Raw genomic sequence first — 98,346 nt, forward strand, 5'->3', positions numbered from 1 at the left:
GCCAATCCGATCATCGAATACCGGGCAACGACGCTACGTGGCATTTCGCCGACTTCCTCCTGTTTCCTCGGTGACGCTGGGGCACACACGGATGTTCCTGAGGTATCGCTCGCGCGGCGAGCTTACTGGCGGGAATTCCGGGCCCGTCGGGGGAGTTCCATAGAGGCGGTTGTGGCCGTTCTGTGCGACCGTGGAGCTCTACGAAGGAGGACGCGTGACCGAAACCCGCAAGGCGATTCTGGCCGGTGGATGCTTCTGGGGCATGCAGGACCTGATCCGCCGTCAACCGGGCGTGCTGTCGACCAGGGTCGGCTACACCGGTGGCAGCAACGATCACCCCACCTACCGCAACCACCCCGGCCATGCCGAGGCCGTCGAGATCGACTACGACCCGGCGCAGACCGACTACCGGGCCCTGCTCGAGTTCCTGTTCCAGATCCACGACCCCACCACCAGGGATCGGCAGGGCAACGACATCGGCTCGAGCTACCGCTCGGCGATCTTCTACCTCGACGAGGACCAGCGCCGCACGGCGATCGACACCATCGCCGACGTCGACGCCTCGGGCCTGTGGCCGGGCAAGGTCGTCACCGAGGTGACCCCAGCGAGCACCTTCTGGGACGCCGAGCCCGAACACCAGGACTACCTGATCCGCTACCCCGACGGCTACACCTGCCACTTCCCCCGCCCCGGCTGGAAGCTCCCCAAGCGGGCCACCGCCGAGCAGTAACCCGGTCACACTCCCGCCCGACATTGTTTTCCCGCCGACGCCCGCTCGGCGGCGCTGACGCGATTTCGCTCGAATGCCCGCGACGGCTCGAGCGAATTACTCGCTGTGCGGGGTCCGCGCAGGAAAACCGCATGTCGGGCGGGTCGTGTGAAATGATCACCTGTGTCGGCGTGACCGTGGCGCCGGATCGGAAGACTCATATCGGCGGTTTCGGCCGTCGCACAAGGTGAGGGGATGCGATTCGGATGACGTATGGACAGCAGCAACCCGGGTATCCACCGGCGGGGCCGAAACTCGGTGTCGGCGACGCCATCGGTTACGGGTGGGACAAATTCAAGAACAACGCGGTCGTGTGGATCGCGATCGTGCTGATCGCGTTCGTCATCCAGGTGGCGATCAACTTCCTGTTCGGCCTGGGGAACACGACCGATACCGATGCCGACGGTGGCATCAGCATCGGATTCGGAATCTGGCAGTTCATCGGGACCGTCGTCAGCGCCATCATCGGTTATTTGATCTCGGCCGCGTTCGTGCGCGGCGCGCTGCACGAAACCGACGGGCGGAAACCGGGATTCGGTGATTTCTTCCAGTTCACCAATGTCGGCGCGATCATCCTGGCCGGCATCCTGGTCGGTCTGGCGACCGGTATCGGTTTCGTGCTGTGCATCCTGCCAGGTCTGGTGATCGCGTTCTTCACCTGGTGGACGATGCAGTTCGTGATCGACCGGAACCAGGACGCGGTGACGGCGATCAAATCGAGTTTCTCGGCGATATCCAGTAATGCCGGACCGCTGCTGCTGCTGACGCTGGCGCTGTTCGGCATCAATATCGTCGGCGCGCTGCTGTGCGGCCTCGGCCTGCTGGTGACGATCCCGCTGACGATCATCGCCTCGACCTACGCCTACCGGGTGGTGACCGGCGGTCCGGTCGTCGGCGGGGCGACGGCCGTCGCCGATCCCGGCTACCCGCAGCAGTACGGCGGGCCCGCAGGGGGATTCGGCCAGCCGGGTCAGCCCGGTTACCCCGAACAGCCCGGCTACCCCGGTCAGCCCGGTTACCCGGGTCAGCCCGGTTACGGTGGCCCCGCGCAGGGTGGTCAGCCCGGTTACGGCGGCCCGGCGCAGGGTGGTCAGCCCGGCTATGGCGGACCGGCCCAGGGTGGTCAGCCCGGCTACGGTGGCCCGGCGCAGGGTGGTCAGCCCGGATACGGCGGTCCGGCCGAAGGTGGTCAGCCGGGCTACGGCACCGGCCCGGGCTACGGCACTCCGGGCGGCCCCGAAGGCGGCCCCGACCTGGGCAAGCCGGGCGAGGGCCCCAGCAGTCCCGATATCGACCGCTGACCCCGAACACGAAGGGGGCGTGCGATGCAACCGCATCGCACGCCCCCTTTTTTCGTACCTACTCGCAGCCGATGCCGTCGCCGTCACGGTCGAGGCCGTACTCGTCGGGCCCGATCACCTGCACGCGCCCGGTGTAGACCGGCCCGTTCCCGCTGCCGCCCTCGCAGTCGACATCGCTGACGATCGGTAGGCAGGGAGAGTAGGACTTGTGGCAGTTACCCGACGGCTGGGCGGTGGCCACGGCGGGCGTGACGATCGCGAAGGCGAAGGCCGCGACGGCGGCCGATCCCAGGGTGACGGCGAATTTCATGGTGCTCCGTTCAGTTGTCCAGCGGCGCACAGTTTTCCACGGTCGGGCGATTTGCCGGAAATCTGCGGATCGGTACCTACGGGTAATCTCGGGGTCTCAGGGCAAGGGAGGCTGGAATGCGGGGGAAGTGGCGGGCGTGGTCGTGGCGGCGGCGCGGCGCGGTGCTCGCGCTGGTGGTGCTGCTCGTGGTGTCGTTGCCGGTCGCGGGCGTGGTGACGGCGTTGCTGGCGCACAACATCGGCGAGCAGTCCGAGCAGGCGCGGACCAGGGGTAAGGACGCGTTCTGGCTCGGTCACGCGTGGGTGGACGGGCGCAGGACCGACGCCGACGTCGATCAGCTGGTGCGGTTGCTGGCGGGTACCGGGATCCGGGATCTGTACGTGCACACCGGCCCGCTCGAGCACGACGGGAGCCTGCGCGACGAGCTGGCGCCCAGGGCGCGCTGGTTCGTCGACGCGGTACACGCGAAGCTACCGGGGATCCGGGTGCAGTCCTGGCTCGGTGACATCGTGCGGCCCGAATTCGACGGGCTGGACGTGGAATCGGCGCCGTCGCGCGAGCGCGTGGTCGCCTCGGCGCGACGGGTGCTGGACTACGGCTTCGACGGCATCCACTACGACCTGGAGCCGATCCGGTCCGGCTCACCGGGTTTCCTCGCGCTGCTCGACGCGACCAGGGCGGTGACCGCCACCGCGCGGGTGCCGCTGTCGGTGTCGGCCCCCGTCATCGATCCGCTGCCGGGCCTGCACGCGGTGGGTATCGCGCTCGTCGACCACGGGAAGTGGTGGAGCCAAGCCTATTTCGCCGAGGTCGCGCGCCGCGTCGATCAGGTGGCGGTGATGTCGTACGACACCGCGATGCCCACGCAGGCGCTCTACAGCGGATACCTCGCCCAGCAGACCGAGCTGGCCGCGGAGGTCACTCCGTCCGAGGTCGACCTGCTCATGGGCGCGCCCGCGTTCTGGGCCGACGATCCCGGCCACGACGGATCCTCGGAGACGGTCGCCGCCGCGATCCGCGGCATCCGCCTGGGCCTCACCCGAACCGCCGTGGCCCGCCCCAACTTCGGCGTGGCCCTGTACGTGGATTTCGCCGCCAGACCCCAGGATTGGATCGACTACCGCCAGGGCTGGTGCCGCCTACCCGGGTGACGCGGTTGTCCCGATCGGTCAGGCCGCGGTCCGGCTCAGCCACGGATGGTCGGGATGGACCAGTTCCAGCCACGCGGACAGGCGGGCGCGGCGTTCGTCGGAGAGCAGGGGGAGGGTGCGGTGGAAGTCGGCGTCGTCCTTGGGGCGGTTGGCTTTTGCCTTGAACAGCAGGACTACTTCGGGGATGAGGTAGGGGATGCCGGTGGGGGTGGTGTGGATCAGGTCGGGGTAGGGGAGGGTGATCGTCGGGTCGCGGCGGCAGATCCAGGTGTCGCCGTCGTGGGGTTCGCGGAAGACGTCGAGGTGGAACGCGCCGGTGTAGGGGTCGCGGAGCCAGGTCTGGTGCAGGTCCTCGCGGTGGGCGGCGCGGGCGTAGGGCCAGAGGTGGCCGTCGCCGACGATGTCCCACTCGTATTCGGGGAAGGCGGCGGCGATCTCGGGGAAATCCGCTCGGGGGACGGTGATCTCGATGTCCTCGTGGGCGCGGGAGATCCCGCCCGCGAACAGGTCGACGGCCCAGCCGCCGGCGACGGCCCAGGGCACGGGGCAGGACGCGAGACGGGCGGCGACGACGCTCGGGGTCCACGGGTCCCAGCGGCGGGTGGCTTCGGTGTCGGTGATCGGACGGGCGCCGTCCGGTGAGCTCATCGACCCATCATGTCCACAGGTGCGGGTACCCGCGCAAGGCTGTTGTGGCCGATGGTGATCGAGGTGAGACGGGTTCGTGAGGAAATCAGCGGCGGCGGTCGGTGAGCCAGGCCAGCGGGCGCCGATGGTGCGGTCGCGCCCGGTTCTCCCAGCGCGGGTTGTCCTCGTCGCGCCGGTAGACCGGGATGCGGCCCGCGACGGTGAAGCGCAGATCGCGTGCCGTGCCGACGACTTCACCGTCGGCGGCCACCGGGACGGGGAAGTGCAGGGCGATCGACAGCTCGTGCATCTGCCGTTCGCCGTAGACCCGGCTGTGCCCGATCGCGGCCAGCATCAGCGCGATGACGGCCCTGGTGCGGGAGAAACGGACGTCGGCGCGCAGCCAGCGGACGTCGAGCAGGCCCTCGTCCAACCGGGAGCGGAAGGCAGGGACGGCGCCGTGCGGGTGATACGGACCGTTGCCCACGAACAGGAACCACAGATCGTGCCAGCGGTCGTCGATCCGGATGCGGGTCGGCTCGGCCCGGCGCAGCATGACGATCAGCGCCGCCGCGAACGCGGGCCACTTGCCCCAGCGGTCCTCCCACTTCTCGCGCAGGCGGACCAGGTCGGGGTAGGCGCCGACGCTGGCGGTGTTGATCAGGTAGTGAGTGCGCGGACCGTCGGCGGTCTCGAATTCCACTGCGGCGATATCGACTTCGACCGCTTCACCCGCGCCGGTCGCGTCCACGACCTCGCGCAGGTCGTAGACGCCGAGGTCGCGGGCGAAGTGATTGAGCGTGCCCGCCGGGACGACGACGAGCGGCAGCTTGTTGCGCAGGGCGACGGCCGCCGCGGCGGCGATGGTGCCGTCACCGCCCGCCGCGCCCACGGCGACGATCGACGAGTCGATGGCCTCCTGGAGCAACTCGACGGCGTCGCGGCCGGGCTCGGTGTGCAGCAGGGTGGCCGCGGGCAGCGCCTCGGCGATATCGGCGGTGGGGTCGTAGGTGGAGTCGCCGGAGCGCGGATTGATCAGCAGCAGCAGACCTTTGCCGTCGACCAGCACGGGCACGTCGCGCACCACGTGCGCCTCGGCTTCGTCGGATTCGCGGATCGGCCACCAGCGGCGGGTGGCCAGCGCGACGCCGGTGCCGACGGCGGCGCCGACGAGCACGTCGGACGGCCAGTGCGCGCCGGTGTGGACGCGCGAGTAGGCGACGGCCGCGGCCACGGGCGCGACGGCGAGCGCGGTCCGCGGGCTCTCCAGGGCGACCGCGGTGGCGAAGGCCGCCGCGTTGGCGCTGTGCCCCGACGGGAACGACGACGACACCGGCGCGTCGATCAGGCGCCTGCCGTGCGGCATGAGCTCGGCCGGTGGTCTGCGGCGCGGGATCAGCGACTTCAGCACCAGATTCACCACGAAGCTCGACCCGGCCAGCGCGATCACCCCGCGCATGGCGGCCCGCCGGGGCTGGCCGGGCTTCAGCGCCAGCACCGCCGCCGTGGCCAGCCACAGGCCGCCGGTATTGGCCGACTTGGTCAGCCGCAGCATGCCGCGGTCCACCGGGGACTCCGGGATCCTGGACACCGTCTGGCTCAGCGTCCGGTCCATCCGGGAGACTCTGCGGAACCTGCGGCCGGGCATCTCACTCACGGCCACGACCTTACCGCCGTTGCCCGGCATCGGCTTTCGCCGAAGCCGGAGCCGACCGCCACGATCGCGACGCCGGGACCGGCGCGGATGCCGGTGCTCGCGCCCGCGCGCGGAGGTTCGCGCGGTTCCGGCCGGGACCGATAAGCTCTCGCCCATGACCGACAACGCGCTGCTCGAGGGCCCCATCCACGCTGTTCACGTCGAGCTCGGAGCCACCTTCGCGCCGTTCGGCGGGTGGGAGATGCCCGTGCAGTACGGCGGCACCGTCGGCGAGCACACCGCCGTGCGCACCACGGTCGGGCTGTTCGATGTCAGCCACCTCGGCAAGGCGACGGTCGCGGGCCCGGGCGCGGCGGCGTTCGTGAACTCGGCGCTGACCAACGACCTGGCCCGGATCCGCCCCGGCAAGGCCCAGTACACGCTGTGCTGCGCGGCCGACGGCGGGGTGATCGACGACCTGATCGCCTACTACGTCAGCGACGACGAGGTGTTCCTCGTGCCCAACGCCGCGAACACCGCGGCCGTCGTCGCCGAATTGCGCAAGGTGGCGCCCGAGGGCATCACGGTGACCGACGAACACCGCGACTACGCGGTCTTCGCCGTGCAGGGCCCCAAGTCGACCGAGGTGCTGGCCGCGCTCGGCCTGCCCACCGACATGGAGTACATGGCCTACGCCGACGCCGACTGGGACGGCCGCCCGGTGCGGGTCTGCCGGACCGGCTACACCGGCGAGCACGGTTACGAGCTGCTGCCCCGCTGGGCCGACGCCGAGGCCGTGTTCCGCGCCCTCACCGCGCAGGTCGTCGCCGCGGGCGGACAGCCGGCCGGGCTGGGCGCGCGTGACACCCTGCGCACCGAGATGGGCTACCCGCTGCACGGCCACGAACTGTCCCTCGACATCACCCCGAACCAGGCCCGCACCGGTTGGGCCGTCGGCTGGAAGAAGCCGGAGTTCTGGGGCAAGGCGGCGCTCGAGCAGGAGAAGGCCGACGGCCCGCGCCGCACCCTGATGGGGCTGAAGGCGCTCGATCGCGGCGTGCTGCGGCAGGGCCAGACCGTGCTGCGTGACGGCGAGCCGGTCGGGGAGACCACCTCGGGGACGTTCTCGCCGTCGCTGAAGGTCGGCATCGCGCTGGCCCTGCTCGACACCACCGCGAAGCTGGAGCCCGGCGACGAGGTGGAGGTCGACGTGCGCGGGCGCAGGCTGCGCTGCGAGGTGGTCAAGCCGCCGTTCGTCGACACCAAAACCAAGTAATTCCGCGCAATGGATAGGATCGCATCATGACAGTCGCTGCACAGTTCACTCGTATTCCGCATCCGGCGCCCGTTTCGGCGCAGCGGCGGGAAGAGGTACTGGCGGCCCCCGGTTTCGGGCGGTTCTTCACCGATCACATGGTGTCGATCGACTACGCCGACGGCGCGTGGGGCAACGCGCGCGTCGAGCCCTACGGCCCGCTCTCGATGGACCCGGCGACCATGGTGTTCCACTACGGGCAGGCGATCTTCGAAGGACTCAAGGCCTACCGGCAGCCCGACGGCAGCATCGCCACCTTCCGGATCGACGCCAACGCGGCGCGCTTCCGCCGCTCGGCCGCCCGGATGGCGATGGCCGAACTGCCGGAGGAGCTGTTCGTCGAGTCCGTGCGTCAGCTGCTCGACGTGGACGCCGACTGGGTGCCCGCCGCCGGCGGCGAGGACTCGCTGTACCTGCGTCCGTTCATGTTCTCCACCGAGGCGGGGCTGGGCGTCAAGCCCGCGGCGGCCTACAAGTACCTGCTGCTGGCCTCGCCGGCGGGCGCGTACTTCCCGCGTGGCGTGAAGCCGGTGCGGGTGTGGCTGTCCACCGAGTACGTGCGCGCGGCTCCCGGCGGCACCGGTGAGGCGAAGGTGGCCGGCAACTACGCCGCCTCGCTGCTGGCCCAGGCGCAGGCCACCGAGAAGGGCTGCGACCAGGTCGTGTGGCTCGACGCCTGCGAGCGCCGCTACGTCGAGGAGATGGGCACCAACAACCTGTTCTTCGTCTACGGCACCGGCTCCGAGGCCCGGCTGGTGACCCCGGAGCTGTCCGGCTCGCTGCTGCCCGGCATCACCCGCGACTCGCTGCTCACCCTGGCCGCCGACTCCGGCTACCCGGTCGAGGAGCGCAAGGTCTCGGTCGAGGAATGGCGCAAGGGCGCCGAATCCGGCGAGATCAGCGAGGTCTTCGCGTGCGGAACCGCCGCCGTGATCACCCCGGTCGGCTGGGTGCGCTCGGCCGACGGCGAGTTCAGCATCGGCGGCGGTGAGCCCGGCGAGGTAACCATGGCGCTGCGCGACACGCTGACCGGCATCCAGCGCGGCACCTTCGCCGACACCCACGGCTGGCTGCGCACGGTCTAGGCACTCTCGACACAAGGAGCGGGTCCCCGAGGGGACCCGCTCCTTTGTTCTGTCGGTCAGCCCGGCATCAACGCTTGCCATTGCTGGAGGGTCTGCGGGCGCAGCACGTAGTTGTTGTCGCGGATCGAGGACAGCTCGGCGCTGGGCTCCTCGGAGTACCAGTGGCCGGGGTAGACGACCGGGTTGCCGTCGAGGGCGGCCAGGTGGCGCAGGCTGCGGAACATCTCGTCGGAGTCGCCGCCGGGGAAGTCGGTGCGGCCGCAGCCGTCGACGAAGAGGGTGTCGCCGGAGATCAGTCGGCCGTCGAACAGGAAGCACTGGCTGCCCGGGGTGTGGCCGGGGGTGTGCAGTAATTCGATCTCGAGCGCGCCGACCTTCACCTTGTCGCCGTTGTCGTGGCCGGTCAGCTCGCTCGGGGCGATCCCGGTGGTCTGGGCGACCCAGTCCAGTTCGTGCTTGTTCACATGCACCGCGACGCTGGTCTTCTCCAGCAGCTCACGCACGCCGCCGAGGGTGAAGCCGAGCATGGTGCCGCCGACATGGTCGGGGTGGTGGTGGGTGGCGAGGACGCCGGTGACGGTCATGCCGTCGGCGGTCGCGACGTCGACCAGGTCCGATGCCTGGTAGGCGGGATCGATCACGACGGTCTCGCCGGTCTCCCGGTCGCCGATCAGATACGCGAAATTGCGCATCTGCGTGGCGATCGGATCGCCGACGGCGTAATCCCGGCCGGACAGCAGCTGGCGGAAGTAGAGGCGCTCGGAAGACATGTCAACACTGTATTGCCACCGGTGTGCTGGGGGAGCACCCGAGTACCGATGAGCGGACGGTCTGTGCGACCACACAACGGTCGCCGCCCCGAACTTGTGACCAATGCAGGTTTCACATCCTCGGGTGCCGGCCTAACCCGTGAGCGAGAACCCAACGGCCGCAAGTGAAACAGTGATCTCGACGACAGCGCCGAGCACATCGCCGGACAGCCCGTCGAAGCGGCGGACGCAATGCCGGGTGAGCGGGACCGTCAGCGCGAGCACCGCGACGGCTACCAGCGGGCCGAGCCAGAGATTGGCTGGGATCGCGAACACCGCCGCCGCGACGGCCAGGATCGGCCAGCTCAGCACCGGCGCGAGCGGCTGGGTACCCGCTACCAGCGTGCCGAAGCCGGAGTCGGGTGCCGCCCCGACGCCGCGACGGCAGGCGAGCACGACCGCGACCCGGCCGAGGACGACGGCCAGCACGATCGCGAACCACCGGTGCTCGTCGGCCAGCGCGGCGAAGGCGACGGCTTGGATCGCGATGGCGAAGATCAGCGCCGCCACCCCGAACGGTCCCGCGCCGCCGGACTTCATGATCTGCCTGGCCCGCTCGGGCGGACCGTAGCTGCCCAGGCCGTCGACGGTGTCGGCCAAACCGTCCAGATGCATGCCCCGCGTCAGCAGGGCCAGTAGCCCGACGGTGAGCAGCCCGGCCAGCAGCGTGGTCAGTCCGGCCGCCACCGACAGGCGCATCGCCGCGGCGGCCAGCCCGCCGAGCAGCAGGCCGACCAGTGGGGCGAGCGCGATAGCGTGCCTCGCCGCGCGGCGGTCGACGGTGTCCGGCCCGGTGACCGGAAGGACAGTGAGCCAGGAGACGGCCAGGCGCACGCTGTTCACGACGTGCCGAGCGGCCGAAGCGAACGGGTGGCCGCCGGGAGTCCGGCTCGGCCATCGCCCGGCGCGCCGGTGCGAGTCGCGGGCCGATCCCCAGCGCGATGGCACGACCGGCTCGGCAGGGACGCCGTCGACGCCGGGTTCACTTGCTCAGGTCGACGGAGTCCGGCTCGTCGGCGGTGCTGACGCCCGCGTCGGCGAAGGTCGACATCTCCGCGAGGGTGGCGACGGCGGCGCGCAGGATCGGCAGCGCGGTGAGCGCCCCCGAACCCTCGCCAAGGCGCATATCCAGGTCGACCAGCGGTTCCAGGCGCAGGTGCTTCAGCGCCAGGTCGTGGGCGGGTTCGGTGGAGCGGTGCCCGGGCAGCCACCATTCCTTGGCGCCCGCGGCGAGGTCCTCGGCGACCAGGGCGGCGGCGGTGACGACGACACCGTCGAGCACGACCGGCGTCCGGCGGTTCGCGGCCTGGGCCAGGAACCCGGCCATGGCGGCGAAGTCGGCGCCCGCGGCGACCCGCAGCAGGTCGACCGGATCGGTGGCGACCGGCCGGGCCCGGCGCATGCCGTCGCGGATGGCGGCGACCTTGCGGATCCAGCCCGCGTCGTCGACACCGGTGCCACGGCCGACGGCGGCGACCGGCTCGGTGCCGGTCAGGGTGGCGATCAGGACGGTGGCCGGGGTGGTGTTGCCGATGCCCATGTCGCCGGCGATCAGCAGGTCGGCGCCCGCGTCGATCTCCTCGTCGGCGATCGCGCGGCCCGCGGCCAGCGCGGCGGCGACCTCGTCGTCGGTGAGCGCGTCTTCGCGGTCGATCGCGCCGCTGCCACGGTGCACCTTGTGCTGGGACACCGACGGATCGGTGTCACCGGCGACGGCGATATCGGCCACCCGGACCGTGGCTCCCGCGACGGCGGCGAGCGCGTTGACGGCCGCCCCGCCGGCCAGGAAATTCGCGACCATCTGCCCGGTGACCTCGCTCGGATACGCCGAGACGCCGTGCTGGGCGACGCCGTGATCCCCGGCGAACACCACGACCCTGGCCCGCTCGAACTGCCGGGGCGGGCACACGCCCTGGCAGGCCGCGATCCAGTTGCCGAGGGTCTCGAGCCGTCCCAGCGATCCGGCCGGTTTCGTGAGCTGCGTCTGACGCTGCTCGGCCGCCGCGCGGACCTGCGCGTCCGGGGCCGCGACCGGTCCGAATCCGTGTGTCACTTGCAAGCCTTTCGACAGGGGTGCCGGGTGTTCGACGCTCATCTTGCCCGGATCACGGTGTGTCGCGCCGACCGACCCGGCTCATTTCAGCCGGACCGGCAGCCCGGCCACGATCAGGAACGCCTCGTCACACACCCGCGCCAGGTGCTGGTTGAGCGTGCCGATCTCGTCGCGGAACAGCCGGCCCGAGCGGGTCGCCGGGATGACACCCATCCCGACCTCGGGCGACACGATCACCAGCCGCTGCCGGTAGGACGCCACGGCCGCGACGAGCGCGTCGCAGTCGGGGGCGACGGTGCCGCGCGGTGCGTCCCAGGCGGCGCGGGCGTCGAGGCGGGCGGTGAGCCAGGTGCCGATGTCGTCGAGCAGCGTCGCGGGCGCGGCGGTGGTGAGAACCGTTGCGGGCTCGGCATTCTCGACGGTCGTCCAGTGCGCGGGGCGCCGGTCGCGGTGTCCGGCGATCCGGGCGGCGAAGTCCGCGTCGGCCGGATCGAGCACGGCCGTGGCCAGATAGCGCACCGTGTCGGCGTCCGCCAGCAGGTTCTCGGCGAAGGCCGACTTGCCGGAGCGGGCGCCGCCGAGGACGAGGGTGCGGACGGGCGCGGCGCTGGCTGACATGCCAGCACGGTAGCAATCAGTGGGCGCCGAGCGCGTCGAGGATCAGCGGGCGGGCGGTGGTGATCGACTGCTGCCAGTACGGCCAGGTGTGGGTGCCGGTGCCGAAGTCGACCCGCGCGGGGACGCCGAGCGCGGTAGCGCGTTCGCGGAAGACGCTGGCCGCGATCAGCGCGAATGCCTCGATGCCCGCCGCGTTGATCGTGTTGCCGACGCCGTTGGACACGTCCAGTGGGCCCGGGACGCCGTTGCCCGCGGTGACGTAGATCGGCAGCCCGCGCAGCCGCTCGACCTGGACGGTGGCGTCGTTGCGGCTCCACGCGGGATCGCCCGCGGCGCCCCACATGTCGTCGATGTTGAACCCGCCCTCGTCGAGCATGGCGGCGCGCATGGCCTGGTTCCACATCGGATAGGTCGGGTTGAGGAAGCCGGAGAACGCTCCGGCGAAGCGGAACTGGTCGCGATGATGGGCGGCCAGGGTCAGCGCGGCATTGCCGCCCATGGAGACCCCGACGATCCCGTTGTTCGTGCGCGAGACGCCGTAGCCGGCCAGGAAGTCGGGGAGCTCGCGGGTGAGGAAGGTTTCCCACTTGTAGGTCGTGGCTTGCCGATTGGTGCTGCTCGGGCGGTACCAATCGGTGTAGAAGCTGGAGTGCCCGCCGACCGGGAACACCAACGTCACGTCGTCACCGGCGAACCGGCGCAGCACATCGGTGTCGGTGGTCCACTGGCTGTGATCGGCGGGCGCGCGCAGTCCGTCGAGCAGATACAGCGCCGAACTGCCGCCCCGCGCGGCCCACTGCACCTGCACCCGGACCGGTCCCATGCTCGACGGCACCACCAGCTCTTCGAAACCCCCTGCGGGAGCGCGCATCACCGGCGCGGTGCGCGGTCCGGCGGCGGCCGTGGCCGTGCCGATCGACGACAGGACCACGGCCGCCGTGACGACCGCCAGCGCTCTTCTCAACACCGACCAAGCTGACCAGCCGCACGATCCCGGGGTCAAGCCGATTCCGCAGGTCGACGACTGCGCGGTGCCCGGGACTGTGCGGCCTCACAGCCGCCGGATCAGCCGGTCCGGCGGGCCGAGTGATACGGGCGGCAGCCGGTGATGGTCCGGCCGTCGTCGCTGAATTCGAGGAATACCCGCCAGAGTTGACGCACCCGATGATCGGCCCACAGCCCCCGGGTCGGGGTGATGCGGTAGAACACCTGCTGGCCCTCGTCGGGGAGTTTGACGTTGTCGTAGAGGGACAGGTCGGCCAGCCACGGGAACTGCTCGAAGCTCAGGGTGACCGCCCGCTGGATCTCGGCGGGATCGGTGACCAGGGTCGCCCGGCCCTGGATCTGCACCGAGCGGATCTCCCCGCGCCCGGCGAACCCGCCGGGCGGCAGATGGCTCACCACATAGCCGACATTCGGATTGTGCTGCATCTGCGCGTGTTTGCGATTGAACTGGAAGGTGTGCATGTAGGCGATGAGGCCGTCGGCGGCGATGTGCATGGCGGAGGTCGACGGTGCGCCGTCGGCGTCGACGGTGGCCAGCGCGGCGAGTTCCTCCGTGCGGAGCAGGTCGGTGATGGCGTCCTGGACGGCGGCGATATCGGGTTCGTCGCGGCTCACGGCGCACCGATCCCGAGATCGGCCAGCACGGCCAGGGCGGCGGCCCTGGCCCCGCCGGTGACGCCCTGGCCGGGATGGGTGGACGGCCCGACGAGGTAGAACCCCTCGGCGGGCAGCCGGTAGCCCATGTTCGGCAGCGGCCGGAAGCCCATGAACTGGAACAGCTGGCAGCCGAAGTGGCCGGGATCGCCGTCCACCCACGCCTCGTTGTAGCGGGCCATGTCGAGCGGGCTGTGCACCACCCGGGCCAGGACCTGGTCGGGGCCGATATTGGTGGTCATGGCCGCGAAGGTGGCGAAGACCTCGTCGAAGATCTCCTCCTTGCGGCTGTCCCACTCACCCTCGGCCAGCTCCATCGGGGCGTAGCCGAGCAGGTAGAGCGTGTGATGGGGAGCGGGCGCCCTGGTCGGGTCCCAGCGGGTGGCGGCCGAGATCGTCGGGATGGTGTGCACCGGCTCGCCGTACTTGAGCCGGTCGAAGGTGCGCAGCAGGTCGGGCAGGTCCAGCGCGACCTCCTGGAACCCGGCGTCGGTGACCTCGGGCCCGGCGCGGAACTCGGGCGCCTCGCTCAGCACCAGGTGACCGGCGACGAGGCGGAAGCTCGCCGGCTTGATCCGGTCGACCTTGCGTTCCCACTCGGCGCCGAAGCGGTGCTCGACCAGCGCGGGCAGCTGCTTGATGTTGAGGTCGGCCAGCACGGCGCGGCGCGCGGTGTACTCGCTGCCGTCGGCGCAGCGCACCCCGGTGACGCGGTCACCGTCGAAGTGGAACCGCTCGACCTTCGCACCGGTCCGGACGCTGCCGCCGTACTCGCGCAGCGCCGCGGCCAGCGCGTCGGACAGCGACTGCGAGCCGCCGACCGCGAAGCCCATCCCGTAGCGGTGGATGAACGGCACCATCAGCAGCAGGAACGCGCCGGTGCCGCCCTCGTCCGGCGCGATCAGCAGCTCCGAGACCCACCGGCACAGCGCCGCTTTGACTTTCGGATGCTCGAACCACTCGTGGCAGACGTCGAGGTAGCTCATCATCAGCACCCGCATCGTCTCCTGCCCGATCTCGGACTGCTCCAGCTGCGCGAACAGCGCGCCCAGCGGTGCGGGCGGGGTGAACATCGCGGGCAGCAGCTGGTCGAGCAGCGGGCTGGCGAATTCGTAGAACCGCACGTAGTTCTCGGCGTCGGCGGGGGAGATCCGCGCGATCGTCTCGGCGGTCTTGTGCACGTCGTGGTGGAAGGCGATGTAGTCGCCGTCGGGGAACACCACCGACATGCTGGGGTCGGGGTAGACGTAGCTCAGGCCGTGCCGGGCCAGCAGGCCCAGTTCGTCGTCGCGGATCATCGGGTTGCCGTGGATGAAGATGTGCGCGGCGGCGTGCAGGTCGTGCCGGTGCCCCGGCAGGGTCACCGCCTCGCTGACGACGCCGCCACCGATCTCCGACTTCGCCTCCAGCACAACCACATCCAGACCGGCCTTGGCGAGGTAGGCCGCCGCGGTCAGGCCGTTGTGGCCTGCCCCGACCACGATCACATCGTGTTCAGGCATGCTGGGCCCCCAGTCCGAAGCCGCCGTCGATGTCCCAGATCGAGCCGGTGACGAAACCGGCCACGGCGGAGTCGAGCAGGGTGAGCACCGGCGCGGCCACCTCGTCGGCGGTCGCGATGCGCTTGATCACGTTCGTGGCGACGACACCTTGCTCGAGCCCGGGAATCGCCGCGGCGCCCGCCCGGAAGCCCGGCGTCTCGGTGATCCCGGCGCACACGCCGTTGACCCGGATACCCATCGGGCCCAGCTCACTGGCCCACGTCGGCACCAGATACTGCAGGGCCGCCTTGGTGGCGCCGTAGACGCCGGTGCCCGGCCCCGGCTTGCGGCCGATGGACGACGAGATCACCGCGATCGCGGCCCCGGACTGCTTGGCCAGCGCCGGTGCCGCCGCGGCGACCGTGGCGATGGTGCCGCGCAGGTTGACATCGATGACGCGGTTCACCTCGTCCATGGGCTGGGCGAACACCACGCCCGGAATCAGGATCCCGGCATTGCACACCAGTAGGTCCAGCCCGCCGAACTGCCGCTCGGCGTGGTCGACGGCCCGGTGCGCGGTCGCCGGGTCGGCGATGTCGCCGCTGATCCACGCCGCGGCGGGGCCGAGCGCGCCCGCGGCCTCGGCCAGCGCCTTCTCCCGGCGCCCGGTGAGCACCACCTGCGCGCCCTCGGCGACCAGTGCCGCCGCGATCGCGTAGCCGATGCCTTCGCTCGATCCGGTGATCAGAGCGGTCCTACTGTCGAATCGCATGGTTCTCCTGTGTTGAGCCGGTCCGGCGCCACTGCACGACGCGGCCGTTGTCGGGGGAGGTTCGGAGGGTGAGCAGGCCGTCGGCCAGCTCGGCGAGGCGGACCTGTTCCGCGCCGACCCAGTCGGCGCGCGAGCTGACCAGGATGTGGTGGCGCAGGACGCCGTCGTCGATGCGCCAGCGGCCCGCGTAGCCCATGTAGCCGGGCTCGCCCGGACCGGTGCGCATCATGGCGACCGAGAGATGGCCGCACGCGGTATAGGTCAGGAAGCCGGCGGGCTCGGGGCCGAGCGGGCCCGCGATCGGCGCGCCGCCCGCGTCGGTGTCGTGGAAGGACGCCAGCCGCCAGGTGCCGATCAGGTCGGCGGAGCTGGGCACGGCCTACCGCCAGCCGCGGGGGTCGCGAAATCTGCTGTAGGGCAGCTCGGCCGGCCGCGCCGAGAGCGGCTCGTCCGGCTCGTCACCGGCCAGGAAGGCGACGGCGACGGCCGCGATCACGTCTTCGCTCAACTCGAACCCGGCCTCGGCCGGCGCTGCGTACTCGGACATCGGTGTGCTCCTGAACTACTGGGGTGGGTTGCCGTGTTTGCGGACGGGGGGTTCGGCGTGCTTGGCGCGCAACATGATCAGCGATCGGATGAGGACCGCCCTGGTGTCGGCCGGGTCGATCACGTCGTCGACCAGCCCGCGCTCGGCCGCGTAGTAGGGGTGCATGAGCTCGCGCGCGTAGCGGGCGACGAGCTCGGCTCTGGCCGCGGCGGGATCGTCGGCGGCGGCGATCTGCTTGCGGAAGACCACGTTCGCCGCGCCCTGGGCGCCCATCACCGCGATCTCGTTGGTCGGCCAGGCCAGGGCCAGATCGGCGCCGACACTGCGCGAATCCAGCACGATGTAGGCGCCGCCGTAGGCCTTGCGCAGCACGATCGAGATCCGCGGGACGGTCGCGTTGCAGTAGGCGTAGAGCAGCTTGGCGCCGTGCCGGATGATGCCGCCGTGCTCCTGCCCGACCCCGGGCAGGAAACCGGGGACATCGAGCAGGGTGATCAGCGGGATGTTCATCGCGTCGCACATCTGGACGAATCGCGCGGCCTTCTCGCTGGCGGCGATGTCGAGCGTGCCCGCCAGGCACTGCGGCTGGTTGGCCACGAAACCGACGGTGTGGCCGTCCATCCGCGCCAGCGCGATGACGACATTGGCCGCCCAGCGCTCCTGGATCTCCAGATACGCGCCGTCGTCGGCGATCTCGGCGATCACCGCGCGGACGTCGTAGGGCGTCGTCCCGGTCTCGGGGACGAGCTCGGCCAGCGCCGGGCAGCGCCGCTCGACCGGGTCGTCGGTCGGCACCACCGGGGGCAGCTCCCGATTGTTCTGCGGCAGGAACGACAGCAGGTAGCGGACGTCGGCCAGGCAGCCCGCCTCGTCGTCGTGCACGAAGTGCGCGACCCCCGAGCGTTCGGCGTGCACGTCGGCACCGCCGAGGCCGTCGCGGGTCACCGTCTCCCCGGTGACGGCGGTGACGACATCGGGCCCGGTGATGAACATCTGCGCGGTGCCCCGCACCATCAGCACGAAATCGGTCAGCGCGGGCGAGTAGGCCGCCCCGCCCGCGCACGGCCCGAGCATGACGCTGATCTGCGGAATGACCCCCGAGGCCGCGGTATTGCGCCGGAAGATGCCGCCGTAACCCGCCAGCGCGGCGACCCCCTCCTGGATCCGCGCGCCCGCCCCGTCGTTCAGCGAGACCAGCGGCGCGCCCGCGCTGATCGCCAGATCCATGACCTTGTGGATCTTCTCGGCGTGCGCCTCGCCGAGGGCGCCGCCGAAGATCCGGAAGTCGTGGGCGTAGACGAACACGATCCGCCCGTCCACGGTGCCCCAGCCCGCGACCACGCCGTCGGTGTAGGGCCTGCTGTGCTCGAGGCCGAACCCGGTGGCCCGATGCCGGCGCAGCGGCTCGAGTTCGGTGAACGAATCCGGATCGAGCAACAGCGCGAGGCGTTCGCGCGCGGTGAGTTTCCCCCTGCCGTGCTGTCGCTCGGTGGCGGTGGGATCCGGGCCGGTCGCGGCCAGCTCCTTGCGTAGGCGCAGTTCGTCGAGCCGGGGGATGTCGCCGTCGCCGGCGGGCACGAACGGGAGCGTGTATTCCTCGGTCACAGCGGTGTCCTCTCTCCGTCAGGCCGCGGCCCGGTCGAGCAGGCAGGTTTCGAAGAAGGCCAGCGCGCTGGTGTGATACGCGCGGGCCGCCCAGCCAAGGCTGATGTTGTGGCCCGCGCGCGGCACCCTGGTCAGGCCGCGCCGGGGCGCCCCGCGCAGCATCGCGACCAGGTCGGCGAGCGCGGCGTCGTCGGTGCGCCACCACCGTTCCTGCTCGGCGAAGCTGAACCGCACCGGGATCCGGATGCGATCGGCCAGCGCGGCGAAGGTCTGCGGCCAGGCCGCCGCGTCGACCAGCTCCTGGATCGGCGGCGAGTCGACCGTCGCGCCCGCCCGGGCGAAGGTGCCGGGCGGGTACAGCTGCAGGTCGCCCCAATTGCGTTGCCAGGCTTTCGATTCCAGCGAGTCCTCGGCGTAGAGGTGACCGCAGCCGGAGACGTCGACACCGAGGAAAGTGGTGTTGTCGGTGGCCAGGGTGAGGGCCAGCTTCCCGCCGAAGGAGTGCCCGAGCAGGAAGACGCCGGCCCCGATCTCGTTGCCCGCGGTGAAATCGGCCAGCCCCGCCCGGATCGTCTCGGCCTGCTCGGCCAGCGACTGCCCGTCCGGCAGGGCGTCGGCGGAGTCGCCGTAGCCGGGCCGGTCCAGCGCCAGCACCGCGTAGCCGAGCCGGGTGGCGGTGCTGAGCAGCGAGACGTCCGGATGGGCACGCCCGTGGAAGTAGCCCGCCGACATCCCCGCCCCGTGCAGGGCCAGGACGGTCGCCCGCGGCAGGGCCAGGGCGGGCGTACTGAGCAGCCCGGACAGCGGAATCCCGGCCGCGTCCACGGTGATCCGGTGCACGCCGGGGGACAGGACCGCCGAGCGTGCCTCGGCGGAGCTCATGACCGGTCCTCGGCGAAGGTCTTCGCGTGCCGCAAGGTGGCCAGGCTGTTGGTGCTCAGCGCCCGCTGCACGTACGCCCGCGCGGCGGCGACATCGGCGTCGGGACCGAGCACGGCGGCGATGTTGTCGGTGTTGAGCACCACGCTGTGCTGCGAGGACACCGCGACGCCGTCGGCGTGCGGCCGCACGGTCCAGTAGCCGGTGTGCAGCGTCATCAGCGCGGGCATGGTGATCTGCTTGTAGGCGATCGTGTGGTGCGGCAGGACGATCCGGTACGACATGGTGCGGTGCTGGGAACCGTCCACCGCCACGGTGTCCATCGCCAGCGACTGCATGCCGGGCCCCGGCTCGATCAGCTCGACCCCGGCCACGTGCGGCAGCCGCTCCGGCCACAGATGCGCGTCGCTGATGAACCCGAACACGTCCTCGGCGGTGCCGGCGACCGCCACCGTGTCCTCGAACGAGAACGCGGAGTCGGCGCCCGCGTCCCCGAGCTCGATACTGCGTTTGAGCGCGGCCAGCTCGGTGCGCGAATTGCGGTCGACCACCTGATCGATCCAGCCGAGCTGATCGGCCGAGACCGCCTCGTAGTCGTGCAGCAGGCGCACGTGGCTGTAGTTCTCGGTGAGCGTGTCGACGATCCAGGTGCCGCCCATCGCCGCGATCGGCGGGCTGCTGACCTCCTGCCGGAAGTCGATGCGCCGGTGCTCGGGATCGAGCACCCGCCGCGACACCCAGTGCTTGACGCTGTCGGCCGCGGTGGCCCAGATCCGGATGCGCTGGTCGCGCTCGTCGTTGTCCAGGTAGTCGGCGAAGATGGTGGGCGGGAACAGCTGTGGCCAGTTCCGCACGTCGGCCAGCAGGCGGTAGACGGTGTCGGCGGGCGCCGCGATCTCGATCGAGTGCTCGGCGCGGCCGGTGCCGGAGGTGGTCATGATCGTTGCCTCTCAGTAGTTCCCGAGTCCGCCGCAGACGTTCATCGCCTGGGCGGTGATGGACGCGGCGGTGTCGGAGGCCAGGTAGCCGACCAGGCCGGCCACCTCCTCCGGCGTGCAGTAGCGGCCGAGCGGGATCTTGGCGGTGAACTTCGTCATCACCGCGTCCTCCGAGGTCTGCTGCAGCGCGGCGTAGTTGCGCCGGACCTGCTGGGCCATCGGCGTTTCCACATAGCCGGGGCACACCGCGTTGACGGTGATCCCGGTCGGCGCGAGTTCGTTGCCCAGTGCCTTGGTGAAGCCGACGACGCCGTGCTTGGACGCCGAGTACGGCGCGCCGAGGACCACCCCCTGCTTGCCCGCGGTGGAGGCGATGTTGATGATCCGGCCGCGGCTGCGGTGCCGCATCCCGCCGGTGTTGAGCACCTCCCGCGTCATCCGGAAGACGCTGTTGAGGTTGGTGTCGATGACGTTGTCCCAGATCTCGTCGAGCAGATCGGCGGTGACCCCGCCACCGCTGATGCCCGCGTTGTTGACCAGCACGTCGACCGGGCCGAACCGGGTGGTGGCGGCCTCGACGAACTCGCGCACCGAGTCCCCGGAACGCACGTCGACGGCGCTGCCCGCCACCTCGAGACCGGCTTCGTGCAGCTGCTTGACGGTGGTGGTGACGTTCTCCGCGGTCCGGGCGCCGAGGTAGACCCGGTGCCCGTTCGCGGCGAGCAGCCGGGCGACGGCCAGCCCGATCCCGCTGGTCGCGCCGGTGACCACTGCGTGCGATTGCGACATGACGACTCCTGCTCAGGGGGTGCGGACGGGGACGAGGGCGTTCACCGCGGCCAGGAAGGCGCGCGGCGTGGTGGCTTCGATGACGGTCGAATCGTCGAGCGTCACCCCGAATTCGCGTTCGACGCGGCTGGCGGTCTCGAGCATCGCGAGCGAGTCGTAGCCGAGGTCGTCGAAGGTGAGGTCGAGGATGCCCGTGTCCAGGTCGACGTTCTCGGGCTCGCCGGAGCCTTCGAGCAGGATCCGGGTCAGGTCGTCGAGGGTGAATGTCATGGGAGTGCCCTTCCTTCGGGAGCGGTGAGAACCATGGCGGCGTTGAAGCCGCCGTAGCCGCGGGCCAGGACGAGGGCGGCACGCATCGTCGCGCGCCGCGCCCCTCCGACCACCAGGTCCAGCGGTGTGCCGGAGTTCGGTGCGACGTTGATGGTCGGCGGGATCGCGCCCGCCTCGATGGCGAGCAGCGCGGTGGCGACGTCGAGCGGTCCCGCGCCGGAATACAGCCGTCCGGTCATGGTTTTCGGCGCCGTGACGGGGACGCCGCGGTGGCCGAAGACGGCGGTGATCGCCTCGGCCTCGATCCGGTCGGGCTCGGGCAGGCCCGCGGCGTCGGCGAACACCACGTCGATGTCGTCCGGGCCGAGCCCGGCGTCGGCGAGCGCGCGCTCGATCGCGGCGCGCAGGCCGGGCTCGCGACCGGTGTGCGGGGCCGGGTCGAAGGTGGCCGCGTACCCGGCGATCTCGCCGTAGCTGCGGGCCCCGCGCGCCGTGGCCGCGTCGGCGGATTCGAGGATCAGGATCGCCCCGCCCTCACCGGGGACGTGCCCGGCGGCCCGCTCGTCGAACGGCAGGTAGGCGGTGGCGGGGTCGGTGCCGGTGTGCAACTGCCCGCTGGTCCACAGCGCCGCCCAGCCCCACGGGCACAGCGTGGCGTCCATCGCGCCCGACACCATCAGCGCGGTCCCGCGCCGAATCTGCCTGCGGGCGTGCGCGATCGCGTCGAGCCCGCCCGCCTGGTCGCTGACCACCACGCCGCTGGGCCCTTTCATCCCGTGCCGAATGGAGATCTGCCCGCTGTTGACCGCGTAGAACCAGGCGAAGGACTGGTAGGCGCTGACGAAGCCGCTGCCCTTGCTCCACAGATTGCCGAGTTCCTTCTGGGCGAACTCGAAGCCGCCCGAGGACGCGGCGGTCAGCACACCCATGTCGAAGTCGGCCAGCGCGGCGGTGTCGACCCCGGCGTCGGCCAGTGCCCATTCCGCGGCGACCAGGGCCAGCCTGGTCACCTGATCGGTCTGCGGTAGCAGCCGATTCGGCAGGTGCGCCTTGGGATCGAAGTCGTCGATCTCGCCCGCCAGGGTGGCCGGATAGCCCGCCGGGTCGAACCGGGTGAGCCGGCCGATGCCGCTGTGGCCCGACCGCACCGCGTCCCAATACGGTCGCGTGCCGAGGCCGTTCGGCGCGGTGATGCCGAGGCCGGTGACGACTGTCCTGGTGTCCTCGCGTACCGCGCCGCTCATGCCGGGGCTCCCGTCGGGGTGGTGAGCACCATGGCGCTCTGGAAGCCGCCGAAACCGCTGCCGACGGTGAGTACCGTGTCGGTGCGGTGCTCACGGGCGGTGAGCGGCACGTAGTCCAGATCGCATTCGGGATCGGGGGTGCGCAGATTCGCCGTCGGCGGCACCACGTCGGCGCCGATCGCCAGCACCGAGGCGGCGATCTCGATGGAGCCGATCGCGCCGAGCGAATGCCCGACCATGGATTTGATCGAGCTCACCGGGGTCGCGTAGGCGTGCGCGCCCAGGCTGCGCTTGAACGCCGCGGTCTCGTGCCGGTCGTTCTGCTTGGTGCCCGAGCCGTGCGCGTTGATGTAGTCGATCGCGTCGCCGGGCAGTCGCGCCTCGCGCAGGGCCACGCGGATCGCCTCGGCCATCTCCACGCCGTCCGGCCGCAGCCCGGTCATGTGATAGGCGTTGGCGCGGGTGGCGTAGCCGGCGATCTCGGCGTAGATGTGCGCCCCGCGCCGCCGGGCGGCCGAGAGTTCCTCGAGCACGAACAGGGCGGCGCCCTCGCCGAGCACGAAGCCGTTGCGCGAGCCGTCGAACGGGCGCGAGGCGGACTCGGGCTCGTCGTGGCGCGGGGTGGTCGCCTTGATGGCGTCGAAACAGGCCATGGTGATCGGCGAGATCGGCGCGTCCGAGGCGCCGGTGATCATGACGTCCACCGACCCTTCGGCGATGAGCTGGGCGGCGTAGCCGACCGAGTCGAGACCCGAGGTACAGCCGGAGGACACCACCGTGGCCGGGCCCTGCGCGCCGACGGCGTGCGCCACCTCGGCGGCGAACGAACCAGGCGACAGATGGTGGTAGAGGTGCTGGTCGGCGTACTTCTGGTCGACCAGGTGCAGCCGTCCGCCGTTGCTGATCACCCGGTAGTCCTGCTCGAGGCGCATGGTCGCGCCGACCGCGCTGCCCAGCGCCACCCCGATCGCGTACGGGTCGATCGCGTCGAGTTCGAGCCCGCTGTCGGCGACGGCGCCGCGCGCGCCGACCACGGCGAACTGCGCCGCCCGATCGAGCCGGTGCACCTCGTGCGGGGTCAGGCCGTGCTGCTCGGGATCGAAGTCGACCTCGGCGGCGACCCGGGACCGGAACTGGTCGGGATCGAAGAAGCTGATCCGCCGGGTGGCGGTGCGGCCCGCGGTGAGCAGTTCCCAGAACTGCTTGGTGCCGACTCCGCCGGGGGCGATCACCTCCATGCCGGTGATGACGACGCGCCGGGTGTTCATCGTGCCTCCCAGTGGTAGAAGCGGTGCGCGACCGCGTCGGCCGGCTTGCGCCAGGTGGCCGGGTCGTATTTGTCGATCAGGGGGTCGAGGTCGTCGCAGATCTGGATGAAGCGCGGGTCGGCCTGCTTCCAGGCCTGCGCGATCACTTCGCCGCCGTCCGGGGTCTCGAAGTCCTGCAGGTGGAAATAGACGCCGCCGCAGGCGAACAGCTGTCGGCGCCGGGTGCCCATCCGATGCGGCACCTCGGTGGTGTCGAAGTCGGCGAACAACCGGGCGACCCGGGGGCGGCGCGACGGGACGAGCCGGTTCACCACGAGCGTGCTGTACATCGCCGGGTGCACCGGGCCGGGCAGCCAGTGGTAATACCGCTCGGCCGTCGGCACGGCGGCGTCGAAGACGGTGACCTCGGTGCCGAGATCGGGGCCGTCGGGGACACCGGCCAGCGGTACGTCGCTGTCGACGACGTGCACGAGCAGGTCGGTGTGATAGTGGAACAGCTGGCGCCGAACGATTTTCGCGTCCGAGGCGGGTGCCGCTCCGTCGTAGTCGGCGTAGGCGGCGGCCAGCCGATCCCGCGCCGCGGTGGTGGTCGTTCGGGCGACCGTGACTGTCGTATGCATCCGGTGTCGGCTCCTCTGCGTCAGCTGTTCTGGATGCGGCACAGCACGGCGCCGGTGCCGATGCTGCGGCCGATGTCGGTGATCAGGCCGACCACGGTGCCCGCCTTGTGCGCGGTCACCGGCTGCTCCATCTTCATGGCCTCGATCACCGCGATGAGCTGGCCGGAGGTGACCGAATCACCCTCCGCGGCAGCTACTTTCACCAGCGTTCCGGCCATCGGAGCGGTCAGGGAGTCGCCGGACGGCGCCGTCGCCGCCACCCGGGCGACGCGGGCGGCGGGGCGGGTGGCGGCCCTGCGGCCGCGCACGGGCAGGGTGACCTCCACGCGCCTGCCCCTGACCTCGAGCACCACCGTCTCGCGCGGCGCCGGGTCCTGGGGTGCCACGCCGACGCCGTCGAACGGCGCGAGGGTGTTGTCGAAGTCGGTCTCGATCCAGCGGGTGTGCACCCGGAACGGCGCGTCGGTGAAGGCCGGGTCGGTGACCAGGGCCCGATACAGCGGCAGCACGGTCGCGATGCCGTCGATGCCGAACTCGTCGAGCGCGCGGGCGGCACGTTGCAGGGCCTGGGTCCGGTCCTCGCCGGTCACGATGAGCTTGGCCAGCAGCGAATCCCAGTTCGCGCCGACCACGCTGCCCGCCTCGACCCCGGAATCGACCCGGACCCCCGGCCCGCTCGGGGTCCGGTAGCCGGTGATCGTGCCCGGCATCGGCAGGAAGCCGCGCCCGGGGTCCTCACAGTTGATCCGGAACTCGATCGAGTGACCACGGCTCGGCGGATCGGGGTAGTCGAGCAGGCCGCCCGCGGCCAGGCGCAGTTGTTCGCGCACCAGGTCGATGCCGGTGACCTCCTCCGAGACCGGATGCTCGACCTGCAGGCGGGTGTTGACCTCGAGAAACGACAGGGTGCCGTCGGAGCCGACCAGGAACTCACACGTCCCGGCGCCCCGGTAACCGGCCGCGCGCAGGATGGCCTTGGACGCCGTGGTGAGCGCGTCGCGCTGGTCGGGGGACAGGAAGGGCGCCGGCGCCTCCTCGACGAGCTTCTGGTGCCGCCGCTGCAGGGAACAGTCCCTGGTCGACACCACGACCACGGTGCCTTCGGCATCGGCCAGGCACTGGGTCTCCACATGGCGCGGCGCGTCCAGGTAGCGCTCGACGAAGCACTCCCCGCGCCCGAACGCCGCCTCCGCCTCCCGCACCGCCGAGGCGAAGCAGTCGGGGATCTCGGCGAGGGTCCGGGCGACCTTCAGGCCGCGACCGCCACCGCCGTGCGCGGCCTTGATCGCGACCGGTAGCCCGTGTTCCTCGGCGAAGCGCACGACCTCCGCGGGATCGGCGACCGGCCCTGGGCTGCCCGGCACGATCGGCGCGCCCGCGGCGACGGCGATCCGGCGGGCGGTCACCTTGTCGCCGAGATCGCGGATCACCGCAGGCGGCGGTCCGATCCAGGTCAGCCCGGCCGCCAGCACGGCGGCGGCGAAATCAGCGTTCTCGGAGAGGAATCCGTAGCCGGGATGCACCGCGTCGGCACCCGCGGCCCGCGCCGCGGCGAGCACGGCGTCGATGTTCAGGTAGCTCGTCTGCGCGGTGTCGCCACCGAGTGCGTAGGCTTCGTCCGCGGCGCGGACATGGACGGCGTCGCGATCGGGATCGGCGTACACCGCGACGGCGACGAGGCCGGCGTCCCGGCACGCCCGCGCGATCCGGACGGCGATCTCACCCCGATTGGCGATCAACACTTTTCGCATCGTGTCTCCTGAAAGTTGTTGGCGCTCTTCGGTAATCGTGGACAGCGCAGATCACCACGCGATGAACGGCGATTCCGGGAATCTTCAGGAGCTGTGCCCGGACCCGCCCGATTCCGGCGGATCTCGTCCAATTCCTCCCGGCTCGTTCAGATTCGGCTCCGCCCGGTTGCCCGCGCGTGCCGCCGGCCGTACCATCGCGCGCCGTCGTGCGGCCGGTCGGGCGTTCGCCAGCGGTCGCCAATACATGGCTTGCCATGTATTCTTGCGGTAGCCGCAGATCAATGACGATGGAAGGTGGGAATGGAACCGCTCGAGACGCTACCGATGGATCGGAGCACCTCCCTGGGGTACGTGATCAACCATCTCGCGCGGCTCATGGAACAGGCGCTGCGCGACCGCATCGCCGGGCACGGTGTGGTGCCGGGGCAATTCGCACAACTGCTCGCACTGTACGAGGAGGAGGGGATCTCGCAGCTCCAGCTCTGCGAGAAGGTTCGTATCGACCAGTCGACGATGGCCCACACGCTCAAGCGGATGGAACGTGACGGCCTCATCGAACGCACCGCCGACCCCGAGGACGGCCGGCGGGCGCTGATCTACCTCACCGACCGGTCCCGCCGGCTCCGCACCGCGCTGATCGCGGCCGCTCGGGAGGTGAACGACATCGCGACCGCGGGATTTCCGGATGTTCGCGGGGACGACTTCATCCGCATGGTTCGACAGGCGATCGGCAACCTCGAGGCCGATCGGACCACATGACCATCGAAGAGAGGTAAACCATGCTCTCCCGCATCCATCCCATCGCGGGCACGATCGGATTGCTCACCATCCTCACCTTCTGGACCTCGACAGTGGTGACCGAGCTCAGCGGGTCGAAGGACGCGATCATCGCGGTGAAGCAGGCCATCCCGTGGGCCCTGCCCATCCTGGTCCTCGCGCTCGCCGCCACCGGCGGCACCGGGTTCCGGCTCGGCGGGACATCGACGATGCCCGCCATCGTCGCGAAGAAGCGGCGGATGCCGTTCATCGCGGGCAACGGGTTGCTCGTGCTGATCCCGTCGGCGATCACCCTGGCCGTGCTGGCGGGCCGCGACGAGTTCGGGCCGCTGTTCTACAGCGTGCAGGCGCTCGAACTCGTCGCGGGCGCGGTCAATATCGTCCTCATGTCACTCAATATCCGCGACGGCCTGCGCATCACCGGCCGTTTCCGGTCACCGGATCAGGTGACCTCGAACGCTACCGTTGGTAGCGACGAATCTCAGGGATAGAAAATGAACGACACCAGTCTCCGTGCCGAACTCGAAGCCTTGCGCGCGGAAGTCCGGGAATTGCGCGACCATCGAGAAATCGCCGCGCTGTTCGACACCTTTTTCTTCTTCGAAGATCGTAAATCCATGGATGACGCCTGGGCGGAATCCATTTTCACCGACGACGTCTTGCTCGAATTGCCGCCCGAGGATTATCGCGGCATCGCGGGCATCGCCGCGCACATGACCTATGTCGTGAATCTCTTCGGCCCGACCCATCACACCACCACCGATTGTCATGCCGATATCGACGGCGACACCGCCGCGGTCCGGCTGAACCTGACCGCGACGCACAAGCACGTCGTCGCGGGGGAGCCGCCGCTGCTGGTCTGGGGCCATCTCGACGCCGATGTCCGGCGGACCGCCGTGGGCTGGCGGATCGCCAGGATGAAGTTCATCAAGGTGCTGCGCACCGGCGAGGCCCCGCCCGGATTCGCCTTCGACGAGAACCTCAACGTGGTCGCGGTGAGCTGACCACGCGGAAGCCGCCGGCTCGATCCGAGCCGGCGGTTTCCGCCGTGCCCGGCTCAGTCCAGCGGCATCAGCTTGAAGCCGACACCACGGACCGCCACGATCCAATCGCTGGCGCCCAGCTTGGCCCGCAGGCTGCTGACGTGCGTGTCCACGGTGTGCTGCGACCAGGACCCGTCCCAGACCTCGCCCAGGATCTGCTTGCGCGCCACCACGATTCCGGGCCGCCGCGACAGCATCAGCAGCAGGTCGAACTCTTTTCTGGTGAGCGTCAGCTGGCGGCCGTGCAGCGTGGCCTCCCTGGCCGCCGCGTCGATGCGCAAGGCGCCGCAGCGGGTGGCGGGCGGCGCGCTCTCGGCCTGGGGGCAGGCTCGCCGCATGAGCGAATCGATGCGCGCGACGAGTTCCCTGATCCCGAACGGCCTGGCCAGGTAGTCGTCGGCGCCCGAGCGCAGGCCGAGCACGCAGTCCAGTTCGGAATCGCGGTCGGTGACCACGATGATCGGGACCGGGTGGCGGGCCCGGATCGAACGGCAGACCTCGAACCCGTCGTAATCGGGGAGATCGGGGTCGAGCAGGACCAGATCGGCGCGGTCGAACAGTTTCAGCGCCATTCTTCCGGTATCGACGGTGGCGACTTGATGGCCGTAGCGGGGGAGTTCGCTGTCGAGTGTGCCGACGGCATCCGAACCCGCCGCGATGAGAATTCGCCAGGACCGTTCCACCATCATGTGACGGGGTTCGGGAAAACTGGGCGCGAGGTCGATATCGGTTTCCCGAAGGTCACTGCTACGCATGGCTCGAATACCCCCACCGTCCTGGGCATCGAAATGCCGCACCGACGACCACACTGCTACGGGCGGCCGGTATTTCACCTGTCCTTGTCAGGGTAGCCGACTCTATGTGTTCGCGCACTGTGGCGTTCGGCGCCATTCTTTCGAAAAAGTGTCCGGATCGGTATTCCACAGATCCGATAACGGACGGTCGTTCAAGTCGTGGCGCCGAAGCGGCGGCGATATTCGGTCGGGGCGATACCGACCTGGCGCTGGAAGTGGTGCCGCAGCAGGGCGCCGGAGCCGAAGCCGGACTGGTCGGCGATGCGTTCGAGCGGCATGTCGGTGGCCTCGAGCAGGTGCTTGGCGAACAGGACGCGCTGGGTGGTGAGCCACTTGACCGGGGTGGTGCCGGTTTCGGCGGCGAAGCGGCGGGCGAAGGTCCGGGTGGACATGCTCGACCTGGCGGCCAGCTCGTCGACGGTGTGCGGATGCGCGAGGTTCTCGGCGAGCCAGCTCAGCGTGGCCGACAGGCCCTCGGAGCGGCATTCGGGCACCGGCTGCTCGATGAACTGGCGCTGGCCGCCGTCGCGCTGCGGCGGCACGACCATCCGGCGGGCGATGCCGTTGGCCGCCGCGGTGCCGATCTCGCGGCGCACCAGGTGCAGGCAGGCGTCGATGCCCGCCGCGGTGCCCGCGCTGGTGATCAGGTTGCCCTCGTCGACGAAGAGCACGTCCGGGTCGACGGTCGCGGCGGGGAACTGCGCGGCCAGGATGTCGACGTAGCGCCAGTGGGTGGTGCACTTGCGTCCGTCCAGTAGCCCGGCCTCCCCGGCCAGGAAGGCGCCGGAGCAGACGGTCAGCACGATCGCGCCCGCGTCCGAGGCCGCGCGGACCGCCTCGACGACCCGCTCGTCGTAGCTGTGGCCGAGGGTGAAGGGGAAGGCGGGGATGGCGACGAGATCGGCGTGCACCAGCTCGTCGAGGCCGTACTCGGGCGTCACCGAGACGCCGGGAGTGGTGGAGCGCAGCGGCTTGCCCGGCGTGGCCCCGCAGACCTTGAAGTCGAAGCCGGGCAGGCCGTCGGCGGTGCGGTCGAGGCCGAAAACCTCACAGACGACGCCGAATTCGAACATGGCGAGCTTGTCGTTGAGGACGACGGACACCGTGGACAGCATCACCCCATGCTATCTGGCTGAATCTTTACGCACAATGACAGGACAGCCACTTTCGGCCGAAAACAGACGAGCGCAAAATTTCTGCCATGGTTACTTTCTTGATCGTCCTCGCCGCCATCATCGGACTCGCCGTTCTCATCGGTCGCGGCACCGCGGGCTCGACCGGCGTCGTCGACCGCGACGCCCAGCGCATCGAAGCCGAACTCGCCGCCATCGCCGGCTACGCCACCAACATCCGGCCCGGTCTGCACTGAACGCGCGAATGCCGCCCCACCCGCGGGTGGAACGGCATTCGTGACAGGGGAGAACTCAGACGGCGTCGCCGGGGCCGACCCGCGGCTTGGGGGCGCGCATCTTGCGGATCTGCGAGGCGCGCACGAAGGCATACCAGCCCAGCTTGAAGCCGGTATCGCTGGTGTCGGGGAACCGCTCGATCACCCGGTTGTTCACGATCTTGCCGAGCACGAAGCCCTCGATGATCATGAACACCATCATCACCAGCATCGCCAGCGTCACGATGGTCTGCAGCCCGGGGGCCACGAACATCGACATGATCAGCACCAGCGCCATCGGCATGAACAGGCCGACCAGGTTGCGGCGGGCGTCGACCAGATCGCGCACGTAGGCGCGGACCGGGCCCTGATCGCGGGGCAGCAGGTACTTGTCCTCGCCGGCCAGCATCCGGGCGCGGCGATCCTGCACGGCGGCGCGGCGGTCGGCCGCGGCGGCCTTGCGGTCTTCCTTGGAGCCCTTGGTGGCCTTGCGGCGGGCGCGGGCCTCCTTGGCGGTCATCGGGGCCGGCGCGACCGGGCCGCGCCGTTTGCCTTCGGCCTCACGCCTTTTCGGGGTCGGGCGACCCTTGCCCGGGGTGGTGGAAGCGGGTGCGGTGGCGGTCTGTTCGACGTCCGGCACCGAGGGGTCGACGGACTCGTCGATGGTGCTGGACTCGTCGCGACGGAACAATTTCACGTTCACCAGGCTATTCGATGGGCCCGAGCATCGGGAAATGCGGTCCGCTGTCCGGTGCGCGCGGTCTCATCGGCGCCCGGAGTGCGACCTGGATCACGCCCCGGCGGCGCGTACTGTGGGGTGAACCACCCAGGTCGAATCCACGCTGCGTGGCGGGGGTGGCAAAATAGGAATAGCAGCCGCCGCGATGGTGTTGAAATCAGTCGTGCGCTGTGCACCTGAGGTCCGTTCCGCGGGCCGGCCGACTTAGGAGTGTCCATGACTGTGCAGAACGAGACCGCCACCGAGACCCACGGTGCGACGCTGACCGACGCTGCCGCCGCCAAGGCGAAGGCGCTGCTCGACCAGGAAGGTCGCGACGACCTCGCCCTGCGCATCGCCGTCCAGCCGGGTGGCTGTGCCGGCCTGCGCTACCAGCTCTTCTTCGACGACCGCGTCCTCGACGGTGACATCGTCGTCGAGTTCTCCGGCGTGAAGCTCGCCGTCGACCGCATGAGCGCCCCCTACATCCAGGGCGCCTCGATCGACTTCGTCGACACCATCGAGAAGCAGGGCTTCACGATCGACAACCCGAACGCCACCGGCTCCTGCGCCTGCGGCGACTCGTTCAACTGATCTTTCGCGGCCACGCCACGACACGGTGTGGTTGCGCTGAGGTGAACCACCGGGGGTAGCGGCTTGCTACCGTTGAAGTCCGGGATCTGACGATCCCGGACTTCTCGCTTTCCGCGCCTAGTGTCGAAGGGGCCTCGCCTCGTGTCTGTTGCTGTGTCCGCGTCCATCGCCACCGACCACCTCATGCGTTTTCCCGGTAAGTTCGCCGATGTGCTGCTCGCCGATCAGCTCGATCATGTGTCCCTGAGTTTCCTCGTCGACGACCTGCAGATCCGTCGCGGCGGCGTGGCGGGCAACATCGCCTACGCGATGGGCCTGCTCAAGCAGCGGCCCGTGCTGGTCGGCGCGGTGGGCGCCGACTTCGCCGAGTACCGGCAGTGGCTGGAGTCCAACGGCGTCGACTGCTCGGCCGTGCACATCTCGGACAAGGCGCACACCGCGCGGTTCGTCTGCACCACCGACGAGGCGATGGCGCAGATCGCCTCCTTCTACCCGGGCGCGATGAGCGAGGCGCGCGACATCGATATCGCCGCGATCGCCGGCGCGCACGATGTCGACCTGGTGCTGGTCGGCGCCAACGACCCCGAGGCGATGGTGGCGCACACCCGCCAGGCCAAGGCCCAGGGCATCGCCTATGCCGCCGACCCGTCCCAGCAGCTGGCCCGCCTCGACGGCGAGCAGGCCGCCGAGCTGGTCGACGGCGCCGCCTACCTGTTCACCAACAAGTACGAGTGGGCGCTGCTCCAGCAGAAGACCGGGCTGAGCGAGGCGGAGATCACCGCCAAGGTCGGCATCCGGGTGACCACCCTGGGCTCCGAGGGCGTCCTGGTCGTCGACGCCGACGGCACCGAGGTACGCGTCGGCGTGGTGCCCGAGGTGTCCAAGGTCGACCCGACCGGTGTCGGCGACGGCTTCCGCGCCGGTTTCCTCACCGCCCACCGCGCCGGCCTGAGCCTGGAGCGCTCCGCCCAGCTCGGCTCCCTGATCGCCGTGCTGGTCCTGGAGACCACCGGCACCCAGGAGTGGACGCTCAGCAAGGACGAGGCCGTCGAGCGCCTCACCAAGGCCTACGGCGCCGACGCCGCCGACGAGCTGTCGGTGCTGCTCTAGGCACGCGGAACCGAACGCCCCCTCGATCTTTCGACCGAGGGGGCGTTCGTCTGTCGCAGGGGGACTACAGCGAGACCGGGTAGACCGGCTCCTGGATCTCCGGCTTGATCCGGTCCTCGACGAAGATGCCGTGCCAGACCATGAAGACCAGCAGGGTCCACAGGCGGCGGCTGTGGTCGGACACACCCGCCTTGTGGTCGCGCAGCATCTGCAGAACGGCCGCCTTGTCGATCAGGTGGTCGGTCTGGGACTCGGCGATCTGGGTCTGCGCCCAGTCGTAGAGCTCGGTGCCGCGCAGCCAGTGCCGCAGCGGGACCGGGAAGCCGAGCTTGGCGCGGTTCAGGACGTGGTCGGGGACGATCCCGTCCAGGGCCTGGCGCAGCGCGTACTTCGAGGTCTCCCTGGTGATCTTCTGGTCGTAGGGCAGACCCTGGGCGACCCGCATGACCTCGTTGTCCAGGAACGGCACGCGCAGTTCCAGCGAGTTGGCCATGGTCATCTTGTCGGCCTTGACCAGGATGTCGCCGCGCAGCCAGGTGAACAGGTCCAGGTGCTGCATCCGGGCCACCGGGTCCCAGCCCGCGGACTGGGCGTAGATCGGCGCGGTGACGTCCTGGTGGGTCCACTCGGGGCGGAACTCGCGCAGCACCGCGCGCAGCTGCGCGTCGTTGAAGCTGCGGGCGTTGCCGTAGTAGCGGTCCTCCAGGGTGAGCGAGCCGCGCTGCAACAGCGACTTGCCGCGCCTGCCGTCGGGGATCTTGTCGCCGAGCTTGCCGACGAGCTTGCGCAGCCCGGCGGGCAGGTACTCGAACGGCTTGAGCGACAACGGCTCCCGGTAGATGGTGTACCCGCCGAACAGCTCGTCGGCGCCCTCGCCGGAGAGCACCACCTTGACGTGCTTGCGGGCCTCCTTGGCCACGAAGTACAGCGGCACCAGGGCCGGGTCGGCGACCGGGTCGTCGAGGTACCAGACGATCTCGGGGATGGCGGCGGCGAACTCGGCGGGCGAGACCACCTTGACGATGTGGCGCGCGCCGATCAGCTCGGCGCTCTCGGCGGCCACGTCGACCTCGGAGTAGCCCTCGCGCTCGAACCCGGTGGTGAAGGTGATCAGCTTCGGGTTGTGCCGCATGGCCAGCGCCGCGATGGCGGTGGAGTCGATGCCGCCGGACAGGAACGAGCCGACGGTGACATCGGCGCGCATGTGCTTGGCGACGGAGTCCTCGAGCGCGGCCGCGATCTCGGCGTAGCGGGCCTGGGCGGCCCCCTCAGCGAACGGCCGGACCCGGAAGTCGGGACGGAAGTAGCGGGTGGTCGTCGGCCCCTGCCCGACCTTCACGGTGGCGTAGGTGCCGGACTCGAGGCGGCGGATGCTCTTGTGCAGCGACTCGGGCTCGGGCACGTACTGCAGCACGGTGTAGTGCTCGAGCGCGCGCGGGTCCAGCTCGTCGGAGACGCCGAGCGGGCTCAGCAGCTCCAGCACGCTCTTCTTCTCGCTGGCGAAGGCGGTGCCGCCGGGGCCGCTCGCGTAGAACAGCGGCTTGATGCCGAACGGGTCGCGCGCCAGGAACAGCTCCTGGGTTTCGGTGTCCCAGATCGCGAAGGCGAACATGCCGCGCAGCTTGCGCACGGCCTCCGGGCCCCAGAAGTGGAAGGCGGCCACGATCGACTCGCCGTCGCCGTCGGTGGCGAAGATCTTGCCCTCGGGGAACTCGGCGCCGTGCTCGGCGGCCAGCTGCTCGCGCAGTTCGAGGTAGTTGTAGATCTCGCCGTTGAAGGTCATCGCGTAGCGCTGCGGATTGTCCGCCGGGCCCCAGCGCAGCGGCTGGTGCGAGTGCTCGATATCGATGATGGAGAGGCGGTTGAAGCCGAAGATCATGTGATCGTCGTGCCAGGTGCCCTTCTCGTCGGGGCCGCGGTGCCGCTGGCAGTGCAGCGCGTCGTACACCTGATCGACCACCTCGGTCGTCGCCGTATCAGCTGTCAGGAATCCGAGCAGTCCGCACACGGTGTCGGCAACCTTCTCTCGTTCGATGATGGGGTGGCCACTCCTCGGGCCGAAACGCTGTGTCCGAGTATGCCGCACACCCGCACGACGCGCCGCGCGCAACCCGTCGCAGCACCGTCGCGCACCCGCCGCGGGCGGCAAACCGCAGGTCGCCGCATCCGGTGCGGTCACAGCGGAGTGTCGAACACGACCCCGCGACAAGACAGCGCCCGCTTTGGTCTACGCTGCGTAGTACTCAGGTCCTTCTCAGGTGTGCAGGCGTCACAGCGGCAATACTCGAGGGCGGCCTGAAACGTGCTTGAAAGCGGTGTCGGAACGGGCGGATCGCGGCCCGGACGACGCAATGTGTCGGAATGTGTAGCGACCAGGAAGGCGTGAGCGTGGCGCACAAGGCGAGCGAAGAGATCGGGGCACGACCCGTTCGGGGTCGGCAGGGCCGTATCCTTCGGCGGGCCGGGCTGGCGGTGTCCTTGGGGATCACTGCCGTCCTCGTCTCGGGCTGCTCGATCGACAATGTATGGCTGCGGTTCGGCTGGCCCTCGGGCATCACGCCGCAGGCCACCCGGATGCGGGAGCTGTGGACCTGGTCCGTGCTGGCCGCGCTCGCGATGGGCGTGCTGGTCTGGGGTCTGACCTTCTGGACCGTCATCATGCACCGCAAGCGCAAGGACTCCCCGGAGTTCCCGCGCCAGACGGGCTACAACGTGTCGCTGGAGCTGACCTACACGGCGATCCCGTTCGTGATCATCGCGGTGCTGTTCTACTTCACCGTGGTCGTGCAGAACTACGTGCACGAGAAGACGGACAACCCGGATGTCACCGTCGACGTGACCGCGTTCCAGTGGAACTGGAAGTTCGGCTACCGCAACATCAACAATGTCGGCGGGCTGACCTGGAACGGCATCGACTCCGAGCGTGAGCTGGCGAACGAAGAGCAGCTCGCGCAGTACGAGGAGCGCAAGAACGAAGAGGGTCACCCGCAGCCGGGCCCGGTGCACGGCAAGCCGGCCAACGACATCCTCTCGTACCTGCACTACGACAAGGTCGAGACCATCGGTTCCAGCACCGAGATCCCGGTCCTGGTGCTGCCGACCGGCAAGCGCATCGAGTTCCAGCTCGCCGCCGCCGACGTGATCCACGCCTTCTGGGTGCCGGAGTTCATGTTCAAGCGCGACGTGATGCCGAACCCGAAGGAAAACCAGTCCGACAACGTCTTCCAGATCTCCGAGATCGAGAAGGAAGGCGCGTTCGTCGGCCGCTGCGCCGAGATGTGCGGTACCTACCACTCGATGATGAACTTCGAGGTCCGCGCGGTCTCGCCGGAGAAGTACGCCAAGTACATGCAGGCGCGCATCGACGGCAAGACCAACGGCGAGGCGCTCGAGTCGATCGGCGAGTCGCCGGTGGCCACCTCCACGTACCCCTTCAACACCAAGCGTGACATCAAGAGCGCTTCGGTGAACGAGAGCAAGTGAGGATTCTGATATGAGGATCGAAGCGCGGATCTTCGAACTGCTCACGGCGTTCTTCATCCTGGTGGGCATCGTCTACGGCTTCTTCACCGCGCAGTCGCGCACCGGCATCGAATGGGCCGGTACCACCGCGATCGTGCTGACCGCGGGCCTGTCGCTGATCATCGGCACCTACTTCCGGTTCGTCGCGCGCCGCATCGACCTGCGGCCCGAGGACTACGAGGAGGCCGAGATCGTCGACGGCGCCGGTGACCTGGGCTTCTTCTCGCCCGGCAGCTTCTGGCCGATCACCCTGGCCGCCGCTGGTTCGGTCACCGCGCTGGGCCTGGCGTTCTTCCAGTTCTGGCTGATCGGCCTCGGCGTGGTGCTCGTGCTCGCCGCCGCGGCGGGCCTGGTGTTCGAGTACTACATCGGCGCCGAGAAGCACTGAGCGACAACTACACAGACACAGCTCCACAAATACACAGGAAAGGCCCCACCGGATTCCGGTGGGGCCTTTCCTGTCGGGCTGTGGGTTAGACGCTGTAGCGCAGCGCCTGCTCCGAGCGGCAGATGTCGTCGATGCCGGAGACGATCTCGCGCAGCTGCTCCGACGGCAGCGCGGAGGGACGCAGGCGGCAGGTGAAGGTGATCAGGCCGTAGTCGGCCGGCGAGAGGCCGCGGGCGGCGGCCTCGGCCCGCAGGTACGGGGAGCGCACGCCGTAGGTCATCGCGGAGATGACGGTGAAGCAGCCGGTGCGTTCGCGGTGGGCGGCGAACAGGTCGTGCAGGCCGTAGAAGACCGAGCCGTAGTTGGCCAGCGGGGCGAACACGCCGACCCGGTAGGCCGGGCCGCGCTCCGACGAACTGATGACGGTATCGGCCAGGTACTCCGCGTCGCGCATGGTGAGCACCTTCGGCGCGAACATCAGCGCGCCCGCCGCGGCGTTGCGCACCGGCATGCCCGCGCGCCCGCCCGCCGCCGAGGCGATGGCGCCCAGCGACTTGCGGGTGCGGGTGCCGACCTCGCGCCGCGCCCGCAGGCCACGGGTGGGGGCGGTGGGGTACAGGCTCGACCACTGGCCGAAGCGCACGGCGCCGAGGGTCACCTGGCCGGTGCCGACCGGGCGGGCCACCTTCAGCGGCGCGGTGTCGACCCAGCGGCCGACCTGCAGCGCCGCGCTGCCCGGGTTGGTGATCTCGGTGGTGGCGTGCTCGACGAAGGAATCGAAATCGAGGAACCGGTCGGCGTCGGTGGTCAGCCAGGTGTGGTCCTTGTCGACCTCGACGACATCGAGGGTCAGCGCGGTGATGATGCCCGCGCGCCCGCCCGCGCCGAGGATGCGGTGGAACCGCTCGGTGTGGTGGCCGCGCCCGCAGGTGCCGATCCGGCCGTCGGGGTCGACGTACTCGAGGTCGACGATCTGATCGATGAACATGCCGTAGCGGTGCGAGGCGGTGCTGACGCCACCGACGGAGGCGAAGCCGCCCGCGGTGATGTCGCGATGGTCGCCGACCACCGGCAGGCCGAGGCCGTGCGCGCCGAGGCGGCGGTCGATCTCGGAGAGCTTGGCACCCGCCTGCACCCGGACCGTCCGCCTGCCCAGGTTGATATCCAGCACCGAATTCATCTTGCGCAGCGAGAGCACCGCGCGCTGATCGGTCAGGCCATAGGACTCTTCGGTCTGCTCGCCGCCGCGAACCGTCAACCGTTCCGAACGATCGCGCGAATCACGTACAGTGCGAACGACATCCGCGGTGTCCCGGGGGAGATATTCTTCGGAGATGACGGAGTGCGGCGTGCCCATGACCGCATAGCTAACCACAGCTCGGCGATTCTTGCGCACGGTACCTCGGAGCTACTTCCGCGTAGGCGCGAGTCGCTTCGTGAACAGGACTTTCCCGGTCGCGTCGCACAGGTCGACGGTCAGTTCGCCGGAGCGCCCGTCGATGCGGACCTCGCCGAAATGCTGGTACTGCGCGTCCAGCGGCGAGGTGTTCGGCGCGGGCGGCGCGTGTACGAAGACCGCTTCCGGTCCGAAGGTCGGATCGAGCTCGTTCGGACCGAACGCCCCGGCGTTGAGCGGACCCGAGACGAACTCCCAGAACTCGTCGAAATCGGTGAAGGCGGCGCGCGCCGGCGAATAGTGGTGTGCCGCCGTGTAGTGCACGTCGGCGGTGAGCCAGACGACGTCGGTGACCTTGTTCGCCTTGATCGCCGAGAGCACCTGCGCGATCTCGGTCTCGCGGCCGCTGGGCGCGCCGGGGGCGGCGTTGGCCGGGCCCTCGAAGGCGGTCTTGCCGTCGGGGACGATCAGGCCCAGCGGCAGGTCGGCGGCGACGATCTTCCAGGTGGCCTTCGAATCCCGCAGGCCGTCGCTGAGCCACTCGGTCTGCGCCGTGCCGAAGATGGCGCCCTGCGCCGCGGTGTTGGCGCCGTTGGCGTCCTTGTAGGCGCGCATGTCCAGGACGAAGACGTCCAGCAGCGGGCCGTAGGAGATCTTGCGGTACAGGCGGCCGTCGACGGCTTCCCTGGGCTCCAACGGCATCCACTCGTGGAAGGCCTGCCAGGCGCGCGTGGCCAGGGTGTCCATGCTGCGCTCGGTGTAACCCTTGTCGGCGGCCACGGTGCCGCCGGGGTACCAGTTGTTGGTGGTCTCGTGGTCGTCCCACTGGACCACCTGGGCGACGGCGGCGTTGAAGCGGCGGTAGTTGTCGTCGGTGAGGTTGTAGGCGTAGTTGCCGCGGAACTGGTCGAGGGTCTCGGCGGGGGCGTTCTTGGCCTCGGCGGTGATGTTCTTCCAGACCCTGCCGTCGGGCAGTGTGACCGATTCCTTCAGCGCGTTGTCGGCGTAGACGCAGTCGCCGGAGTGCAGGAACAGGTGCGGGTCGCGCGCGGCCATCGTGGCGAAGACCTTCATGCCGCCCAGCTCGGGGTTGATGCCGAAGCCCTGGCCCGCGACGTCGCCGGACCACAGCAGGCTGATGTCGGCGGGCGCGGTGGGCGCGGTGCGGAAGACGCCGGTCAGGGTGTCCGAGCTCGCGCCGTTCTCGCCCTCCAGGCGCACCCGGTAGTGCACGACCTGGCCCGCGGGCAGGCCGTTGACGCGCACCCGGCCGGTGCCGTCGGTGGCCGGGGTGAGCAGGGGTCCGGTGAATCGCTTGACGTCGCTGAACTTCTCGGTCGCCGCGGTCTCCACGATCAGGGTCGCGGGGCGGTCCGAGCGCGCCCAGATCAGCGCGCCGTCGCTGCGCGGGTCACCGACGGCGACGCCGTGGGTCAGCGCGGGCCTGGCCGTGACCAGGCCGGGACCGTCGCCGCACGCCGCCAGCGCGGGCGTGGTCGCCAGACCGAGGGCGGTGGCGCGCAGCAGCGTGCGCCGGGACATAGCGAAATCCGAACCTGCCATGGCTGTCACGGTGCATCGCCGGTCGGAACGCCGGGACGCGGGCGCGGCAACGCCACATGAACGGTGTCGTACGGTCGGCTAACGGTCTTGCGTGCCGGGGTGGTCAGACGAGCAGGTCGAGCGGCAGCGGGTAGGTGTCGGCGGCGGTGCTGTCGTCGGTCAGCATCCGGGCGGCGGCGGCCTGCCAGTAGTCGAGCAGGGTGCGGTCGCCGGTGCCGCGGCGGATCGGGGCGCTGAAGGCCAGGCCACGCGCGATCTCGACGGTGAGCAGGGCGATGCGCGGGAAGTCGGGATGGGCGGCGATCTCGGGGCCGAACAGCTGGGCGAGCTGGGTGCGCAGCTTGGCGCTGATCCGTTCGACCAGCGGGACGAGGGTGGCGTGCAGCGCGGGATTGGTGCGCGCGGCGGACCAGAGTTCCATCTCGGCGAGAAAGTCCGGGCCGGAGAACAATTCGCGCACGGCCGCGATGGCGGCGGCGAGCCGGTCGGCGGGCGGATCGGCGTCGAAGCCGTCGATGATCCGCTGGGCGCGGACGGCGCGGCGCGCGACGAGTTCCTCGATGGTCGCGGTGAGCATGTCCTCGCGGGTGGGGAACTGGAACAGCAGCGAGCCGCGCGAGATGCCGGATTCGGCCTGGACGGCGCGCGTGGTCAGGGCCGTGTAGCCGCCCGCGGTGAGGATGGCGATGGCGGCGTCGATGACGGTCGCGCGAGCTCGCTCCCCGCGCGTCGGGCTCGTCACGGTGCTGCCTCCCTCGGTTCCGGTCGGGTCGTGCTCGGTCCACCCTAGCGGTCGGTCGCGCGGGCCCCGGTCGCGCACGAATTTACTAGGACATCTGGACTATAAGCGCGACCGGTGGTGAAATGTGTCACTAGTCCACCTGGACTACATTGGTCTCGACGAGGAGTCAGATGTTGCTGTCCGAAACCGACGCCCCCACCCCGCGCCCCGAACTGCTCTACGACTTCGTCGAACGGTGGGCGGCGCGCACCCCCGATGCCACCGCCGTGTCCTACGGCGATCTGACCTGGACCTGGGCCCAGTGGTGGGAGCGGATCCGGCGGGCGGCCGGCGGCCTGCGCGCCGCCGGGGTGCGGCCCGCCGATCGCATCGCCTACCTCGGCAAGAACCATCCGGCGTGCCTCGAGCTGACCTTCGCCGCGGCCGCGCTCGGCGCCGCCACCGCGGTGGTGAACTGGCGCCAGGCCGGCGACGAACTGGTCTACGTCCTCGGCGACTGCGCGCCGCGGGTGCTGGTCGTCGACGACGAACTGCTGCCCGCGCTGACCGCGATCCGGGACCGGCTGACACCCGGGCTGACGGTGCTCGTCCTCGGCGGCGAGCACGACGAGTACGAATCCTTCCTGGCCGACGCCACCCCGGTGACCCCCGAACCGGACCTGTCCGACACCGCCGACGCGTTGCTGATCTACAGCTCGGGCACCACCGGACGCCCCAAGGGCGTGGTGCTCGGCCAGCGGGCCCTGGTGGCGCACACCGCGAATATCCAGTCGATCTTCCCGGTCGACTCCGGCGACGTGAACCTGGTCGCGATGCCGATGTTCCACGTCGGCGGAATCTGCTACGCGTTCCTGGGGATTCGGGCGGGCATCGCCAGCATCGTGCTGCGGGAACCGGACGGTCCCTCGCTGCTGGCGGGGCTGGCCGCCGGGGCCACGCACGCCTTCTTCGTCCCGCCGGTCATCGCCCGCCTGCTCGCGGCGGGCGAGCCCGCCGTCGGCGCGGTCGCGCGATTGAAGTACCTGGGCTACGGCGCCGCCCCCATGCCGCTGCCGCTGCTGCGCGCGGCGCTGGCGGCCTGGCCGGACCTGGGCTTCGTGCAGGTCTACGGGCAGACCGAGCTGTCCGGGGTGGTCTGCGCGTTGCGGGCGGCCGAGCACCGCGATCCCGACCGGCCCCAGCTGCTGCTGTCCGCGGGCCGGGCCTACCCGAATATCGAGGTCCGCGTGGCCGATCCGGTCACCGGCGCCGAGGTCCCCGTCGGCGAGCAGGGCGAACTGTGGTTTCGCGGCGCGCAGCGGATGACCGCGTATCTGCACCGCCCCGAGGAGACCGCCGCGACCGTCACCGCCGACGGCTGGCTGCGCACCGGCGACATCGGCCGGGTCGACGAGGACGGCTACCTCTACGTCGAGGACCGGCTCAAGGACATGATCATCACCGGCGGCGAGAACGTCTACGGCCCCGAAGTCGAACGCGTCCTGCTCGACCACCCCGCCGTGACCGACGCCGCGATCATCGGGGTCCCCGACGAGCACTGGGGCGAATCGGTGAAAGCCGTGGTGGTCGCGGACGGTTCGATCGACGGCGCCGCCCTCATCGCCTTCTGCCGGGAGCACCTCGCCGGCTACAAGTGCCCGCGCACCGTCGATTTCACGGCCGAACTCCCGCGCAACGCCAGCGGCAAGATCCTCAAACGCGAACTCCGGCGCCCCTACTGGGACAACCACGACCGCGTGATCTGACCGGAGCCGTCAGCGGCGGCGCGCAGGTCTCACAGGCCGACCGCGGCGGCCGTGTCGGGGTACCAGCGGGTGCACTCGGCGCGAAGGGGGACCTCGGTCTGGAGCTGGCACAGGACGGCGACGCCGCCGAGGAAGGACCGCAGGATGGGGGTGTGGCCGGGCGGCATCGTCAACTGGCGCAGCACGTTCGACAGGCGCAGGTCGGTCGCGAGGCGGACCTGTTTGCGCAGCCAGTCGGCGGAGAGCGGGTAGGTGGGCGACAGCAGCGCGTCGCGCACCGGTCGCAGGCGGGCCGCGACGGTGGCGATGTCGAGCTCACGGCCCGGGGCGACGAAACCGTGGCGGCGGATGGCGACCTCGAGGTCGGCGGGGGAGTCGGCGATCACCGCGGCGCCGACATCACCCGCGACATCGAGGAAGGCGGCGGGCCACGGCGTGCACGCGCCGAAGTCGACGACGCCGAGGCGGCCGTCGGGCATGCGCAGGAAGTTGCCCGGGTGCGGGTCGCCGTAGACGAGGCCGGCGCGGGCGGGCGCGGAGAACAGGAAGCGCAGGATCAGCACGCCGAGGCGGTCGAGCTCGGCCGCCTCGCCGCGCACGATCAACCGCGACAGCGGGACACCGTCGAGCCATTCGGTGACCAGCACGTCACCGCGCTGGGCGATCACCCGGCTCAGCACCACGTCGGGATCGTCGGCGAAGGCGGCCGCGAACACCCGCTGATTGGCCGCCTCGCGGGCGTAGTCCAGTTCGGCGTTGATCTCCTCGCACAGCGCCTCGATCACCGGCCGGGTGTCCGCGCCGGGCAGCAGCGCGGTGAACAGCGGGGTGGCGCGGCGCAGGGCCTGCAGGTCGGCCAGGACGGCCCGGCGCGCACCGGGATACATCACCTTGACCGCGACCGGGGTGCCGTCGTGCCAGCGGGCGCGGTGCACCTGACCGACCGAGGCGGCCGCGGAGGCGCGGTCGTCGAATTCCAGGAACAGCGAACGCCAGTCGGGGCCGAGTTGGGCGGCCAGTTCGGTGTGCACGGCGGCGGGCAGCATGGCGGGCGCGGAATCGTGCAGCCGTGCCATCGCCTGCCGGAACGGTTCGGCCAGATCGGGGGCCAGACCCAGTTCGAGCAGGCCGAGCAGCTGCCCCAGTTTCGCGACGCAGCCCTTGAGTTCGCCGAGCACCTGGAACAGATGCTCGGCGGTCCTGGCCCGGATATCGCGGTCGACGTCCTCGGGCGCGCGCCCGATCGCCTTCTTGCCGAACCCGGCGATGCGCCGCCCGGCATAGGCGACCGGCACCGCTGCCAGCCGGGCGCTGCGCACGACCTTGCCGGTGGGGGGATGGCCGACGCGGGTGTCCGGAGCGGAGCGGGCGAACGGCAGCACCCGGCCCTCGGGGTCGCGACCGACCATGTCCACCTCACTGCCCCGCCGGAATGAGTCGACGCCTACCCGGCGCCGTGTCCTGTGAGGCTATCAACCGGGTGCGGGCCGCGTCGCGGGTCGGCGCGGGTAGCTCAGCCGAGCGCGCCGAGCCCGTGCAAGGTGCGATGGATCTCGGCGGTCCAGTCGTGCTGCGCCAGTTGCGCGTAGTCGACCCAGAAGGTGCCGATGCCGTCGCGATCCTCGCGGAACCAGCCGCCCTCGATGTCGGCTTCCAGGACGACGCTCATGCCGTGCTCGGCGGCGACGAAGGTGAGCTCGAGCTGATTCACCCGGGGAAAGTGGTGCGAGCGACCGAACTCGATCTCCTGATAGAACGGCAGCCGCTGCGGCGTGCCCGCGATGGTGCCCGCCTCCACATCGGTGCGGTGCAGCCCGAAACCCATGCGCCGCACGGCATCGAGCACGACGTGCTGGGCGGGCAGTGCCCCGATGCCGAGCGGATCGGTGTCGGTGGCGTCGACGGCACCGTGGATGTCGACCACGGTGCGCAGCGCGACACCGGCGCCCGGCAGGTGCTGACCGTCGAAGAAGGTGATCGGTGTCTCGAGGGGAACCGGTGCGGCGAAGCGCAATTCGGCCACCGTGCCGGCGAGGAGGGTGAACGGACCGGCCACGCCGGCCCGGCCGAAGCCGTGGTCGGTGACGTGTTCCTCGCCGTCGGCGTACTCACGCTCGACCCGGGTGACGAACTCGACGGCCACGTGCCCGATCGACTGGTCGACGCGGCCGCCGCGCAGCCGGACCACTCCCTCGACCAGGCCACCCGGTTGCGCACCGGGGGTGAACAATTCGGTTTCCACTTCGGCGCCGCCGACACCGGCCGCGGCCAGCAATTGCTTGAACATGCGAGCAGTCTGGCCGACGGCGCTTACGATCCGCTTGCCGTCGGCCGGTGCTGTGGGCGAGCTCATCGCGGCGCCGGGCGCCGCGGGACGAGTCAGCTGGCGGCGGTGTCGGGGATGCGGGTGGCCTCGAGCTGGCGATCGGTGGGGGCGACGCCCTTCTTGAGGCTGTGCGCGTAGACGTCGACGTACTCCTGGCCGGTGAGGCGCATCAGCTCGTACATCACCTCGTCGGTGACGGCGCGCTCGACGAAGCGGTTACCGCTCATGCCCTCGTAGCGGGAGAAGTCCAGCGGCGCACCGAACTTGAGGGTGACCCGCTGCCGACGCCACTTGAACGGTCCGGGCGGGCTCACCTTGTCGGTGCCGATGACGGCGACCGGGATGACCGGGACGCCGGTCTCCAGCGCCAGCCGCGCCATGCCGGTCTTGCCCTTGTACAGGCGACCGTCGGGGGAGCGGGTGCCCTCCGGGTACAGGCCGACCAGCATGCCCTTGTCGAGCAGCTTGCGGGCCGCGTTGAGCGCGTCCTCGGCGGCCGAGGCGCCGCTGCGGTCGATCGGGTACTGGCCGGTGCCGCTGAAGAAGAACTTCTGCAGGCGGCCCTTGAGGCCGGGGGTGGTGAAGTACTCGGCCTTGGCGAGGTAGCTGATCCGGCGCGGGCTCAGCAGCGGCGCGAACAGCCAGTCGGAGAACGAGAGGTGGTTGCCGGCCATGATCGCCGGCCCGTCGGTGGGGACGTTCTCGACGCCCTCGACCACGGGTCGGTTGTATAGGTGCATGAACGGTCCCGGGAAGACGAACTTGAGCAGCCAGTAGAACATGGCGTCCTTTCCTCGGAACCGGGATCGTGGGGTGCAGCCTCGTCGGAAACCGACTTTACCGCTGGTCGCAGGTCACAACCAACCCGAGACGGTAGCCGCATCACACGGTTGTGACGCTCATCTCCCGCTCCGGCCCGCCACCGGCGTGTCGACCGCGGCCCTGGCCAATTCGGCCGCGCCGATCATGCCCGCCGCCTCGCCGAGCTGGGTGGTGCGCAGGCGGGCCAGGGGCCGGTGCCCGGCGCCGGTGACCGCGCGCGCGTAGTGCTCGCGGGCCTCGTCGAGGAACAGCGGCGCCGAACTGCTCACGCCGCCCGCGATCACCACCAGGTCGGGATCGAAGATGTCGCTGACGAAGGCCAGGCCGAGTCCGAGCCAGCGCGCGAAGTCGGCCATCACCCGGACCGCGAGCGGATCGCCGTCCTGGGCGGCGCCCGCCACCCGGCGGCCGGTCAGCGAGCCGGGATCGCGGATGACGTCCCCGGCGAGCACCGAGCGCACCGGATCGGTGGCCAGCAGTTCGATCGCGGTGTCGGCCAGCGCGGTGCCACTGCAGTAGCGCTCCCAGCAGCCGCGTTTGCCGCACGCGCAGGCCCGGCCCTCCGGCACCACCTGCAGATGCCCGAGTTCGGGCGCGACGCCGTGGCTGCCGCGATAGAGCTTGCCGTCGATGAGCAGGGCGGCGCCGATGCCGGTGCCGATCGCGACCAGGACCACGGTGTGCCCGCCCGCGGCCGCGCCGAAGCGGTACTCGGCCCAGCCCGCGGCGTTCGCGTCGTGCTCCAGGATCACCGGCAGGCCGAGGCGGGCGGTCAGCCGCTGCGCGACCGGGGCGTCCTGCCAGGGCAGGTGCGGCGCGAACCGGACCGTCGAGCGGTCCTCGGAGATGAAACCGGCGACGGCCAGCCCGACCGCGGCGATCGGATGCCTGCGCGCGAGGTCGCGGACCGCGCGGTCGATGGCGTCCTCGAGCGCGCGCGCCGCGTGCGGCGTCGGGGCCTGCACGGAATCGAGCACCTCGCCCTCGGCGTCGACGACCGAGGCGCGGATGTTCGTGCCACCGACATCGATGCCGACGGTGAGCAGGTGTTGACGGTCGATCCCCTGGGTCATCCCCGGATCGTCACCGGAATGTCGACATAACGCGAGCGTGGCGCGCGGGTGGGACGGGATCGGTCGCCGTGGGGACGCTCGGCGTGCTCGGGCTCGGTCGGCGCCTGCGTGGCGAAACGGCCGGTGCCGGACCCGGTGTCGGCCGGGACCTGCGCGGCGGCGCCGGGGCGTGCCGGTGCGCCCTGCGGCCGGGGCGCGGCGAATTCGTCGACCCGGCGGGGGCGCGGGGTGCCGTCGGGACGGGCCGAACCCCAGCGCAGGCGGGAGCGGGTCGCCGTGTCGGCGGGGGATTCGTCCGAGGCCGCGAACGTGTCGCGGGCGTGCGCAGCGGTGCTGTTCGGCGCTGCGCCGGAACTCGGCGCCGCCGTGGTGTCCTCGTGCTGCTCACCGGTGCCGGTGCTGTGACCGGACGCTCTGTCGTGGCTGTCCGCGTCCGGCCGGTCCCCGGTGGTGCCGTCGTGGGGGGCCCACCCGGACTCGTGCGAATCATGGTGTCCGGCGGCGTATTCGGCCCACTCGGGCGGCAGCACCGGCTCCACAGGGACTCCGGCGAGCGCCTCGCGCAGCACCGTCACCATCGAGGTGCCGTGCTCGGCGAGGGCGGCGACCACGTCGTGGTGTTCGCCGCGCATCAGGGCCGCCGCCGCGCAGACCGGGCACCAGGCGCAGCCGCCGAGATCGGCCTGGCCGTCGGCGGCGGTGCGGCGCAGCACGGGTTCGACTCTGGCCAGCAGCACTTCGGCCAGCAGCCGCAGCTCCTCGGTGAACTCGGCGAAGCCGTCGGGGTGGTGGCCGCGGCGGTCGGACTGGGAGTCACTGCTCATCTGCGGTGGCCTTCGTGTAGTTCGGATCGGCGGGCCAGACCTGCGGATCGGGCCGGAAGCGGACCACCAGATGACCGTCGTCGAGCTCGGCGCCCGCCACCGTGCAGCGTTGCAGCACCGGCGCGAGCCGGACGCGTGTGCGTACCCCGTCGGCTCCCACGATCAGATCGTCCTCCACTCGGCCCAGCCGCAAGGTGCCGGGATCGACCACCGGCAGCCGCATCCGCATCGCGTACACGGAGTCGACACCGGAGCCGGACTCCCATCGAACCATCGGTTCGCCCGAATGCGCGCTCTGAGCGTGTGGGCCGGGCAGCGTGTCGACCGCGTAGGAGAACGCCGACAGCGCGCTCAGCCCCACCGGTTCGGCGCCCGCGTGCTGGGCGATCAGGATCGGGACGTCGGTGAGCTGCTCGTGCAGCCGCGCCACCACCTCGAGCTGCTCGGCGCGGCGGTTCAGGTACCAGTGCACGGCCGGATGGGCGCTCTCGCCGGGCGAGGGCACCGGCGGCAGCACCTTGTTCACCACCACCGCGTCCAGCCGCAGGCCCAGCAGCGCGGCCGCCGACCGCACGCGCCGGGACTCGGCGACGGCCACCTGCTCGGGACCGGTGATCAGCCGGGCGCTGGTGCGGGTGCGGTCGGCGAGCAGGTCGCGGACCCCGCCCACCGCGGTGACGATCCGCTCGACCGTGGCCGCCAGCACCGCCTTGCGCAGGTCGGGGCCGATCGCGCTCATCGAGCGGGCGTGCCGCGGCCAGAGCCGCTCGAGATAGGTGAGCAGGGTGTCCGGCGCGGTGACCAGGCGCAGCATGTCGGCCGAGGGCGGGCAGTCGACGACGATGACGTCCCAGTCGTCCTCCTCGGTGTACTGGGCGATCTCCACCAGCATCAGCAGTTCCTGCACGCCCGGCAGCCCGGTCAGCTCGGCCGGGTCGATCGCGGTCAGGTCGACGCCGTGATCGTGGCCGCCGCCCTTGGCCAGCATCCGCACGACATCGCGGAACCGGTCCTCGAGCAGCGCGAGGGAATCGATCTCGATCACCTCGAGCCCGGGCGCCACCCTGGCCACCCCGGCGACGGTGCCCGGATCGTGCGGGAAGCGGAAGCCGAGCGCGTCACCGAGCGAATGCGCCTGGTCCAGCGAGGCGATCAGCACCCGCTGCCCGGCACGGGCGTAGGCCATGGCCGTCGCGCAGGCCAGCGTCGTCTTGCCGACACCGCCCTTACCGACGAACAGTTCGACGCGGGTACCGCCCGGGGCGCTCAGCCCTCGACCCGCTTCTTCAGTTCCTTCAAGGCCGTATCGGTGATCACCTTCTCGGCCTTCCGCTTGAACATGCCGATCATCGGGATGTTCAAGTCGACGGTCAGCTCGTAGACGACCTCGGTGCTGCCGTCGGGCCGGTCGCGCAGTTCGTAGCTGCCGTCCTGGGCCTTCTGCAGGTCACCGCTGAGCAGCCGCCAGCTCACCGCGTGGCCGTCGGCGCGCCAGGTGTAGGCCAGCACGTAGGTGTCCTTGACGACGCCGGCGTCCAGCACGAACCGGGCGGTCGCCGCCCGCCCGGCGGTGTCGGTGTCGAGCACCTCGACCGATTGCGCGGCCGCCACCCATTCCGGATAGGACGCCAGGTCCGCGATGACGGCCATCACCTGCTGCGACGGCGCCTCGATGACGATCGATCTCTGGGTCCGGTCGGCCATGGCGGACAACGGTTCCTTTCGTGCGGGACGAGCAGTCGGGGCCTACGGCGTCAGGACGCCGCGGCGGCCGCCGGCGCGACGCCCGCGGGTCGACCGGCCTCGAGCCGTGCCTTCAATTCGAACGACATGTGCTTGCCCGCCACCCGGCGGGCCCGGTTCGCCGCGGCCAGCGCGCGCGGCGTCATCGGCTTGGCCGCGGTGGGCTCGGCGTGCAGGAAGTAGTGCAGGATGGCGCCCTCGGGCACGGCCTCCAGCCATACCTCCATGGTCCCGTCCAGCGGGCCCGCCACCGTCCAGCGGATGCCCTTGTCGCCGCGATCCTCCCGGACGTCGAGACGGAGATCGGGCCACCAGCGGCGCCAGTTGTTCGTGGCGCTCAGTACGTCGGCGATCGCGGCGGGCGGCGCCGCGAGAAAGGTCTGATCTGCGACCTGGATACTGCTCACCTCGCTGAGCGTAGTGGACGCCACACCGGACGCGGCCGGGGTGTCACCGCAGCAGCTGCCGCAGCCGGGCGCCCTGGCGGTCCCAGTGCCAGTTCTCCTCCACCCACACGCGGCCCGCGGCGCCCATGGCGGCCGCCTTGTCGCGGTCGGTGAGCAGCTCGACGAGGGCGTCGCTGATCTGCTCGGCGGAGCGTCCGTGCACCACCAGCCCGGTCTCGCCCTCCCGGACGGTCTCGGGCGCGCCGCCGGAGCTGCCGGCCACCACCGGCACGCCGGTGGCCGAGGCCTCCAGGTAGACGATCCCGAGGCCTTCGACGTCCAGCCCGGCACCGCGGGTGCGGCACGGCATCGCGAAGACGTCGGCGATGGTGTGGTGGGCGGCCAGCTCGCCCGAGGGCACCCGGCCGGTGAACACCACGGAATCGGAGACCCCGAGCGCTTCGGCCAGCCCGCGCAGCCGGATCTCGTACGGGCCGCCGCCCGCGATCACCAGGACCGCGCCGTCGACGCGTTCGCGGATCTCGCTCATCGCCACGATCAGCATGTCCTGGCCCTTGCGCGGGACCAGCCGCGACAGGCACAGCACGGTCGGCCGGTCACCGAGGCCGTAGCGGGCGCGCAGTTCGGCGCGCGCGCCCGGGTCGGGCCGGAACTCGGCCGGGTCGACGCCCGGCGGCAGGTACTCCAGCGCGGCGCGCGGCCCGAAGGCCGAGGCGAACCGGCCCCGGGTGTACTTGCTGACGTAGGTGACGACGTCGGTGTTCTCGCCGATCGAGCGCAGCACCTGCCGCGCGCCGGGCAGCATCGACCAGCCGACCTCGTGGCCGTGGGTGCTGGCCAGGATGCGCTCGGCGCCCGCGCGGCGCAGCATCGGCGCCATCGCGGCCAGCGGCGCGGCCGCGCCGAACCACACGGTGTCGCAGCCGTGTTCGCGCAGCAGGTTGCCCGCGCGCTTGATCACCCCGGGCGTCGGCAGCATGAGCGTCGTCGGATGCCGAACCACGCGGAACTTCTGCGCGGCGTCGAACTTCTCGTGGCTGTCACCGCGCCAGCGCGGCGCGTAGACGACCAGGTCGTCCGGCGGCAGCTGATCGGCCAGCGCGTTGAGATAGGACTGGATGCCGCCCGGCCGAGGCGGGAAATCATTGGTAACCAGCAGAGTTCGGGCCATAAGTGAACAACCTAATAGGTCAGCGTCACGAGGTGACTCGGCGAGGGGGCGGTCGGGAGGCGGTCGGTGGTCAGACGGCGCGGCCCCGTAACCAGGCGCGCCAGCCGTCGAGCAGGTCGGCGCGAGAGGCGCCGAGCACGGCGGCGAAGGCCGCGTCCTGGGCCGCGGCGGACTGCGGGCCGGTGGCGAGCTTCTTGTACAGCGTGGTGAGGGCGGCCGGGCCGTAGCGGTCGGCGAGGAAGGCGCACGCGCTCCAGGCCGATTCGTAGGCGTAGGGGGCGTCGGTGCCGGTGAAGTCGGCGTCGCCGATCAGCTCGGTGGGCAGGGTGCCCGCGCGCAGGCGGGTGGTGAGCGTCGGCGCGATCTGGGAGAACGTGTTGGCCCCCGCGCGCTGGGCGACGTATTCGGCGTAGCCCTCGACCAGCCACAGCGGCGCGCCGTCGGCGGTGGCCGCCCTGGTCGCGACGTGGGTGAGTTCGTGGCGCAGCAGGGTCGCCATGCCCTCGTCGCCGACCCGGCGGCGGGCGTCGGGGTTGAACACGATCCGCTGGTCGGTCGGCCGGGTGCCGGGCACGTAGGAGCCGGTGAGCGAGACCGCGGCCACGTCGGCGCCGGTGGCGGCGCCCGCTGCCCTGGTCAGCGCGGTGAACTCGGTGGGTGTGCCCGCGACGACGAGCACCGGCGCGCGATTCCAGTCGGTGCCCCAGGCGGCGCTCACGTCGGCGATCGCCGGGGCGAGCTGTTTCTCCAGGACGTCGACATCGGCGCGGTGGCCGGAATGGGCGACCACGAGCGCGTCGGCCTCGCCGCCCGCGGCGACCCGGCGCACCAGGATCGGCCCGAACGGCTGGAGCTCGCGGCGCACGGGGGTCAGCCGGGGGTCGTCGATACCGGCGGTCGTGTCGAGCACCTCGGCCTCGTCGGTGGCCAGTTGCAGCGGACCGGCGTTGCGCGGTACCAGGATCAGTGCGGCGCACGCCCCGGTCAACAGGGTGACCGAGGCGAGCGTGAGCGCGAATTCGAGGCGGCCGTTGGCCGAGAACCAGGAGCGTAGGCCGGACGCGCGGCGGGACGGATCGGTCACCGCCGGCTCAGTATCGCCGGGCCGAGTGGAACGGGGTGGTGTTGATCGGCGCGACGGCGACCGGGACACCGAAGGTGGAGGCGTGCACCATCATGCCGTTGCCCGCGTAGATCCCGACGTGCGAGATCTCGGGGTAGAACAGCACGACGTCGCCGGGCTGCAGGTCGTCCTTGGCCACCGGGGTGCCGAAGTTCGCCTGCTGGGAGCTGGTGCGCGGGACGTTCTTGCCGACCTGCTTGAAGGCCCACTGCACGAGGCCGGAGCAGTCGAACTGGTCGGGGCCGGTAGCGCCCCAGACGTACGGGTCGCCGATGCGGGTCAGGGCGGCGGCCAGCGCGCTGGTGCCGCTGCCGGGGACCAGGCCCTGCAGCAGCGAGTCGCGATCGAAGCCGGGCGGGAAGGGCGAACCGGCCAGCGTCGACTTGTCCTTGGCCGAGAGCGCGCCCCAGGCCTCGACGACCTGGGTGGTGGCCACGGTGAGATCGCTGCGCTTACGGTCGACGTCGGCTCGCACGGCCTCGGCGGCCGCGGTCGCGGCGCGGGCGGTGTCGGCGGCCGCGCGGGTGACCGATTCGGCGGCGGTGGCCGCGTCGGCGGCCTTCTTGAACTGGCGCACGCTGTCGGCGGTCTGCTGCGCGAGCACGTCCAGCGTGGACATCTTGTCCAGCAGCTGCTGCGGTGAATTGCTCGACAGCACCGCGAACATGCGATCGGTGCGTGCGCCGGTGTAGGTGGCGATCGCGGTGCGATCGATCATCGGCTGGAACTTGCGGACCTCGGCGCGGGCGGCGTCGGCGACGGCGGTGCTGGCGGCCAGCTTGTCGTCGGCCTCGCGCTGGACGGCCCACTTGGCGTCGAGATCGGACTGCGCGTTGAGCGAGGCCTGGTTGAGGGCCTCGGCCTGCCGGGAGAGGTCGATCATCCGGGCGATCGCGTCACCGGCGGTGGTCGGCAGGGCGATCGGATCGGCGAGGGCGGGGCCTGCGGCATAGGTGGCGCACACCAGGATCGCGGCGGACATGGCTCCGGCGATGCCACGCGCGACGCGTGGGTTCCGGTGGTGGTCAGTCACAGTGCGCCGTGCCCCGTTCTCTCGATGTCCGCCGATGCAGCGCCTTTACCCGAACCGGACCCACTCGTCCGCTGAGAAGGTCTCGATCAGGTTACGGAACCGCGTGTGCCCGTGTCCAGTAGGCCACGGAGGGGTCACGGTGCGCCCTTCCCCGCGAACGACGCACCGCACCCGTCGATCAGAAGCGGCGAGCGCCCGCGAACGGCATCGAGGAGACCGAGGCGACGTGCACCGGGCTGCCCGAGGTGGCCGCGTGCACGACATTGCCGTCGCCCGCGTACAGGCCGGAGTGGCCGCCGCCGTAGAACGACACCAGGTCGCCGGGGCGCAGGTCCTCGAAGGCGACCGGGGTGCCCGCGCCGAGCTGGGCGCCGCTGGTGCGCGGCAGCTCCATGCCCGCCTGGCGGTAGGCCCACTGGACCAGGCCCGAGCAGTCGAAGGCGTCCGGGCCCGCGGCACCGTAGACGTAGGGGGAGCCGACCTTGCTCAGCGCGGCATCGAGGGCGATGTCGGCGGCGGTGGCGCGCGGCGCGGTGAAGGTCTGCGGGACCGACGGGGTCTCGATGCCGGGGATACCCTGCGGCAGCGGGATCTCGTTGGGCACCTCGAAGGTGCCGATACCGGGGACAGTGACCGGCGTCGCCGACGCGGGAGCGGCCGGCAGGAGGAACGCGCCGATGGTGGCAGCGCCGACGGCTCCGGCGGCAACGGCTCGCTGCGCCTGACGCTTGACGGTGTTGGTCGCCATGATGCGGGTACTTCCAATCTGCCCCACGACGCCGGGTCCGTATGACGCGGCGGGCTTCATCCCGTTGAACCGTTCGTGGCCGAGGGGACTCCGTGAGGTCTCGAAAAGGTTACGAAGACATCACGGTGGTTTGTAAAGTCGGACATCGGTCCGAAAGGCAATTCGGGAGATCCACCCGAACATTCCGTGCGAGCTGCGTCACACCAATCACGAAACGATAACGCCAGGTCGGCTCCGGGGAGCTTCTCGGTCGCTACCCGGCGCGTCGTCGTCGGCTTCTTCGCGGCCTATTGGTCTACCCCTAGGGGTGAATCCCCAGGTCGCCTCCGCGCGTCGGCGCGTGAACCGGTCGGTCGCCCAGTCGTGCCCGCGGGCGGCGCGCCGGGCGCCCCGGCGGCCGTCGAGCGGTAATCGGTCTTACCCGATGAAATTCGCTTCGGTCATGTGATCTTCGGCAAACTGTGAGCCCGGTCTCATTCGGGTCTGCTCGAGGTCATTTTGTTCGCATCGGAACGAAAGTCTCGCGGCGAATTGCCGGGGGCGGGTGGGACGGTGGGCCCGGGAGGCGAAGGTCCCGGTGGGTGGGACTCGAGGTTTCCGGTTCCGCGAAACCTGGTGCGGCGGTTAGGGTACGGCCGAATGTTCGCAGTTCGAAGGGGGCGCGGGTGGCCGACGACCAGGTATTGACCGATTTGCTCACGATGGTGGAGCGCAGCCCGGAGGTGCTGGCGCTGCGCGTGTGCGTCATCGAGCTGTATCTCGACCGCGGCCGCTACGCCGACGCGCTGGCCCACTGCGGCGTGGCCCTCGGCCACCGTCCGGGAAACGCGCAGGTCCTGGCCTTGATGACGCGCTGCACGACGGCACTGTCCGGCGGCTCGCCCGCGCCCGCGACGGCACCGGCACCCGCGGCAGCTCCGGTCGCCGGTGCCCCGGCCGACTACGACTGGGCCGCCGCGGAGCACCAGGTCGGCGACATCATCGAACCGGCCTTCGTCGACACTCCCACCGAGTACGTCACCAACGACGACGCCGCCACCGTCGAGCGCCCGACCCGGCGACTGGCCGATGTCGGCGGCATGGACGAGGTGAAGCGGCAGCTGGACCTCACCCTGCTCGCCCCGCTGCGCAACCCGGAACTGGCCAAGGCCTTCGGCACCTCGGCGCGCGGCGGCCTGCTGCTCTACGGCCCGCCCGGCTGCGGCAAGACCTTTCTCGCCTCGGCCGTCGCCGGCGAGCTCGGCGCCAATTTCTATCCGGTCGAGATCACCGACATCCTCGACATCTACACCGGCGCCAGCGAGCGCAATGTGCACAGCATCTTCGAGATGGCCCGGCGCAACGCGCCCTGCGTGCTGTTCCTGGACGAGGTCGACGCGCTCGGGCACAAGCGCAGCCAGATGCACGGTTCCTCGACCATGCGCACCGTGGTCAACCAGCTGCTCACCGAGCTGGACTCGGCTACCCACAGCAACGAAGGCGTCTTCGTACTCGGCGCGACCAACCATCCGTGGGACGTCGACGTCGCCCTGCGCAGGCCGGGCCGGTTCGACCGGATGATCTTCGTCGGCCTGCCCGACGCGGCGGCGCGGCGCGCGATCCTGCACTACAACCTGCGCGATCGCCCGGTGGCCGGCATCGACCTGACCGCGCTGGCCGCGCGGACCGACGGACTGTCCGGCGCCGACCTCGCCCACGTCTGCACCTCGGCGACCCAGCTGGCGATGGCCGACTCGATGCGCTCCGGCGAGGTGCGCCCGATCGGCATGGCCGATATCCAGGAGGCGCTGGCGCAGATCCGGCCGAGCACCGGCGCGTGGTTCGAATCCGCCCGCAATGTGGTCGAATTCGCCAACGGCGACGGCAGCTATGACGACCTGGCGCTGTATCTGAAGCGGATGAAGCAGCGCTGACACCCGCGCCGATGAGCGACCACCATCTCGACCGCGCCGCCGCCCTGATCGACCTCGGCCGCTTCGAGGCCGCCAGGGCGGAGCTGGCGCCCCTGCTGGCCGCCGAGCCCGACAACGGCGACGCCCACGCCCAGCTGGCCTATTCCTGGCTGCGCTCCGGTGACACCGCCACCGCCGCCGACTCCGCGCGCACGGCGCTGCGCCTGGACCCGGAGAACGTCTTCGCGTGGAAGCTGCTGGCGCTGAGCGAGCACGGGCTCCTCGGCGAGCTCTACGAATCCGACCGGCCCGCCGCCCTCGCGCACGAGGACGCGGCGACGCGGGCGGCGTCGCGGTGCGTCGAACTGGATCCCTGGTCGGCCGAATGCCATCGGATCCTGGCGACCGTCGTGGTCCATCGCGACCGCAAGGCCGCCATGGCCGCCATCGACACCGCGGTCGAGCTCGAGCCGGCGAACGCGGTCCTGCACGTGGTGCGCGGCCGGGTGCTCTGGCAGGGCGCGAAGGTGGCCTCCACACGGGCCGCGGCGGGCCGGGCCGCGCTCGCGGAGGCGCTGCGGCTGGACCCGGACAATGTGGAGGCGCTGTTCCTGCTCGGCAGCCACGCCGTGCAGCGGCGGCGCTGGGCCGAGGCCGAGACGTGGTTGCGCCGGGCGGCCGAGCTCGATCCGTCCTACGCGCCCGAGGTACGTGAGCTGCTGGCGCGGATCCCCGATCCGTCGGCCGACCGCGCGTCCTCGCCGGAGCGGGAACCGTCGACGTCGCCGCCCGCTCCGGCGGCATACCCACCGATGCCGCCCGGGCGGCCGCCCGATCCCGCGTGGCGCCAGGAATACCTGGGTGAGCGCGGTTCCGGCGGCGGCGCCGGTGCGTGGGCGGTGATCGGCGTCGTGGTCCTGCTCGTGATCCTGGCCGCGCTCGGCGCCGCGACCGAGAACCCCGATGCCCCGTCGACCGGTCCGGCCTCGCGCACGCTGCCCTCGTACTACCGGCCGCCGTCGTATGTCCCGCTGCCACGCACCTTTCCGCAGTTCCCGGCGGATCGCCTGCCGACCGGATACCCCTGGCCGACCACGCGCCCCCGCGTCACCCTGCCGCCGAACTGGGCGCCGCCGACAGGTAACTGAGTTCGGCACGGCGAGCATGTCGGACCCCCGTCCTACGCTCTCGCCGTGCCCGATCCCGTTCCGCTCCCGGCTGCCGCGCGTCAGCTGGCCTTCGACGAACTCGACACACCGCTGTACGACACCACCTTCGTCGTCGTCGACCTGGAAACGACCGGGACCAGCCCGGACGGGGACTCGATCACCGAGATCGGGGCGGTGAAGGTGCGCGGGGGAGAAGTGCTGGGGGAGTTCGCGACCCTGGTGAATCCAGGGTTCGCGATCCCGCCCGCGATCGTGCAGATCACCGGGATCACCACCGCCATGGTGTACGAGGCGCCGCGGATCGAGGCGGTGCTGCCGGGTTTCCTCGAATTCGCCGCGGGCGCGGTCCTGGTCGCGCACAACGCCCGCTTCGACACCGCGTTCCTCAAGGCCGCCGCCGCCCGGCAGGACATCGCCTGGCCGAATCCGCAGGTGCTGTGCACGGTCAAGCTCGCCCGGCGGGTGCTGACCCGCGACGAGGCGCCCTCGGCGCGGCTCGGCGTGCTCGCGCAGATCCTGGGCGCGTCGACCACGCCGACGCACCGCGCCCTCGACGACGCCCGCGCCACGGTCGACGTGCTGCACGCGCTGATCGGCCGGGTCGGCAACCAGGGCGTGCACAGCCTGACCGAGCTGCTCGACTATCTGCCCGGCGTGACCGGGACCCAGCGCGCCAAGCGCACCTTCGCGGGTGATCTGCCGTCCGCGCCGGGTGTCTATCTGTTCCGCGGACCGTCCGACGAAGTCCTCTATATAGGGACCGCGGTCAACCTGCGCCGCCGCGTGCGCACCTACTTCACCGGTTCGGAGACCCGCGGCCGGATGAAAGAGATGGTGGCCCTGGCGATCCGGGTCGACCACGTGGTGTGCGCGCACGGACTGGAGGCGGGGGTGCGCGAGCTGCGGCTGCTGGCCGCGCACGCGCCGCCCTACAACCGCCGCTCGAAGTTCCCCCGGCGCGGCTGGTGGCTCACCCTCAGCGACGAGGCCTTCCCCCGGCTCACCGCGGTGCGGACACCGACGCGAACGGCGGTGGGGCCGTTCGGTTCCCGCACCGACGCCGTCGACGTGGCCCTGACGATCGCCGAGTTCGCCGGGCTGCGGACCTGCGCGACCCGCCTCGCCCGCACGGCCCGGCACACCTGCCCGCCCGCCGTCGTCGGCGGCTGCCCGGCGGCGCGCCCCGACGACCTGGACGCCACCGGCTACGCCCCGGCCGTCGACGCGGTCCGCGAGCTGCTCACCGGCCGCTCCGACACGGTGCTGCGGGCCATGCTCGATCGCATCGAAACCCATTCCACCGCCGAGCATTTCGAGGCGGCCGCCCGGCTGCGGGATCGCGCCGCTGCCGTCGTCACCATGCTGCACCGCACCCAGCGCCTCGCCGCCCTGGCCCGGCTCGCGGAACTGATCGTCGCCCTGCCCGACGGCGCGGGCGGCTGGGAGTTCTCGGTGATCCGCTACGGCCGCCTCGCCGCCGCGGGCACCGCGCGGCGCGGCACCCCGCCCATGGCGGTCGTCGACCAGATCGTTGCCGCCGCCGAAACGGTCGTCCCTGATCTGGGCGATGCGGTCGACGACCTTCCCCCCTTGCGCGGTGCCCCGCCCGAGGAGGTCGGCGTCATCGCCCGCTGGCTGGGCAAGCCCGGCGCCCGCATCGTCCGCACCAGCGACGGCTACCACGAACCACTGCACGGCGCGGCCCGCTGGAGGGGCTGGGCCGAGCTGGCCCGCACCGCCGCCACCACCCTCAGCCCGGAGGAGCGCTACCTGGCCGAACGGTGACCGCGCGCCCGGAGGATCATGGAACCGCCTGTCACATCCGGTGACGGCGGGAGAAAGGGCGAAGGCGCGAATGTTCGTGAAGGTGTGCGGCCTGACCACCGAGGAGCAGATCGACTGGGCCGTCGAGCTGGGGTACTCCGCGATCGGCGTCATGGTCACGCCCAAGAGCAAGCGCTACCGCACGCCCGCCCAGGCCCGCGCGCTGGCCGACTACGCGCGCGGCCGGATCACCACCTTCGCGGTGGCCCTCGAAGCGGCCGAGGTCGCCGAGGTGGCCGACGCCTTCGACGTCGTGCAGCTCTACCAGTGGGCCGACCTGCCGAACCTGGCGTTCTGCTCGTCCACCCCGCCCGCACCCGAGCAGACCAGCGAATACTTCTTCTACGACGCCAGCGCAGGCTCCGGGATCTTCGAGGAGTTCCCCGACTGGGTGCGCGCGCTGCCCGGCAAGGTCGTGCTGGCGGGCGGGCTCGACGCCGGCAATGTCGCCGACACCATCGCCCGGCACCGCCCCTACGGCGTCGACGTGTCCAGTTCGGTGGAATCGGCGCCCGGCGTGAAGAGCCTGGACCTGATGCGCAGGTTCAAAGCGGCCACCGAGACCCCTAAGTTCTAGGCTGATCCCATGATTACCGCGATCGTGCTGATCCAGGCCGAGAACTCTCGTATCCCCGAGACCGCGCAGGCCCTCGCCGACACCGCAGGCGTCGCCGAGGTGTACTCCTGCGCCGGTGACGTCGATCTGATCGCGATCGTGCGGGTGCGCGATCACGAGCGCATCGCCGAGGTCGTCACCAGCGGCATCGACAAGGTGCCCGGGGTGGTGCGCACCACCACGCACATCGCCTTCAAGTCGTACTCCAGCGCCGACGTGGAAGCCGGATTCTCGCTGGGGGAGTGAGCCTTTCGCTCGCTCAGGCCTCGTCGAGAACCTGGGTGAGCTCGGCCCAGCTCTGCAGCAGCTTCGCCGCCGCGCCGCTGTCCACCGCGGCGGCGGCGCGCTCGAGCCCGCCGGTCAGGGCGGCGTCCAGATCCAGGTCGACGTCGCCGACGCCGCGCGAGAGGTCGTAGGCCACGATCGCCGCGGCCGAGTTGAGCAGCACCGCGTCGCGTACCGCGCCCGGCGTGCCCGCGAACATCTCGCGCGCGATGCCCGCGTTGACCACGGCGTCACCGCCGCGCAGCGCGTCCAGCTCGACGCGGGGAATCCCGAGCCGGGTCGGATCGAGCACCGTCTGCCGGATCCGCCCGCCGCTGACCACCCACACATCGGTGACATCCGACGTCGTGATCTCGTCGAGCCCGTCGCGCCCGCGCACCACCAGGGCACTGGCGCCACGCTCGGCGAACACTCCCGCGATGACCGGGGCCAGGTCGGCGAACGCGCAGCCGATCAGCCCCGCGCGCGGCTGGGCGGGGTTGGTGAGCGGGCCGAGCACGTTGAACACGGTCGGGATGCCGATCTCCTTGCGCGCCGGACCGGCGAAGCGCAGCCCCGAGTGGAACAGCGGCGCGAAACAGAAGCCGATCCCGGCCTCGCGCACCGACCGCGCCACCGACTCCGGGCCCAGCGCCAGCTTCACGCCCAGCGCCTCGAGCACGTCGGCGCCACCGGCCTTGGACGACGCGGCCCGGTTGCCGTGCTTGACCACCGGCACTCCGGCGGCCGCGACGACCACCGAGGACATGGTGGAGATGTTGACCGAGCCGGAGCGGTCGCCGCCGGTGCCGACGATGTCGACCGCGTCGCCGTCGACATGCACCAGGCGGGCGTGCCCGAGCATGCCCGCGACCATGCCGGCCAGCTCGGTGGGGGTGGGGCCCTTGATCTTCATGGCGACACCGAAGGCCGCGATCTGGGCCGCGGTGGCGTTGTCGGTGAAGATCTCGTCGATCACCCAGGTGGTGTCGTCCGCGGCCAGGTCGCCGCCGTCGGCGAGGGTTCCGAGCACCTGGGGCCAGCTGCGCACGCTCATCTGCTCCGCATCTCCGTTCGACATCGCCATCGCGCAACTCTGATCGGGCGCGGCGGGGTAGCGCAAGCCTATTGCGCCGTTGGCAGAGTTTACGGCGCGGGACGGGGTGGTTGCAGCGCGTCCCAGCCGTCGGCGACACCGTCGTGGCGCTGCGCGAGCCCGGCCATCCGGGATCGTTCCTGCGAACAGGTCAGCGGATCGAGGCGCTGCACCCGCTGCAGGACCACCGGCACCAGCTCGCCCGCGGCGGTGTCCACGGCCTCGGCGCGCGTGTAGCCGTCGTATCCGGCGATCTCGGCGGCCGCGTCGATCCGGTCCGCGGGCAGGCGCAGATGGTGGCGCAGCACGGCGTCGGCGTCGCGATCGAGGTCACCGGCGCGGTCCAGCGCCGCCGAGCAGGCTTCGGCGTCGTCGAAGCTCGACGCGACCACGACCAGATCGGCCCGCGCCGGGTCGAGCGACTCGCTCTGTCCGCCGAACAACCGCCGCCACATCCGCACCACGACCATCGCCGCCTCCTCGTCTCAGGTTATCCACATCCAACGCTGTCACAATCGGTTGTCACGTGATCGTCGCCAACACGCCGACGGAGGTCGTAGACCCCCTCTGTGCGTGGGTTTTCCGACTCCCACGACAAACTTTCGTACCCGGGTACAGCTGTCGTACTACGAAGAGTCATACTTACCCCGTGACGACCGCAGTAGGCACCCCAGGATCGGCCATTACTCAGCGTGTGCATTCGCTGAACCGGCCCAACATGGTCAGCGTCGGAACCATCATCTGGCTGTCGAGCGAGCTGATGTTCTTCGCCGGCCTCTTCGCCATGTACTTCGTTGCGCGCGCGCAGGCGCACGGCAACTGGCCCCCGGAGCCGACCGAGCTCAATATGACGCTCGCCGTCCCGGTGACGGCCGTGCTGGTCGCTTCGTCGTTCACCTGCCAGATGGGTGTGTTCGCCGCGGAGAAGGGCGACGTGTTCGGCCTGCGCCGCTGGTACGTGATCACCCTGCTGATGGGCGCGTTCTTCGTCTTCGGCCAGGGCTACGAGTACTACCACCTCGTGCACGAGGGCACCACCATCTCCGGCAGCTCGTACGGCTCGGTCTTCTACATCACCACCGGCTTCCACGGTCTGCACGTGATCGGCGGTCTGATCGCCTTCGTGTTCCTGCTGATCCGCACCAAGATGAGCAAGTTCACGCCCGCGCAGGCCACCGCCGCGATCGTGGTGTCCTACTACTGGCACTTCGTCGACATCGTCTGGATCGGGCTGTTCGCCACGATCTACTTCGTCCGCTAGGCGCGGGCGCACAGCATTTGCACAAGTCGGTTCCGTCTACTCCAAAGGGACACAGATGAGTTCATCTCCCCCGTCGGCCCCCGAGCCCGCCGGCCCTGACAACGGTCAGGCCACCAAGGCGCGTAAGCAGCGTCGCGTTCGCCGTCGTATCGCGGGTGGCCTCGCGTTGCTGGTTGGTCTGGTCGGAGCCGGCTTCCTCGCCGCGGCGCTCACCCCCGCGCCCCAGGTCGCCACCGCGCACGAGGACCAGTCCGCGCTGATCCGCGAGGGCAAGCAGCTCTACGAGACCTCGTGCATCACCTGCCACGGCGCGAACCTGCAGGGTGTCGAGGACCGCGGCCCCAGCCTGATCGGCGTCGGCGAGGCCGCCGTCTACTTCCAGGTGTCCTCCGGCCGCATGCCGATGGCGCGCAACGAGGCCCAGGCCATGCGCAAGCCCGAGAAGTTCGACGCGCATCAGACCGACGCGCTCGGCGCGTTCGTCGCCGCCAACGGCGGTGGCCCCTCGGTGATCCGCGACGCCAACGGTGAGATCGCGCAGGAATCGCTGCGTGGCGACGACATCGCCCGTGGCTCGGAGCTGTTCCGCATGAACTGCGCCTCCTGCCACAACTTCACCGCCCGCGGTGGCGCGCTGTCCGGCGGCAAGTTCGCCCCGCCGCTGGCCGAAGCCAACGAGCAGCAGATCTACGACGCCATGCTCACCGGCCCGCAGAACATGCCGAAGTTCTCCGACCGGCAGCTGACGCCGGAGGAGAAGCGCGACATCGTCGCCTACGTCAAGAACGCCGCGGAAGAGAAGTCGCCCGGCGGCTGGGACCTCGGCGGTTTCGGCCCGGCGACCGAAGGTCTGGCGATCTGGGTTATCGGCATCACCGCCGTGGTGGGTGCCGCGATGTGGATCGGATCTCGCACATGAGTGGACAGGAGCACAACGACATGGGTCGGGAACCGACCGAAGCCGAACTGGACGCGATGACGCGTGACGAGCTGGTCGAGCTCGGTACCGCGCGCGACGACGTCGATGTCGCGTACCGCGGCGAGCGCTGGCCGGTGCCCGGCACCCGCGCGGAGAAGCGCGCCGAGCGCGCGGTCACCTTCTGGTTCGCCATCTCCGGTCTGGCCGCCGCCGCGCTGATCGGCGTCTTCCTGTTCTGGCCGTGGGAGTGGAAGGGCTACGGCGACGAGGGCCATGCCGCCTACTCGCTGTTCACCCCGCTGGTCGGCCTGACCTTCGGCATCTCGGTGCTGGTCATCGGTATCGCGGTCGTGCTGATCCGCAAGCGGTTCATCCCCGCCGAGATCTCGATCCAGCAGCGCCACGACGGCCCGTCCGACGAGGTCGAGCGCCGCACCCTGGCGGCCGAGCTGCAGGACGCGCTCGACACCTCCACCCTGGGACGCCGCAAGATGATGCTCGGTACCGCGGGCGCCGGTGTCGGCGTGCTCGGTATCGGCGCGCTGCTGGTGTTCGTCGGCGGCATGGTGAAGAACCCGTGGGCCAAGGGCGACAAGTCGCCGCTGTGGGTCTCGGGCTGGACCCCGGACTACCCGGGCGAGACCATCTACATCCGCCGCGACACCGGTCGTCCGCAGGATGTCGTGCTGGTGCGTCCGGAGGATCTGGACGCGGGCGCCATGGAGACCGTCTTCCCGTGGAAGGAGAAGTGGCGCGGCAACGAGCACGACACGCTGCAGTCGCTGCGCGGCATCCGTAACTCGGTCATGCTGATCCGTCTGCGCACCGCGGACGCGGAGAAGGCGATCAAGCGCAAGGGCCAGGAGAGCTTCAACTACGGCGACTACTTCGCCTACTCGAAGATCTGCACCCACCTCGGTTGCCCCACCTCGCTGTTCGAGCAGCAGACCAACCGCATCCTGTGCCCCTGCCACCAGTCGCAGTTCTCGGCGACCGAGTGGGGTAAGCCGGTCTTCGGTCCGGCCGCCCGCGCGCTCCCGCAGCTGCCGATCACCGTCAACTCCGAGGGCTTCCTGGTCGCCAACGGCGACTTCATCGAGCCGCTCGGCCCGGCCTTCTGGGAGCGTCGTTCATGAGCACTCTGGTGGCGAACCAAGCCAACGAGATGGACGAGCGGTATCGCGCCGCCGCGTTCGTGAAGCGGTCGATCAACAAGGTCTTCCCGACCCACTGGTCGTTCCTGCTCGGTGAGATCGCGCTGTACGCGTTCATCATCCTGCTGCTGTCGGGCATCTACCTGACGCTGTACTTCGACCCGTCGATGGCGCACGTCACCTACGACGGGTCCTACCAGCCGCTGCGCGGTGTCGGCATGTCGCGGGCCTACGAGACCGCGCTGAACATCTCCTTCGAGGTGCGCGGCGGTCTGTTCGTCCGGCAGATCCACCACTGGGCGGCCCTGCTGTTCGCGGCGTCGATCATCATCCACCTGTTCCGCATCTTCTTCACCGGCGCGTTCCGCAAGCCGCGTGAGGCGAACTGGGTGATCGGCTCGCTGCTGCTGATCCTGGCGATGTTCGAGGGCTTCTTCGGCTACTCGCTGCCCGACGACCTGCTGTCGGGTACCGGTCTGCGGGCCGCGTTCGGCGGTATCACCATGAGCCTCCCGGTCATCGGCACCTGGATGCACTGGCTGATGTTCGGTGGCGACTTCCCCGGCGACATCATCATCCCGCGCCTCTACATCGCGCACGTGCTGCTGCTGCCCGGCATCATCCTGGCGCTGATCGGCGCGCACGTCGCGCTGGTCTGGTACCAGAAGCACACCCAGTTCCCCGGCCCCGGCCGGACCGAGAACAACGTGGTCGGCGCGCGCATCGTGCCGGTGTTCGCCGCGGACCAGGGCGCGTTCTTCGCGTTCACCCTCGGCATCGTCGGCATCATGGGCGGCATCCTGCAGATCAACCCGATCTGGAACCTGGGCCCGTACAACCCGTCCCAGGTCTCGGCGGGTTCGCAGCCCGACTTCTACATGATGTGGACCGACGGTCTGGCGCGTCTGATGCCGCCGTGGGAGCTCTACCTGGGTCGCTACACGGTCCCGGCCGTGGTCTGGGTCGCGCTGATCATGGGCCTGGTGTTCACCCTGCTGATCGCCTACCCGTGGATCGAGAAGCGTCTCACCGGTGACACCACCGCGCACCACAACCTGCTGCAGCGTCCGCGCGACGTGCCGGTGCGTACCGCCATCGGCGCCATGGCCATCGCGTTCTACGTGGTGCTCACGCTGTCGTGTGTCAACGACATCATCGCGCTGAAGTTCGACATCTCGCTGAACGCGACCACCTGGATCGGTCGTATCGGCGTGCTGCTGCTGCCGCCGCTGGCCTACTTCGTGGCCTACCGGTTCTGCATCGGCCTGCAGCGCGGTGACCGCGCGGTGCTCGAGCACGGCATCGAGACCGGTGTCATCAAGCGCCTGCCGCACGGCGAGTACATCGAGGTGCACCAGCCGCTGGGCCCGGTCGACGACCACGGCCACGCGATCCCGCTGGAGTACCAGGGCGCCCCGGTGCCCAAGAAGATGAACAAGCTGGGTTCGGCCGGCAAGCCGGGCACGGGTAGCTTCCTGCGCCCCGACCCGAAGGCCGAGTCGGACGCCTACTTCGCCAACGAGCACGCCGAGGAGCACAAGATGCTCACGGCCCTCGCCGAGGAGCAGGCCCGCGCCCACGGTGACGAGCCGCACGGTCACTGACCGCGCACCACGCACACGAGAAAGGCCCCGAGTCGACACGACTCGGGGCCTTTCCCGTTGTCGGGGGGCTCAGAGCCGCGGGGTGCGCCGGTAGGCCTCGATCGCCTCGAACTTGGCGAGGTTGTGCCTGGCGTCGGCCAGCGCGTCGTGCGCGTCGTCGGGGATCGGCGGCAGGTCGGGGCTGCCGTGCGCGGCCCAGTGCTGGCGCAGCTCGTTGGTGAAGCGCGGCATGCCCTTGGGCAGCGCGGTCATGTCACCCCAGAGCTGGCACAGCGCGACGTGGTCGTAGGCCGAGACCCAGGCCCACAGCTCCGGCTGCACGCTGGGGCGGGGCAGGAAGAACTTGAACAGGTCGTCGCGGATCTGTTCCCTGGTGCGATACAGCGGCGATCCCGCGGGCGGCAACTTCGGCAGCACATGTTTGCGCACCCATGGGCCAGCCCGTCCCGCGTCGAATTCGGTGGAGACCGCGTAGTACTCGCGACCGTCCTCGCAGACGACGCCGATCGAGATCAGATCGATCGTGGTGCCGTCCTCGATGAATTCCGAGTCGTAGAAATATCGCAGGGAGATCGCCTCTTCGTGCCGGTGGGCGGCCGTGACCGTCCGGGGAGGACGACGCGGTCCGTGACCCACGATGGGTCGGGAGAAACCCTATGACGATGGTTCGGGCGCGCGACGAACGGGTAGCCGGTACGCCGGATATTCGCCGGGCGGCGAAAGCCGTATTCTGATCTGGTGACCTGGACCGTCGACGTACCCATTGACCGCCTGCCGGAACTGCCGCCGCTGCCCTCGGAGCTGCGTAGCCGACTCGACGCCGCCCTGGCCCGGCCCGCGCTGCAGCAGCCGTCCTGGGACGCCGACGAGGCCGCGACGATGCGCACCGTGCTGGAGAGCGTGCCGCCGATCTGCCTGCCCGCCGAGGTGGAGGAGCTCAAGACCCAGCTCGCCGCCGTCGCGCGCGGCGAGGCCTTCCTCATGCAGGGCGGTGACTGCGCGGAGACCTTCGCCGACAACACCGAGCCGCACATCCGCGGCAACATCCGCACCCTGCTGCAGATGGCCGTCGTGCTCACCTACGGCGCGAGCCTGCCGGTGGTGAAGGTGGCCCGCATCGCCGGGCAGTACGCCAAGCCGCGCTCCTCCGACGTCGACTCCCTCGGCCTGAAGTCCTACCGCGGCGACATGGTCAACTCGCTGGTCGCCGACGAGGCGCTGCGCCGCCACGATCCCTCGCGCCTGGTCCGCGCCTATGCCAACGCCAGCGCCGCGATGAACCTGGTCCGCGCGCTGACCACCGCGGGCATGGCCGACCTGCACCAGGTGCACGACTGGAACCGCGACTTCGTCGCCCAGTCGCCCGCGGGCGCCCGCTACGAGGCACTGGCCGAGGAGATCGACCGCGGTCTGCGCTTCATGACCGCCTGTCAGGTGAACGACCCGAGCCTGAAGTCGGCCCGCATCTACGCCTCGCACGAGGCGCTGGTGCTCGACTACGAGCGCGCGATGCTGCGGCTGAGCGAGTCCGAGACCGGCGAGCCGCTGCTCTACGACCTCTCGGCGCACTTCCTGTGGATCGGCGAGCGCACCCGCCAGCTCGACGGCGCGCACATCGCGCTGGCCGAGCTGCTGGCCAACCCGATCGGCCTCAAGATCGGCCCGACCACCACGCCCGATCAGGCGGTGGAGTACGTCGAGCGGCTCGACCCGCACAACGAGCCAGGCCGGCTCACCCTGGTCGCCCGGATGGGCAACGGCAAGGTGCGCGACGTGCTGCCGCCCATCATCGAGAAGGTGCAGGCCACCGGTCACCAGGTGATCTGGCAGTGCGACCCGATGCACGGCAACACCCACGAGTCGTCCACCGGCTTCAAGACCCGCCACTTCGACCGCATCGTCGACGAGGTGCAGGGCTTCTTCGAGGTGCACCACGCGCTGGGCACCCACCCCGGCGGCCTGCACATCGAGCTGACCGGCGAGAACGTCACCGAGTGCCTCGGCGGCGCGCAGGACATCTCCGACCTCGACCTCGAGGACCGCTACGAGACCGCCTGCGACCCGCGCCTGAACACCCAGCAGTCGCTGGAGCTGTCGTTCCTGGTCGCCGAGATGCTGCGCTGAGTGTCAGGACGAGCCCGGGGCGGTCAGCGATGACCGCGCCCGGGCTTCTCTTTGTCCTTGTCCGGGGCCGGATCCCTTCAAGGCAGGGCGGTGAGCGTCACGACGCTGCCCGCCTCCACATTCGAGTTGAAGCCCGGCACCTGGCCGATCACCAGTGAGCTGTCGGAGTCGGTGATGGACTTGACCTCCACCCGCAGGCCCAGCTGCTGGAGCTTGCTGCGGGCGTTGCCGACGGTCTGACCCATCACATTGGGCACCTTCACCGCGTTCGACACGATCAGCGTCACGCTGTCGCCGGACTGCAGGGTGGTACCGACGGCCGGGTCGGTGCCGATCGCCTTGTCGCCCTCGACGCTCTTGTCGTACTGCACGCGGGTCTCGCGCACGGTCAGCCCGGCGCTGGTCAGGGCCCTGGCCGCCTCCTCGGCGGTCTTGCCGCGCACGTCCGGCACATTGACCGGCTGCGAGCCCTTGCTGCGGTACACCTTCACCTGGGCGCCCATCGGCAGGACGGTGCCCGGGGCGGGCTCCACCTTGGCCACCGAACCCTTCGGCGCGGTGCTGGGCGCTTCGCCGCTGTCGATCGGCTGCAAACCGGCGTCGCGGATCGCCTGGTTGGTGGTGCTGATCTGGTCGCCGGGCTTGATGTCGGGCACGCGCGGCTTGCCGTTGGAGATCAGCACCGCGACGGTGGAGTTCTTGGTGACCCGCGAACCCGCCGACGGATCGGTGCCGACCACCCCGCCCACCGGGATGGTGTCGGAGGACTTGTTGCGCAGCACCGTCTCGAAGCCCGCCTCCTGCAGCACCGCGACGGCGCGCTCGGAGTCCATGCCCGCGATCGGTGGCACGGCGGTGTAGCGGCCCACCCCGAGCCACCAGCCGCCGATGCCGACCAGCAGGGTCAGCGCGGTGACGATCGCCGCCCAGACCACGCCGGTCCGGCGCGAGGTGTTCTCGGTGGACGCGAACGGGTTGTGCTGCGGCGCGGGGGAGTGCGCGGACTGGTAGTCCTCGGGGCGCGGCCGGGGCGCGGTGACCACCCGGGTGTGCTGTGGCTGCGCGTGCGGCATCGGATGCGCGGCAACGGGATTCGGGGTGAGCGGACGCTCGCCGGGGTGGTGCGCGTCGCCGGTGCGGTAGCTCTCGCTGAGGTGCTCGGCCGAATCGCGGGGCGCGGGCACCCGGTACGGCGGCAGGTTCAGCTCCATGGCGATCATCTGCAGCTGCGCGGCCATCTCGTTGGCGTCGGCGTAGCGGCGTTCGGGATCGCGGGCGGTGGCCTTGGCGACCAGCGCGTCGAGTTCCGGCGGCACGCCACCGATGAACTGGCTCGGCGGCGGCACGTCGTTCTCGACCCGCTGATAGGCGACCGAGAGCGAGTTGTCGCCGGTGAACGGCACCCGGCCGGTGAGCAGCTCGAAGATCAGGATGCCGAAGGAGTACACATCGCTGCGGGCGTCGGCGGTGCCGGTGGTGACCTGCTCGGGCGCCAGGTAGGCGGCGGTGCCGAGGATGACGCTGGCCGAGGTGGTGTTGGCGGCGGCGACGGCGCGGACCAGGCCGAAGTCGGCGATCTTCACCTCGCCGGCGTCGGAGATCAGCACGTTCTCCGGCTTGATGTCGCGGTGCACGAGCCCGGCGTCGTGGGCGGTGCCGATGGCGCGCAGCACCGGCTCGGCGACGGCGCGTACCGCGTGCGGCGGCATCGGGCCGCGCTCGCGCAGCAGCTCGCGCAGGGTGCCGCCCTCGACCAGTTCCATGATCAGGAACGGGTACTCGCCGTCGACACCCTGGTCGTACACGGCCACCAGCGAGGGATGCTTGAGCTTGGCCACCGCCCGCGCCTCGAATTCGAAGCGGGTGAGGAACTGGGGGTCGCCGGCGAACTTCGGATCCATCACCTTGATCGCCACCGGACGATCCAGCCGGGTGTCGGTGCCCCGGAACACCATCGACATTCCGCCGCGAGCGATCGGCGCATCGATCCGATAGCGCCCTTCCAGCATCTGGCCGATCAAGTGATGTCCTCCGGCTTTCACAAACTTCGCACCCCTCGCGACACTGCGACAAGCGACCAGGCCACCGTGTGCGGCCCCCACGATCGTAACCGGGTCATGATGGCATGCCAGCCGATGCGGGCGAGGTCGCACGTACTACGGTTGTGCGGGTGAGTGCCTTCCCTTGCAGCGACGATGTGCTGCCCGACACCGAAACCATCGTCTCGCTCCCCGAGGCCGCCGACATACTCGGTGTTCCGGTCACCGCCGTGCACCAGCTGCTGCGTGACCACCAGCTCCTCGCGATCCGCCGCAACGGTGTCGCAGGCATTCCCTCCCGCTTCTTCGACGACAACGACGAGATCGTCCGGATGCTGCCCGGCCTCATCACCGTGATGCGCGACGGCAAGTACACCGACGAGGACATCCTGCGCTGGATCTACACCGAGGACGACTCGCTGCCCGGCCGCCCCGTCGACGCCCTGCACGGTCCGCTGGCCCGCGAGGTCGTCCGCCGCGCCGCCGCCGAGCCCTTCTGATCCCGCGGTCCTAGCGGCGCCCGGTCGCCTGCTCGTGCGCCCGGCGCCAGGCGGACGAGCGCAGCAGCCGCAGGCCGTTGAGGCCGACGATGACGGTCGAGCCCTCGTGCCCGAGGACGCCGAGCGGCAGCGGCAGGTGCCCGATCAGGTCCCACAGGACCAGGACGCCGATGAAGCTTGCCGCGATGGCCAGGTTGGCCAGCACCACCCGGCGTGCGCGCCGCGACAGCGCGATCACGGTGGGGATGGTGGTCAGTTCGTCGCGGACGACGATGGCGTCGGCGGTCCGCACCGTCAGGTCCGAGCCCGCGCCGCCCATCGCGATCCCCACGTGCGCGGCGGCCAGGGCGGGCGCGTCGTTGATCCCGTCACCCACCATGGTCACCCGGGACCCGTCGGCCGCCAGCTCGCGCACCGCCGTGACCTTGTCGTGCGGCAGCAACCCGGCCCGCACCGCCCCGATGCCGAGCTGCCGGGCGAGCCGGTCCGCGGTGGCGTGATTGTCGCCGGTCAGCAGGACCGGCGTGCTGCCGGTGGACGCGGTGAGCGCGGCCACGGCGTCCGCCGCCTCGGGGCGGACCTGATCGGTGAAGCCGAGCACCGCCACCGGTTCGTCGTCGCGCAGCACGACCACCGCCGTGTGGCCACGGGACTGCGTCATCGCGACGATGTCCGCGGCGGTCGACGGTGGCGGCCCGACGGCATCGTGGCCGGCGGGTGTCGCCGCGGCGCGGGGATATCCGTCGGTGAGCACGGCTGGTGAGCTCACGCGCACGAGGCTGCCGTCGACCAGCCCGGACACGCCGCGGCCGGGGAAGGCGGTGAAATCGCGGACGGCCGGGAAGACCAGCCCGCGCTGCCTGGCGGCGCGCACGATCGCCGCGGCCAGCGGATGTTCGCTCGGGTGCTCGACCGCGGCGACCAGGCGCAGGACCTCGTCCTCGGTGACCGCACTGCCCGACAGCGCCTGGATCGCCACCAGCTCCGGGGTGCCGCGGGTGAGGGTGCCGGTCTTGTCGAAGGCGACGACGGTCGTCGCGCCCAGCTGCTCCATCACCACCGCCGACTTCACCAGCACACCGTGGCGGCCCGCGGTGGCGATGGCGGCCAGCAGCGGCGGCATGGTGGCCAGGACGACCGCACACGGCGAGGCCACGATCATGAAGGTCATGGCGCGCAGCAGCGAATCCCGCAGCGCCGCACCGAGGATCAGCGGAACGGTGAACACGGCGAGGGTGGCGACGACCATGCCGATCGAATAGCGCTGCTCGATCTTCTCGATGAACAGCTGGGTCCTGGCCTTGGTGCGGCCCGCCTCCTCGACCAGCGTCGCGATCCGGGCGACCACCGAGTCCGCGGCCCGGCGCTCGACCCGGACCCGCAGCGCGCCGGTGCCGTTGAGCGTCCCGGCGAACACCTCGTCGCCGGTGGCCTTGTCGATCGGCAAGGGTTCGCCGGTGATGGTGGCCTGGTCGACCTCGCTCGCCCCGTCGACGACCCGTCCGTCGGCGGCGATCCGGTCGCCAGGGCGGACCAGGATCACGTCACCGACCGCGAGATCGGCGGCGGCGACGGTCTGTTCGCCGTCGTCGGTGAGCCGGGTCGCGGTCTCGGGAGCGAGGGTGAGCAGCCCGCGGACCGAGTCCTCGGTGCGGGTGGTCGCCAGCGCTTCGAGCGCGCCCGAGGTGGCGAAGATGACGATGAGCAACGCCCCGTCCACGACCTGACCGATCGCCGCCGCCCCGAGCGCGGCCGCCACCATGAGCAGGTCGACGTCGAGGGTCCTGTCCCGCAACGCTTTCAGGCCCTCGAGTCCCGGTTCCCAGCCGCCGACGAGGTAGCAGGCCAGCAGCAGCGCCCACCACAGCCAGGCCGGTCCGCCGGTCAGCTTCGCGGTCAGGCCGAGCGCGAACAGCGCGATCGCCGCGGCCGCCCAGCGCATCTCGGGAATCGCGAACAACCCGGTCCGCGCGGTCGATCCGCGCGCGGCGGTGACAGCGGGACGGGGCGGTGTGGCGGTGGACGAGACCACGGGGGCACCTCCGAGGCGGGGCAACAGGGGACCCGAGAATAACAGATCATATGAAGAGATATTCATGTGATAGGGTCCGCTAAACTCCACGCCATGGGACACGGTGTGGAAAGCGATCGGCCGGTGACCAGGCTGGACGCCGCGGCCGCCGCGCACGTCGCGACCACCCTGCAGGCGCTGGCCACCCCGAGCAGGCTGCTGATCCTGTCCGAGCTACGCCAGGGCCCGCGCCCGGTCACCGAGCTCGCCGAGGCGGTGGGGATGGAACAGTCCGCCGTCTCGCATCAGCTGCGGCTGCTGCGCAACCTGGGCCTGGTCACCGGGACCCGCGCCGGGCGCAGCATCGTCTACAGCCTCTACGACCAGCACGTCGCCCAGCTGCTCGACGAGGCGGTCTACCACAGCGAACACCTGCGCCTCGGTCTCGCCGAACGCCCCGAGATCGCCGGCTGAGCGGCTTCCGACGCGGGCCTGTGCGCGACCGCGCGCACTGGCTCGCGGGCTGCGCTGCATCCGCTGCGGGCCTGTACGCGACCGGGTCACGGTTCGAACGCCCAGGGCTCGGGCCGAGTCGCGCTGTGTGCTTCGGTGCCGTGGGCGTCAGCGTCGGGCGGTGGTGAATCCCTTGGCGGCGACCAGGATTCGGCGATGGTTGGGCACCGTCGCCCGCCGGTCGAACACCTGGAAATCCGCCGCCTCGATGCGGTCGAGGATCTCGGCGTAGAGCACGGCCGCGGTACGGATCGCCGGGCGAACCCGTGGCTCGAGCAAGTCGATGCCGGGCTCGGCGCGCCGGTAGACATCGCGATTGACGGCGATCAGATGGGCCAGTGCCCGGCGCAGCGGCTGATCGACACGACCCCGGGCGCGGCAGGCGCGCAGGTGGGCTTCGTCGACGCCGAACGCGGCCAGTTCCTCGGTCGGCAGGTAGATCCGGTCGCGGTCGAGGTCCTCGGCGACATCGCGCAGGAAGTTGGTGAGCTGGAACGCCTCGCCCAGCGCGGCGGCGGCCGGTTCCGCGTCGGCGACCGGGACGACCGTGCCGAGCACCGGCAGCAGTTGCAGACCGATGGCGGCCGCGGAACCGCGCATGTACTCACGCAACTCGGTCATGGTGGCGTAGCGGGTGCGGTGGCCCGCGGTGCCGGGCACGTCCATGCGCATGGCGTCGAGGAACGTCCAGAAGTGGGTGTGCGCGATGTCGTAGCGGCCGATGGTGTCGGCGGCGGCGGTGAGGATCTGGCGGCGGCGCGGGTCGCCGCTGTCGATGTCGCCGTGTTCGAGGGCGAGGCGGAGCTGCTTCTCCACCAGGTCGAGGTGCTGGGCCGGGCTGATCGTGGCGGGGCCGTCCGGCGCCGCGACGAACGCGCCGTCGCGTGGGTCGAGCACGCGAGCCGGGTCGTCGGCGTGGTCGACGATGTCGTCCACCATGCGGGCGAAGGCGTAGAGCGCGTGCACCGCTCGTCGTCGCGGTGGGGTGAGCAGGGTGGTCGCCAGGTAGTACGTGCGACCGTGCTCGGCGGCGATGCGGCGGCAGCTCGCGTACGCGGCGTCGAGCGAGTCCGCGGTGGCGTCGGGTACGGTGGTCGGCGCGTTCTCGCCGGCCGAGCGGGTGGGACGCGCCGCCGGGTCGGCGGCAGCACCCGGACGCTGACGACTCATGCCCGGACGGTGGGCGCCGGTTCCCTGATGGCCCGGCGGGAACTGGCCGAGCGCAGGTGCAACGGGTCGACGTGACGCAGCGACAGCGCGGCGACGACGGCCGCGAAGGTGGCCAGCGCGACGTGCCAGAAGTTGTACAGCCCGATCGACCCGTCCGGCTGGAACACCAGCATCAGCCAGGTGCACAACCCGACCAGCCACTGCAGCGTCACCGTCGACAGCGCGAAACCGGCGGCCAGCGCCAGCGGCCACGAGTAGTACCAGGGCAGCGCGGCGGGGGAGAGCAGCACGATCGCGACGAACGCGATCACGATGCCGAGCACGGCCTCCCGCTCGGAGTGCCGGAACCGCCACCAGATGGCGACCAGCAGGGCCACCAGGGCGAACTTGCAGAGTTCCCTGGTCACGCTGAGCACCGAGTCCAGCCGCAGCGGGGTCACCCAGGTGACCATGTGCGCCAGGATCGTCGGCAGCGACAGCCAGTTGATGATCTTGTTCGAGCCCTGCAGCGCGGTGACCCAGCCGAACCCGACCCCCGCGATCGCCGAGGCGGCGCCGAATACCAGCGCGAACACGCCGACGCCGATACCGGCGATCTTGGCGAAGACGAACAGTGGGTGCGGCATGTCCGCCGACGGGCGGGCCGCGTCGGGATGCTTCTGGTCCTCGGATACTTCCGGGTCGGTGGCGCCCCGCTCGGCGGCGCGGCGTTCCTTCTCGTGCAGGATCCAGATCCACACCAGGAACGGCAGCGCGACGCCCGCGGTGGCCTTGATCGCGACGCCGATGGCGACCACGACGATGCCTGCCACATGGTGGCGCTCGAGCACCAGCGCGATGCCGGCGCACATCAGCCCGACCATCAGCATCTCGTTGTGCACGCCACCGATCAGGTGCACCAGCACGAGCGGGTTGAGCACCGCCAGCCACAGCGCCACGGTGGGCTTACCGCCCAGGTGCTTGGTCAGGTACGGCACCGCCCACATCATCAGCGCCAGGCCGGGCAGCATGACGATCCGCAGCGCGATGGTGCCCGCGATGACGTTGTCGCCGGTGATCATGGTGAGCACGCGGCCGATGAGCAGGAACATCGGGCCGTACGGCGCGGTCGTGGTGGTCCAGACCGGGCTCACGTTGTCCAGCAGCACACCGGGATTGGCGACGGGACCCACCTGGTAGGGGTCGAAACCGTCGCGCAACAGCGCGCCCTGGGCGAGATAGGAGTAGGCGTCGCGGCTGAACATCGGCGCCGCGAACAGCAGCGGCGTGATCCAGATGCCGACGATGGCCCGCAGCTCGTTCAGCGTGACCTGCGCGCCGTCCTTGCCGAGGGTGTTGCGGCCCAGCCGAACCCACGCCGTGATCATCATCAGCACACCGAGCCAGATGACGATCGTCGAGAGCGCGTAGCCGTGGCCGAACCGCAGCCAGGACAGGTGCAGCGCCTCGAGCAGCGGGTCGCGCTTGCGCACCGCGCCCGCGCCGAAACCGCCGAAGGTGATCATCACCGCGCCGAAGAAGCCCATGACGGCCGCGTGACCTTCGGGACTGCGGACGAAGTCGCCCGCGGTCCGTAGCCGGGACCGGACGCCGGGATCGGTCCCGGTGGGCATGTGGCGCTGCGGCTCGAGGGTGCGCGTGGTGTCCATGGGGCCTACGGTCGTCTCAGGGGGCGGCATGTTCGGTCGGTCCCCCCGGATGGTCGGCGGTCGCAACCGCGAGCTGATAAGTCGGCCGTCAGTTTACGGCTTCACCTTGGAACACTAGCCCGGTGGTCGGTGGCGTTGCGCGTCCGGCTGCCGGTGATTCGTACCGCGGCCAGCTTGCCCGACAGCAACGTGGTGGGTACACCCACCCCCGGAGTGGTGCCGCAACCTGCGAGAACGACGTTGTCCACGCCCCTTGGCAGGTTGCGCGGCCGGAACGGACCGGTCTGGCGGAACAGGTGGGCCACCGAGAACGGTGTGCCCGCGATCATGCCCCGCGCCGCCCAGGTGACCGGGGTGTCGACGTGGTCGATCCGGAAATGCTCGGCGATGCCGGTGTAGCCGCGCCGCTCCAGCTCCGCCAGCAGCTCGCGCAGGTAGGCGGGGGCGAGGCGGTCCCAGTCCAGCGGCGCGGCGTCCAGATTGGGGCACGGCGCGAGCAGCGAGAACGGTTCGTGCCTGCCGTCGGCCCGGTCGACGTAGAGCCCGGGGTCGGTCAGCGCGGGCCTGGTCAGCAGCAGCGACGGGTCGCTCATCACCCGGCCGCGGCCGCGGCGCGCGGAGATCTCGGTGAAGGTCGTGGCCCAGGCGGCGCCGAAATCGATGGTGTGGTGCGCCTGCACCGGCCACCGCGCGGCGACCTCGGCGGGCACGGTGCCGTGCGCGACCACGGCCGACGGTGACGCCCGCAACCCGCGCCGGTACCGCAGACCGAACCGGGGCAGCGACCCGAGATCGGCGGTCAGGACGACGGCGTCACAGGCGACAGCGCGGCCGTCGGCGGTGCGCACCGCCGATGCGCGGCGGCGGCCTGCGCGAGACCGGGGGCGCCCGGTGCTCGAGTCCGGAGAACGTTCGGGCGACGACCCGGCGCCGGTCGTGTAGTCGACGCCGACGACCTCCGCCCCGAGCACGAGATTGCCGCCCGCCGCGGTGAACGCGTCGGCGAGCGCGCTGGTGATGGCGCGCATGCCGCCCTCGGGGAAGTAGACGCCGAGGCAGGTATCCATATTGGGGATCGCGCCGTAGAGCGCCAGCGCCTTGTCCGGCACCGTGCCCGCGTAGAGCGCCTGGAAGGTGAACAGCCGGGCCAGCCGCTCGTCCCGCAGATAGGACCGCACCCGCGGACCCAGCTTGCCGAAGCCGCCGAGGCGGGCGAGCGTGGTCAGCCCGGCCCGCGCGGACCCGCTGCGCACCAGGTCCAGCGGCGAATCGAAGTTCGCGTCCATGAACTCGGCGTATTCGGCGTCGTAGATCCGGCCCAGCCAGGCGCGCAGCCGCCGGTAATTGCGGGCCTCGGCCGGTCCGCAGGTCGCGGCCACCTCGGCGGCCATCGCCTCGGCGTCGTCGAAGACGCGGATGTCGGTGCCGTCGGCGTAGCGCGCGTGATAGGCGGGCGCGAGGCGGTGGATGCGCAGGCCCACGTCTTCCCGTGTCTGCCCGACCGCGGCCAGCGCCTCGTCGATCAGCTCCGGCAGCGTGAGCACGGTGGCCCCGTTGTCGATCTCGTAGTCGCCGAACCGGTAGCGCCCGACCCGGCCGCCCGGATGATCGGCCCGTTCGAGCACGGTCACCTCGCGGCCGGCGCCGCGCAGATGCAGCGCGGCGGCCAGCCCGGCCAGCCCCGCGCCGACCACGACGACATGATTCGTCTGTCCCACAACGCTTCTCATCGCGGGCTCAGGCGGTGCGGCGGGTGGCGGCCAGCGCCATGTCGTGCAGTAACCGCTTGGCCTGCGCGGTGGCGCTGCTCGTGGCCACCGCGCGCAGGCCGGTGTCGGTGAGCTCGGTGATCCGGCGCTCGACCTCGTCGACCGCGCCGAGCTCGGTGAGCAGCGCGCGCAGCCGGTCGACCGCCGCGTCGTCGAGATCGGTGCCGAGGCCGGTGCGGATCAGGGCCGCGGGCTCCGGCTCCGCGCGCCGCAGCGCCTCCGCGATGAGCACGGTGCGCTTGCCCTCGCGCAGGTCGTCGCCGGACGGCTTGCCGGTGACGGCGGGGTCGCCGAACACGCCGAGCAGGTCGTCGCGCAGCTGGAAGGCGATGCCGACGTCGGTGCCGTAGGTGCGCAGCGCCGCCACCAGGGCGTCGTCGGCCCCGGCCAGCGCGGCGCCCAGGTGCAGCGGGCGCTCGATGGTGTACGCGGCGGTCTTGTACCGGTTGATCCGCAGCGCGGCCTCCACCGATTCGTCGCCGCCCGCCTCGCCGTTGATGTCGAGCAGCTGCCCGCCCAGCACCTCGGTGCGCATCCGTGCCCAGACCGGGGCGAACCCGGCCAGCGCGGCGGGGGCGAGCCCGGCCTCGTGCACCAGGTCGTCGGCCCAGGCCAGGGCGAGATCGCCGATCAGGATGGCGACGGCGCGGCCGTACTCGGCGCCGTCGCCGGGCCAGCCCGCCGCGCGATGGCGGTCCTCGAACTCGATGTGCACGGTCGGGTAGCCGCGCCGGGTCTGCGAGGAATCGATGATGTCGTCGTGCACCAGCGCGCACGCCTGCACCAGTTCCAGCGCCGCGCAGGCGGTGAGCACCGCGGCCGCGTCCGGTCCGGCCGGATCGCCGCCCGCGCCGAGCCAGCCGGTCCAGGCGAAGCCCGGCCGGGTGCGCTTACCGCCCCGGATGACGAACTGTTCCAGCGCCAGGGCGGCGTCGACGAAGACCGGCCCGAGCGGCTCGACGATCTCGCGCCGCGAGGCGAAGAAATCGGCAAGCACCTGCTCGACCGCGGCGACGAACGCGGGCGTGCCCGGCGTGAGCGTGGCGAGATCGACCGTCTCCGACGTGTCGGCGACGGACCGGGACAGCGGGGTACCGATTCCGGCGGACAGGGTGGCCTCCAGGTGCGGGAGTGGGCGAGCGGATGGACGCCGATCGCACGCGGCGGCGCGATCACCGGGGTTCTGTCGAAGAATACGCGGGTGGCACGGGGGTGTCGTCGGCGCACAGGGCCGCTGCGACCGACCCCACACCCGGCGTTTCGGCGGCGTCTGCGCAGCGCGCAGGTCGCGTCCAGCAGACTTGACGGTCGCGTGGCCGGTCCGTGCCCGATTTCGGGTGGCCGCGGCCGGTGATTCCCGGTCGGCGCCGCGGTGTCCGGGCGCACCACTACACTGAACCGGTGACATTCGACGATGGACGGGGACGTTCGACCCCTGATCGACCCGCCCGGAAGCAGTCGATCGTCTCGAACACCCCCTCGGTGGTGCAGAGCCTGCGTGCCCACTCGGGCAGCGGCGTGCCCTTCTCCGTGGAGTTCAACCCGCCCCGCGACGCGGCGGGCGAGGCCCGGCTGTGGCGCGCGGTCCGCGAGTTCGAGTGCATGCACCCGGCCTATGTGTCGATGACCTACGGCGCCGGCGGCTCCACCAAGGACCGCACCGTACGGATCACCGGTGAGCTGGCCACCGAGACCACCCTGCTCCCCGTCGCCCACCTCACCGCCGTCGGGCACAGCATCGACGAGCTGCGCGCGCTGGTCGGCTCCTACGCCGACTCCGGCATCCGCAACCTGCTCGTCCTGCGCGGCGACCCGCCGGGCGATCCGCTCGGCGAGTGGCGCAAGCATCCCGAGGGCGTCGAGTACGCCGAGGAACTGGTGCGCATCGTGCGCGACCTGGGCGATTTCCACGTCGGTGTCGCCTCGTTCCCGCAGGGGCACCACCGCTCGCCCGACCTCGACCACGACACCCGGCAGCTGGCCGCGAAACTGCGTGCGGGCGCGGAGTATTCGATCACCCAGATGTTCTTCGACGTCGAGCACTACCTGCGACTGCGCGACCGGGTGGTGGCGATGGACCCGGTCGAGGGCGCCAAGCCGATCATCCCCGAGCTGATGCCGATCACCTCGCTGCGCACCGTGCAGCGTGCCGAGGAGCTGTGCGGCCGCCCGCTCGAGCCGTCGGTGCTGGCCCGGCTGACCCGCGCCGCGGGCACCGGCCCGGAGGAGGACAAGGCGGCCGTGCGCGCCGAGGGCATCCAGATCGCCACCGAGATGGCCCAGCGCCTGATCGACGAGGGCGCCCCCTGCCTGCACTTCATCACCCTGAACTTCGCGAAGGCGACCAGCGAGGTCCTCACCAACCTCGGCTACGGCGTGACGGCGGCCCCGCTCAGCGCGTGAGCGTCAGCTCGGTCCACACCCGCTCCCAGTTCCTGGTCATCGCCGGATAGACGATCAGGTACCGGAACGGCTTGATGAACGCCATGTAGGCGCGCCCGAACCATCCGTTCGGTTTCACCAGCACCGCCATCTGCAGGTGGTAGCCGGGCCCGTCGTCGTCGGGCACCCACCCCAGGTGCATCACCCCGTGCATGGTGCCGTTGGCGATCTCGGCGGCGTATTCGTCGTCGAGGACGTACACGCTGGTGAACGGGCTGTCCGTGTCATCGGGCACCGGCGTGTCCCGCAGGTCGGCGGGCAGCCGATCCCGCAGCGACGGCACCCGCCTACCCGTTCCGGCCGACTCCCGATCCCACCCGAACACCTCACCCAGCTTCCAGCGGATCGTGAACAACACCCCGGTGACGCCGGACGACTCGGACGCCCGCTCCGCCTGCAACGCCGCGAGCAAAACGGGAAAATCCCCGGCCTGCCCACCCGGCGTCCGAAACCGCCACACATCCTCGACCTCGAAATCCGGGGCGATCTCGTGAACGCGCCACCCTCGCCCCGTGTGCGCCACAGCCGGAACTCGCATGAGAACCCTCTCTCCGTACGGATGCGTATGGAAAGAGCGTACCCCTGTTGTACGCCTGCGTATAGATCCGATCCGGGCAGCGACGGCACGGCGTACCCAACTCGTCGAACATCGCTGTCGCATAAAAGAATTCGCTGCGAAGGACGAACGCGCGCGGATGTACCATGACCTGGTCGATGAGGTGTTGTCCGAGGCGGCCAGCCGACGGTTGGAGGAATTGATGACGATGACCTACGAATACCAGGGCCGAATCGCCCGCAAGTACGTCGAGCAGGGCCGCGAAGAAGCTACCGCGGCCAGCATCCTCACCGTTCTCGGTGCGCGTCGACTCGTTGTCTCCGACGAGCAGCGGGCTCGTATCGAGAGTTGCCGAGACATGAACCAACTCGAGACCTGGCTGAAGCGCGCGATCGATGCCGCCATGACCGCCGACATCTTCGACTGATTCGACCCACTTCGTGAGACACCGAGGGGCGGGGTCGCGGTAGGTCGCGGCCCCGCCCCTCGAATTGCTCAGGCCGCGCGGGCGGGGCGGAGGCCCCAGGCGTCGGCCAGGAGGCGGTGGGACTCCAGGCGGTCGTGGTGGTGGTGGGTGATGGTGGTGACCAGGAGTTCGGTGGCGTCGGTGAGGGTGGCGAGGGCCTGGAGGCGTTCGGTGACGTTGTCGGGGGTGCCGACGATCTGGGCGGCCAGGCGGTCCTCGACGAGGCGGAGCTGGTCGGGGGTGAGCGGGGCGGCGGTGTCGGGGTCGAGGTATTCGCTCGCGCCGGAACCGCTGCGGATGCTGTGCACCCAGTGGCCGTAGGTGCTCGCGTGGTGGCGGGCGGTGGCCTCGTCGGCGGCGACGACCACGTCGGCCGAGACGATCACGTGCGGTTCGGCGAGGGTGGCCGAGGGCCGGAAGGCCGCCCGGTACGCCTCGACCGCGTCCAGCGCGGTACCGGGGGCCACGTGGTAGGCCGCTGCGAACGGCAGCCCGAGGCGACCCGCCAGTTCGGCGCTCTCCCCGGCCGTGCTGCCGAACAACCACAGCTCCACCTCGGCGCCCTCACCCGGAACGGCGTGCAGCGCAACATCATTGGAGCCGACATAGCTGCCGGCCAGCAGCGCGCGCACCTCGCCGACCTGCTCGGGAAACGCCTGCGCCTCCGCACCCGGCTGTTGCAGCGCCGCGAGCGAGGCGATGAACTTGGACCGGTCGGTGATCCCGCGCGGATCGAACGGCGGCGGCACCACCACCCCGTCGCGGATCTCGGTGCGCCCGACGAGGGCGTCGAGCACCGGCCGACTGCCCTTGGTGGTCGAGACCTCGGCACCGAACTGGCTGCGCCGGTGCCCGGACCGGCCGAGGCCCAGATCCAGCCGGCCCGGGGCCACCGCGTCGACGGTGCCGAACGCCTCGACGATCGAGGCGGAGGTGTGGTGGCCCACCTGCACCGCGCCGGTGCCGACCCGGATGCGCGAGGTGGCGGCGGCGACGAGGCCGAGCAGGGTCAGCGACGACGAACTGGCCACCGACACGAAGTGGTGCTCGGCCAGCCAATACCGGTGGTAGCCCCACTGTTCGGCCCGCCGGGCCAGATCGAGGGTGTTGCGCACGGCCTGCGCGGCGGAGGACCCGGCGCTGATCGGCGAGAGGTCGAGGATCGATAGCGGAACGGTCACAGCGCCGGATCCTGTTCTCCCGCTTCGATCGCCACCCGCAGCCGGTTCTCGGCCGGCGCGACCGGGCAGGTCGCGTAGGCGGTGAAGGCGCACGGCAGGTTGACCGCCCGGTTGAAGTCCAGCGTCACGGTGCCGTCGGCCTCGACCGCCCCGATCGCCAGCGACCGCGCCGCCGGGTAGGTGGTGACGCCGCTGGTGGCGTCGGTGAACAGCACCTTCAGATCCCCGGGCGTGCCGAAGGCGACGAGCGTTTCGGTGGTCTCGCCGATCCGGAATTCGACGGTGCCCGCGGCACTGTGGTGGTGCTCGAGCCCGTCGACGACCGCGCCGGTGGTGACGGTGCGCGCGGTGTCGAACGCGGTGAACCGTCCGGTGACGACCCAGCGCGGATCGGCGGCGTAGGCGGGGACCCCGGTGAACGCGGCCAGCGTCGGCGCGGCCGGGTCGTGCACCCGCACCGCGAACTGCCCGGAGCGGCGGATCACCTCGAAGACCCGCTCCTCGTTGAACACGCTCAGCCCGGGCGCGCCCTCGGCGGGGACCAGGATCTGCACGCCGCCGATCCGCTCACCGTCGACATCGAGCCGGTCGGCGGGCTGGGCGGTGATGAACACCTTCTCGTCGGTCACCCACCAGGTGCCGGGCAGGCCGTCGATGCGGGCGGGGCTGTCGGTGAGCCAGTGCAGACCGGCCAGGCTGAGCCAGCCCAGCGGGTCGCGCAGGCCGTCCTCGCGGGCATCGTGCCAACGGTGCCAGTCGTCGGTGAACGTGGTTGCGGTGCTGGTGGTATCGACGGTGATCGTCATGACGCGCGTGCTCCTTCGGCGACGGTGGGGTGATGGGGATGACGCAGACCGAGGTGGTCGCGCAGCGTGGTGCCCTGGTATTCGGTGCGGAAACTGCCGCGTTCCTGCAGTTCCGGCACCACCCGGTCGACGAATTCGTCGAGTCCGGCGGGCGTGAGGTGCGGGACGAGGATGAAGCCGTCGGCCGCGTCGGACTGCACGTAGTGGTCGATCTGCTCGGCGACCTGGACCGGGGTGCCGATGAACTGCTGCCGCGTGGTGACCTCGATGATCAGTTCGCGGATGCTCAGGTTCCCGGCCTCGGCCTGCGCGCGCCATGCCTTCGCCACGGCCAGTGGATCTTTCGCGTGCCGCACCCGGCCGCGGGTGATCTCGGTCGTCGTGTCGGGCTCGAGGTCGGGCAGCGGGCCGTCGGGGTCGTAGCCGGAAAGGTCACGGCCCCACACCTGTTCGAGGAAGGCGAGGGCGGTCTGCGGGCTCACCTGCTGGTAACGGATGTGCCTGGCCCGCTCGTGCGCCTCGGCCTCGGTGTCGCCGAGCACGAACGTCGCCGCCGGGAAGACCAGCAGTTCGTCGTGGAAGCGGCCGTATTTCGCCAGCCTGCCCTTGATGTCGGCGTAGAACGCCTGCCCGGCCTCGAGCGTGCCGTGCACGGTGAAGATCGCGTCGGCGGCCTCGGCGCCGAACTCGCGGCCCTCGTCGGAATCGCCTGCCTGCAACAGCACCGGATGCCCCTGCGGGCTCGGCGGCAGCACGAACGGCGCCTCGAGGTCGAACTGGCTGCTGCGCACGGCCGTGGCGGGCACGTCGTCGGCGAAGACGCCACGCTCCCGGTCGATCACGAGCGCGTCGGCGGGCCAGCTGTCCCACAGCGTCTTGGTCGCCGCTACCACCTCGGCGGCGCGGCGGTAGCGGTCGCTGTGCTCCAGATAGCCGCCGCGCCGGAAGTTCTCGCCGGTGAACGCGTCGGAGGAGGTGACGACGTTCCAGGCGGCGCGTCCGCCGGAGAGGTGATCGAGCGAGGCGAACTGCTTGGCCAGCTCGAAGGGTTCGTTGTAGGTGCTGTTGATGGTGCCGGCCAGCCCGAGCTTCTCGGTGACCGCGGCGACCGCGTTGAGCACGGTCAGCGTGTCCGGCCTGCCGACCACGTCGAGATCGTGGATGCGGCCGCGGTGTTCGCGCAGCCGCAGGCCCTCGGCGAGGAAGAAGAAGTCGAACAGACCTCGCTCGGCGGTGCGGGCCAGGTGCTCGAAGGACGCGAAATCGACCTGCGACCTCGACGCCGGATCGGCCCAGACGGTGGTGTTGTTGACGCCGGGGAAGTGCGCGGCGAGGTGGACTTGCTTGCGTGGCTTCGTGCTCACAGCGCGGCTCCCTGCGTGCTCTCGGCGTAACGGCTGGTCGGGCGGGGGAGTCCGAGACGGTCGCGTAGTGTGCCCGTGCCCGTGCCCGTGCCCGTGCCCGTGCCCGTGCCCGTGCCAGGGCGGGGCGTGAGCGCGGCGAGGGTGGCGGGCAGCGCCAGCGGCCGCAGCACCACACCGTCGGCGATGGCCGATCCGCCGATCTCGTCGAGCAGGTCGTCGAGTTCGGCCGCGGTGCCGATCTGGGTGAGCCCGGGATCGTCGATCGTCCGCCCCAGCCATTGATCCAGCTCGCGGACCTCCGCCCTGGCCCGCTCGGCCGATTCGGCCAGGTGCACGGTGAGATCGAGCAGGACCCGGACGGTCTCGGGATCGCGGCCCGCCGCGGCGAGGGCGGCGCGCAGCGTGATGCGGTGGGCGGCGGCGGTGGCCAGGTCGGGGGCGCTGATCCGGAGGAGATCGGCGCGGCGCACGGCGATGTCGACGGCCTCTGCGTCGTCGGCGCGCACGGTCACGATCGGCTGGCCCTGGGGCGAGCGCGGCGTGATCGACGGGCCCTTGACCGAGAAGTGGTCACCGGCGAAGTCGATGTAGTGCAGGCGATCCCGGTCGATGAACCGGCCGGTGGGGACGTCGCGGATCTCGGCGTCGTCCTCCCAGCTGTCCCACAGCCGGGTCACCACCTCGACCGCGTCGTCGGCCTCGTGCCACAGGTCGGCCGCGTCCTGGACCAGCTTGCGGCCGAACGCCTTCGCCTCGGTGGCGGTGGTCGAGACACCGACTTCCCAGCCGGCCCGGCCCAGGCTCGCGAAATCGAGCGCGGCGATCGCCTTGGACACGTGGAACGGTTCGGTGTGGGTGACCGGCGCCTGCGGGATCAGCCCGATCCGGTGGGTGCGTGGCGCGACGCGGGCGGCGATCGCGACGGCGTCGAGCCTGCCGCGGGTCACCGCGGTGCCGCCGTCCTGCAGGCCGAACGCGTCGGGCAGGAACACGGCGTCGGCGCCGAGCTGTTCGGCACGCGTCACCACCTCGATCCAGTAGCCCGCCGTGAACAGGTCCTCGGCACGCGAGTCCGCGCGTCGCCAGGACGCGGGATGCGTTCCGGTGCCCGCGGTCTCGATGCCGAGGAACAGGGCGTTCTCGCTCATCGGGTGAGGTCCTTTCCGTCGAGAGGGTCGATCCGGACGCCCGGCGTGGGGATCGCGGCGAGCAGTTCGCGCGTGTAGTCGTGCCGCGGATCGGTGAACAAGGTGGCGGTCGGGCCCGTCTCGACGATGCGACCGTGCCGCATCACCGCCACCCGATCGCTGATCTGCCGGACGACGGCCAGATCGTGGGAGATGAACAGATAGCCGAGCGCGAGCTCTTGCTGCAGCCCGTCGAGCAGATCGAGGATCTGCGCCTGCACCGAGGCGTCCAGCGCCGAGACCGGCTCGTCGAGCACCAGCAGGTCCGGCCGCAGCGCCAGCGCGCGGGCGATGGCGACGCGCTGGCGCTGCCCACCGGACAGTTCGGCGGGCCTGCGCGCGGTGAACTCGCCGGACAGCGCGACCTGGTCGAGCAGTTCGCCCACCCGGCGGGCTCGCGCGGCGCGGTCGCCGACGCCGTAGGCGTGCAGCGGTTCGGCGATGATGTCGCCGACCTGCCAGCGCGGATCCAGCGACGAGTACGGGTTCTGGTACACCACCTGGAAGCGCCTGCGCAGCTCGCGCAGCCTGCGCCTGCGCGCGCTGGTGAGGTCGTGCCCGTCGACGGTCACCGTGCCGCTGTCGGGTTCGGTCAGCCGCAGCGCGATCCGCGCGGTGGTGGACTTGCCCGAGCCGGATTCGCCCACCAGGGCGAGCGTTTCGCCCCGGTCGAGGGTGAACTCGACATCGTCGACCGCGGTGACATCGGCCGCGTGGAACCGCTTGTGCAGGGCCCGCACCGACAGCAGCGGCGAGTCGGCCCTGGTGCGCGGCGGCCGGAATCCGGCGGGCGCGAGCGCGGGGGAGGCGGCCAGCAACCGGCGCGTGTACGGGTGCTGCGGATGGGTGAGAACCTGTGCGGCCGGGCCGGATTCGACCACCTCGCCGCGTTCGAGCACCACCAGTCGATCGGCCCGCTCGGCGGCGACGGCCAGATCGTGGGTGATCAGCAGCACGGCCGTGCCGCGGGCGGCGATCCGTTCGGCCAGCCGATCCAGCACCTGCCGGGCCACCGTCGCGTCCAGCGCGCTGGTGGGTTCGTCGGCGATGATCAGCTCCGGCCCGCAGGCCAGCGCGATGGCGATCAGCACCCGCTGCCGCTGTCCGCCGGACAGTTCGTGCGGGTACTGCCGGGCGCGCAGCTCGGGGCGGTCGAGGCCGACTTCCGTGAGCAGGTCCAGGGCCTGTAACCGGGCTCCGCGCCGATCGGCCAGCCGATGCACCAGCAGGGCCTCGGCCACCTGATCACCTACGCGCAGGACCGGATTCAGCGAGAGGCCTGGGTCCTGGGGCACCAGTCCGACCCGGGCGCCGCGCAGGCGTCGCAGGGCCTTCTCGTCGGTCGGGTCGACCTGTTCGCCGGCGAATTCGATCCCGCCGGAGACGACGCGTGCCGACTCGCCGAGCAGGCCGATCACCGCGTGCGCCAAGGTGGACTTGCCCGAGCCGGATTCCCCGACCAGGGCGACTACCTCCCCGCGCCCGACCTCGATCGAGGCGCCGCGCAGGGCGTCGACGGGACCGGAACTAGCGCGGTAGGTGATGCGCAACTCGTCGACCCGCAGCAGCGGGCCGGTCGGCGTCGCGGAAACGTCTGCGTCCGTTGGGGTGTGCGTGGCCGCCGATTCGCTCATCGGGTCTCCGCCTTTCCGACGTATCGGCCGAGGCGCTGTGCCGAGAGCACGACCGCGACGATGACCAGACCCGGCAGCGTCGTCAGCCACCACGCCGAGGCGAGGAAGTTGCGACCCTCCGAGATCAGCGAACCCCATTCGGGGGTGGGCGGTTTGGTGCCGTAGCCGAGGAAGCTCAGCGAGGACACCGCCAGCACGGCCATGCCGAACTCCACGGCGGCCAGCGCCAGCACCGGCTGGAACGCATTGGGCAGCACGTGCTTGGCGAGCACCGCGTACCAGCGCACCCCGGACGCGTGCGCCGCCTCCACATACGGCGCGTGCCGCACCCGCAGCACCTCCGAACGCATCACCCTGGCGAAGTTCGCGATGAGCGAGATGCCGACGGCCAGCGCGACATTGCGGGTGCCGAAGCCCAGCGCGGTCACCAGCGCCAGGGACAGCAGCAGCGCGGGGATCGAGAGCAGCACGTCGACGACCCGCATGATCGCGGTGTCGACGATCCCGCCCGCCGCGCCGGAGAGCAGCCCCAGCAGCGAGCCGACCACCAGGGCGATGCCGACGGCGGTCAGGGTCGCGGTGAGCGAGAGCCCGGCGCCGTGCACCATCCGGGTGTAGAGGTCGCGGCCGAGATTGTCGGTGCCGAACCAGTGCGCCGCGCTGGGCGCCTGGAACTTCTCGGCGGGCACGCCGGTCAGCGGGTCGCCGGGCGCGAACACCGACGGCGCCACCGCCCAGCCGATCGCGACGGCGAGCACGAGGCCCGAGACGAGCAGGCCCAGATGCCCTCGGACCCAGCGCGCGACCTCGGCGGCCCGGTGGGTCCGCGCGGTGCTGTCGTCGGCCGTGCCGGGCCGTTCGGCGACCGAGCCACGGCGCACGAGGATGTCAACCATGGGTGTTCCCTTCGGTCTCGGTGGGCGGGGTGGGGTCAGGCACTGTGCACCGCCTTCGCGGCGACATCGGCCTTGGTGTCGGGGAGCTCGGCGCGATCACCGGAGCGCGCCTTGGCCCGCTTGCCCCTGGTACCGGTGATGCGCGGATCGAGCAGGGGATAGAGCAGATCGACGGTCAGATTCACCACGACGAAGATCAGCGCGGACAGCAGCACCACGCCCTGCACGACCGGGATGTCCTGGTTGAGCACGGCGGTCTGGGTCAGCCTGCCCACCCCCGCGCGGGCGAACACCGACTCCACCACCACCGAACCGGCCAGCATGGTGCCGACCAGCACACCGGCGATGGTGAACGCGGGCACGGCGGCGAGCCGGGCGACGTGGCGCCGCTGCACCCACCAGCGCGACGCGCCCTTGGCCAGCGCCACCTCGGTGAACGGCTGACGCCAGGTCTGCTGCAAGCCGGCCGCGAGGACCTGGGCGATCACCGCGCCGATCGGCAGCGCCAGGGTCAGCGCGGGCAGCAGGGTGCCGCGCAGCCCGGTCCCGCCGAACGCCGGGAACCAGTGCAGCCGGAAGGAGAACAGCTGTAACAGGATCAGGCCGGTCCAGAACGTCGGCACCGAAACACCCAGTGGTGGCAGCGCGCTGAGCGTGTTGCGCAGCCACGGACGACGGGTGTAGGTGGCGGCGAAGGCCAGCACCACGCCGCCGAGGGTGGCGAACAGCAGGGCGAGCGCCGCCAGGCCGAGGGTGGCGGGCAGCACGTCGAGCAGGGCGTCGGTGACCGGCTGTCCGGTGCTGATGGATCGGCCGAGATCACCGGTCACCGCGTTGCCCAGCGCCGTCACGTACTGCTCCCACAGGGGCTTGTCCAGACCGTAGCGGGCCTGCAGTTCCGCGATCGCCGCCTTGTCGACGGCGCTGCCGGGGCCGCCGCCGTCGGCGGCCATCGACACCGGGTCGGCGGGCAGCAGATACAGCACGACGAAGGAAATGGTGAACGCTGCCCACATCACCCAGATCGCCTGCAGCACGCGCGAACCCACATAGCGGCCCATGACTAGCGCCCGCTCAGCCAGGTATCGAAGAACTGCAGCCGGGCCGAGGCCTCGAACTTCAGGTCCTGGGTGTTGGCGGCCGCGCCGATCGCCTGCGACAGCTCGACGGTGGGCAGGTAGAGGCCGTTGTCGAGGATCTGCTGCTGCGCGGTCTTGATCAGCGCGGCGCGCGCCGCGGGATCGTTGGTGGCGAGCTGCTTGTCCAGGGTCTCGTCCAGCGCCGGGATCGGACCGCGCGCGTTGAGGTTACGGCCGGTGAGCGAGAAGGAGGTGCGCAGGATGTCGCCGTCGGCGCGGGTGGAGTTGGCGTAGAAGGAGTCGTAGTCCTTGGAGTTCATCTTGGCGGTGCTCTCCGGGCCCGAGACCAGGTCGAGCTTCAGCTCGACGCCGACCTGCCGCAGCTGCTGCTGCACCAGCTCCAGGATCGCCTGGTTGCCCGCGAAGACCTGACTGAAGGTCACCGAGAAGCTCAGCCGCTCACCGTTCTTCGCGCGGATACCGTCCGCGCCGGGCACCCAGCCCGCCTGGTCGAGGAGCGATTTTGCCTTGGCGGGGTCGTTGGGCAGCTTCGCCGAGAGATCGGTGTACCCGGGGGTCGCCGACGCCAGCGACGAGGTCGCGAACTTGAACTGCGGGCCGAGGACGGTATCGACGAGCTGCTTGCGGTCCAGCGCGGGCAGCAGCGCCTGGCGCACCGCGGGATCGCGCAACGGACCGCGCGTCAGGTTGAGGAAGAAGCCGAACGGCGTGCCGGGGTTGGGGGTCGACAGGATCTGGCCGCCGACGGACTCGATCTGCGGCGCGTCCTGGGGCAGCGCGTCGCTGATCGCGTCGAGCTGGCCGGAGACCAGACTGCCGGTGCGCACGCCGGACTCGGGAACGACGGTGAATTCGATCCGGTCCAGATAGGCCTCGCCCTGATGCCCGAACACCGCCGAGCCCCAGTTGTACCCGGCCCGCTTGGCCAGCGTCACCGAGACGTCCTGCTTGTAGGCGGCGTAGGTGAACGGACCGCTGCCGATGTTGTCGCCCGCGCAACGGGCCTCGGCCGGTTTGGCATTGGTCGCCTGGCCGAGGATGCCGAGCTGCGGCGTCGAGGACGCCTGCAGGAACTGGGCGTTGGGCTGGCTGAACTCGACCCGGGCGGTGAGCTTGTCGACCGCCGTGGTGCCGACGTAGTTGGTCAGGTAGCTCGCGCCCAGCGGCGCCTTCGCGCCACCGAGCTTGATGATCGCGTCGAAGGTGTCGCGCACCGAATCCGCGGTCAGCGGGGAGCCGTCGCTGAAGGTGACGCCGTCTGCGAGCTTGAAGGTGAACACCTTGGCGTCGGGACTGACCTCCCAGCTCTTGGCCAGCCACGGGGTGATCGCGCCGGTCTTGGGGTCCTGATCGGTGAGCGAGTCGACGATCTGACGGGCGACGTAGATGGTCTGGTTCGAGCCGGCCTGGGCCGGATCCGAGCACGTCGGCGCCTGCGACAGCCCGTAGCGCAGGGTGCCGCCGGGCTGGGGCGGACCGGCCTGCCCACCCGGGCCGCCGGTGTCGCTGCCGCACGCGACCACGGAGGTGGCGACAGCCAGGACGCCGGCGACGGCGGCGAGACGATGACGGGGACCGATCACGGGGTGACTCCAGAGAATTCGCGGCCTGCGGCCAGGGGACGGCTGGGAATACGGCGGCGCAGTTCGGGCGCCACCTCGGCCTGGAACAGCTCGAGGCTGCCCAGGTAGTCGGGGTCGGTGCGGCCGTCGCGTTCGGCGGAGAGGTGGATCACCTCGTGGCCGAACTGCTCGTGATAGCGGCCGACCTTGTCGATCACTTCCTGCGGGCTCCCGACGAGCGCGGAGCTGCGGGCGAGGAAGTCGTCGATGGTGTCGAAAACGACGGGCAGGCCCAGCTTGCGGGCCAGTGCGCGGCGGGCCTCGAACAGCGGCGTGTAGACCGCTCTGGCCTGCTGCGAGGTGGGGGCGACGTGGAAGCCCGCGGTGCCCGCGCCGACGAGCGCGTCGGCGGGGTCGTGGCCGTGCTCGGCCCACTGCTCCCGATAGTGGCGCACCAGTTCGGCGTACGGCTCGATCGGGTTGGTGACATTCGCCGAGAACAGCGGATCACCGTGGCGCGCGGCCAGTTCCACCGATTCGCGGCTGGTCGCGCTGCCGTGCCAGATCCGCAGGCGTGGCTGCCACGGGCGCGGCAGCGCCTTCGCCGCGGTCAGCGACGGGCGGAACCGGCCCGACCAGGTCACCTCGTCGCTGGCCCACAGGGCCCGGAACAGTTCGTATCCTTCGCGATTGCGGTCCCACTGGTCGGCGGTGGTGACGTGGAACAGCTGCGCCTGCGCGGCGCCGTTGCCCTTGCCGATGATCAGCTCCAGGCGCCCGCCCGCCAGGTTGTCCAGCGTCGCGTAGTCCTCGAACGCGCGGACCGGGTCGAGCAGGCTCAGCGTGGTCACGGCGGTGAACAGCGTGATCCGGGAGGTGACGGCGGCCAGGTGGCTCAACAGCACCGGGGGAGCGGCGGAGAGGAACGGGTCCTCGTGGCGCTCGCCGACGGCGAAACCGTCGTAGCCGAGCTCCTCGGCCAGCCGGGCCTGGTCGACCACCTCGCGCAAGCGGTCCCGCGTCTCGGGGACGATGCCGGTGATCGGGTCGGGGACCCGCGTCACCAGCGTGAACAACAGAAACTTCATGCGACAGCAGACCTCGCCACTCGTGCTCCTCCATCGAACCCGGCGGAAGCACCCACACCCGGAACGGGCGGGTTGCTGCGACGTCGTGGAGCCAGGTCTCTCGGTCGCTCTGGATGGTTGTGACCGGCCACAGGGGCCGGTACCGAATCAGCATGTGGCACTGCCGCGATACTTCACAACGGTAAGGATCAGCGTGAGCGCAGAGCTTGGAACCGGGACGGCGCTGGTGCACACTGCCCGCGACGCGCCGACGAATCGGTGCGCCTCACCTGCGGGGATTCCACCGGATACCGGCGTAGCGTCGGATGTCTCCGCGTCGATGAGGAGTGCGTCGTGACCGAGCCGCGTCGTTGCACCACCCTGACCACGCTGGCGGCCTGCGCCGCCGCGCTGCTGCTGGCCGCGCCCACCGCGGCGGCCGCGCCAGCGACGGTAACCAGGGATGCGCCCGCCGTGCGGACCGCGGGCCCCGGCGACCTGCTCGGCGCGTACCGGACCGTCGTCGACACGCTCGAAGCGCTGGGCATCCAGCCGTTCCTCTACCCGACGGTCGCCGCGAACTGCGGCGGCGACGGCCTCGGCCTCGTGCCCGCCGTGGCGGGCGCGGTGCCCGGACCGTGGCCCGCGAACGCCGTGCAGATCCCCGGCCTCGACCTCACCGCCGTGAAGTCGGGGCAGACGATGTTCACCTTCCTGCCCTACGGCCTGTCGCCGGACACCGCCGCCACCGCGACCTCCGGCATGCAGGTGGCCTGGCTCAACATCAGCACCGGCCGCGGCGGAATGGCCTCGATGGGCTCGATCGCCGACGTGGTGCGCGCCCTGGTCCCGCCCGAGGTCCCGGTCGAACTACGCCCGATCGCCGAAACAGCCATCCGCGACTTCCTCTTCGCCGCCATCCCGGTCGGCGGCGTCCGTGCGGTCCCGGTCGACACCGGCCGGGGCACCGTCCTGGCCGCCGTCTTCGGCACCACCGACAACGCGGGCCGCTCCTGCTTCTTCTTCCCGACCGTCGGCATCACCGAGGTCCCCTGAGCCGCGTCACCCGGTCAGGAACGAAGAAGCGCCGATCGGTGGTGTGCGCCTACCGTTCTCGGCATGGACAGCAGCACTGCGACGATCGCAGTCATCGGAACGGGTCGGGTCGGTACAGCGGTGGGGACGGCGCTCGCCGCGGCGGGACGGCGGGTCGTCTACGGGTCGCGCACGCCGGGTGACGGGCGGGTCGGGGTCGCCGAGGCGCTCACCGACAGCGCGGTCGTGCTGGTGGCGATTCCGGCCGAGGCCGTCGACGGCTTCGCTCGCGAACACGCGGCCGCGCTCGACGGCAAGCTGGTGCTCGACGCCACCAACGGCTTCGGCGCCGGACCGGCCAACGCGGCAGCCACCTTCGCCGAGCACGCGCCGACGGCCCGATACGCGCGGGCGTTCAACAGCCTGGGCGCGGAGGCCTTCGCCGACCCGACGTTCGACGGTGCGCCCGCCGACCTGTTCTTTTCGTGCGCGGCCGCGGACCGCAATGCGGTCGAGGATCTAGTCGCCGCGGTCGGGCTGCGGCCGGTCTTCGCCGGCGACGGCAATCACGAGGTCGTCGACGGCGTGATGCGGCTGTGGCTGACCCTGGCGATGGGGCAGGGGAGGGGGCGCGAGTTCGCGTTCCGGATCGTCGACCGCTGAGCTCAGGCCTGCTGTGCGCTGACGGTCTCCGGGGCGACGAGGGGGCGCTGCTTCCAGCGCAGGGTGCCGGTGCGGTGGCGATAGTGCGAGCGGGTCCACAGCGCCAGGTAGTGCGCGACGCCCAGCGGGTGGGCGATCGCGGAGGTGAGGTCGGTGCGGGTGGGTGCCCGGCGGGTCTCGGTGGCGCGGGCGGCGAGGCGGCCCGCCACGGCGGCGAGGTAGCCGAGCAGCCCGGCGCGGCGGACCCGGCCGCGGCCGCACAGCGCCGCCAGCGGGGGAATCCAGTAGGCCAGGGCCGCCAGGGCGCCCACCGCGGCGCCCGCGTCGACCCGGCCGCCGTAGGCCGACCACAGCCAGCGGGTGTAGCCGTCGGTGAGTTCGGCCGCGCCGGTGTACATCCGGGTGCTCGCGCTGGGTCCCGCCGCGACCAGGGCGGTGCGATGCCCGGCCCGGCGCAGCGCCCTGGCCAGATCGAGATCCTCGGTGGCGCTGGCGGCGACGGCCGCGTGCCCGCCACCGGCACGATAGGCCGCGGCGTCGACGGCGAGGAACTGCCCGCACGCCACCGCGGTCGACGGGCGCAGACTGTGATTGGCCGGACCGACCGGCAGCGTCGACGCCCACGCCCACGCCAGCAGCGGCTGGACCAGCCGCTCGGTGGTCGAGGCCGACTCCTGCACCGGCCAGGCCGACACCAGACCGGCTCCGCGCCTGCGCAATTCGGTGACCGACGCGGCGACGGCGGACGGGGCGAGCCGGACGTCGGCGTCGACGAAGACCAGGGCCGCCGCGTCGGTGCGGGCGGCGAGCCGGGCGCAGGCGGCGGCCTTGCCGGTCCAGCCGGGCGCCGGGTGGGCGGCCGAGCGGAGCACGGTGAACCGGTCGTCACCGCCGACCGCGGCCAGAGCGGCCTCGTAGGTGCGGTCGGTGGAGGCGTCGTCGAGTATCAGCACGCGCAGCCGGGGGACACCGGTCTGGGCGCGCAGGTCACCGATGAGTTCGGGCAGGCGCTCGGCTTCGTCGCGGGCGGGCACGCAGACCGTCACCGGTTCGATCACGCCGGCCACCCGGCGCGGCAGGCTGCGCAACGTGACCAGGTTGTAGGCGGCGGTGGTGGCGCCCAGCGCGGCGAGACCGGTGCCCGCCCAGGTCAGGTAGCGGCCCGCCGCGCCCATGTCAGCGGCCCAGCCTGCGGCCGGCGATGTCGCGCCAGATCTCCTGCGGCGAGAAACCGCCGCGCGGCGCGTTCGGCGGGCCGGGGTTGCGGTCGCGGAAGGCCAGCCCGGCGATCAGCGCGGCGACGGCGAGGGTGATGCCGCCGACGATGCCCGCCCAGCCCGCGAACGAGCGGGTGTTCGGGTCGGCGTACTTCACCTCGGCGCGCAGGGTCGAGGTCTCGCCCGCGGGCAGCTTCCAGGACACGGTGTTGTCGCCCTCGCGGGTGCCGTTGGTCTTGGCGACGCGGGCCGGGAAGGCGATGGAGAACTGCACGTCCGAGCCCTGCGGCGGCACCGACTCCAGGTCGACGCGGCCCTTGAGGCTCACCAGATCGCCGGTGCGCTGGAACTCCAGGGTGAACATGCCCTGGGTCTGATCCGAGAGGCCGCCGAGCTGGCCGACCTCGCCGAAGGTCAGATCGTCGAAGAACACCTGGGTGCCGACGAAGCCGTCCTGGTTGTAGTTCTCGATGCGCACCTTGGCGGCCAGCTGGTCCGGCGCCTTCAGCTGCGGGCCCTTGTCGGTGGGGCCGGTCGGCACCACCGCGGCGACGATGCGCCCCGACACCCGGTCGTTGGACGACACGCCCATCGACACCTGCACGCGCAGGCACCCGGCCAGCGCGGGCACCAGCAGCGCCAGCAGGACGGCGACCGCGGCGACGCGCCGCGCGGGCACGCGACGACGTGGCGACGGAGTGGGCATGTCGGCGACGAGACTCGGCTGCACGGGTGACATCGTGCCAGGCCCGGGCCCGAGAACCCACACGACGGGCCCACCGGGTCGCGCGCATCCGCGCCGACCAGGCATTTCCCGCCGGATTCGGGTACTCCGCCGACTCAGCGCGCGCGGTCGCGGGCCAGGTCCCGCGCACGCAGCAGCAGCGGGACGCCGAGCGGCGCGAGCCCGGCGAGACCCCAGCAGGCGGAGGCGGGCAGGCCGAGGAACACCGCGTGGGCGAGGGCGGAGCCGAGCCAGGTCCAGACGAACACCGCCACCGGCACCGCCACCGACGGGTCGTGCGCGGGCGGCACCCGGCGGTCGAGCACGGTCAGCAGCACCGCCATCAGCGTGGCGACCAGCGCCCAGCCGAGGTAGTTGGTGTACGGGATCTGGGGGAGACCGGGCAGCCCGGCATCGGTGACCGCCCAGGTCCACTGACCGTCGGCCACCATCTGCGGATCGAGGAACAGATCCCAGCCGACCGCCCCGACCACGAAGAGCCCGGCTCGGCCCGCCGCGCCGCGCACGAGCACCCCCGCGACGATCCAGATCGGATAGAGCCCGCCGGTCCAGGCCAGCGGGACCACCAGCGGCACCTCGGCGAGCGCGGGTCCGATCCGGTCGACGGCATAGGCGTAGGCGCCGAACGGGAACCCGGTGGCCGTGCCGACGATCTCGGCGGTGAGCCCGAGCCCGGAGACGATGACGAAGAACCCGGCGGCCCAGCGCCCGCCCCGCGTCGTCGCCGCGTGCGCGAGGGCGGTCGCCGCGGACAGCGCGACGACGACGATCGTGATCCGGTCACGGATCACGCCCGCGCTCAACGGATACGCGATCTGGACCAGGACCAGCAGAATCGCCGTCGCGGTCGGCAGCGCCCGCGACGGCTCGGCCCGCAACCATCGACCGAACACCGCCGCGCCGTGCCCGGCGAGTTCCGTCCTCATCGCCCGCGCGGCAGCGAGAACCGGCGGATCCGGCGATCGCCGAGCACGAGCCGGGCCGCGCTGCGCCCACTGGCACCGGAGACGCCGCCGCCCGGATGGGTCGACGCGCCCGTCAGATACAGCCCGGGCGCCCCCGGCACCCGCTGCCCCGACAACTCCGGCAGCGGCCGCCACAGCATCATCTGATCCAGCGACATCTCCACGTGCATGACATTGCCGCCGCGCAACCCCATCTCGCGCTCCAGATCGACGGGTGTCTGCACGAACCGCTGCCGCACCGACGACGCGAAGCCGGGCGCGTACCGCTCGACCTCGGCGATGATCCGGTCGGCCTCGTGTTCGGCGTGGTCGGCCCAGTCACTGCCGTCGGCGAGCGCGTACGGATGCCATTGCGCCCACAGCGACAACTGGTGCTCGCCGGGCGGTGCGATGGTGGGGTCGAGCGCGCTGAAGCTCATCGCCAGGACGACAGGTCGCGGCGGCAGGTCACCGCCGAGGGCGGCGCCGTGCGCGCGCCGCAGCTGATTCCGGTCCGAGACGAGGAATTGCAGGCCGCGGGCGGATTCGGCGGTCGTGGCGCCGGGATACTCGGGGAGCCGGTCGGTGGCCAGACGCACCACCATGCCGATGCCGGGGCCGACCCGGATGCGGCGCTGCCAGTCGTCCAGGGTGGCCGCGTCGAAATCGCCCGCGCGCAGCAGCTCCAGGGTCGCCAGGATGTGCGAACCCGCGATCACGGTGTCGGCGCGCAGATTCCGGCCCGCGGCGGTGGTGACCCGCCAGCCGTCGCCGGTGCGGCGCAGGGCGGCGACGGCGTCGCCGGTGTGCAGTTCGCCGCCGTCGGCGCGCAGCCGGGCGATCAGGGCCGCGCTGAGCGCCCCACTTCCCCCCACGGCGCGGCCGGGCGGCAGCGTGTGCATGAGCGCGGCGAAACCGGCCATCGGCGCCGAGCCGGGTTCCGACATCGGCGGGCCCGACTGCGCGCCGAACCAGGCCAGCGACGCCTTGAGGCGTTCGTCGTCGAACCAGTAGTCCAGCAGCGCGTCCCCGGTCTGCAGGAACTCCCTGGACAGGGCGCTGCCGCCCGCGCGCGCGTCCAGCCCCCAGAACGAGCGCACGAGCCTGCCCGGCGTCGGCGGACCGCCGAACGCGCGCATCACCCGCGCGCTGCGCTCGCCCCACACCCCGACGAAGCGGCGGTAGGCGTCGGCGTCGCGCGCGCCGCAGGCGGCGGCGATCGAGGCGCAGGTCAGGTCGAGATCGCGATGGAAGACGATCGGCGGGCGCACGCCGTCCGAGGGCGTGAAACCCCAGGGGTCGCAGTCGATGTAGCGCAGCCCGAACCGGTCTAGTTCTAGCTCCTCGATGATCCCGGTGTGCCGGATCATGATGTGCGCCGAGGACCCGCGATCCACCAGGTGGCCGGGGAACCGCTCGACCGTCGAGACCGCGCCGCCGGGCACCTCGTCGCGTTCGAGCACCTGCACCCGCTGTCCGGCCCTGGCCAGGTAGCAGGCCGCGACCAGCGCGTTGTGCCCGGAACCGACGACGACCGTCGTGCCTGCCGTCCTCACGCGCCGGACGCGGGCAGCGGCAGCCGCCGTCCCAGGATGGCGAACGGCCTGGTGTCGCCCGCGAACACGAAATTGCGGATCACATCGGTGAATCCGGCCCGTCGGTACAGCCGCCAGGCCCGGTTGTCCTCCTCGGGCACCTCGGGCGTCGACAGCAGCACCGCGGCCTCGGTGCGGTCGGCCAGCAGCCGCTCGAGCAGCGTCGAGCCGATGCCGCGGCCCTGCGCGGCCGGGTGCACGTGCAACTCGGTGAGTTCGAAGTAGTCGGCGAGCAGCTCGCGGGCGGCGGCCTCGGGCCAGCCGCAGCGGCGCATCCCGGTGTGCACCTGCTGATGCCACCACTGCCGCGGCGCGCCGCTGTAGCCGTAGGCGATCGCGAGGATCGGGGCGGTGCGCAGGTCGACGGCGCCGGAGTCGTCCGGCAGCACGGCGGCCACGGCGCGCCAGCCCGCCCGGGTGGTGTGCTCGGTCCACATCGGGGCGCGGTGATGCTCGGTGCCGCGCGGATAGTCCATGGCGGCGACATACACCGACAGGGCGTCGTGCAGGCGCGCGCGCAGGGCGGCGACGCTGAGGTCGACGACGACGGGTGCGGGGGTGTGATTCGGCTTGACGGCTGTCATGGCTCTCGTCGATGGCGCGCTGGCGCGGAAGTTGTCGGTGGGTGTCCCTATATTCAATCTCAATTCAAACGTTCGAATGCTTGTTCGATCTGTGCGAGGGGCGAAAGGGGCAGCAGATGGCTGGTCGCAACGATGGTCAGGAGCACGCGGGGCACGACGGTCGCGCGGGCGGGCTGCTACGTCAGGCCGACGCCCTGCTCACCGATTCGGCCTGGGAACACGACCCGGGTGAGCGGTTCCGCACCGCCTACCTGGCGGCACTGCGCGGCGCGGGCGCGATGATCGCGCTCACCGGCGCCGATCGGGCGCCCCGGGCGCGCTCGCGCAGCGCCTGGGTGCTGCTGCGGCGCGCGAGTCCCGAGTTCGCGATGTGGGCGGACTACTTCGAGGCGCACTCGCAATTGCGGGCCGATCTGGAGGCCGGGCTGGACCGCGCGGTCACCGACACCCGCGCCGACGAGTTCTGCTCACGGGTGGGCGCATTCCTCTACGACATCGACGATGCGCTGGTCGCCGCCGCCAAGACACGCCCGCAGCCGAGTCGCGACCGGGACATGACCGCTTAGTTATCACCGAGTAGGTGGTACGGCTTCGATCGAACTCGTATCATGGGGAGCAGATAGCCGCCAAGGTCGGCTACCCGTCGCCTACCCGGAGGCGACCAGCCACGCCTAGTGCCGGGGGAGGTACCGTGCCACTCTCCGAGCACGAGCAGCGCATGCTCGAACAAATCGAGAGCGCTCTCTATGCTGAGGATCCGAAGTTCGCCTCGTCCGTCCGCGGCGGACGTCTTCGCTCCACGTCGAGTCGACGCAGACTGCAGGCGGCGGCCTTGTTCGCCATCGGCCTGTTCCTGCTCGTCGCCGGCATCGCCGCCCCGTTCAAGCCGGGCGGTTTCCCGATCATCAGCCTCGTCGGATTCATCGCCATGTTCGGTGCCGGCGTGCTGCTCATGATCGGCAACTCGCGCAGGTCCGCTCGGCCGGACTCGACCGAGACTCCCGGCACGGGCTCCGGCCCCACGGGCGGCTCGACCGGACGCGGCGGTCGTCCGCGCAAGTCCGGCGGCTTCTCCGAGCGGATGGAAGATCGCTTCCGTCGAAGGTTCGAGCAGGAGTAACTCGGCTGTAGCCGAGACATCACGGCATCGAAGGCGGCGCCGCACCCGATCGGGTGCGGCGC

General features: G+C 71.0%; 97 protein-coding genes, 1 pseudogene and 1 riboswitch (1 of these 99 running past the window's edge). Of the genes and pseudogenes, 32 read left to right on the plus strand and 66 right to left on the minus strand.

What is annotated here, in order from left to right; translation table 11 throughout:
• On the minus strand, positions 1 to 5 hold the 5' portion of the coding sequence (locus ACFVW6_RS31175) for a carboxypeptidase-like regulatory domain-containing protein (protein ID WP_378833383.1). The gene continues 421 nt to the left of window position 1, outside the view; 5 of the gene's 426 nt are visible here — the first part of the coding sequence; it begins with the start codon at positions 3 to 5; its stop codon lies beyond the left edge, outside the window.
• Positions 6 to 214: 209 nt separating this feature from the next.
• Here ACFVW6_RS31175 and msrA point away from each other — a divergent pair, with 209 nt between their 5' ends.
• Together msrA and ACFVW6_RS31185 are read left to right on the plus strand one after the other, a co-directional pair.
• Positions 215 to 730: a peptide-methionine (S)-S-oxide reductase MsrA gene (msrA, locus tag ACFVW6_RS31180; RefSeq protein ID WP_378833381.1), complete on the plus strand. Its 516-nt coding sequence runs from the start codon at positions 215 to 217 to the stop codon at positions 728 to 730.
• A 245-nt stretch (positions 731 to 975) separates the two neighbouring features.
• Positions 976 to 2,070, plus strand: a complete 1,095-nt coding sequence (locus tag ACFVW6_RS31185; protein WP_378833377.1) for a hypothetical protein — start codon at positions 976 to 978, stop codon at positions 2,068 to 2,070.
• A 58-nt stretch (positions 2,071 to 2,128) separates the two neighbouring features.
• On the opposite strand, the gene ACFVW6_RS31190 is transcribed toward ACFVW6_RS31185, so the two are convergent.
• On the minus strand, positions 2,129 to 2,380 hold the full coding sequence (locus ACFVW6_RS31190) for a hypothetical protein (protein ID WP_355279975.1): 252 nt from the start codon (positions 2,378 to 2,380) through the stop codon (positions 2,129 to 2,131).
• A gap of 116 nt (positions 2,381 to 2,496) precedes the next feature.
• Here ACFVW6_RS31190 and ACFVW6_RS31195 point away from each other — a divergent pair, with 116 nt between their 5' ends.
• Complete coding sequence (locus tag ACFVW6_RS31195; RefSeq protein ID WP_378833374.1) at positions 2,497 to 3,531, plus strand: hypothetical protein; 1,035 nt, start codon at positions 2,497 to 2,499, stop codon at positions 3,529 to 3,531.
• Positions 3,532 to 3,549: 18 nt separating this feature from the next.
• Here the strand turns inward: ACFVW6_RS31195 and ACFVW6_RS31200 are convergent, their stop codons facing one another.
• Together ACFVW6_RS31200 and ACFVW6_RS31205 are read right to left on the minus strand one after the other, a co-directional pair.
• On the minus strand, positions 3,550 to 4,179 hold the full coding sequence (locus ACFVW6_RS31200; protein ID WP_378833372.1) for a nucleotidyltransferase domain-containing protein: 630 nt from the start codon (positions 4,177 to 4,179) through the stop codon (positions 3,550 to 3,552).
• An 85-nt stretch (positions 4,180 to 4,264) separates the two neighbouring features.
• Entirely contained in the window at positions 4,265 to 5,806 is a 1,542-nt protein-coding gene (locus ACFVW6_RS31205; RefSeq protein WP_355280176.1) for a phosphatase PAP2 family protein, read from the minus strand.
• Positions 5,807 to 5,969: 163 nt separating this feature from the next.
• Here ACFVW6_RS31205 and gcvT point away from each other — a divergent pair, with 163 nt between their 5' ends.
• Both gcvT and ACFVW6_RS31215 read left to right on the plus strand, forming a co-directional pair.
• Complete coding sequence (gcvT, locus tag ACFVW6_RS31210; protein ID WP_378833370.1) at positions 5,970 to 7,070, plus strand: glycine cleavage system aminomethyltransferase GcvT; 1,101 nt, start codon at positions 5,970 to 5,972, stop codon at positions 7,068 to 7,070.
• 26 nt (positions 7,071 to 7,096) lie between these two features.
• Positions 7,097 to 8,194 carry a branched-chain amino acid aminotransferase gene (locus ACFVW6_RS31215; RefSeq protein WP_355279991.1) on the plus strand — a complete coding sequence of 366 codons (1,098 nt, stop codon included), beginning with the start codon at positions 7,097 to 7,099 and terminating at the stop codon, positions 8,192 to 8,194.
• A 56-nt stretch (positions 8,195 to 8,250) separates the two neighbouring features.
• Here ACFVW6_RS31215 and ACFVW6_RS31220 read toward each other — a convergent pair whose 3' ends face one another.
• From ACFVW6_RS31220 to ACFVW6_RS31310, 19 genes are all read right to left on the minus strand, one after another.
• On the minus strand, positions 8,251 to 8,964 hold the full coding sequence (locus ACFVW6_RS31220) for an MBL fold metallo-hydrolase (protein WP_355279993.1): 714 nt from the start codon (positions 8,962 to 8,964) through the stop codon (positions 8,251 to 8,253).
• Positions 8,965 to 9,096: 132 nt separating this feature from the next.
• Positions 9,097 to 9,846 (minus strand): adenosylcobinamide-GDP ribazoletransferase, encoded by a 750-nt coding sequence (locus tag ACFVW6_RS31225; protein ID WP_378833366.1) that lies wholly within the window; start codon positions 9,844 to 9,846, stop codon positions 9,097 to 9,099.
• A 139-nt stretch (positions 9,847 to 9,985) separates the two neighbouring features.
• A complete protein-coding gene (gene cobT, locus ACFVW6_RS31230; protein WP_378833364.1) occupies positions 9,986 to 11,098 on the minus strand; it encodes a nicotinate-nucleotide--dimethylbenzimidazole phosphoribosyltransferase in 1,113 nt (370 codons plus the stop codon).
• 39 nt (positions 11,099 to 11,137) lie between these two features.
• A complete protein-coding gene (locus ACFVW6_RS31235; RefSeq protein ID WP_378833362.1) occupies positions 11,138 to 11,674 on the minus strand; it encodes a bifunctional adenosylcobinamide kinase/adenosylcobinamide-phosphate guanylyltransferase in 537 nt (178 codons plus the stop codon).
• A gap of 16 nt (positions 11,675 to 11,690) precedes the next feature.
• Positions 11,691 to 12,638, minus strand: a complete 948-nt coding sequence (locus ACFVW6_RS31240; RefSeq protein WP_378833360.1) for an alpha/beta hydrolase — start codon at positions 12,636 to 12,638, stop codon at positions 11,691 to 11,693.
• A 101-nt stretch (positions 12,639 to 12,739) separates the two neighbouring features.
• Positions 12,740 to 13,294 carry a pyridoxamine 5'-phosphate oxidase family protein gene (locus ACFVW6_RS31245; RefSeq protein ID WP_378833358.1) on the minus strand — a complete coding sequence of 185 codons (555 nt, stop codon included), beginning with the start codon at positions 13,292 to 13,294 and terminating at the stop codon, positions 12,740 to 12,742.
• Positions 13,291 to 14,835 carry a phytoene desaturase family protein gene (locus ACFVW6_RS31250; RefSeq protein WP_378833356.1) on the minus strand — a complete coding sequence of 515 codons (1,545 nt, stop codon included), beginning with the start codon at positions 14,833 to 14,835 and terminating at the stop codon, positions 13,291 to 13,293. Before ACFVW6_RS31250 ends, ACFVW6_RS31245 begins: the two co-directional genes overlap by 4 nt.
• Complete coding sequence (locus tag ACFVW6_RS31255) at positions 14,828 to 15,586, minus strand: SDR family NAD(P)-dependent oxidoreductase (protein ID WP_378833353.1); 759 nt, start codon at positions 15,584 to 15,586, stop codon at positions 14,828 to 14,830. Before ACFVW6_RS31255 ends, ACFVW6_RS31250 begins: the two co-directional genes overlap by 8 nt.
• Positions 15,570 to 15,962 (minus strand): lipocalin-like domain-containing protein, encoded by a 393-nt coding sequence (locus tag ACFVW6_RS31260; RefSeq protein ID WP_378833351.1) that lies wholly within the window; start codon positions 15,960 to 15,962, stop codon positions 15,570 to 15,572. The genes ACFVW6_RS31255 and ACFVW6_RS31260 overlap by 17 nt, the downstream gene beginning before the upstream one ends.
• 3 nt (positions 15,963 to 15,965) lie before the next feature.
• Positions 15,966 to 16,133 (minus strand): hypothetical protein, encoded by a 168-nt coding sequence (locus tag ACFVW6_RS31265; protein WP_355280018.1) that lies wholly within the window; start codon positions 16,131 to 16,133, stop codon positions 15,966 to 15,968.
• 15 nt (positions 16,134 to 16,148) lie between these two features.
• Positions 16,149 to 17,738 (minus strand): acyl-CoA carboxylase subunit beta, encoded by a 1,590-nt coding sequence (locus ACFVW6_RS31270; protein ID WP_378833347.1) that lies wholly within the window; start codon positions 17,736 to 17,738, stop codon positions 16,149 to 16,151.
• Between the two features lie 18 nt (positions 17,739 to 17,756).
• Positions 17,757 to 18,620, minus strand: coding sequence for an alpha/beta hydrolase (locus tag ACFVW6_RS31275; protein WP_378833345.1), 864 nt, complete (start codon positions 18,618 to 18,620; stop codon positions 17,757 to 17,759).
• Positions 18,617 to 19,555 carry an aromatase/cyclase gene (locus tag ACFVW6_RS31280; protein ID WP_378833342.1) on the minus strand — a complete coding sequence of 313 codons (939 nt, stop codon included), beginning with the start codon at positions 19,553 to 19,555 and terminating at the stop codon, positions 18,617 to 18,619. Before ACFVW6_RS31280 ends, ACFVW6_RS31275 begins: the two co-directional genes overlap by 4 nt.
• A gap of 12 nt (positions 19,556 to 19,567) precedes the next feature.
• Positions 19,568 to 20,344 (minus strand): 3-oxoacyl-ACP reductase FabG, encoded by a 777-nt coding sequence (fabG, locus tag ACFVW6_RS31285; RefSeq protein WP_355280029.1) that lies wholly within the window; start codon positions 20,342 to 20,344, stop codon positions 19,568 to 19,570.
• A gap of 12 nt (positions 20,345 to 20,356) precedes the next feature.
• Complete coding sequence (locus ACFVW6_RS31290; protein WP_357349306.1) at positions 20,357 to 20,614, minus strand: acyl carrier protein; 258 nt, start codon at positions 20,612 to 20,614, stop codon at positions 20,357 to 20,359.
• The gene (locus ACFVW6_RS31295) at positions 20,611 to 21,858 is read right to left on the minus strand and encodes a ketosynthase chain-length factor (RefSeq protein ID WP_378833339.1); all 1,248 of its coding nucleotides are present in this window, start codon (positions 21,856 to 21,858) and stop codon (positions 20,611 to 20,613) included. Before ACFVW6_RS31295 ends, ACFVW6_RS31290 begins: the two co-directional genes overlap by 4 nt.
• Positions 21,855 to 23,126, minus strand: coding sequence for a beta-ketoacyl-[acyl-carrier-protein] synthase family protein (locus ACFVW6_RS31300; protein ID WP_355280036.1), 1,272 nt, complete (start codon positions 23,124 to 23,126; stop codon positions 21,855 to 21,857). Before ACFVW6_RS31300 ends, ACFVW6_RS31295 begins: the two co-directional genes overlap by 4 nt.
• Positions 23,123 to 23,746 carry a TcmI family type II polyketide cyclase gene (locus ACFVW6_RS31305; protein ID WP_378833335.1) on the minus strand — a complete coding sequence of 208 codons (624 nt, stop codon included), beginning with the start codon at positions 23,744 to 23,746 and terminating at the stop codon, positions 23,123 to 23,125. Before ACFVW6_RS31305 ends, ACFVW6_RS31300 begins: the two co-directional genes overlap by 4 nt.
• Positions 23,747 to 23,766: 20 nt before the next feature.
• Entirely contained in the window at positions 23,767 to 25,497 is a 1,731-nt protein-coding gene (locus ACFVW6_RS31310; protein ID WP_378833333.1) for an acetyl/propionyl/methylcrotonyl-CoA carboxylase subunit alpha, read from the minus strand.
• Positions 25,498 to 25,797: 300 nt separating this feature from the next.
• On the opposite strand from ACFVW6_RS31310, the gene ACFVW6_RS31315 reads away from it, so the two are divergent.
• Genes ACFVW6_RS31315 through ACFVW6_RS31325 form a run of 3 tightly spaced genes read left to right on the plus strand, consistent with a single transcriptional unit; the run spans position 25,798 to position 27,278 of the window.
• Positions 25,798 to 26,256, plus strand: coding sequence for a MarR family winged helix-turn-helix transcriptional regulator (locus ACFVW6_RS31315; protein ID WP_357349295.1), 459 nt, complete (start codon positions 25,798 to 25,800; stop codon positions 26,254 to 26,256).
• A 20-nt stretch (positions 26,257 to 26,276) separates the two neighbouring features.
• Positions 26,277 to 26,765, plus strand: coding sequence for a hypothetical protein (locus tag ACFVW6_RS31320; protein ID WP_355280046.1), 489 nt, complete (start codon positions 26,277 to 26,279; stop codon positions 26,763 to 26,765).
• A gap of 3 nt (positions 26,766 to 26,768) precedes the next feature.
• Positions 26,769 to 27,278 carry a nuclear transport factor 2 family protein gene (locus ACFVW6_RS31325; RefSeq protein WP_355280049.1) on the plus strand — a complete coding sequence of 170 codons (510 nt, stop codon included), beginning with the start codon at positions 26,769 to 26,771 and terminating at the stop codon, positions 27,276 to 27,278.
• A 53-nt stretch (positions 27,279 to 27,331) separates the two neighbouring features.
• Here ACFVW6_RS31325 and ACFVW6_RS31330 read toward each other — a convergent pair whose 3' ends face one another.
• Both ACFVW6_RS31330 and ACFVW6_RS31335 read right to left on the minus strand, forming a co-directional pair.
• On the minus strand, positions 27,332 to 28,072 hold the full coding sequence (locus tag ACFVW6_RS31330) for a response regulator transcription factor (protein WP_355280051.1): 741 nt from the start codon (positions 28,070 to 28,072) through the stop codon (positions 27,332 to 27,334).
• A gap of 191 nt (positions 28,073 to 28,263) precedes the next feature.
• Positions 28,264 to 29,226 carry a helix-turn-helix domain-containing protein gene (locus ACFVW6_RS31335; RefSeq protein ID WP_357349287.1) on the minus strand — a complete coding sequence of 321 codons (963 nt, stop codon included), beginning with the start codon at positions 29,224 to 29,226 and terminating at the stop codon, positions 28,264 to 28,266.
• A gap of 86 nt (positions 29,227 to 29,312) precedes the next feature.
• Here ACFVW6_RS31335 and ACFVW6_RS31340 point away from each other — a divergent pair, with 86 nt between their 5' ends.
• Positions 29,313 to 29,480 (plus strand): hypothetical protein, encoded by a 168-nt coding sequence (locus tag ACFVW6_RS31340; RefSeq protein WP_355280057.1) that lies wholly within the window; start codon positions 29,313 to 29,315, stop codon positions 29,478 to 29,480.
• 55 nt (positions 29,481 to 29,535) lie between these two features.
• On the opposite strand, the gene ACFVW6_RS31345 is transcribed toward ACFVW6_RS31340, so the two are convergent.
• Positions 29,536 to 30,195 carry a DUF3043 domain-containing protein gene (locus tag ACFVW6_RS31345; RefSeq protein WP_378833327.1) on the minus strand — a complete coding sequence of 220 codons (660 nt, stop codon included), beginning with the start codon at positions 30,193 to 30,195 and terminating at the stop codon, positions 29,536 to 29,538.
• A 258-nt stretch (positions 30,196 to 30,453) separates the two neighbouring features.
• Here ACFVW6_RS31345 and erpA point away from each other — a divergent pair, with 258 nt between their 5' ends.
• The gene (gene erpA / locus ACFVW6_RS31350; protein WP_067496006.1) at positions 30,454 to 30,810 is read left to right on the plus strand and encodes an iron-sulfur cluster insertion protein ErpA; all 357 of its coding nucleotides are present in this window, start codon (positions 30,454 to 30,456) and stop codon (positions 30,808 to 30,810) included.
• A 183-nt stretch (positions 30,811 to 30,993) separates the two neighbouring features.
• Positions 30,994 to 31,920, plus strand: coding sequence for a carbohydrate kinase family protein (locus tag ACFVW6_RS31355; RefSeq protein WP_378833506.1), 927 nt, complete (start codon positions 30,994 to 30,996; stop codon positions 31,918 to 31,920).
• A 64-nt stretch (positions 31,921 to 31,984) separates the two neighbouring features.
• Here ACFVW6_RS31355 and asnB read toward each other — a convergent pair whose 3' ends face one another.
• The gene (gene asnB, locus ACFVW6_RS31360) at positions 31,985 to 33,928 is read right to left on the minus strand and encodes an asparagine synthase (glutamine-hydrolyzing) (protein ID WP_378833325.1); all 1,944 of its coding nucleotides are present in this window, start codon (positions 33,926 to 33,928) and stop codon (positions 31,985 to 31,987) included.
• Between the two features lie 353 nt (positions 33,929 to 34,281).
• On the opposite strand from asnB, the gene ACFVW6_RS31365 reads away from it, so the two are divergent.
• Together ACFVW6_RS31365 and ACFVW6_RS31370 are read left to right on the plus strand one after the other, a co-directional pair.
• Positions 34,282 to 35,403 carry a cytochrome c oxidase subunit II gene (locus tag ACFVW6_RS31365; RefSeq protein ID WP_378833322.1) on the plus strand — a complete coding sequence of 374 codons (1,122 nt, stop codon included), beginning with the start codon at positions 34,282 to 34,284 and terminating at the stop codon, positions 35,401 to 35,403.
• Between the two features lie 10 nt (positions 35,404 to 35,413).
• A complete protein-coding gene (locus tag ACFVW6_RS31370; protein WP_342801330.1) occupies positions 35,414 to 35,830 on the plus strand; it encodes a cytochrome c oxidase subunit 4 in 417 nt (138 codons plus the stop codon).
• Positions 35,831 to 35,915: 85 nt separating this feature from the next.
• On the opposite strand, the gene ACFVW6_RS31375 is transcribed toward ACFVW6_RS31370, so the two are convergent.
• From ACFVW6_RS31375 to ACFVW6_RS31385, 3 genes are all read right to left on the minus strand, one after another.
• Positions 35,916 to 37,187 carry an FAD-binding oxidoreductase gene (locus ACFVW6_RS31375; protein WP_355280066.1) on the minus strand — a complete coding sequence of 424 codons (1,272 nt, stop codon included), beginning with the start codon at positions 37,185 to 37,187 and terminating at the stop codon, positions 35,916 to 35,918.
• A gap of 51 nt (positions 37,188 to 37,238) precedes the next feature.
• Entirely contained in the window at positions 37,239 to 38,789 is a 1,551-nt protein-coding gene (locus ACFVW6_RS31380; RefSeq protein WP_378833319.1) for an alkaline phosphatase D family protein, read from the minus strand.
• A 103-nt stretch (positions 38,790 to 38,892) separates the two neighbouring features.
• Complete coding sequence (locus ACFVW6_RS31385; RefSeq protein ID WP_378833316.1) at positions 38,893 to 39,531, minus strand: TetR/AcrR family transcriptional regulator; 639 nt, start codon at positions 39,529 to 39,531, stop codon at positions 38,893 to 38,895.
• Between the two features lie 170 nt (positions 39,532 to 39,701).
• Here ACFVW6_RS31385 and ACFVW6_RS31390 point away from each other — a divergent pair, with 170 nt between their 5' ends.
• The gene (locus tag ACFVW6_RS31390) at positions 39,702 to 41,276 is read left to right on the plus strand and encodes an AMP-binding protein (protein WP_378833314.1); all 1,575 of its coding nucleotides are present in this window, start codon (positions 39,702 to 39,704) and stop codon (positions 41,274 to 41,276) included.
• Positions 41,277 to 41,305: 29 nt separating this feature from the next.
• On the opposite strand, the gene ACFVW6_RS31395 is transcribed toward ACFVW6_RS31390, so the two are convergent.
• The 12 genes from ACFVW6_RS31395 to ACFVW6_RS31450 form a co-directional block, all read right to left on the minus strand.
• A complete protein-coding gene (locus ACFVW6_RS31395; protein ID WP_378833312.1) occupies positions 41,306 to 42,685 on the minus strand; it encodes an ABC1 kinase family protein in 1,380 nt (459 codons plus the stop codon).
• A gap of 104 nt (positions 42,686 to 42,789) precedes the next feature.
• Positions 42,790 to 43,563: a sporulation protein gene (locus ACFVW6_RS31400; protein WP_355280080.1), complete on the minus strand. Its 774-nt coding sequence runs from the start codon at positions 43,561 to 43,563 to the stop codon at positions 42,790 to 42,792.
• Between the two features lie 92 nt (positions 43,564 to 43,655).
• A complete protein-coding gene (locus tag ACFVW6_RS31405) occupies positions 43,656 to 44,384 on the minus strand; it encodes a lysophospholipid acyltransferase family protein (RefSeq protein WP_355280083.1) in 729 nt (242 codons plus the stop codon).
• A 117-nt stretch (positions 44,385 to 44,501) separates the two neighbouring features.
• A complete protein-coding gene (locus ACFVW6_RS31410) occupies positions 44,502 to 45,497 on the minus strand; it encodes an ROK family protein (RefSeq protein WP_355280085.1) in 996 nt (331 codons plus the stop codon).
• Positions 45,494 to 46,321: a hypothetical protein gene (locus tag ACFVW6_RS31415; protein WP_378833307.1), complete on the minus strand. Its 828-nt coding sequence runs from the start codon at positions 46,319 to 46,321 to the stop codon at positions 45,494 to 45,496. The genes ACFVW6_RS31410 and ACFVW6_RS31415 overlap by 4 nt, the downstream gene beginning before the upstream one ends.
• Positions 46,311 to 47,591, minus strand: coding sequence for an ArsA family ATPase (locus ACFVW6_RS31420; RefSeq protein ID WP_355280181.1), 1,281 nt, complete (start codon positions 47,589 to 47,591; stop codon positions 46,311 to 46,313). The genes ACFVW6_RS31415 and ACFVW6_RS31420 overlap by 11 nt, the downstream gene beginning before the upstream one ends.
• Positions 47,588 to 48,025: an SRPBCC family protein gene (locus tag ACFVW6_RS31425; RefSeq protein WP_378833305.1), complete on the minus strand. Its 438-nt coding sequence runs from the start codon at positions 48,023 to 48,025 to the stop codon at positions 47,588 to 47,590. The genes ACFVW6_RS31420 and ACFVW6_RS31425 overlap by 4 nt, the downstream gene beginning before the upstream one ends.
• Positions 48,026 to 48,075: 50 nt before the next feature.
• The gene (locus ACFVW6_RS31430) at positions 48,076 to 48,471 is read right to left on the minus strand and encodes a polyketide cyclase / dehydrase and lipid transport (protein WP_355280092.1); all 396 of its coding nucleotides are present in this window, start codon (positions 48,469 to 48,471) and stop codon (positions 48,076 to 48,078) included.
• 43 nt (positions 48,472 to 48,514) lie between these two features.
• The gene (locus ACFVW6_RS31435; RefSeq protein WP_355280095.1) at positions 48,515 to 49,642 is read right to left on the minus strand and encodes a glycosyltransferase family 4 protein; all 1,128 of its coding nucleotides are present in this window, start codon (positions 49,640 to 49,642) and stop codon (positions 48,515 to 48,517) included.
• A 70-nt stretch (positions 49,643 to 49,712) separates the two neighbouring features.
• A complete protein-coding gene (locus ACFVW6_RS31440) occupies positions 49,713 to 50,726 on the minus strand; it encodes a peptidase MA family metallohydrolase (protein ID WP_378833301.1) in 1,014 nt (337 codons plus the stop codon).
• A gap of 7 nt (positions 50,727 to 50,733) precedes the next feature.
• Positions 50,734 to 51,747: an NlpC/P60 family protein gene (locus ACFVW6_RS31445; protein WP_378833299.1), complete on the minus strand. Its 1,014-nt coding sequence runs from the start codon at positions 51,745 to 51,747 to the stop codon at positions 50,734 to 50,736.
• Positions 51,748 to 51,976: 229 nt separating this feature from the next.
• Positions 51,977 to 52,546, minus strand: coding sequence for a C40 family peptidase (locus ACFVW6_RS31450; RefSeq protein WP_355280102.1), 570 nt, complete (start codon positions 52,544 to 52,546; stop codon positions 51,977 to 51,979).
• Positions 52,547 to 53,211: 665 nt separating this feature from the next.
• Here ACFVW6_RS31450 and ACFVW6_RS31455 point away from each other — a divergent pair.
• The 5 genes from ACFVW6_RS31455 to ACFVW6_RS31475 all read left to right on the plus strand — a co-directional run bounded on the left by ACFVW6_RS31455 (position 53,212) and on the right by ACFVW6_RS31475 (position 58,293).
• Entirely contained in the window at positions 53,212 to 54,459 is a 1,248-nt protein-coding gene (locus ACFVW6_RS31455; RefSeq protein ID WP_378833296.1) for an ATP-binding protein, read from the plus strand.
• A gap of 11 nt (positions 54,460 to 54,470) precedes the next feature.
• Complete coding sequence (locus ACFVW6_RS31460) at positions 54,471 to 55,586, plus strand: tetratricopeptide repeat protein (RefSeq protein WP_378833293.1); 1,116 nt, start codon at positions 54,471 to 54,473, stop codon at positions 55,584 to 55,586.
• A 45-nt stretch (positions 55,587 to 55,631) separates the two neighbouring features.
• Positions 55,632 to 57,392, plus strand: a complete 1,761-nt coding sequence (locus ACFVW6_RS31465) for a DEDD exonuclease domain-containing protein (RefSeq protein WP_378833291.1) — start codon at positions 55,632 to 55,634, stop codon at positions 57,390 to 57,392.
• Positions 57,393 to 57,462: 70 nt separating this feature from the next.
• Positions 57,463 to 58,008, plus strand: a complete 546-nt coding sequence (locus ACFVW6_RS31470) for a phosphoribosylanthranilate isomerase (protein ID WP_378833289.1) — start codon at positions 57,463 to 57,465, stop codon at positions 58,006 to 58,008.
• A gap of 9 nt (positions 58,009 to 58,017) precedes the next feature.
• Positions 58,018 to 58,293, plus strand: coding sequence for an Lrp/AsnC family transcriptional regulator (locus tag ACFVW6_RS31475; RefSeq protein WP_218717263.1), 276 nt, complete (start codon positions 58,018 to 58,020; stop codon positions 58,291 to 58,293).
• Between the two features lie 13 nt (positions 58,294 to 58,306).
• Here the strand turns inward: ACFVW6_RS31475 and trpD are convergent, their stop codons facing one another.
• Both trpD and ACFVW6_RS31485 read right to left on the minus strand, forming a co-directional pair.
• Positions 58,307 to 59,368: an anthranilate phosphoribosyltransferase gene (gene trpD / locus ACFVW6_RS31480; RefSeq protein WP_378833286.1), complete on the minus strand. Its 1,062-nt coding sequence runs from the start codon at positions 59,366 to 59,368 to the stop codon at positions 58,307 to 58,309.
• Between the two features lie 89 nt (positions 59,369 to 59,457).
• Positions 59,458 to 59,877: a hypothetical protein gene (locus ACFVW6_RS31485; protein ID WP_378833284.1), complete on the minus strand. Its 420-nt coding sequence runs from the start codon at positions 59,875 to 59,877 to the stop codon at positions 59,458 to 59,460.
• Positions 59,878 to 60,056: 179 nt separating this feature from the next.
• Between ACFVW6_RS31485 and ACFVW6_RS31490 the strand changes: the two genes are divergently transcribed.
• Genes ACFVW6_RS31490 through ACFVW6_RS31505 form a run of 4 tightly spaced genes read left to right on the plus strand, consistent with a single transcriptional unit; the run spans position 60,057 to position 64,345 of the window.
• Complete coding sequence (locus ACFVW6_RS31490; RefSeq protein WP_355280117.1) at positions 60,057 to 60,668, plus strand: heme-copper oxidase subunit III; 612 nt, start codon at positions 60,057 to 60,059, stop codon at positions 60,666 to 60,668.
• 55 nt (positions 60,669 to 60,723) lie between these two features.
• The gene (locus ACFVW6_RS31495) at positions 60,724 to 61,587 is read left to right on the plus strand and encodes a cytochrome c (RefSeq protein ID WP_355280118.1); all 864 of its coding nucleotides are present in this window, start codon (positions 60,724 to 60,726) and stop codon (positions 61,585 to 61,587) included.
• The gene (locus ACFVW6_RS31500; RefSeq protein ID WP_355280120.1) at positions 61,584 to 62,723 is read left to right on the plus strand and encodes a ubiquinol-cytochrome c reductase iron-sulfur subunit; all 1,140 of its coding nucleotides are present in this window, start codon (positions 61,584 to 61,586) and stop codon (positions 62,721 to 62,723) included. Before ACFVW6_RS31495 ends, ACFVW6_RS31500 begins: the two co-directional genes overlap by 4 nt.
• Positions 62,720 to 64,345, plus strand: coding sequence for a cytochrome bc complex cytochrome b subunit (locus ACFVW6_RS31505; RefSeq protein ID WP_378833280.1), 1,626 nt, complete (start codon positions 62,720 to 62,722; stop codon positions 64,343 to 64,345). The genes ACFVW6_RS31500 and ACFVW6_RS31505 overlap by 4 nt, the downstream gene beginning before the upstream one ends.
• 69 nt (positions 64,346 to 64,414) lie before the next feature.
• Here ACFVW6_RS31505 and ACFVW6_RS31510 read toward each other — a convergent pair whose 3' ends face one another.
• Positions 64,415 to 64,912, minus strand: a complete 498-nt coding sequence (locus tag ACFVW6_RS31510) for a polyadenylate-specific 3'-exoribonuclease AS (protein ID WP_357349469.1) — start codon at positions 64,910 to 64,912, stop codon at positions 64,415 to 64,417.
• A gap of 171 nt (positions 64,913 to 65,083) precedes the next feature.
• On the opposite strand from ACFVW6_RS31510, the gene ACFVW6_RS31515 reads away from it, so the two are divergent.
• On the plus strand, positions 65,084 to 66,469 hold the full coding sequence (locus ACFVW6_RS31515) for a class II 3-deoxy-7-phosphoheptulonate synthase (RefSeq protein ID WP_355280124.1): 1,386 nt from the start codon (positions 65,084 to 65,086) through the stop codon (positions 66,467 to 66,469).
• A gap of 77 nt (positions 66,470 to 66,546) precedes the next feature.
• Here the strand turns inward: ACFVW6_RS31515 and pknB are convergent, their stop codons facing one another.
• Positions 66,547 to 68,511 (minus strand): Stk1 family PASTA domain-containing Ser/Thr kinase, encoded by a 1,965-nt coding sequence (gene pknB, locus ACFVW6_RS31520; RefSeq protein WP_378833277.1) that lies wholly within the window; start codon positions 68,509 to 68,511, stop codon positions 66,547 to 66,549.
• A gap of 128 nt (positions 68,512 to 68,639) precedes the next feature.
• Between pknB and ACFVW6_RS31525 the strand changes: the two genes are divergently transcribed.
• Positions 68,640 to 69,008, plus strand: coding sequence for an Rv2175c family DNA-binding protein (locus tag ACFVW6_RS31525; RefSeq protein WP_357349245.1), 369 nt, complete (start codon positions 68,640 to 68,642; stop codon positions 69,006 to 69,008).
• 10 nt (positions 69,009 to 69,018) lie between these two features.
• Here the strand turns inward: ACFVW6_RS31525 and ACFVW6_RS31530 are convergent, their stop codons facing one another.
• Positions 69,019 to 70,950, minus strand: a complete 1,932-nt coding sequence (locus tag ACFVW6_RS31530; protein WP_378833501.1) for a heavy metal translocating P-type ATPase — start codon at positions 70,948 to 70,950, stop codon at positions 69,019 to 69,021.
• A gap of 183 nt (positions 70,951 to 71,133) precedes the next feature.
• On the opposite strand from ACFVW6_RS31530, the gene ACFVW6_RS31535 reads away from it, so the two are divergent.
• Positions 71,134 to 71,493 (plus strand): metalloregulator ArsR/SmtB family transcription factor, encoded by a 360-nt coding sequence (locus ACFVW6_RS31535; protein ID WP_355280132.1) that lies wholly within the window; start codon positions 71,134 to 71,136, stop codon positions 71,491 to 71,493.
• A gap of 147 nt (positions 71,494 to 71,640) precedes the next feature.
• Here the strand turns inward: ACFVW6_RS31535 and ACFVW6_RS31540 are convergent, their stop codons facing one another.
• From ACFVW6_RS31540 to ACFVW6_RS31555, 4 genes are all read right to left on the minus strand, one after another.
• Entirely contained in the window at positions 71,641 to 72,702 is a 1,062-nt protein-coding gene (locus ACFVW6_RS31540; RefSeq protein ID WP_378833274.1) for a phytoene/squalene synthase family protein, read from the minus strand.
• The gene (locus tag ACFVW6_RS31545) at positions 72,699 to 74,351 is read right to left on the minus strand and encodes an alpha-(1->6)-mannopyranosyltransferase A (protein WP_378833272.1); all 1,653 of its coding nucleotides are present in this window, start codon (positions 74,349 to 74,351) and stop codon (positions 72,699 to 72,701) included. The genes ACFVW6_RS31540 and ACFVW6_RS31545 overlap by 4 nt, the downstream gene beginning before the upstream one ends.
• A gap of 101 nt (positions 74,352 to 74,452) precedes the next feature.
• Positions 74,453 to 76,081 (minus strand): phytoene desaturase family protein, encoded by a 1,629-nt coding sequence (crtI, locus tag ACFVW6_RS31550; RefSeq protein WP_378833270.1) that lies wholly within the window; start codon positions 76,079 to 76,081, stop codon positions 74,453 to 74,455.
• A 7-nt stretch (positions 76,082 to 76,088) separates the two neighbouring features.
• On the minus strand, positions 76,089 to 77,243 hold the full coding sequence (locus ACFVW6_RS31555; RefSeq protein WP_378833498.1) for a polyprenyl synthetase family protein: 1,155 nt from the start codon (positions 77,241 to 77,243) through the stop codon (positions 76,089 to 76,091).
• Between the two features lie 278 nt (positions 77,244 to 77,521).
• On the opposite strand from ACFVW6_RS31555, the gene ACFVW6_RS31560 reads away from it, so the two are divergent.
• Positions 77,522 to 78,523, plus strand: a complete 1,002-nt coding sequence (locus ACFVW6_RS31560) for a methylenetetrahydrofolate reductase (protein WP_378833268.1) — start codon at positions 77,522 to 77,524, stop codon at positions 78,521 to 78,523.
• On the opposite strand, the gene ACFVW6_RS31565 is transcribed toward ACFVW6_RS31560, so the two are convergent.
• Entirely contained in the window at positions 78,513 to 79,100 is a 588-nt protein-coding gene (locus ACFVW6_RS31565) for a DUF2867 domain-containing protein (protein ID WP_378833266.1), read from the minus strand. The two genes, ACFVW6_RS31560 and ACFVW6_RS31565, sit on opposite strands and share 11 nt — an antisense overlap.
• Between ACFVW6_RS31565 and ACFVW6_RS31570 the strand changes: the two genes are divergently transcribed.
• Positions 79,099 to 79,545 carry a hypothetical protein gene (locus ACFVW6_RS31570; protein WP_378833264.1) on the plus strand — a complete coding sequence of 149 codons (447 nt, stop codon included), beginning with the start codon at positions 79,099 to 79,101 and terminating at the stop codon, positions 79,543 to 79,545. The genes ACFVW6_RS31565 and ACFVW6_RS31570 overlap by 2 nt on opposite strands.
• A 68-nt stretch (positions 79,546 to 79,613) precedes the next feature.
• Here the strand turns inward: ACFVW6_RS31570 and ACFVW6_RS31575 are convergent, their stop codons facing one another.
• The 9 genes from ACFVW6_RS31575 to ACFVW6_RS31615 are packed head-to-tail and all read right to left on the minus strand — an operon-like array spanning position 79,614 to position 90,402.
• Positions 79,614 to 80,765 carry an LLM class flavin-dependent oxidoreductase gene (locus ACFVW6_RS31575; protein ID WP_378833262.1) on the minus strand — a complete coding sequence of 384 codons (1,152 nt, stop codon included), beginning with the start codon at positions 80,763 to 80,765 and terminating at the stop codon, positions 79,614 to 79,616.
• A complete protein-coding gene (locus tag ACFVW6_RS31580; RefSeq protein WP_378833260.1) occupies positions 80,762 to 81,571 on the minus strand; it encodes a DUF1684 domain-containing protein in 810 nt (269 codons plus the stop codon). Before ACFVW6_RS31580 ends, ACFVW6_RS31575 begins: the two co-directional genes overlap by 4 nt.
• Complete coding sequence (locus ACFVW6_RS31585) at positions 81,568 to 82,935, minus strand: NtaA/DmoA family FMN-dependent monooxygenase (protein WP_378833258.1); 1,368 nt, start codon at positions 82,933 to 82,935, stop codon at positions 81,568 to 81,570. The genes ACFVW6_RS31580 and ACFVW6_RS31585 overlap by 4 nt, the downstream gene beginning before the upstream one ends.
• On the minus strand, positions 82,932 to 84,083 hold the full coding sequence (locus ACFVW6_RS31590) for an LLM class flavin-dependent oxidoreductase (RefSeq protein ID WP_378833256.1): 1,152 nt from the start codon (positions 84,081 to 84,083) through the stop codon (positions 82,932 to 82,934). Before ACFVW6_RS31590 ends, ACFVW6_RS31585 begins: the two co-directional genes overlap by 4 nt.
• A complete protein-coding gene (locus tag ACFVW6_RS31595; protein ID WP_378833252.1) occupies positions 84,080 to 85,756 on the minus strand; it encodes a dipeptide ABC transporter ATP-binding protein in 1,677 nt (558 codons plus the stop codon). The genes ACFVW6_RS31590 and ACFVW6_RS31595 overlap by 4 nt, the downstream gene beginning before the upstream one ends.
• Positions 85,753 to 86,652 (minus strand): ABC transporter permease, encoded by a 900-nt coding sequence (locus tag ACFVW6_RS31600; RefSeq protein WP_378833250.1) that lies wholly within the window; start codon positions 86,650 to 86,652, stop codon positions 85,753 to 85,755. The genes ACFVW6_RS31595 and ACFVW6_RS31600 overlap by 4 nt, the downstream gene beginning before the upstream one ends.
• 35 nt (positions 86,653 to 86,687) lie before the next feature.
• Positions 86,688 to 87,713: an ABC transporter permease gene (locus tag ACFVW6_RS31605; protein WP_378833248.1), complete on the minus strand. Its 1,026-nt coding sequence runs from the start codon at positions 87,711 to 87,713 to the stop codon at positions 86,688 to 86,690.
• 2 nt (positions 87,714 to 87,715) lie between these two features.
• Entirely contained in the window at positions 87,716 to 89,335 is a 1,620-nt protein-coding gene (locus ACFVW6_RS31610; protein WP_378833246.1) for an ABC transporter substrate-binding protein, read from the minus strand.
• Positions 89,332 to 90,402: an LLM class flavin-dependent oxidoreductase gene (locus tag ACFVW6_RS31615; protein WP_378833243.1), complete on the minus strand. Its 1,071-nt coding sequence runs from the start codon at positions 90,400 to 90,402 to the stop codon at positions 89,332 to 89,334. The genes ACFVW6_RS31610 and ACFVW6_RS31615 overlap by 4 nt, the downstream gene beginning before the upstream one ends.
• Positions 90,403 to 90,429: 27 nt before the next feature.
• A riboswitch (SAM riboswitch) is annotated at positions 90,430 to 90,522 on the minus strand.
• A gap of 213 nt (positions 90,523 to 90,735) precedes the next feature.
• Here ACFVW6_RS31615 and ACFVW6_RS31620 point away from each other — a divergent pair.
• Together ACFVW6_RS31620 and ACFVW6_RS31625 are read left to right on the plus strand one after the other, a co-directional pair.
• Entirely contained in the window at positions 90,736 to 91,437 is a 702-nt protein-coding gene (locus tag ACFVW6_RS31620) for a hypothetical protein (protein ID WP_378833241.1), read from the plus strand.
• A 33-nt stretch (positions 91,438 to 91,470) separates the two neighbouring features.
• Positions 91,471 to 92,079 (plus strand): annotated as a pseudogene (locus ACFVW6_RS31625) (NADPH-dependent F420 reductase); the annotation flags it as partial.
• A gap of 2 nt (positions 92,080 to 92,081) precedes the next feature.
• Here the strand turns inward: ACFVW6_RS31625 and ACFVW6_RS31630 are convergent.
• The 5 genes from ACFVW6_RS31630 to ACFVW6_RS31650 form a co-directional block, all read right to left on the minus strand.
• The gene (locus ACFVW6_RS31630) at positions 92,082 to 93,254 is read right to left on the minus strand and encodes a glycosyltransferase (RefSeq protein ID WP_355280160.1); all 1,173 of its coding nucleotides are present in this window, start codon (positions 93,252 to 93,254) and stop codon (positions 92,082 to 92,084) included.
• 1 nt (position 93,255) lies between these two features.
• Entirely contained in the window at positions 93,256 to 94,002 is a 747-nt protein-coding gene (locus tag ACFVW6_RS31635; RefSeq protein ID WP_355280191.1) for an LppM family (lipo)protein, read from the minus strand.
• Between the two features lie 134 nt (positions 94,003 to 94,136).
• Complete coding sequence (locus ACFVW6_RS31640) at positions 94,137 to 94,967, minus strand: carotenoid biosynthesis protein (protein WP_378833238.1); 831 nt, start codon at positions 94,965 to 94,967, stop codon at positions 94,137 to 94,139.
• Positions 94,964 to 96,541 (minus strand): phytoene desaturase family protein, encoded by a 1,578-nt coding sequence (locus tag ACFVW6_RS31645; RefSeq protein WP_378833236.1) that lies wholly within the window; start codon positions 96,539 to 96,541, stop codon positions 94,964 to 94,966. The genes ACFVW6_RS31640 and ACFVW6_RS31645 overlap by 4 nt, the downstream gene beginning before the upstream one ends.
• Positions 96,538 to 97,164 carry an N-acetyltransferase gene (locus ACFVW6_RS31650; protein ID WP_355280165.1) on the minus strand — a complete coding sequence of 209 codons (627 nt, stop codon included), beginning with the start codon at positions 97,162 to 97,164 and terminating at the stop codon, positions 96,538 to 96,540. The genes ACFVW6_RS31645 and ACFVW6_RS31650 overlap by 4 nt, the downstream gene beginning before the upstream one ends.
• Before the next feature lie 116 nt (positions 97,165 to 97,280).
• Here ACFVW6_RS31650 and ACFVW6_RS31655 point away from each other — a divergent pair, with 116 nt between their 5' ends.
• Positions 97,281 to 97,730 (plus strand): SAV_6107 family HEPN domain-containing protein, encoded by a 450-nt coding sequence (locus tag ACFVW6_RS31655; protein WP_378833233.1) that lies wholly within the window; start codon positions 97,281 to 97,283, stop codon positions 97,728 to 97,730.
• A 125-nt stretch (positions 97,731 to 97,855) separates the two neighbouring features.
• A complete protein-coding gene (locus tag ACFVW6_RS31660; protein ID WP_378833231.1) occupies positions 97,856 to 98,284 on the plus strand; it encodes a DUF3040 domain-containing protein in 429 nt (142 codons plus the stop codon).
• Positions 98,285 to 98,346: the final 62 nt, after the last annotated feature.

Origin of the sequence: Nocardia sp. NPDC058244 (assembly GCF_042882065.1) — a bacterium.
Classification (GTDB): Bacteria; Actinomycetota; Actinomycetes; order Mycobacteriales; family Mycobacteriaceae; genus Nocardia.

Coding starts and splice junctions, on each gene's coding strand:
- ACFVW6_RS31220 (WP_355279993.1), bottom strand. CDS start 8,964: ATGTCTTCCGAGCGCCTCTACTTCCGCCAGCTGCTGTCCGGCCGGGAT.
- ACFVW6_RS31290 (WP_357349306.1), bottom strand. CDS start 20,614: ATGACATTCACCCTCGACGACCTGACCCGGATCCTGCTCGAAGGCTCC.
- ACFVW6_RS31545 (WP_378833272.1), bottom strand. CDS start 74,351: ATGGACACCACGCGCACCCTCGAGCCGCAGCGCCACATGCCCACCGGG.
- ACFVW6_RS31330 (WP_355280051.1), bottom strand. CDS start 28,072: ATGCGTAGCAGTGACCTTCGGGAAACCGATATCGACCTCGCGCCCAGT.
- ACFVW6_RS31370 (WP_342801330.1), top strand. CDS start 35,414: ATGAGGATCGAAGCGCGGATCTTCGAACTGCTCACGGCGTTCTTCATC.
- ACFVW6_RS31530 (WP_378833501.1), bottom strand. CDS start 70,950: ATGCGCTGGGCGGCCGCGGCGATCGCGCTGTTCGCGCTCGGCCTGACC.
- ACFVW6_RS31570 (WP_378833264.1), top strand. CDS start 79,099: ATGAGAACCCTCTCTCCGTACGGATGCGTATGGAAAGAGCGTACCCCT.
- ACFVW6_RS31380 (WP_378833319.1), bottom strand. CDS start 38,789: ATGGCAGGTTCGGATTTCGCTATGTCCCGGCGCACGCTGCTGCGCGCC.
- ACFVW6_RS31435 (WP_355280095.1), bottom strand. CDS start 49,642: ATGGCCCGAACTCTGCTGGTTACCAATGATTTCCCGCCTCGGCCGGGC.
- ACFVW6_RS31655 (WP_378833233.1), top strand. CDS start 97,281: ATGGCTGGTCGCAACGATGGTCAGGAGCACGCGGGGCACGACGGTCGC.
- fabG (WP_355280029.1), bottom strand. CDS start 20,344: ATGTCGCAATCGCACGCAGTGGTCACCGGCGCGACCAGCGGGATCGGG.
- ACFVW6_RS31535 (WP_355280132.1), top strand. CDS start 71,134: ATGGGACACGGTGTGGAAAGCGATCGGCCGGTGACCAGGCTGGACGCC.
- erpA (WP_067496006.1), top strand. CDS start 30,454: ATGACTGTGCAGAACGAGACCGCCACCGAGACCCACGGTGCGACGCTG.
- ACFVW6_RS31580 (WP_378833260.1), bottom strand. CDS start 81,571: ATGACGATCACCGTCGATACCACCAGCACCGCAACCACGTTCACCGAC.
- ACFVW6_RS31595 (WP_378833252.1), bottom strand. CDS start 85,756: ATGAGCGAATCGGCGGCCACGCACACCCCAACGGACGCAGACGTTTCC.
- ACFVW6_RS31275 (WP_378833345.1), bottom strand. CDS start 18,620: ATGAGCTCCGCCGAGGCACGCTCGGCGGTCCTGTCCCCCGGCGTGCAC.
- ACFVW6_RS31405 (WP_355280083.1), bottom strand. CDS start 44,384: ATGTTCTACTGGCTGCTCAAGTTCGTCTTCCCGGGACCGTTCATGCAC.
- ACFVW6_RS31470 (WP_378833289.1), top strand. CDS start 57,463: ATGTTCGTGAAGGTGTGCGGCCTGACCACCGAGGAGCAGATCGACTGG.
- ACFVW6_RS31185 (WP_378833377.1), top strand. CDS start 976: ATGACGTATGGACAGCAGCAACCCGGGTATCCACCGGCGGGGCCGAAA.
- ACFVW6_RS31410 (WP_355280085.1), bottom strand. CDS start 45,497: ATGACCCAGGGGATCGACCGTCAACACCTGCTCACCGTCGGCATCGAT.
- ACFVW6_RS31640 (WP_378833238.1), bottom strand. CDS start 94,967: ATGAGGACGGAACTCGCCGGGCACGGCGCGGCGGTGTTCGGTCGATGG.
- ACFVW6_RS31425 (WP_378833305.1), bottom strand. CDS start 48,025: ATGGCCGACCGGACCCAGAGATCGATCGTCATCGAGGCGCCGTCGCAG.
- ACFVW6_RS31200 (WP_378833372.1), bottom strand. CDS start 4,179: ATGAGCTCACCGGACGGCGCCCGTCCGATCACCGACACCGAAGCCACC.
- ACFVW6_RS31650 (WP_355280165.1), bottom strand. CDS start 97,164: ATGACAGCCGTCAAGCCGAATCACACCCCCGCACCCGTCGTCGTCGAC.
- ACFVW6_RS31390 (WP_378833314.1), top strand. CDS start 39,702: ATGTTGCTGTCCGAAACCGACGCCCCCACCCCGCGCCCCGAACTGCTC.
- ACFVW6_RS31565 (WP_378833266.1), bottom strand. CDS start 79,100: ATGCGAGTTCCGGCTGTGGCGCACACGGGGCGAGGGTGGCGCGTTCAC.
- ACFVW6_RS31635 (WP_355280191.1), bottom strand. CDS start 94,002: ATGCCCACTCCGTCGCCACGTCGTCGCGTGCCCGCGCGGCGCGTCGCC.
- cobT (WP_378833364.1), bottom strand. CDS start 11,098: ATGAGCGTCGAACACCCGGCACCCCTGTCGAAAGGCTTGCAAGTGACA.
- ACFVW6_RS31540 (WP_378833274.1), bottom strand. CDS start 72,702: ATGAGTCGTCAGCGTCCGGGTGCTGCCGCCGACCCGGCGGCGCGTCCC.
- ACFVW6_RS31495 (WP_355280118.1), top strand. CDS start 60,724: ATGAGTTCATCTCCCCCGTCGGCCCCCGAGCCCGCCGGCCCTGACAAC.
- crtI (WP_378833270.1), bottom strand. CDS start 76,081: ATGAGAAGCGTTGTGGGACAGACGAATCATGTCGTCGTGGTCGGCGCG.
- ACFVW6_RS31305 (WP_378833335.1), bottom strand. CDS start 23,746: ATGCATACGACAGTCACGGTCGCCCGAACGACCACCACCGCGGCGCGG.
- ACFVW6_RS31325 (WP_355280049.1), top strand. CDS start 26,769: ATGAACGACACCAGTCTCCGTGCCGAACTCGAAGCCTTGCGCGCGGAA.
- ACFVW6_RS31195 (WP_378833374.1), top strand. CDS start 2,497: ATGCGGGGGAAGTGGCGGGCGTGGTCGTGGCGGCGGCGCGGCGCGGTG.
- ACFVW6_RS31235 (WP_378833362.1), bottom strand. CDS start 11,674: ATGTCAGCCAGCGCCGCGCCCGTCCGCACCCTCGTCCTCGGCGGCGCC.
- ACFVW6_RS31365 (WP_378833322.1), top strand. CDS start 34,282: ATGTGTAGCGACCAGGAAGGCGTGAGCGTGGCGCACAAGGCGAGCGAA.
- ACFVW6_RS31505 (WP_378833280.1), top strand. CDS start 62,720: ATGAGCACTCTGGTGGCGAACCAAGCCAACGAGATGGACGAGCGGTAT.
- ACFVW6_RS31445 (WP_378833299.1), bottom strand. CDS start 51,747: ATGTCCGCCGCGATCCTGGTGTGCGCCACCTATGCCGCAGGCCCCGCC.
- ACFVW6_RS31605 (WP_378833248.1), bottom strand. CDS start 87,713: ATGGGCCGCTATGTGGGTTCGCGCGTGCTGCAGGCGATCTGGGTGATG.
- ACFVW6_RS31475 (WP_218717263.1), top strand. CDS start 58,018: ATGATTACCGCGATCGTGCTGATCCAGGCCGAGAACTCTCGTATCCCC.
- ACFVW6_RS31340 (WP_355280057.1), top strand. CDS start 29,313: ATGGTTACTTTCTTGATCGTCCTCGCCGCCATCATCGGACTCGCCGTT.
- ACFVW6_RS31250 (WP_378833356.1), bottom strand. CDS start 14,835: ATGCCTGAACACGATGTGATCGTGGTCGGGGCAGGCCACAACGGCCTG.
- ACFVW6_RS31600 (WP_378833250.1), bottom strand. CDS start 86,652: ATGGTTGACATCCTCGTGCGCCGTGGCTCGGTCGCCGAACGGCCCGGC.
- ACFVW6_RS31300 (WP_355280036.1), bottom strand. CDS start 23,126: ATGAACACCCGGCGCGTCGTCATCACCGGCATGGAGGTGATCGCCCCC.
- ACFVW6_RS31460 (WP_378833293.1), top strand. CDS start 54,471: ATGAGCGACCACCATCTCGACCGCGCCGCCGCCCTGATCGACCTCGGC.
- ACFVW6_RS31280 (WP_378833342.1), bottom strand. CDS start 19,555: ATGACCACCTCCGGCACCGGCCGCGCCGAGCACTCGATCGAGATCGCG.
- ACFVW6_RS31415 (WP_378833307.1), bottom strand. CDS start 46,321: ATGAGCAGTGACTCCCAGTCCGACCGCCGCGGCCACCACCCCGACGGC.
- ACFVW6_RS31400 (WP_355280080.1), bottom strand. CDS start 43,563: ATGTTCAAGCAATTGCTGGCCGCGGCCGGTGTCGGCGGCGCCGAAGTG.
- ACFVW6_RS31630 (WP_355280160.1), bottom strand. CDS start 93,254: ATGGGCGCGGCGGGCCGCTACCTGACCTGGGCGGGCACCGGTCTCGCC.
- ACFVW6_RS31295 (WP_378833339.1), bottom strand. CDS start 21,858: ATGAGCGGCGCGGTACGCGAGGACACCAGGACAGTCGTCACCGGCCTC.
- ACFVW6_RS31485 (WP_378833284.1), bottom strand. CDS start 59,877: ATGGTCGTGGTGCGGATGTGGCGGCGGTTGTTCGGCGGACAGAGCGAG.
- ACFVW6_RS31590 (WP_378833256.1), bottom strand. CDS start 84,083: ATGAGCGAGAACGCCCTGTTCCTCGGCATCGAGACCGCGGGCACCGGA.
- ACFVW6_RS31310 (WP_378833333.1), bottom strand. CDS start 25,497: ATGCGAAAAGTGTTGATCGCCAATCGGGGTGAGATCGCCGTCCGGATC.
- gcvT (WP_378833370.1), top strand. CDS start 5,970: ATGACCGACAACGCGCTGCTCGAGGGCCCCATCCACGCTGTTCACGTC.
- ACFVW6_RS31355 (WP_378833506.1), top strand. CDS start 30,994: ATGCGTTTTCCCGGTAAGTTCGCCGATGTGCTGCTCGCCGATCAGCTC.
- trpD (WP_378833286.1), bottom strand. CDS start 59,368: ATGAGCGTGCGCAGCTGGCCCCAGGTGCTCGGAACCCTCGCCGACGGC.
- ACFVW6_RS31450 (WP_355280102.1), bottom strand. CDS start 52,546: ATGGCGACCAACACCGTCAAGCGTCAGGCGCAGCGAGCCGTTGCCGCC.
- ACFVW6_RS31500 (WP_355280120.1), top strand. CDS start 61,584: ATGAGTGGACAGGAGCACAACGACATGGGTCGGGAACCGACCGAAGCC.
- ACFVW6_RS31215 (WP_355279991.1), top strand. CDS start 7,097: ATGACAGTCGCTGCACAGTTCACTCGTATTCCGCATCCGGCGCCCGTT.
- ACFVW6_RS31320 (WP_355280046.1), top strand. CDS start 26,277: ATGCTCTCCCGCATCCATCCCATCGCGGGCACGATCGGATTGCTCACC.
- ACFVW6_RS31265 (WP_355280018.1), bottom strand. CDS start 16,133: ATGTCCGAGTACGCAGCGCCGGCCGAGGCCGGGTTCGAGTTGAGCGAA.
- ACFVW6_RS31255 (WP_378833353.1), bottom strand. CDS start 15,586: ATGCGATTCGACAGTAGGACCGCTCTGATCACCGGATCGAGCGAAGGC.
- ACFVW6_RS31335 (WP_357349287.1), bottom strand. CDS start 29,226: ATGCTGTCCACGGTGTCCGTCGTCCTCAACGACAAGCTCGCCATGTTC.
- ACFVW6_RS31615 (WP_378833243.1), bottom strand. CDS start 90,402: ATGAAGTTTCTGTTGTTCACGCTGGTGACGCGGGTCCCCGACCCGATC.
- ACFVW6_RS31205 (WP_355280176.1), bottom strand. CDS start 5,806: ATGCCCGGCCGCAGGTTCCGCAGAGTCTCCCGGATGGACCGGACGCTG.
- ACFVW6_RS31315 (WP_357349295.1), top strand. CDS start 25,798: ATGGAACCGCTCGAGACGCTACCGATGGATCGGAGCACCTCCCTGGGG.
- ACFVW6_RS31190 (WP_355279975.1), bottom strand. CDS start 2,380: ATGAAATTCGCCGTCACCCTGGGATCGGCCGCCGTCGCGGCCTTCGCC.
- ACFVW6_RS31375 (WP_355280066.1), bottom strand. CDS start 37,187: ATGGGCACGCCGCACTCCGTCATCTCCGAAGAATATCTCCCCCGGGAC.
- ACFVW6_RS31395 (WP_378833312.1), bottom strand. CDS start 42,685: ATGGTCGGTCGCGACCCCGAGGGCCGGGTGCTGCCGTTCGCCCGCTCC.